104 protein-coding genes and 1 riboswitch (2 of these 105 cut by a window edge) are annotated in these 115,343 nt (G+C 39.9%); of the genes, 63 read left to right on the top strand and 41 right to left on the bottom strand.

The genetic code is table 11. The features are described from left to right. Both ACIPUA_RS14470 and ACIPUA_RS14465 read right to left on the bottom strand, forming a co-directional pair. On the bottom strand, positions 1 to 1,280 hold the 5' portion of the coding sequence (locus ACIPUA_RS14470; protein ID WP_449059813.1) for a sulfatase family protein. Its footprint begins 328 nt before the window's first position; only the first 1,280 of its 1,608 coding nucleotides appear in the window; the start codon lies at positions 1,278 to 1,280; its stop codon lies off the left edge, out of view. A 24-nt stretch (positions 1,281 to 1,304) separates the two neighbouring features. Then, positions 1,305 to 2,540, bottom strand: coding sequence for an anaerobic sulfatase maturase (locus tag ACIPUA_RS14465; RefSeq protein WP_449059812.1), 1,236 nt, complete (start codon positions 2,538 to 2,540; stop codon positions 1,305 to 1,307). 525 nt (positions 2,541 to 3,065) lie between these two features. Here ACIPUA_RS14465 and agaR point away from each other — a divergent pair. The 11 genes from agaR to ACIPUA_RS14410 all read left to right on the top strand — a co-directional run bounded on the left by agaR (position 3,066) and on the right by ACIPUA_RS14410 (position 13,031). Further along, a complete protein-coding gene (agaR, locus tag ACIPUA_RS14460) occupies positions 3,066 to 3,842 on the top strand; it encodes a transcriptional repressor AgaR (RefSeq protein ID WP_042845288.1) in 777 nt (258 codons plus the stop codon). A 52-nt stretch (positions 3,843 to 3,894) separates the two neighbouring features. Next, positions 3,895 to 5,178: a tagatose-bisphosphate aldolase subunit KbaZ gene (kbaZ, locus tag ACIPUA_RS14455; protein ID WP_042845285.1), complete on the top strand. Its 1,284-nt coding sequence runs from the start codon at positions 3,895 to 3,897 to the stop codon at positions 5,176 to 5,178. Positions 5,179 to 5,186: 8 nt separating this feature from the next. Then, entirely contained in the window at positions 5,187 to 6,371 is a 1,185-nt protein-coding gene (locus ACIPUA_RS14450; RefSeq protein WP_042845283.1) for an SIS domain-containing protein, read from the top strand. Between the two features lie 32 nt (positions 6,372 to 6,403). Then, positions 6,404 to 6,898 (top strand): PTS N-acetylgalactosamine transporter subunit IIB, encoded by a 495-nt coding sequence (gene agaV, locus ACIPUA_RS14445; RefSeq protein ID WP_181468686.1) that lies wholly within the window; start codon positions 6,404 to 6,406, stop codon positions 6,896 to 6,898. A gap of 46 nt (positions 6,899 to 6,944) precedes the next feature. Further along, the gene (agaW, locus tag ACIPUA_RS14440; protein ID WP_042845280.1) at positions 6,945 to 7,715 is read left to right on the top strand and encodes a PTS N-acetylgalactosamine transporter subunit IIC; all 771 of its coding nucleotides are present in this window, start codon (positions 6,945 to 6,947) and stop codon (positions 7,713 to 7,715) included. Further along, positions 7,705 to 8,592: a PTS system mannose/fructose/sorbose family transporter subunit IID gene (locus tag ACIPUA_RS14435; RefSeq protein WP_449059811.1), complete on the top strand. Its 888-nt coding sequence runs from the start codon at positions 7,705 to 7,707 to the stop codon at positions 8,590 to 8,592. The genes agaW and ACIPUA_RS14435 overlap by 11 nt, the downstream gene beginning before the upstream one ends. A 51-nt stretch (positions 8,593 to 8,643) precedes the next feature. After that, the gene (agaF, locus tag ACIPUA_RS14430) at positions 8,644 to 9,075 is read left to right on the top strand and encodes a PTS galactosamine/N-acetylgalactosamine transporter subunit IIA (protein WP_048608013.1); all 432 of its coding nucleotides are present in this window, start codon (positions 8,644 to 8,646) and stop codon (positions 9,073 to 9,075) included. Continuing rightward, positions 9,072 to 10,244, top strand: coding sequence for an N-acetylglucosamine-6-phosphate deacetylase (nagA, locus tag ACIPUA_RS14425; RefSeq protein WP_042845274.1), 1,173 nt, complete (start codon positions 9,072 to 9,074; stop codon positions 10,242 to 10,244). Before agaF ends, nagA begins: the two co-directional genes overlap by 4 nt. Before the next feature lie 38 nt (positions 10,245 to 10,282). After that, positions 10,283 to 11,113 (top strand): 5-dehydro-4-deoxy-D-glucuronate isomerase, encoded by an 831-nt coding sequence (kduI, locus tag ACIPUA_RS14420; RefSeq protein ID WP_449059810.1) that lies wholly within the window; start codon positions 10,283 to 10,285, stop codon positions 11,111 to 11,113. Positions 11,114 to 11,189: 76 nt separating this feature from the next. Continuing rightward, positions 11,190 to 11,945, top strand: a complete 756-nt coding sequence (gene kduD, locus ACIPUA_RS14415) for a 2-dehydro-3-deoxy-D-gluconate 5-dehydrogenase KduD (RefSeq protein WP_042845271.1) — start codon at positions 11,190 to 11,192, stop codon at positions 11,943 to 11,945. A gap of 18 nt (positions 11,946 to 11,963) precedes the next feature. Then, on the top strand, positions 11,964 to 13,031 hold the full coding sequence (locus tag ACIPUA_RS14410) for a glycoside hydrolase family 88/105 protein (RefSeq protein WP_449059809.1): 1,068 nt from the start codon (positions 11,964 to 11,966) through the stop codon (positions 13,029 to 13,031). A 216-nt stretch (positions 13,032 to 13,247) separates the two neighbouring features. Here ACIPUA_RS14410 and ACIPUA_RS14405 read toward each other — a convergent pair whose 3' ends face one another. From ACIPUA_RS14405 to ACIPUA_RS14385, 5 genes are all read right to left on the bottom strand, one after another. After that, the gene (locus ACIPUA_RS14405) at positions 13,248 to 13,967 is read right to left on the bottom strand and encodes an oligogalacturonate-specific porin KdgM family protein (protein ID WP_449059808.1); all 720 of its coding nucleotides are present in this window, start codon (positions 13,965 to 13,967) and stop codon (positions 13,248 to 13,250) included. A 122-nt stretch (positions 13,968 to 14,089) separates the two neighbouring features. Next, the gene (locus tag ACIPUA_RS14400; protein WP_048608009.1) at positions 14,090 to 15,649 is read right to left on the bottom strand and encodes a sulfatase-like hydrolase/transferase; all 1,560 of its coding nucleotides are present in this window, start codon (positions 15,647 to 15,649) and stop codon (positions 14,090 to 14,092) included. A gap of 572 nt (positions 15,650 to 16,221) precedes the next feature. Continuing rightward, the gene (locus ACIPUA_RS14395; protein WP_105880868.1) at positions 16,222 to 19,185 is read right to left on the bottom strand and encodes a TonB-dependent receptor plug domain-containing protein; all 2,964 of its coding nucleotides are present in this window, start codon (positions 19,183 to 19,185) and stop codon (positions 16,222 to 16,224) included. A 25-nt stretch (positions 19,186 to 19,210) separates the two neighbouring features. Beyond that, a complete protein-coding gene (locus tag ACIPUA_RS14390; RefSeq protein ID WP_048608007.1) occupies positions 19,211 to 20,665 on the bottom strand; it encodes a porin family protein in 1,455 nt (484 codons plus the stop codon). Between the two features lie 75 nt (positions 20,666 to 20,740). Continuing rightward, a complete protein-coding gene (locus ACIPUA_RS14385) occupies positions 20,741 to 21,496 on the bottom strand; it encodes a Slam-dependent surface lipoprotein (RefSeq protein ID WP_042845264.1) in 756 nt (251 codons plus the stop codon). Between the two features lie 444 nt (positions 21,497 to 21,940). Between ACIPUA_RS14385 and ACIPUA_RS14380 the strand changes: the two genes are divergently transcribed. After that, positions 21,941 to 22,564 (top strand): NAD(P)H-binding protein, encoded by a 624-nt coding sequence (locus ACIPUA_RS14380; RefSeq protein ID WP_166686962.1) that lies wholly within the window; start codon positions 21,941 to 21,943, stop codon positions 22,562 to 22,564. A gap of 17 nt (positions 22,565 to 22,581) precedes the next feature. Beyond that, positions 22,582 to 22,773 (top strand): hypothetical protein, encoded by a 192-nt coding sequence (locus ACIPUA_RS14375; RefSeq protein ID WP_272678724.1) that lies wholly within the window; start codon positions 22,582 to 22,584, stop codon positions 22,771 to 22,773. 313 nt (positions 22,774 to 23,086) lie between these two features. Here the strand turns inward: ACIPUA_RS14375 and cfa are convergent, their stop codons facing one another. The 4 genes from cfa to ACIPUA_RS14355 all read right to left on the bottom strand — a co-directional run bounded on the left by cfa (position 23,087) and on the right by ACIPUA_RS14355 (position 28,273). Beyond that, on the bottom strand, positions 23,087 to 24,250 hold the full coding sequence (gene cfa / locus ACIPUA_RS14370; protein ID WP_449059807.1) for a cyclopropane fatty acyl phospholipid synthase: 1,164 nt from the start codon (positions 24,248 to 24,250) through the stop codon (positions 23,087 to 23,089). 442 nt (positions 24,251 to 24,692) lie between these two features. Then, positions 24,693 to 25,988, bottom strand: coding sequence for a cytosine deaminase (locus ACIPUA_RS14365; RefSeq protein WP_042845259.1), 1,296 nt, complete (start codon positions 25,986 to 25,988; stop codon positions 24,693 to 24,695). Further along, positions 25,981 to 27,228, bottom strand: a complete 1,248-nt coding sequence (gene codB, locus ACIPUA_RS14360) for a cytosine permease (RefSeq protein ID WP_042845257.1) — start codon at positions 27,226 to 27,228, stop codon at positions 25,981 to 25,983. The genes ACIPUA_RS14365 and codB overlap by 8 nt, the downstream gene beginning before the upstream one ends. Positions 27,229 to 27,385: 157 nt before the next feature. After that, positions 27,386 to 28,273, bottom strand: coding sequence for a LysR family transcriptional regulator (locus tag ACIPUA_RS14355; RefSeq protein WP_042845255.1), 888 nt, complete (start codon positions 28,271 to 28,273; stop codon positions 27,386 to 27,388). Between the two features lie 100 nt (positions 28,274 to 28,373). Here ACIPUA_RS14355 and ACIPUA_RS14350 point away from each other — a divergent pair, with 100 nt between their 5' ends. Further along, a complete protein-coding gene (locus tag ACIPUA_RS14350; RefSeq protein WP_449059806.1) occupies positions 28,374 to 28,817 on the top strand; it encodes a PACE efflux transporter in 444 nt (147 codons plus the stop codon). Between the two features lie 58 nt (positions 28,818 to 28,875). Here the strand turns inward: ACIPUA_RS14350 and dbpA are convergent, their stop codons facing one another. Continuing rightward, positions 28,876 to 30,249 carry an ATP-dependent RNA helicase DbpA gene (gene dbpA / locus ACIPUA_RS14345; protein WP_048607997.1) on the bottom strand — a complete coding sequence of 458 codons (1,374 nt, stop codon included), beginning with the start codon at positions 30,247 to 30,249 and terminating at the stop codon, positions 28,876 to 28,878. Positions 30,250 to 30,800: 551 nt separating this feature from the next. Here dbpA and ACIPUA_RS14340 point away from each other — a divergent pair. From ACIPUA_RS14340 to ACIPUA_RS14320, 5 genes are read left to right on the top strand one after another with little or no spacing between them, the layout of a single operon-like run. Next, positions 30,801 to 31,946, top strand: a complete 1,146-nt coding sequence (locus ACIPUA_RS14340; RefSeq protein WP_042845250.1) for a trans-sulfuration enzyme family protein — start codon at positions 30,801 to 30,803, stop codon at positions 31,944 to 31,946. Positions 31,947 to 31,986: 40 nt separating this feature from the next. Beyond that, positions 31,987 to 33,411, top strand: a complete 1,425-nt coding sequence (locus ACIPUA_RS14335) for a Na+/H+ antiporter NhaC family protein (RefSeq protein ID WP_131680668.1) — start codon at positions 31,987 to 31,989, stop codon at positions 33,409 to 33,411. Positions 33,412 to 33,426: 15 nt separating this feature from the next. After that, on the top strand, positions 33,427 to 34,422 hold the full coding sequence (locus tag ACIPUA_RS14330) for a D-cysteine desulfhydrase (protein ID WP_071548307.1): 996 nt from the start codon (positions 33,427 to 33,429) through the stop codon (positions 34,420 to 34,422). A gap of 28 nt (positions 34,423 to 34,450) precedes the next feature. Continuing rightward, on the top strand, positions 34,451 to 35,593 hold the full coding sequence (locus ACIPUA_RS14325; protein WP_166685696.1) for a trans-sulfuration enzyme family protein: 1,143 nt from the start codon (positions 34,451 to 34,453) through the stop codon (positions 35,591 to 35,593). Between the two features lie 55 nt (positions 35,594 to 35,648). After that, the gene (locus ACIPUA_RS14320) at positions 35,649 to 35,993 is read left to right on the top strand and encodes a DUF3088 family protein (RefSeq protein WP_052219313.1); all 345 of its coding nucleotides are present in this window, start codon (positions 35,649 to 35,651) and stop codon (positions 35,991 to 35,993) included. 83 nt (positions 35,994 to 36,076) lie between these two features. Here ACIPUA_RS14320 and dmsD read toward each other — a convergent pair whose 3' ends face one another. The 4 genes from dmsD to ACIPUA_RS14300 form a co-directional block, all read right to left on the bottom strand. Continuing rightward, positions 36,077 to 36,694 carry a Tat proofreading chaperone DmsD gene (gene dmsD, locus ACIPUA_RS14315; protein WP_181468680.1) on the bottom strand — a complete coding sequence of 206 codons (618 nt, stop codon included), beginning with the start codon at positions 36,692 to 36,694 and terminating at the stop codon, positions 36,077 to 36,079. A gap of 371 nt (positions 36,695 to 37,065) precedes the next feature. Next, on the bottom strand, positions 37,066 to 37,815 hold the full coding sequence (locus ACIPUA_RS14310; protein ID WP_052219312.1) for an energy transducer TonB: 750 nt from the start codon (positions 37,813 to 37,815) through the stop codon (positions 37,066 to 37,068). Positions 37,816 to 38,168: 353 nt separating this feature from the next. Continuing rightward, positions 38,169 to 38,336, bottom strand: coding sequence for a hypothetical protein (locus tag ACIPUA_RS14305; protein ID WP_155405740.1), 168 nt, complete (start codon positions 38,334 to 38,336; stop codon positions 38,169 to 38,171). A 33-nt stretch (positions 38,337 to 38,369) separates the two neighbouring features. After that, positions 38,370 to 38,840, bottom strand: a complete 471-nt coding sequence (locus ACIPUA_RS14300; protein WP_042845237.1) for a multidrug/biocide efflux PACE transporter — start codon at positions 38,838 to 38,840, stop codon at positions 38,370 to 38,372. Positions 38,841 to 38,949: 109 nt separating this feature from the next. Between ACIPUA_RS14300 and ACIPUA_RS14295 the strand changes: the two genes are divergently transcribed. Beyond that, positions 38,950 to 39,648, top strand: coding sequence for a LysR family transcriptional regulator (locus ACIPUA_RS14295; protein WP_449059805.1), 699 nt, complete (start codon positions 38,950 to 38,952; stop codon positions 39,646 to 39,648). A 295-nt stretch (positions 39,649 to 39,943) separates the two neighbouring features. Continuing rightward, positions 39,944 to 40,423 carry a DUF4822 domain-containing protein gene (locus ACIPUA_RS14290; protein WP_071548305.1) on the top strand — a complete coding sequence of 160 codons (480 nt, stop codon included), beginning with the start codon at positions 39,944 to 39,946 and terminating at the stop codon, positions 40,421 to 40,423. 60 nt (positions 40,424 to 40,483) lie between these two features. Here ACIPUA_RS14290 and ACIPUA_RS14285 read toward each other — a convergent pair whose 3' ends face one another. The 9 genes from ACIPUA_RS14285 to nrfA form a co-directional block, all read right to left on the bottom strand. After that, positions 40,484 to 41,428 (bottom strand): phosphotransferase, encoded by a 945-nt coding sequence (locus ACIPUA_RS14285; RefSeq protein WP_071548304.1) that lies wholly within the window; start codon positions 41,426 to 41,428, stop codon positions 40,484 to 40,486. A 90-nt stretch (positions 41,429 to 41,518) separates the two neighbouring features. Next, a complete protein-coding gene (gene yegD / locus ACIPUA_RS14280) occupies positions 41,519 to 42,871 on the bottom strand; it encodes a molecular chaperone (RefSeq protein ID WP_449059804.1) in 1,353 nt (450 codons plus the stop codon). Between the two features lie 490 nt (positions 42,872 to 43,361). Further along, complete coding sequence (locus ACIPUA_RS14275; protein ID WP_042845227.1) at positions 43,362 to 43,760, bottom strand: hypothetical protein; 399 nt, start codon at positions 43,758 to 43,760, stop codon at positions 43,362 to 43,364. Between the two features lie 322 nt (positions 43,761 to 44,082). Then, on the bottom strand, positions 44,083 to 45,123 hold the full coding sequence (nrfF, locus tag ACIPUA_RS14270) for a heme lyase NrfEFG subunit NrfF (RefSeq protein WP_449059803.1): 1,041 nt from the start codon (positions 45,121 to 45,123) through the stop codon (positions 44,083 to 44,085). Next, on the bottom strand, positions 45,116 to 46,990 hold the full coding sequence (locus tag ACIPUA_RS14265; protein WP_166686957.1) for a heme lyase CcmF/NrfE family subunit: 1,875 nt from the start codon (positions 46,988 to 46,990) through the stop codon (positions 45,116 to 45,118). The genes nrfF and ACIPUA_RS14265 overlap by 8 nt, the downstream gene beginning before the upstream one ends. Positions 46,991 to 47,014: 24 nt before the next feature. Then, positions 47,015 to 47,971, bottom strand: coding sequence for a cytochrome c nitrite reductase subunit NrfD (gene nrfD, locus ACIPUA_RS14260; protein ID WP_449059802.1), 957 nt, complete (start codon positions 47,969 to 47,971; stop codon positions 47,015 to 47,017). Then, on the bottom strand, positions 47,968 to 48,639 hold the full coding sequence (gene nrfC, locus ACIPUA_RS14255) for a cytochrome c nitrite reductase Fe-S protein (protein WP_042845223.1): 672 nt from the start codon (positions 48,637 to 48,639) through the stop codon (positions 47,968 to 47,970). Before nrfC ends, nrfD begins: the two co-directional genes overlap by 4 nt. Then, positions 48,636 to 49,205 carry a cytochrome c nitrite reductase pentaheme subunit gene (gene nrfB / locus ACIPUA_RS14250; RefSeq protein WP_042845222.1) on the bottom strand — a complete coding sequence of 190 codons (570 nt, stop codon included), beginning with the start codon at positions 49,203 to 49,205 and terminating at the stop codon, positions 48,636 to 48,638. The genes nrfC and nrfB overlap by 4 nt, the downstream gene beginning before the upstream one ends. Before the next feature lie 47 nt (positions 49,206 to 49,252). Then, positions 49,253 to 50,689: an ammonia-forming nitrite reductase cytochrome c552 subunit gene (nrfA, locus tag ACIPUA_RS14245; protein WP_042845221.1), complete on the bottom strand. Its 1,437-nt coding sequence runs from the start codon at positions 50,687 to 50,689 to the stop codon at positions 49,253 to 49,255. Between the two features lie 808 nt (positions 50,690 to 51,497). Between nrfA and napF the strand changes: the two genes are divergently transcribed. The 15 genes from napF to ACIPUA_RS14170 all read left to right on the top strand — a co-directional run bounded on the left by napF (position 51,498) and on the right by ACIPUA_RS14170 (position 65,636). Continuing rightward, entirely contained in the window at positions 51,498 to 51,989 is a 492-nt protein-coding gene (gene napF / locus ACIPUA_RS14240; protein WP_042845220.1) for a ferredoxin-type protein NapF, read from the top strand. Next, positions 51,979 to 52,257 (top strand): chaperone NapD, encoded by a 279-nt coding sequence (gene napD, locus ACIPUA_RS14235; RefSeq protein ID WP_042845219.1) that lies wholly within the window; start codon positions 51,979 to 51,981, stop codon positions 52,255 to 52,257. Before napF ends, napD begins: the two co-directional genes overlap by 11 nt. Further along, positions 52,238 to 54,724 (top strand): nitrate reductase catalytic subunit NapA, encoded by a 2,487-nt coding sequence (gene napA, locus ACIPUA_RS14230; RefSeq protein ID WP_048607977.1) that lies wholly within the window; start codon positions 52,238 to 52,240, stop codon positions 54,722 to 54,724. Before napD ends, napA begins: the two co-directional genes overlap by 20 nt. 6 nt (positions 54,725 to 54,730) lie before the next feature. Beyond that, complete coding sequence (gene napG, locus ACIPUA_RS14225; RefSeq protein WP_042845217.1) at positions 54,731 to 55,441, top strand: ferredoxin-type protein NapG; 711 nt, start codon at positions 54,731 to 54,733, stop codon at positions 55,439 to 55,441. Next, positions 55,428 to 56,291 carry a quinol dehydrogenase ferredoxin subunit NapH gene (napH, locus tag ACIPUA_RS14220; protein ID WP_042845216.1) on the top strand — a complete coding sequence of 288 codons (864 nt, stop codon included), beginning with the start codon at positions 55,428 to 55,430 and terminating at the stop codon, positions 56,289 to 56,291. The genes napG and napH overlap by 14 nt, the downstream gene beginning before the upstream one ends. After that, positions 56,288 to 56,737 (top strand): nitrate reductase cytochrome c-type subunit, encoded by a 450-nt coding sequence (gene napB / locus ACIPUA_RS14215; RefSeq protein WP_042845215.1) that lies wholly within the window; start codon positions 56,288 to 56,290, stop codon positions 56,735 to 56,737. Before napH ends, napB begins: the two co-directional genes overlap by 4 nt. 9 nt (positions 56,738 to 56,746) lie before the next feature. Beyond that, positions 56,747 to 57,385: a cytochrome c-type protein NapC gene (gene napC / locus ACIPUA_RS14210; RefSeq protein ID WP_048607975.1), complete on the top strand. Its 639-nt coding sequence runs from the start codon at positions 56,747 to 56,749 to the stop codon at positions 57,383 to 57,385. Positions 57,386 to 57,584: 199 nt separating this feature from the next. Further along, positions 57,585 to 58,325, top strand: coding sequence for a heme ABC transporter permease (locus ACIPUA_RS14205; RefSeq protein WP_042845213.1), 741 nt, complete (start codon positions 57,585 to 57,587; stop codon positions 58,323 to 58,325). After that, entirely contained in the window at positions 58,322 to 58,534 is a 213-nt protein-coding gene (gene ccmD / locus ACIPUA_RS14200; protein ID WP_048607973.1) for a heme exporter protein CcmD, read from the top strand. The genes ACIPUA_RS14205 and ccmD overlap by 4 nt, the downstream gene beginning before the upstream one ends. Continuing rightward, positions 58,531 to 59,019: a cytochrome c maturation protein CcmE gene (ccmE, locus tag ACIPUA_RS14195; RefSeq protein ID WP_042845209.1), complete on the top strand. Its 489-nt coding sequence runs from the start codon at positions 58,531 to 58,533 to the stop codon at positions 59,017 to 59,019. Before ccmD ends, ccmE begins: the two co-directional genes overlap by 4 nt. Further along, positions 59,016 to 60,947, top strand: a complete 1,932-nt coding sequence (locus ACIPUA_RS14190) for a heme lyase CcmF/NrfE family subunit (protein WP_042845207.1) — start codon at positions 59,016 to 59,018, stop codon at positions 60,945 to 60,947. Before ccmE ends, ACIPUA_RS14190 begins: the two co-directional genes overlap by 4 nt. Then, positions 60,944 to 61,501 (top strand): thiol:disulfide interchange protein DsbE, encoded by a 558-nt coding sequence (gene dsbE, locus ACIPUA_RS14185; protein ID WP_042845205.1) that lies wholly within the window; start codon positions 60,944 to 60,946, stop codon positions 61,499 to 61,501. Before ACIPUA_RS14190 ends, dsbE begins: the two co-directional genes overlap by 4 nt. Then, complete coding sequence (locus ACIPUA_RS14180) at positions 61,498 to 62,568, top strand: cytochrome c-type biogenesis protein CcmH (protein ID WP_449059801.1); 1,071 nt, start codon at positions 61,498 to 61,500, stop codon at positions 62,566 to 62,568. Before dsbE ends, ACIPUA_RS14180 begins: the two co-directional genes overlap by 4 nt. Before the next feature lie 439 nt (positions 62,569 to 63,007). Further along, complete coding sequence (locus ACIPUA_RS14175) at positions 63,008 to 63,451, top strand: DUF2946 domain-containing protein (protein WP_042845422.1); 444 nt, start codon at positions 63,008 to 63,010, stop codon at positions 63,449 to 63,451. Positions 63,452 to 63,608: 157 nt separating this feature from the next. Further along, on the top strand, positions 63,609 to 65,636 hold the full coding sequence (locus tag ACIPUA_RS14170) for a TonB-dependent copper receptor (RefSeq protein ID WP_042845202.1): 2,028 nt from the start codon (positions 63,609 to 63,611) through the stop codon (positions 65,634 to 65,636). 54 nt (positions 65,637 to 65,690) lie between these two features. Here the strand turns inward: ACIPUA_RS14170 and ACIPUA_RS14165 are convergent, their stop codons facing one another. Continuing rightward, positions 65,691 to 66,575, bottom strand: coding sequence for a helix-turn-helix domain-containing protein (locus tag ACIPUA_RS14165; RefSeq protein ID WP_042845201.1), 885 nt, complete (start codon positions 66,573 to 66,575; stop codon positions 65,691 to 65,693). 898 nt (positions 66,576 to 67,473) lie between these two features. Here ACIPUA_RS14165 and ACIPUA_RS14160 point away from each other — a divergent pair. Continuing rightward, positions 67,474 to 67,728 carry a helix-turn-helix domain-containing protein gene (locus tag ACIPUA_RS14160; RefSeq protein ID WP_042845200.1) on the top strand — a complete coding sequence of 85 codons (255 nt, stop codon included), beginning with the start codon at positions 67,474 to 67,476 and terminating at the stop codon, positions 67,726 to 67,728. Between the two features lie 142 nt (positions 67,729 to 67,870). On the opposite strand, the gene ACIPUA_RS14155 is transcribed toward ACIPUA_RS14160, so the two are convergent. Beyond that, positions 67,871 to 68,866, bottom strand: a complete 996-nt coding sequence (locus tag ACIPUA_RS14155) for a hypothetical protein (protein WP_042845198.1) — start codon at positions 68,864 to 68,866, stop codon at positions 67,871 to 67,873. Between the two features lie 250 nt (positions 68,867 to 69,116). Next, a complete protein-coding gene (locus tag ACIPUA_RS14150; RefSeq protein ID WP_042845197.1) occupies positions 69,117 to 69,953 on the bottom strand; it encodes a MurR/RpiR family transcriptional regulator in 837 nt (278 codons plus the stop codon). 394 nt (positions 69,954 to 70,347) lie between these two features. On the opposite strand from ACIPUA_RS14150, the gene ACIPUA_RS14145 reads away from it, so the two are divergent. From ACIPUA_RS14145 to iolB, 9 genes are all read left to right on the top strand, one after another. Next, positions 70,348 to 71,859: a CoA-acylating methylmalonate-semialdehyde dehydrogenase gene (locus ACIPUA_RS14145; RefSeq protein ID WP_042845196.1), complete on the top strand. Its 1,512-nt coding sequence runs from the start codon at positions 70,348 to 70,350 to the stop codon at positions 71,857 to 71,859. Between the two features lie 12 nt (positions 71,860 to 71,871). Continuing rightward, positions 71,872 to 73,809 (top strand): 3D-(3,5/4)-trihydroxycyclohexane-1,2-dione acylhydrolase (decyclizing), encoded by a 1,938-nt coding sequence (gene iolD / locus ACIPUA_RS14140; protein ID WP_449059800.1) that lies wholly within the window; start codon positions 71,872 to 71,874, stop codon positions 73,807 to 73,809. Between the two features lie 501 nt (positions 73,810 to 74,310). Continuing rightward, on the top strand, positions 74,311 to 75,297 hold the full coding sequence (gene iolG, locus ACIPUA_RS14135) for an inositol 2-dehydrogenase (RefSeq protein ID WP_042845192.1): 987 nt from the start codon (positions 74,311 to 74,313) through the stop codon (positions 75,295 to 75,297). A 391-nt stretch (positions 75,298 to 75,688) separates the two neighbouring features. Continuing rightward, a complete protein-coding gene (locus ACIPUA_RS14130; protein WP_042845190.1) occupies positions 75,689 to 77,095 on the top strand; it encodes a sugar porter family MFS transporter in 1,407 nt (468 codons plus the stop codon). A 54-nt stretch (positions 77,096 to 77,149) separates the two neighbouring features. Next, positions 77,150 to 77,578 (top strand): PTS sugar transporter subunit IIA, encoded by a 429-nt coding sequence (locus ACIPUA_RS14125; protein ID WP_042845189.1) that lies wholly within the window; start codon positions 77,150 to 77,152, stop codon positions 77,576 to 77,578. A 611-nt stretch (positions 77,579 to 78,189) separates the two neighbouring features. Next, entirely contained in the window at positions 78,190 to 79,323 is a 1,134-nt protein-coding gene (locus ACIPUA_RS14120; protein ID WP_071548299.1) for a Gfo/Idh/MocA family protein, read from the top strand. A gap of 25 nt (positions 79,324 to 79,348) precedes the next feature. Then, complete coding sequence (locus ACIPUA_RS14115; protein WP_042845185.1) at positions 79,349 to 81,253, top strand: bifunctional 5-dehydro-2-deoxygluconokinase/5-dehydro-2-deoxyphosphogluconate aldolase; 1,905 nt, start codon at positions 79,349 to 79,351, stop codon at positions 81,251 to 81,253. Between the two features lie 30 nt (positions 81,254 to 81,283). After that, the gene (gene iolE, locus ACIPUA_RS14110; protein WP_042845183.1) at positions 81,284 to 82,177 is read left to right on the top strand and encodes a myo-inosose-2 dehydratase; all 894 of its coding nucleotides are present in this window, start codon (positions 81,284 to 81,286) and stop codon (positions 82,175 to 82,177) included. A gap of 245 nt (positions 82,178 to 82,422) precedes the next feature. Further along, positions 82,423 to 83,253: a 5-deoxy-glucuronate isomerase gene (gene iolB / locus ACIPUA_RS14105; RefSeq protein ID WP_042845181.1), complete on the top strand. Its 831-nt coding sequence runs from the start codon at positions 82,423 to 82,425 to the stop codon at positions 83,251 to 83,253. 91 nt (positions 83,254 to 83,344) lie between these two features. On the opposite strand, the gene ACIPUA_RS14100 is transcribed toward iolB, so the two are convergent. Beyond that, positions 83,345 to 83,986, bottom strand: a complete 642-nt coding sequence (locus tag ACIPUA_RS14100) for an NAD(P)-dependent oxidoreductase (RefSeq protein ID WP_048607963.1) — start codon at positions 83,984 to 83,986, stop codon at positions 83,345 to 83,347. A gap of 197 nt (positions 83,987 to 84,183) precedes the next feature. Beyond that, complete coding sequence (locus tag ACIPUA_RS14095; protein WP_042845178.1) at positions 84,184 to 85,152, bottom strand: FUSC family protein; 969 nt, start codon at positions 85,150 to 85,152, stop codon at positions 84,184 to 84,186. Between the two features lie 208 nt (positions 85,153 to 85,360). On the opposite strand from ACIPUA_RS14095, the gene ACIPUA_RS14090 reads away from it, so the two are divergent. After that, a complete protein-coding gene (locus ACIPUA_RS14090; RefSeq protein ID WP_042845176.1) occupies positions 85,361 to 85,981 on the top strand; it encodes a malonate decarboxylase holo-ACP synthase in 621 nt (206 codons plus the stop codon). Between the two features lie 138 nt (positions 85,982 to 86,119). Here ACIPUA_RS14090 and ACIPUA_RS14085 read toward each other — a convergent pair whose 3' ends face one another. Further along, positions 86,120 to 86,749 carry a glutathione S-transferase family protein gene (locus tag ACIPUA_RS14085; RefSeq protein WP_048607961.1) on the bottom strand — a complete coding sequence of 210 codons (630 nt, stop codon included), beginning with the start codon at positions 86,747 to 86,749 and terminating at the stop codon, positions 86,120 to 86,122. A gap of 383 nt (positions 86,750 to 87,132) precedes the next feature. Between ACIPUA_RS14085 and ACIPUA_RS14080 the strand changes: the two genes are divergently transcribed. The 5 genes from ACIPUA_RS14080 to tehB all read left to right on the top strand — a co-directional run bounded on the left by ACIPUA_RS14080 (position 87,133) and on the right by tehB (position 91,611). After that, the gene (locus ACIPUA_RS14080) at positions 87,133 to 87,690 is read left to right on the top strand and encodes a cytochrome b (protein WP_042845173.1); all 558 of its coding nucleotides are present in this window, start codon (positions 87,133 to 87,135) and stop codon (positions 87,688 to 87,690) included. 13 nt (positions 87,691 to 87,703) lie between these two features. Then, positions 87,704 to 88,282 (top strand): YceI family protein, encoded by a 579-nt coding sequence (locus ACIPUA_RS14075; RefSeq protein ID WP_042845172.1) that lies wholly within the window; start codon positions 87,704 to 87,706, stop codon positions 88,280 to 88,282. Positions 88,283 to 88,564: 282 nt separating this feature from the next. Next, positions 88,565 to 89,338 (top strand): hypothetical protein, encoded by a 774-nt coding sequence (locus tag ACIPUA_RS14070; RefSeq protein ID WP_042845171.1) that lies wholly within the window; start codon positions 88,565 to 88,567, stop codon positions 89,336 to 89,338. Between the two features lie 172 nt (positions 89,339 to 89,510). Then, entirely contained in the window at positions 89,511 to 90,590 is a 1,080-nt protein-coding gene (locus ACIPUA_RS14065) for a linear amide C-N hydrolase (RefSeq protein WP_048607959.1), read from the top strand. Between the two features lie 133 nt (positions 90,591 to 90,723). Beyond that, positions 90,724 to 91,611 carry an SAM-dependent methyltransferase TehB gene (tehB, locus tag ACIPUA_RS14060; RefSeq protein WP_042845168.1) on the top strand — a complete coding sequence of 296 codons (888 nt, stop codon included), beginning with the start codon at positions 90,724 to 90,726 and terminating at the stop codon, positions 91,609 to 91,611. A gap of 58 nt (positions 91,612 to 91,669) precedes the next feature. Here tehB and clcA read toward each other — a convergent pair whose 3' ends face one another. Further along, positions 91,670 to 93,076, bottom strand: a complete 1,407-nt coding sequence (clcA, locus tag ACIPUA_RS14055; RefSeq protein WP_048607958.1) for a H(+)/Cl(-) exchange transporter ClcA — start codon at positions 93,074 to 93,076, stop codon at positions 91,670 to 91,672. 344 nt (positions 93,077 to 93,420) lie between these two features. Between clcA and hcp the strand changes: the two genes are divergently transcribed. Further along, a complete protein-coding gene (gene hcp / locus ACIPUA_RS14050) occupies positions 93,421 to 95,073 on the top strand; it encodes a hydroxylamine reductase (protein WP_042845165.1) in 1,653 nt (550 codons plus the stop codon). A 77-nt stretch (positions 95,074 to 95,150) separates the two neighbouring features. Then, positions 95,151 to 96,155, top strand: coding sequence for an NADH oxidoreductase (gene hcr / locus ACIPUA_RS14045; RefSeq protein WP_042845164.1), 1,005 nt, complete (start codon positions 95,151 to 95,153; stop codon positions 96,153 to 96,155). Between the two features lie 99 nt (positions 96,156 to 96,254). On the opposite strand, the gene ACIPUA_RS14040 is transcribed toward hcr, so the two are convergent. Continuing rightward, positions 96,255 to 96,491 carry a HEAT repeat domain-containing protein gene (locus ACIPUA_RS14040; RefSeq protein WP_042845162.1) on the bottom strand — a complete coding sequence of 79 codons (237 nt, stop codon included), beginning with the start codon at positions 96,489 to 96,491 and terminating at the stop codon, positions 96,255 to 96,257. Between the two features lie 578 nt (positions 96,492 to 97,069). Then, a riboswitch (M-box (ykoK) riboswitch) is annotated at positions 97,070 to 97,242 on the top strand. 73 nt (positions 97,243 to 97,315) lie between these two features. Here ACIPUA_RS14040 and ACIPUA_RS14035 point away from each other — a divergent pair. Beyond that, positions 97,316 to 98,386 carry a magnesium transporter gene (locus tag ACIPUA_RS14035; protein ID WP_042845160.1) on the top strand — a complete coding sequence of 357 codons (1,071 nt, stop codon included), beginning with the start codon at positions 97,316 to 97,318 and terminating at the stop codon, positions 98,384 to 98,386. A gap of 30 nt (positions 98,387 to 98,416) precedes the next feature. Here the strand turns inward: ACIPUA_RS14035 and ACIPUA_RS14030 are convergent, their stop codons facing one another. Beyond that, positions 98,417 to 98,950, bottom strand: a complete 534-nt coding sequence (locus tag ACIPUA_RS14030; protein WP_042845158.1) for a SprT family zinc-dependent metalloprotease — start codon at positions 98,948 to 98,950, stop codon at positions 98,417 to 98,419. Between the two features lie 108 nt (positions 98,951 to 99,058). Between ACIPUA_RS14030 and ACIPUA_RS14025 the strand changes: the two genes are divergently transcribed. From ACIPUA_RS14025 to ACIPUA_RS14015, 3 genes are read left to right on the top strand one after another with little or no spacing between them, the layout of a single operon-like run. After that, positions 99,059 to 99,382: an ArsR/SmtB family transcription factor gene (locus ACIPUA_RS14025; protein WP_042845157.1), complete on the top strand. Its 324-nt coding sequence runs from the start codon at positions 99,059 to 99,061 to the stop codon at positions 99,380 to 99,382. 1 nt (position 99,383) lies between these two features. Then, positions 99,384 to 99,821, top strand: coding sequence for a YeeE/YedE family protein (locus ACIPUA_RS14020; protein ID WP_042845155.1), 438 nt, complete (start codon positions 99,384 to 99,386; stop codon positions 99,819 to 99,821). 4 nt (positions 99,822 to 99,825) lie between these two features. Continuing rightward, positions 99,826 to 100,236 (top strand): DUF6691 family protein, encoded by a 411-nt coding sequence (locus ACIPUA_RS14015; protein ID WP_042845154.1) that lies wholly within the window; start codon positions 99,826 to 99,828, stop codon positions 100,234 to 100,236. Positions 100,237 to 100,319: 83 nt separating this feature from the next. Here the strand turns inward: ACIPUA_RS14015 and metK are convergent, their stop codons facing one another. Beyond that, positions 100,320 to 101,471 carry a methionine adenosyltransferase gene (gene metK, locus ACIPUA_RS14010; RefSeq protein WP_042845152.1) on the bottom strand — a complete coding sequence of 384 codons (1,152 nt, stop codon included), beginning with the start codon at positions 101,469 to 101,471 and terminating at the stop codon, positions 100,320 to 100,322. A gap of 715 nt (positions 101,472 to 102,186) precedes the next feature. Here metK and speA point away from each other — a divergent pair. Both speA and speB read left to right on the top strand, forming a co-directional pair. Continuing rightward, complete coding sequence (gene speA / locus ACIPUA_RS14005; RefSeq protein ID WP_048607955.1) at positions 102,187 to 104,091, top strand: biosynthetic arginine decarboxylase; 1,905 nt, start codon at positions 102,187 to 102,189, stop codon at positions 104,089 to 104,091. A 909-nt stretch (positions 104,092 to 105,000) separates the two neighbouring features. Continuing rightward, on the top strand, positions 105,001 to 105,921 hold the full coding sequence (gene speB / locus ACIPUA_RS14000) for an agmatinase (RefSeq protein WP_042845149.1): 921 nt from the start codon (positions 105,001 to 105,003) through the stop codon (positions 105,919 to 105,921). A 159-nt stretch (positions 105,922 to 106,080) separates the two neighbouring features. Here speB and ACIPUA_RS13995 read toward each other — a convergent pair whose 3' ends face one another. Continuing rightward, complete coding sequence (locus tag ACIPUA_RS13995) at positions 106,081 to 106,827, bottom strand: SDR family oxidoreductase (protein WP_042845148.1); 747 nt, start codon at positions 106,825 to 106,827, stop codon at positions 106,081 to 106,083. A 516-nt stretch (positions 106,828 to 107,343) separates the two neighbouring features. On the opposite strand from ACIPUA_RS13995, the gene ACIPUA_RS13990 reads away from it, so the two are divergent. Next, complete coding sequence (locus ACIPUA_RS13990; protein ID WP_042845147.1) at positions 107,344 to 108,123, top strand: acetoin reductase; 780 nt, start codon at positions 107,344 to 107,346, stop codon at positions 108,121 to 108,123. 65 nt (positions 108,124 to 108,188) lie between these two features. Here the strand turns inward: ACIPUA_RS13990 and ACIPUA_RS13985 are convergent, their stop codons facing one another. After that, a complete protein-coding gene (locus tag ACIPUA_RS13985) occupies positions 108,189 to 109,064 on the bottom strand; it encodes an alpha/beta fold hydrolase (RefSeq protein ID WP_042845145.1) in 876 nt (291 codons plus the stop codon). Positions 109,065 to 109,227: 163 nt separating this feature from the next. Here ACIPUA_RS13985 and ACIPUA_RS13980 point away from each other — a divergent pair, with 163 nt between their 5' ends. Beyond that, a complete protein-coding gene (locus tag ACIPUA_RS13980; protein ID WP_449059799.1) occupies positions 109,228 to 109,476 on the top strand; it encodes a helix-hairpin-helix domain-containing protein in 249 nt (82 codons plus the stop codon). Here ACIPUA_RS13980 and ACIPUA_RS13975 read toward each other — a convergent pair. Both ACIPUA_RS13975 and mutH read right to left on the bottom strand, forming a co-directional pair. Next, positions 109,473 to 110,204, bottom strand: a complete 732-nt coding sequence (locus tag ACIPUA_RS13975; protein ID WP_449059798.1) for a TerC family protein — start codon at positions 110,202 to 110,204, stop codon at positions 109,473 to 109,475. The two genes, ACIPUA_RS13980 and ACIPUA_RS13975, sit on opposite strands and share 4 nt — an antisense overlap. 76 nt (positions 110,205 to 110,280) lie before the next feature. Next, positions 110,281 to 110,964 (bottom strand): DNA mismatch repair endonuclease MutH, encoded by a 684-nt coding sequence (gene mutH, locus ACIPUA_RS13970; protein WP_449059824.1) that lies wholly within the window; start codon positions 110,962 to 110,964, stop codon positions 110,281 to 110,283. Between the two features lie 939 nt (positions 110,965 to 111,903). Between mutH and sgrR the strand changes: the two genes are divergently transcribed. Next, complete coding sequence (gene sgrR / locus ACIPUA_RS13965; RefSeq protein WP_048607951.1) at positions 111,904 to 113,583, top strand: HTH-type transcriptional regulator SgrR; 1,680 nt, start codon at positions 111,904 to 111,906, stop codon at positions 113,581 to 113,583. A gap of 81 nt (positions 113,584 to 113,664) precedes the next feature. Here sgrR and leuD read toward each other — a convergent pair whose 3' ends face one another. Together leuD and leuC are read right to left on the bottom strand one after the other, a co-directional pair. After that, positions 113,665 to 114,267, bottom strand: a complete 603-nt coding sequence (gene leuD, locus ACIPUA_RS13960) for a 3-isopropylmalate dehydratase small subunit (protein WP_042845138.1) — start codon at positions 114,265 to 114,267, stop codon at positions 113,665 to 113,667. An 11-nt stretch (positions 114,268 to 114,278) separates the two neighbouring features. Then, a protein-coding gene (leuC, locus tag ACIPUA_RS13955) for a 3-isopropylmalate dehydratase large subunit (protein ID WP_071548287.1) crosses the window boundary here: on the bottom strand, positions 114,279 to 115,343 show its 3' portion. It continues 339 nt past the right edge of the window; the window shows 1,065 of its 1,404 coding nt (coding positions 340-1,404); its start codon lies beyond the right edge, outside the window; the stop codon is at positions 114,279 to 114,281.

The raw sequence follows: 115,343 nt of genomic DNA, 5'->3' as shown, positions 1-115,343 counted from the left end.
TCTTCGCTGTAGTGTTTAGTCCCTGGGCCTGTCCAATAAAGGTATTGATGTGGAGATTTATCGTCTTTGCCTGTTAGTACGGGCATAATATCTTTCCCTTCTACTTTCAGGGTATCTGGGATAGTTATTCCTGCACTTTTCAGCGCCGTCGGCAGGATATCGATAGCTGAAACCATGATGTCACTCTGTTTACCTGCTGGGATATGGCCCGGCCAATAAGCAACAAAAGGGACACGCACTCCGCCATTAAACATTTGGCCTTTGAAGCCTTTATCCATTGCGTTCATTGGCATTGGGGATTCATGAACAGCCCCGTTATCTGAAATAAAGAAAATTAACGTATTTTGTAATTCTCCATTTTCTTTCAACGTGGCAATTATTTTTCCGATCCCTTCATCTGCGGCATTCAGAGCGGCAAAATACTTATCAGCTTCAACATTACCTGTATTAAATTTATCCATATATTTGGCAGGTGAAGCCTCCTCAAGTGGGATATGAGGCACGCTATACGACAAATTAATAAAGAAAGGCTTATCTTTATGACTGTCTATGAATTTGACAGTTTCATCCGTCAATAAATGAGTCAGGTAGCCAGAAGCAGGGACATTTTCCCCATTACGCCAAATCGCTGGTGAATTCCACAACGCTGCTCCAGAGGCATAATAACTGTAGGCATAATCAAAACCCCTTTCATGGGGGGCAAACCCAGGTTCTGGTGTTGATATCATGTTGTCATGATAATCACGAGTTTGTTTATCTTCAGCTATCTTGGGCTTTTTGATCACTTTCGCATTATGCCACTTCCCAATGCTGGCAGTTGCATAACCATCGGCTTGGAATAAAGCGGGTAATAATTTAATGTCCTCTGGAATGCCTAACATAGCATCATCATTACTATAGGTACCGAAGCTTGCAGGAGAGCGACCAGTAAAAATCCCTGCTCTAGATGGCCCACAAACTGGGTGAGCAACAAAGGCGTTAGTCATTTTAATTCCGCCGGCTGCCATTTCAGTGACATTTGGCATCGCAATTTTCGCGGCTTCGACCATTTTATTTATGTCGCCATCATAACGTTGGGCGGTAGGGCGTTTTGCTAGCTCGTTAACATCAAGATTGTCTAACACAAAATCAAGCTGACCAGTCCCTAAATCATCCATAACAATAAGTAAAACATTGGGTTTTTCAGGGGGCCCTCCAGCAGTTGCAGCTAAGGGAAAACTTAAGCAACTAGTGGCTATAAGGCCAGCAAGTAGGCTTTTTTTTACAGTAGGTAAGATCACAAAAGTCTCTCCAGAAAGGTTAATTTATTGAAAATAAGCTTTTTTTAAGGCAGGGAGTGCATCGCTAGCCAATCCCCCGAGGGAAATAGCTTGCTGCATTAACTGCATGCCTAGTGCGGTATGATGAAATATTTTTTTATAAGAACGGCACAAGTAATTGTGGCGATATTTTTCTCCATCAATTGCCACAATTCGGTGTTTAGGGCAGCCACCGTAGCATAAGCTTTGGACTTCACAACGTTGGCAAATACTGGTGAGTTTGTCGTATTTATTTTGACCAAAGCGTGTCTGTTGCTTAGAAGAAACTAAACGAGCTAAGGTGTTTTCTTGGACGCTACCTAAGCGGTTTGCAGGGTAAACGTAGTGGTCACAGGAGTAAACATCACCATTAGATTCAATGATTAATGCTTGTCCACAGGTTTTGGATTGAATACAAGTGGACGCAGGATAACCCATCCATGTACCAAGTAAGCTATCGAACAAACGGATGTATACTTTTCCTACATCACCTTGGCGTATCCATTCGTCGAAAATATCAGCCATAAATTGTCCGTATCCTTCACTTGAAACTGAGAAAGACGCCATAACAGCATTCGGACCGGGCGCATAGTGCCCCCCTTGCATATGTGGAAAACGTCGGTCTACTTCAACAATTGGAATAAATTGAAAGAATGTCGAGCCGATATCTTTTAGTGCTTGATACGTTTCTTTTCCTTTACGCCAATTCTGATCGTTCACGACGGTAAGTGTATTAAATTGAACACCATATTCGTTGAGTAACTGAATTGATTTTTTAACGCGTTCGAAGGTTGGGTTACCATTGACTGAAATACGATATTTATCATGCACCGCTTCAAGTCCATCAATAGAAACCCCGAGTAAAAACTGGTGATCGGCAAAAAATTGTGCCCATTGACGGTTTATTGCAATTGCATTGGTTTGGACACTATTTGTGATCGTTTTTCCTTGTGCGTATTGTTTTTGATACTTCACAACACGCTCAAAAAACGCTAACCCAGCGAGTGTTGGTTCTCCGCCTTGCCATGAAAAATCAATTTGGTCACTCGCGTTAGACTGAATATAGTCTTTAATGTAACGACGTAATACATTGTCAGGCATCACGTCATGATGGTTATCTGCTACTTCTTCGTTAAATACATTCTCTTTTTCGAGATAAAAACAGTATTCACACTTGATATTACAGCGATAGCTAGTGGGTTTCGCCATCATATGAAAGTTAGTTGGTTGGTTAGAAGCCATTTTTTTATCCGAAAGAAGTCAGGTTATTTTTATAGCATTACGCAATTTTCGTAAAATCAAAAGAGATTGAAATCACAAAAATGAAAAATGAAAGATTTTGAAAGGTGGGGGAGGGGAATAAATGGGGGATTCACGATAAAGTATTTTGTCGTTAAAATTCCAAAATATACTTTTTAATTAAACGGAACCCGACATCTTTCGAATAGAAAAAATTTTTTCAGCACGTTTTGCTAATTTTAGAGTCATTTCATTACTAAAATTTCACGAATCTGGGCTTAGAGACGACAGTCTGACGATTAGATTAATTAAAATACACTGATTAACACTTTATATATTGGATAGTTTCTCATTCGAAGCTATGATATTTCAATTATGAAAATATCCGTAAGCAAATAGTGAAGAAATCGAAACTTTGTGAAAGAGATCAAAAGTTTTGTTTTTTTACGTTGTCGGTAATTTTTGGCGTAGTAAACTAATTTCGAAATCAAATGAAAGTCTTTTGTTTGGTTTCGTAAGGAGACGAAAGTGAAAGCGGCAGTTGAGCGGCGTATGGAAATACTCGACATGGTTAACCAACATGGTAAAGCCAGAGTTGAGGATCTAGCCGAAATTTTTAAAGTTTCAAGTGTCACCATTCGCAGCGATTTAAGTTTTCTTGAAAAAAATGGTTATGTTATTCGCTCTCATGGCGCTGCAATACCGAATACAGGGTTTATTGCAGAACTGAGTATCCACGAAAAACGTGGGCAAAATGCGGGAACAAAAACGTTAATAGGGAAAGCTGCCGCCACGCTAATTAAGGATGGGGATACCGTTATTTTAGACTCGGGGACAACTACGCGTGAAATCGCGACACATTTAAAATCGCGTGAAAACGTAGTGGTCATGACTAACGGTTTAGATGTTGCAATGGAGTTGGCGAATACCGCAGGCGTTGATGTATTAATGACAGGCGGTGCATTGCGAAAGAATGCTTTATCGTTTTCTGGCTCTCAAGCAGAAAGCAGCCTAAGAAATTACCGATTTGATAAGGTTTTTCTTGGGGTTGACGGATTCGATTTACGTGTTGGTATCACGACACACAATGAACAAGAGGCGAGCCTCAACCGTTTAATGTGTGATATCTCAGAGACTATTATTGCAGTTGCTGATTCTACGAAATTCGGTAAACGCAGCTGTCATATGATCCGTGAGTTTGGTGATATTGATATTTTGGTAACAGACTCTGGTATTCCTGATGAATATGTCCAAGAGTTAAAGGACCATAAAATCGAAGTCATTATCGTCGATAAAGATTTATAGCTGACTAACTCCATTAACAGCACTGCCGGTGTTGATTGTGGAGTTAGTATTAATGCATCCTTTAGAAAAAATTGTTCAGCAAAATAAGTTAGGTCAACAGAACGGTATTTATTCTGTTTGTTCTGCTCATCCTTTTGTTATTGAAGCATCATTGCAGCAAGCGTTGGACAATAATTCCTTTCTTCTTATTGAAGCCACTTCTAATCAGGTTGATCAATTCGGTGGTTATACCGGTATGACACCTGCTGATTTTTATCATTATGTTACTGAAAAAGCAGAGAAAGTTGGCTTTCCTCTCAATCAGCTAATTCTTGGTGGTGACCATTTAGGCCCTAACCGTTGGCAAGACCTCCCTGCTGCAGATGCTATGGATAATGCCGATGTTTTAATCGCAGCTTATGTTGCCGCTGGATTTAAAAAAATTCATTTAGATTGCAGCATGTCTTGCGCTGATGACCCTGTTCCTTTAACCGATGAAATTGTTGCTGAGCGGGCGGCTCGCCTTGCGGTTATCGCAGAAAAAACAGCAAAACAACAATTCGGTCGTAGCGATATTGTGTATGTCATTGGTACTGAAGTTCCTGTTCCCGGCGGAGCCACAGAAGCTTTAGAGGGTGTGGAGGTCACTTCTCCTGATGCCGCTCGCAAAACCTTAGAGTGTCATGCGGAAGCATTCGAAAAAGCAGGTGTGGGGGATTGTTGGCAACGGGTTATCGGATTGGTCGTTCAACCTGGAGTGGAATTTGATCATACCGGTGTGATTGATTATCAACCCGAAAAAGCACAGGCATTGAGTAAAGTAGTTGATGATTATTCACATCTGGTTTTCGAGGCTCACTCAACTGATTACCAAACAGAAGATGCTTATAAACAATTGGTTCGTGACCATTTTGCTATTTTGAAAGTAGGCCCTGCATTGACGTTTGCAATGCGCGAAGCGCTGTATTCATTGTGCGAAATTGAGAATGAAATGTTTCCTGCCAAGCAATGTTCTCATTTAAAAGAAAAAATGGAGCGCTTGATGTGTAGCGAGCCGCATTTCTGGCAGAAGTATTATCATGGCGATATTCACCAACAAGCATTTGCTCGGGTATATAGCTTCAGCGATCGCATTCGTTACTATTGGCCGGATAAAGAAATTAGCGATGCAATAGATAAGCTAATGAATAATTTATCTGCTAAACCAATCCCATTACCTTTACTTAGCCAATATCTGCCACATCAATTTAAACAATTGAGAGAAGGTCTGATTGATGGCTCACCTAAGTCGTTTGTTTTCGCAAAAATTCGCGATGTGTTATCGGTGTACGCCGATGCGTGTAAATTCAGTCACTGAGGTTTGACATGGAATATTTAAGTTATCAACCGGCTGAACTAGAACAACTTAATGCGTTCTGGACAGCAAAAGAAATTGAGCAGCAACCTGAATGTTGGCAAAAAACGGCGTTATCAGTGAAAGCATTACGTACTGAAATTGATGCGTTTTTAGCTAAAGTTTTATCAGCACCAGATGCTCGTATTATTATGACTGGAGCAGGCACTTCTGCATTTGCCGGACGTGCACTGGCCCCTATATTAACTGGGCATCTTAAGCGTCGTGTTGATGCAATAGCAACAACAGATTTGGTTTCTGACCCGAAAGAGTATTTAGCTGAAGATGTGCCGACCTTGTTAGTTTCTTTTGCTCGCTCTGGAAATAGCCCTGAAAGTGTTGCAGCTCTTGATGTCGCTGAAAAGTGTTTATCTCAATGTTACCACTTAGTGCTGACTTGCAATTCACAGGGGCAATTATTCCAATATTGCCAAAATAACCCTAATGCATTGGCACTTTTGATGCCAGAAGAGTCGAATGACCGCTCTTTAGCCATGACATCAAGTTTTTCATCTATGATGATGGCCGCACTATCCATTTTCTTAGATGATACTTTCTTTAATAAACAAATCTTACCATTTTTCACTCAATATCATGAGAATTATCAGCAGTTTAACCGAATAATTCGTGAGAGCTATGCAGGTAAATTCAAACGTGTGATTTATTTAGGTAGTGGGGGGCTTCAGGGGCTTGCACAGGAAGCGGCTTTGAAAATGTTAGAGCTTACCGCAGGTAAAGTAGTGGCTAGTTTTGATACCCCATTAGGATTTCGTCATGGCCCTAAATCAATCGTTAACAAAGACACGCTAGTCGTTTTATTTCTTTCGAATGACCCGTATACCAGACAGTATGAAACTGACTTATTACGAGAGGTAATTCACGATAATGCATCATCCAAGGTGATCGGGATCACTGCGTCCTCTGAAGATATTTTTTTGAAAGATAATTTCATTTATATTTCAAAACTGGAGCATTGTTCTGACGCAGCGTTACTATTTCCTTATCTAATGTTAGCGCAAGCATTTGCTTTTCATAGCTCTATTGCACTGGGGAATACACCGGATAACCCTTCTCCAACAGGAGAAATTAACCGGGTTGTTCAAGGTGTTACTATTTACCCGTTCTCATATCAAAAAGATGGCGAATCGCTATCTTGAGATAAACACAACAAATAATAAGAGAGCAAGTTATGCACACACCAAATATTGTCTGGACCCGAATCGATGAACGTTTATTACATGGGCAAATTCGTATTACATGGGGTAAACACACGGAAGCAAATTTAATTCTTGTTGCGAATGATGACGCTGCTGATGGACCCAATTCTGCTTTTATGCAAGCTGGCATGAAAGCATCAGCAGGTGGAGAATATGCGGTCCGCTTTTTCTCTATTCAAAAAACCATTGATGTGATTAGTAAAGCATCTCCTCGCCAGAAAATTTTTGTACTTTGCAATAACCCAACTGACGTTGCTCGTTTAGTTGAAGGTGGTGTTCCTATAACGCACTGTAATGTTGGCAATATGCATTTCCATGAAGGGAAAAGACAGATTGCGAAGACGGTGTCTGTTGATGAACGTGATTTGGATGCATTTCGCCGTTTGGTGGATAAAGGCGTCACCTGTACCGTGCAAAATACACCTGACCAATCTCCAGTGGATGTGTTAGCGCTTGCAACGGCTTAAGGCTGCTTGAGGCATAACTTAAAACAACTGTGTTTAAGGAATTATTATGATTTATGAAGCTTCTCTTGTGGCTTTATGGGCCTTCTTTTGCGGTATAGATAAGTATGATGTTGCGCTAAACATTCACAGGCCACTCATTACAGGCCCTGTTGTTGGGTTGATTATGGGTGATATGCAAGTCGGTTTGATTGCAGGCGCTACGCTGGAACTTGCATGGTTAGGGTTAGTTCCTAATGCAGGGGCTCAGCCACCAGATGTCACATTAGGGACTATAGCGGCCGTTGCTTTTGCCATCATGACTAATCAATCACCTGCAGTTGCGATGGGGATTGGGATGCCTATCGCAGTGCTAATGCAAATGATCATTATCGGTTTCTTCGCCATGACTGCATTTACTATGGGTAAAGCAGACCGTTATGCAGAAAAAGCCGATGCATCGGGTATTTCTCGACTGTTGATAGCCACTATTACTGTTCGTTCATTACTGTATTCCATTGTTGCATTCGTCACGGTTTATTTTGGTGAACATGCTGCGGAATGGATAGATCAAAACACGCCAAAAGTATTGCTAGAAGGTTTAGGTATTGGCGCGAAAATGGTACCAGCAATTGGCTTTGCTATGTTGTTAAAAATCATGTGGTCAAAAGAAGTGGCGGGCGTGTTCTTCGTTGGATTTGTTATGACAACTTACTTGAAGCTTCCCATCATGGCGGTAGCAATACTTGGCGCATCCGCAGCAGCACTGTATTACTTCTTCAGCGGTAACAGTAACAACAATAACTCACAGAAAAATGAGGATTTTGAAGATGGTATCTGATAACAAAGCAATCGAACAAACGAAAAACCTCCCTGTTGAGTCCTATGTTGATGGTGTTGATGAGTATCAGGATACAACGGTTCGTAAGGTAATAACGAAAGGCGATCTTTGGAAATGTGCGTTTCGTGGTTTATTTATGGAAGGTAATTTTAACTTCGAACGTATGCAAGGTGGTGGGTTTGCTTTTTCAATTATCCCTGCTTTGCGCAAAATCCATGGAAACAACAAGCGGGACTATGCGACATCACTAAAAAACCATCTGCAATTTTTCAATGCGAGTCCAAAGTTGTTTACGTTTTTGCTCGGCACAGCGGTTGCTATGGAGGAAAACAAAGAGAAGCCTTCAACGGTCAACGTGATGAAAGTTGCAGGTATGGGGCCTACTGGTGGGATTGGTGATGCTATCGACCACATGACATTAATGCCATTGACGTTAGCATTAGGCGCTTCTATTGCAATGGAAGGGTCTATTGCAGGGCCGTGTGTCTTTTTCTTTCTCTATCAAATAATCCACTTCTTTGTGTATTTCGGTTTGATGTTTATGGGCTATCGCGCAGGTACAGCTGCGATGGTCAATATGAGTGATGCGACTGAAAAATTAGCGAAAGCCGCCAACATTATGGGGATTTTTGTTATCGGTGCGTTATCCGCTACTTTCATAAAGGTGCAAACAACGGCCTCGATTGAATTAGGTGGCAAGGTTGTTGAGTTGCAAAGTGCATTATTCGACAAAATTATGCCGAATTTACTACCGCTAGGCTTGGTTTTCCTGATGTTCAAAATGGTCAAGGGCACAGGCTTTTGGGCTAAACCTCCTGTACTTATTTTTTCAATGTTGGCATTCGGTGTGATTGGTCACGTATTGGGTGTTCTGTAAGTAAGTTAGATATTTGCGGGCAAATGGGTTTGCCCGCTTAGGAGTATACGAATGATTGGTTTGATTATTTCGGGTCACCTCAATTTTGCAAGTGGTATGGCATCGGCAGTAAAAGCTATCGCAGGTGAACAGGAGAATATGGTGTTTATTGATTTCATTGAATCAATATCGCCCGATGAATTAGAGCAGCAAATGCGTGCCGCTATTCAATCGATGTCTTGTGAGCAAGTTGTTTTCCTCACCGACCTTCCGGGTGGCACTCCATGTAATCGTGCCATGGCAATTATGATGGAAAACCCCTCTGTTGAAGTCTTAGCTGGCGTCAACCTTCCTATGATAGTTAATGCTGCATTTGAACGTGAAGATACCACCGCCAGTGAGTTACTGTCGGTTCTGAGAGAGATTGGTATGACAAGTATCCAAGACCTCCGTGAGCAGCTTGCTATGTCGTCTGAACCTGAAAATGAAGAAGATGGTTTATGAACCAGCAATATGCAATTTTAGCGGATAGGACGTTCACTCCAGAGGGCATCCGTTACCAGCAGTATGTGGTGATAAATGATGGCATTGTACAGGAAGTTACGAATATTGCGCCTGAAAACTGCCCGATTATCCACCTTAAAGACCGCAGTTTGCTACCCGGATTCGTCGATATTCATATTCATGGACGAGCTGGCTGTGATGTGATGGATGCAAGTCAATCTGCTTTGCAAACTATCTCAGATGAATTAGTCCAAACGGGAGTTGTGGCGTGGGTCGGCACGACGGTCACAGCCCCAATGGATGATATCCAGCAAGCGTTAACCAGCATCCGAGACTTTACCTCCAAACCACAAACATCCGGTGCACAACTGCTAGGAAGCTTCCTTGAAGGTCCTTATTTCACAGAAAGGCATCGTGGGTCGCATCCAGTGAAATACCTTAAAGCGCCTACAGTTGCTGAGCTTGATGAGCTTTATCGATGTGCAGAAGGTTCTTTACTGCGTGTTGCTATAGCCCCTGAAGCCGAAGGCGCCACTTCAGCTATTGATTGGCTTGTTGAACATAAAATTAAAACCAGTGTTGCACATACTGCGGCGGATTATGAGCAGACTAGCCAAGCTTTTGCGCGTGGCGCAGATTGTGGCGTGCATCTTTATAACGGGATGACGGGGTTACATCACCGTGAACCTGGCTGCTGTGGTGCCGTGTTATATCACAATGTACTCGCTGAATTGATAGCCGATGGTATTCATGTCCACCCTGTCATGATGGAACTGGCTTATCGCCTAAAAGGTTACCAACAGATTGCATTGATTACTGATTGCATGCGGGCAGGGGGGCTTCCTGATGGTGACTACGCCCTTGGCGCACAAATGGTCAAAGTCACGAATGGCCAAGCTCGAACTGTCGATGGTTCTTTAGCGGGGAGTACATGTAGCTTGGATAGTGCATTGCGCAATATGGTGCGCTTAGCTCACATACCTGAATGGGAAGCCGTTCAGATGGCAACCGCAATACCGGCTGAATATCTCGGTATTAGCGAGCAATTTGGTTATATCCGTAAAGGTGCTCAAGCCAATTTTGCTGTTGTTGATAACAATTTTTATTTAACAGACACATTCATCAGAGGTGAACACGTTCACTCTGTATTCGGGAAAGCCGATCACTAAGATGGTTAACCCATCAGTAAATTTATGAGGTATTTATAATGGAAATTCGTCAACCAATTCACAGTGAGCATGCTAAAACGCTCGATACCGAAGGGTTACGTCAACAGTTTCTGATTGAGGATCTGTTCCGTGAAGGGGAAATGAATCTCACTTATAGCCATATCGACCGTATTATTGTCGGTGGTATTGTTCCAACAAGTGCGCCATTAGCGTTAATGGCGGGGAAAGCCTTAGGTGTTGATTTTTTTCTAGAAAGGCGTGAATTAGGCGCAATCAATATTGGTGGGGAAGGTAAAGTTATTATCGATGGCGATGTGTTTGAGATAGCCCCGCGTGAAGCCATTTATATTGGTATGGGGACTCGAACAGTTGAATTTATGAGTATTGATGCGAAAGAACCTGCTCGTTTTTATATCAATTGTGCACCGGCTCACCATGCTTATCCAAGCCGTAAAATTACGATTGACCAAGCATCGCCTGAGAAACTGGGTAATGCTGAAAACTGCAATGTCCGTACTATTTATAAATTTTTGCACCCGTCAATCCTACCAACATGTCAGTTATCAATGGGGATGACGGTATTAGAGCCGGGAAGTTTGTGGAATACCATGCCATGTCATACCCATGAGCGCCGTATGGAAGTTTATCTGTATTTCGATATGAAAGAAGATAATGTGGTTTTCCACTATATGGGTGAACCAACAGAAACTCGCCATATTGTGGTCCGCAACGAACAAGCGGTGATTAGCCCTAGCTGGTCGATTCACTCCGGTGTAGGTACCGCGGCTTATACCTTTATCTGGGGCATGGTTGGGGAAAATCAAGTTTTCCATGATATGGACCATGTCGCAATGAAAGATCTGAAATAGTTACTCCTTTCACTCTTTTTTTTTCTTATACAGTAAAACGATGTGGGATATTCCCACATCGTTAGAGGAACTCATCATGAATTTATTTGATTTAACTGGGAAAGTTGCCATCGTTACGGGGTGTAACACTGGGTTAGGGCAAGGTATGGCTATTGGTTTGGCACAAGCAGGAGCTGATATTGTTGGGGTTGGTGTACAAGATGCACCTGAAACACGACAGCAGATAGAAGCATTAGGGCGCAAATTTCATTACATTACCATGAACTTAATGGAACAATCAGGCTTACAAGATTTAGTTGACGAAGCAGTATCGGCAATGGGTCATATTGATATATTAGTTAATAATGCGGGAATTATTCGCCGTGAAGACTTATTAGAGTTTAGTGAAAAAGATTGGGATGATGTGATCAACATTAACCAAAAAACATTATTCTTCCTATCACAACGCGTTGCCCGTCAGTTTGTAAAACAAGGCAATGGTGGCAAAATCATTAATATTGCGTCAATGCTATCTTTCCAAGGTGGTATTCGGGTGCCATCTTATACGGCCAGTAAGTCCGCGGTAATGGGGCTGACTCGCGCACTGGCAACAGAGTTATCTCAATATAATATTAATGTTAATGCCATTGCACCTGGTTATATGGCAACAGATAATACGGCGGCACTGCGCGCTGATGCGGCTCGTAATGCAGCAATCGTGGAGCGCATACCTGCCGGCCGTTGGGGAACTCCAGATGATCTCGCAGGGCCTGCCATTTTCTTAGCTTCAAAAGCCAGTGACTATATTAATGGTTATACCATTGCGGTAGATGGTGGATGGTTGGCCCGTTAATCCATCAGGAGAATAAGAATGGAACAATCATTATTACCTCAATCGCTACAACGAAATACTGTTTTGCAGGATATGAAACGAGTATACCGTTTTCAGTCTGCGAATCAGGTACGTAGTGTGATCCGCCGTAGTGGAAAAACCCGTTTTATTAAAGATACGGATTGGGAGCGTGGCGTTCTGTGGTCTTGTGTTGCTGCGGCATGGCAAGCGACACAAGATAAGGAATACCTTGATGGTGTGATGAATTACACACTTCATACTGGGTTTCGCCCAGGCCCTAATGCACGCTTTGCGGATGACCATGTTTGTACGCAAGCTTATTTAGTGGCGAGTAGCCAATTTTTACAACCGGAAGTTCTTGAGCCAACGATTAAAGCGTTTGATTTGATGTTAGCAGAGCCCAAGGCGGGTCGCGAAGATTGGTGGTGGTGTGATGCCTTATTTATGGCGCCCCCAGCATTTGCCGCGCTTTCGGCAAAAATAAAAGATGTACGTTATTTAAACTACATGAATCAAGCTTATTGGGATGCAATTGAGCATTTACGCGATATTGAGACTGGGCTTGTTTATCGTGATTATCGTTATATCCCAGATGGCCAAGGTAGTGAGCTACGTGAGGCGAATGGCGAGAAAGTGTTTTGGAGCAGAGGGATCGCTTGGGTTATCGCATCAATTCCTCGGATTTTACCACACTTACCGAGTGACCATCCCGATCGTCAACGTTATATTGATTTGTTTACAGAATTATTGGCTGCAATCATTCCTTATCAGCAAGAAGATGGTTTTTGGCGTACGAGTTTGCTTGACCCACAAAGTTTCCCGGCGCCTGAAAGTAGTGCGGCAGCGTTATTTTGTTATGGAATAGCATGGGGAATTAATCATAATATTTTAGATGAAAAGACTTTTTACCCAGTATTAGAAAAGGCTTGGGTCGCATTACGCGGCTGTATTCACCCTAATGGTATGTTAGGTTATGTACAATTACCTGCATTTAACCCGAGAGATGTTAATTTTGAACATAATATGGATTATGGTGCGGGAGCTTATTTATTAGCGGGTAGTGAAGTTATCAATTTATTTTGTTAGGTTATAAATTCATTTAGCATTGCTCATTGTTATTACTTTTTAATACTATATTTGTTATTTCACCGGTTATGTTTTTAGTAATAAAACATAACTGGTTTTTTTTATTGTTATTACTGTAGAATGTAGGGTGCTCAATGTTTTTTTAAATAAAAAGACCTATTCAATATTTCAGAAATAGGTCTTAATGTTTTTAGATTAATAATAACCGCTGCTTAATTACCAAGTATATTGAATACCAACGCGGAAACGGGTTTGACGGTCGCTTGAGAAACGATTTTCTTTCACGTTACCTACTTCAACAAATGGTCGCCATAATGCGCCATCATCAGCTTTAATATCATAACGTAGGCGTACGTTATGTTGATAATCAAATTTCTTATTGTTATACATAGGTTGTGCGTTATCAGCCATTTCCCACATTAAGTCTAATTGATATTGTAAGTCTAAATTATTCCATTTATAACCAATCCAGCTATCAAATTCTTGAACTTTAGAGTGGTAGTTGCTGCCGTTTTCACCAACTTGCCCATAATCCCAAACCTTCCATTTATAACGACCTTGTAAGCGAATACCGTTATCAAACGTATAGTTTAAGCGAACGTAAGGAACATAAACTAGACCGAGCTTATCAAAATCAAGAGATGCACCAACAAGGCCAACGAGGTTTGGATTGAGTTTTTTATAATAAAATGCAGAAAACTCAGAACCATCAATTTTCATTGCATCATATGCGCCATCTTTATTTCCATAGCGAGCATCTAACTCAAAGCCAATATTTTCCCCAGTATCCAAAAAGGCTTTAATACGGTCGCCACTTTTCCCAGAAGCATCTAAATATTGATGACGGTATTCAATTGTCGTTTTATAGTTATTAGCGAGTGCATATTGTGAAGAAACTGCAAATAATACGGCACTAGTGATAAATAGTTTTTTCATTATCTTTATTCCAAGCTGTATGCTTTAAGCATGATGGTAGTAGTTCCCTGTTTTATTAGAGAATTTATTGTTTTATTTTTTATGAAATTGCCACCTAAGGAGAGGTGGCAAATTAATATTAATTATTTAGTTTCACATTCTGTGACTTTTTTGTTTAATTTATTTGTTGTTGCTGTAATAAATTCACTTGGTCTCCAAGAATCACCTGTCTTTTCTAACCAAGGAACTAGCTCTTCTTTAATTAATTTATCGATAAGCGGTTTATTCTCATCAGCGACATTTTTCATTTGATAAGGGTCATTTACGTTATCGTAAAGAGTATATTTCAGAGGCTGGCCATCTTGGCGATCAATAACTAATGTATGGGTTTTAGTTCTTACCCCCCGTTTACCAAATGAAGGTTCGCCATAAGGAATAAACAGGTATAGCTGTGAATTAGCGGTATCGCCTTCACCTGTTGCTATACGCTCCGCTAAATTACTCCCTTCAACTGAGCCGGGGATCCAGTGTTCTAACCCTAGTAGCCCTAATATTGTTGGGTATATATCTGGCGCAGACATCAATGCATCATCTTGTCCTACTTTGATTTTTCCGGGTAAACGGAACATCATTGGTACGCGCATAGACTCTTCATAAGGGTTGTTCTTAGTTGCCTGCCCATTAGCCCCAAGACAACTACCATGGTCAGAGAAAAAGACGACTAACGTATTGTCTGCAAGACCTTGTTTTTCTAGTTCGTCAACGATGCGACCAAATTGGTCGTCAACGCCGTTTACCATCGCTAAATACTCTTTAAAGTATTGGGGACCATAGCCTTCTTGATATTCAGTATCCCATTTTACATTTGGTCTGGTATTAAGTTCTTGTGAGGTTTTTCCTTTGTAAGCGTCTAAATATTTTTGTGGCACTTGGTCATAAGGGGAGTGAGGAGGGTTCATGGAAACCACTAAAGCAAATGGCTTCGATGTATCTCGGTATTTACCCTCTTCATTGCGTAGAAATTTGATAGCCATATCAGCTTCATGTTCAGGCCCCCACTGGTCGACATAAATTGGCTTCTCACGTGGTGTATCATTCCCCCAATACATAGGCTTCATATGTAGGTCATAAGTGCCATAGGAGTACCAAAAATCAAAGCCATGGCGGCGATCAGGTGCTGCCCATTCATTCCAATAACGGCCTTCCATCGGGTTATTATAACTTTCAATAAAAGGGGCATAAGGTGCATCCAAATGCCATTTTCCAATATAGCCTGTACTATAATCGAGTGATTTCAATACATCGGACCAACATTTCGAATAAGGAGATAAATCAATACCGACCTTACCGCCATAGTCATGAGCATTACCTGTTATGCCGTTACGAACAGGATATTGACCCGTCATAAACATGCCGCGAAATGGTGAACATAATGGGTAGTTAGACGCCATTTGTGTCATTACTTTAGCTTGTTTGGCAAACTTATTTAGGTTAGGTGTAATCGAAGGATCTTCTCCCATAAATTGCAATGCATGTGCACGCATTTCATCTGGGAAAATGATCAATAAATTTGGAGCATTATCAGGACGGGCTGGCATGCCATTAGAAGGTTTCCCTGAGTTGGCTAAAATGGGACTAGAAACCGACATTGCTGCACCGCTGGCTGCTAATCCTTTGATAAAGCTTCTGCGCGAAACAGTCATTGCTTCTTCCTCTTTGTTTACGTTTTCTTTCGTTTTGTGTTTTTATATATTATTTATACTTTTGCATAATATCAAAAAGTAAGTGATCGAAAATGTCGAAATTGAAGTCATGATCACAAAAAATGACCAATCGAAAGCTACTGTGATTTGTTTCGAAAGAAAAACAAAATAGTGTAAGTGTGGTTATTTATATTCATCTATATGATTTAGAACTATTAATTGATATTTTGTGATAAGGGTTGCAAATTTTAAATTTTTACTTTCATTTGGCATAAGGTGAGCTTTTTGTTTTTCATTTGCTTTCATTGGTTCTGGTGAGGGGAGTATGAAGTGTGTTTATTCAAGGTTATAGAGACTAAATAACGCCTAGGTGATCGAGAATAATAAGTAAAGATGGCTTTGGCTTACTGTCGAATCATGATGCGTTTTAGAATAAGAGAAATAATAGAGCGGTAAGGTATATCAGGTCTTTGATAAAAAGATTGATACTTGAGTTAAGGCGTTTAAATAAGTTAAGGATATCCGTTACATATTAATACGGGTATCCTTTTATGATAAATAACTAACCAATATTAAAATTGTGCATTTAATCCTAAGCGTAATGTGCGCCCAGGCGCTGGCATCATACTACGAGTCAATGGGTCGATATAATAACGGTCAGTTAAATTGGTAACTAAAAACTCAACATTGATGTTTTTATCTATTTGGTAGCGAGCGTAGGCATCGGCGGTTAATGTTGGAGTCCAGTGCATAGGGCTATTATTCGCCATTGAATAACTACCGGGGTAACGCTGCATCATTTTCTTTTCATCTTTATTTTGAACGCTGCTGGTGTAACGTAAACGAGTTCCTACTTCAAGGCTTTCATCCATAAAACGCATCCCAAGGTTCGAGTTAATCGCATATTTGGGCTGTAACTGCGTTCTCAAGAAGCCGCCGGGAAATCCAGCTGTTGTACATTGGGAAATATTATATTGATTACCAATGTCTACTTTTGCAGGCTCGGAGTCATCGCAAACTTCATTTTTCAAGCGGTAATCAATACCTATATCCATAAATACCCCGCCATTATCATAACGAGCGAGGGCTTCAATCCCTGCGGTTTTATGTTCTTTTACTTGAATAAAGTTAAGGCGACCATCACGGTCAAACGCATTTTCGATTACAGTGTGGTAGTAACCTATTTTTATATCTGCATGGCGTTCAGCGCCCAATAAGCTTTGAAGGTTACGAGAATAGCCAAATTCCATGGTTTTAGCTCGTTCTGGTTTAAAAACCATTTTTTCTTTGCGGGCTTCACTTGAGCCTGCAAAGCCGATACTGTTTTCAAAAATACTTGGTAAACGTATTGTTTCGATATAGCGTGCATAAACTCGGTCATTATCCGATAACCAGATATTTGCACCAAAAGCAGGGGCCCAGCCATGACTTTTTTGTTTGCCGGGAAACTGCCATTTTTCTTCCTCTGTGAGTTTTCGCTTAAGTTCGCTTGCTGGATGTTCATACGCTTTATTATAAACAAACACTTCCTTACCTGTGACGGGGTCAATTGCGCGTGCTTGTGGGTCGATAGTGCCATTGTGGAAAGGGTTCGTTTTTGTTGTGTAACGGCCATCTTTATCCGATTTCCAGTCAGTACGGAAACTGACGTCTAAAACGCCATTTTCGTTTGGTCGCTGAGGGTCTTTTCTCTCGGTGATATAAACATGGTAATCTGCATCATCAAGCCCTAATACCTCAGTTAAAATTTGTTTATTACGATAAGAACCGCCAAAGGGTTGATAACCTTTAGCGACGGCTTTGTCATATTCTTCTTGTGTCAAAATTCGGTTGTAGTTGATCCTTCTAGCAAGGCGTTCATCAGGGTTTTGAAAACCATTGGCGCGTTTTCTCATTTGCTCTTTTAAGTAATCATCTTCTGTCCAACCATCAATATATTTTGCGCCTGCATCAAGCTCTAACCATGTTGTTGGCCTATAGTTAAAGTTAAAAGCAATGGTTGTCTCTTGCCGATGCCCTTTTCGGGGGAGAGCAATAAAGGGGCTAGCTGATTGGGAGGGGGGCACATCATTAGAGTCTAATTTTTCTTTAAGCATTGACCCGCGTAGCGTTAAGTCCAGATCTGGTGTAAGTGCCATTGTATTTCGCAAGTTGAAACCGATGCGGTCATTTTCAGAGTTTGTTGCGGCAGTATTAATTAAAGAACCGTCAATATTAGGGTCTTTACCGTTTCCATAGCCGTATTCAAACCCCCAATCACGTTCTTTAGGTTCACGAGGGTAACCCCCTGAGGTATTTGTATCACCAACAGAGTGTGTCATCCAGATATTGGCATTTAGATCAATCCATGGATTGTCATCAGGTTTCCATGCATATTCTGCATTATAGGCATTTACCGTAAAGTGGGCTAATGGCCATTGAGGAAGCACTTGTTTCCCTTCAATTTCTTTAAAGCCGATACGCGAAGGCATAATTTCACCATAGGTACTTTCGCTGCGCCTAAAACTTAAATGTAATGTTTGGTTTTCAGTGAGATACAAATTTGTTTTAACTAAATAAGATTCTAATTCATTAGATGTATTTGTGACCTCTTTCCCGGGACCATATATTTTGGCTGCGAAAGGGAGGTATGGGTCTGGGCCTAGCTGCTGTTGCACTGTTTGTTGTTCGTTGAGCTGAATTGCTTCTTGGTAGCGATGAGCGCCTTTTTTGCCAGCAAAATAGTTGCCTTGTCGGCGGTATGCATAGGCCGCCATAACATCAAATTTTTCTTGGCGGGTACCTACTGCTATTCTCCCACCGTTATCTTTAAAATTGAAAAATTGCGCATTACCGCGAGATTTTGGGGTGATATTAACGACGGGGTCTGAAAAAACATAGTTATTGTTTTTATAGATCTCAGGGTGATCTCGATAATCGCTACCATATCCAAAGTTTGGTACTCGTTCTCGTGTCGAGTTACTACTGGTTTCTAGCTTTAAACTAAAGCCAAATTTTTCATCGGGGGCGACAACATCATCTATTCCTATAGTTCTAATTGCTATCCCACCACCAACGGATGTTTTGATATCGCTAACCAGTGAACCACTTTTTTCAATATCAATACTGCTAATGAGGTTAGGGTCTACATAATTACGGTTATTGGCGCCATTATAACCACGATAGACGGTTAAAGATTGTTCTGTGCCATCGACTGTGACGGGGACGCGCTCTTGACCTTGAATACCTCGGACATTAGGGTCTAATGCACCACTATTACGCGCATCGCCACTGTATACACCAATTGCACTATTTAGTACGTCAGCGGTGCTGGTTCCTTTATAGCGTTCAACTAGATCTTTACCTAAATATACCTTAGAACCCTTGGCATCATATTGATCATCGTAGCCTTGTTGGTCTCGTTCCTTGATGGTTTTTGCGGAATCCTGAACAGTAATAGTGCCAATATGTTCTTTCTTTTCCGCTTGAGTCGTTGCTGGGAAAAAGAGGGTGGTAATAATTGCAGTAGTAATAGGTTTTAATTTGTATTTGTACATTTTGTTTTTCTCTATGCCATAACACTTAAAAGCGGGTTTCTAACCCAACTGAAACCTCGTGCTGATGGTAGGAATAGATCCCATCTGCCGAGCTTTTATTATTTCGAAAGCGGTAACTGGTATAAGGCGTGAAGGTCAGTAGTGTGTAATTTGGAAAATTTAATCGCGCAAAATACATAGTTTCACGGTCATGACGCTTAACATTTAGCAAATAGTTGAAGGCACCAAATTGGCTTTCTCGATAAGTTGCTAATGCTAAGAAATGAATATCGGGTGTTAATACCGTATAAAAGCCAGCCCGTGCGCCAAGTTGGTCATAGTTGTCACTGCGAACTTCAGTGGTTACGCGAGTGGCATCAGCACCTAAAAATATGGAACTATTAGGTGTAATACCGTAAATCCCCGTCATATGAAGTGCTGTTCGCGAGCCATCAGCGCTGTCATAGGGTTTCTGATAATGAAGTTGTTGATAATCAGCTGAAGTTGTCAGGATCACTTGAGGGGTGAATTGATAATCTGCGTCTATTCGTCCCCCCATTCCTAAATATCGACGCTTTTCATTGACGGTTTTTAGTTCGAGTTGCGGGCCCAAAGATACGGTTGTATTTGCATTATTAAAGCGATATAAGGCAGCGAAAGATGAGGTGTTTTCACTATACTCAGCATAATGTGGATAGCGATCACCATAGGATGTTCCCTTGATTTGAAGGGAATGGTTTCCTGTTATTGGGATAATTTTACTGAGGCTAGCATCATAAGTAAGCCCTGAAGACGCGATTGGGTTGGCCATTTTCCATGTGCCGCCCGGCGTTTGCCAAACTTTATCTTTATTAGGGGCTTGATTAATATTACTGTTGTATTTATATCCAAAAGATAAACTTCCTGTCCAAGCCGTACGGTTTTCAATCGCGCCAATAAACTGTTGAATAGTTTGTTGAACCCCAGCAGGCAAAGCGAGGGTCTCATCGTTAATTAGGCTTTGGAATAACGCTAATGATTCTTTATTTTGGTTGTCTTCAAAATAGGCACGAGCCAATTCCAATTTGACTCGTAGAAATTGGGGGGATAACGCTAATATCTGTTGATAATACGCAATGGCCTGAGGGTAGTGATTTTGCGATTTTTCTATTTCGGCTTTAGCAAATAAAATCAATAACGGATCAGCGTCAGACAAAGCCTGATAGCGTTTTAATAAACGCTGTACATCCTGAAATTGCCGATGGTTAATGGCTAAATAAATTGCTTGCCCTAAATCTTGGGCATTGTTTCTCAGCGTGTAAGTTTTACCGCTAAGATTAATAGACATGTCATCAGGGAGTAACTGTTGGTCTTTGCCGGGAACAACGGCGCTTTTATCACGATAGTTTTGTTTGTCTTTCTGCCATAATAATTGTTCTCGGTCTGTATCCAGACTTGCTGAGAATGTAGGGAAAGAAAGTACTAATATAGTTGTGACGGAAAAAAGTAAAAAATATTGCATAGGTTGTTTTCGGCATTAAAGGTAGGCAGCCAACTGTCAATCATGCTTTGTTGACCACCTAAATTGATTTACACGTTACTGGGAGATATCTCCTCGGCTCCCACCAAAGGCCATATCTTTACTTTGGTCGTTAAATTTAGTCACACCCGCTATATGTTTCGCTTGGTCGCCAAAGAAGTGACCGCGAGCTTCACCGACAGCGCCATTTAGCGTTGCATCCCCTGCGAAGGTTGCGTTATTTTTAATTTTGGCATCGATATTTGTGCTACCGATATTCCCTGCTAATGATTTGCTACCAAAGTTAGCCGTCAAAGTTCCCGTCGCTAGTGCACCGCCGTTGTATTGGCTAATCCCTTTCACTGAATATTCCGCAGTTCCTGCCGTTGGCATATTGCTAGTAACATCTTTACCTGAGTAATAAGCAGTATGTGTGGTGTCATTGACTTGGCCTGTTGATGACCATTCACCAAAGTAAATTTCAGCGTTGGCAACTTGTGCAAAATTGAATACGCCCATTTTGTTGTGTGTAGCTGGATTGCCAGGAGTATTAGGCATTGAAATCACATGGGCTTCATTTCCAGCTTGTTTTGGAGCCATTTTTGTTAAACCAGAAAAAGAAATAGTTTTGCCGCCATAGACAGCTTGAACTCCTATCCCAGGGTCACCAATTGCGCCACCATGGCCTCCAGCAGTACCTTCTGTGGCACCTACTTGTACGGAAGGGCCCGATGGATCAAAAGGCTGGCTTTGATCAGAACCGACAGCGGCGAAGGTACTAAAAGACATTCCGCATGCTGCGAATGCTAGAGCAATAACATTTAACTTTTTCATCGGAATACTCCATTTTAATTAAAGATAATAATGATATTACTAGTATGGTAATTATCATTTTTCTGATATATAACGGGTGTCATTAAATCAAATAAAAATATAAATGCAAATGATAATTCTTCGCATTAACATTGATATTATTATGGGTATCAATATGATAGGCTCGGTATTTGGTGTGTTAGCTATTGATATTAAAAATTTTTTTGTAAATTAATTGTTGTTTTATTTATTTTTCACTTAAAAAATTTTTAATAAAAAAGTTAGATTAGTCACATTTTAATGAATGTAAAAAATAGTATTTCACAATAAAACATTAAAATAAGTAATGTTTTATTGTGGGGGTAGGATGAAATAGACGGGCTAGGAGCAGTAGATTGATAATTTGATTAAATCAAAGTTGCATATTAATGAGTTACAGGCATAAAGATTGATAGGGGTACAAGAATGAGTCCTTGGTTAATTTTGGGCGCTGGTGGTAAAGGCGTCGGTAATATGGTTGCTAAACTGGCAGTTACGGATAAACGTCCTGTTATCGCAATAGTGCGTAATTCTCAATCAGCCGAAATGCTAGAAGATCAAGGCATACAGGTGTTTAGGGGTGATGCTTGTGATAAGGCCGTCGTTTCGGCAGCTTGCCAAGCAGCTGGCGCCTCAGCAACGGTTATTTCTACGATGGGGGGAACACAGGATTATTTAGCTCACCGCACTGTAATTGATTGTGCCGAGCAGGCTGGTATATCTCGCATGGTTCTCGTGACATCGCTTGGATGTGGTGATTCATGGCAATATTTGTCTTTACGGGCACGTACCGCTTTTGGTCAAGCCGTGCGTGAAAAATCCCTTGCTGAATCATGGTTACAAACGAGCTCTCTCGATTATGTCATCGTTCGCCCTGGTGGTTTACTGCACGGACAAGCAACAGGAAAAGCGATATTACAACAAGTGGATGATGTTCACGGTTTAGTGATGCGGGCAGACGTAGCAGAACATGTTTATCTTCTAGCCCAACAAACTACGCTTAAAAATCAAATCTATAGCATAATTCAGCCAGAGCTGGCATTAGCTTAAACAGATAGTGGCCTTGCTTGGTCACTCAACACTGTAATAGTGATAATGATATCGTGACTATCGTGAATTATTTGTTCATTGTGTTGGGCTCCACTAATTTCGAACATATTGTGCAGGCATTGGGGGAGCAAACCGAAAAACATAAGGAAACTATAATGAATATTGCACAACGGTTACAGGATAAAGGTCGCCAAGAAGGTCTACTTTAAGGCATTGAGTGAGGGCGAGAAAAAAGAACGACAAGAGGCAACAATTGTTTTGGCAAGTAAGCTACTTAAACAAGGCATTAGCCTAGAAATTATTATGGAAAGCACGGGGTTAAGCTGTGAAGTACTGGTTTCATTACAGTAGGGTTTTAGGCATTACTGGTCATTAAAGTGCAACATGATAAGGAAGAATATACAACAAAGCTTGCAACTGGTTGAACAATGGTTGAATGGGTAAAATAGGTATAAGCCAGAAAGCTCTGATGACAGAACTTTCTTTTAGCTTATTTTTGCAATCCTAATTCAATTTCAACATTTAGCGGGCAACACGTAAGCCACCTTCAACACCCTGTGGGCTCCAGAGAATTTGCCATAATTGAATATCGCGAGCTCGGAATGCACCAGCACACGCATTGAGGTAATAAGAAAACATACGCTTAAAACGAGGTGTATAATTAGCTTCAAGCTCAGGCCAAGCTGATTGAAAACGAGCATACCACGCCATCAGTGTATGGTCGTAATCCGCACCAAAATTGTGCCAATCCTCCATCACTAATTTTCCTTCACTACTTTCGCCAATATTTTGTATTGAGGGTAAACAGCCGTTTGGAAAGATATATTTATTGATCCACGCATCAACATTAACTTTATTGCGATTAGACCCAATGGTGTGAAGGAGAAATAAACCATTGGAGGCTAAATTACGTTGGACAACATCAAAATAGGTTGCGTAGTTTTTTGGCCCAACATGTTCAAACATACCCACTGAAACAATACGGTCGAATTGGTCATTAAGGTTTCGATAATCTTCTAATAAAATTTTGACATCCATATCAGCACAACGAGCCTGTGCATATTTTTGCTGTTCAGCTGAAATTGTGACACCAGTGACGGAAACGCCAAAATGTTTAGCTGCATAGGCAGCAAGACCTCCCCAACCACAGCCAATATCAAGTAACCGCATACCTGGTTTTAATTGTAATTTTTCACAAATTAAATTTAATTTTTGTTCTTGAGCTAGATGGAGGTTTTCAGGGCTATGGTCTAAGCCTTTCCAGTAACCACAGGAATATTGCATGTAAGGGTCTAGCATCAAAGAAAATAAATCGTTACCTAGGTCGTAATGCTCTTCACCAACGATACGAGCCCGTTTTAGGGTTTGTAAATTTCGCACTCGTGCTACAGCGACTTTCAACGTATCACTGAAATGATGGGGTAATTTGTTATCAAGCCCATGGCGTAAAACGCGCTGAAAAAACATATCCAACCGCTCGCAATCCCACCAGCCATCCATATAGCTTTCACCCAACCCTATTGAACCGTGTTGTAGGACACGTTTAAAGAATTGGTTATTATGAACTTGTATATCGAAAGGGCGGGAACCATTAATTTCAATGCCTGCTTCATTTAATAGCTCTGAAGCAATACGCCGCCAAGAGTCGATAGAGGCTTTCTGGTTAACTACATTTTCAGTACTCATCTGATCTCCAATTTTTGTCAAAGTGGGATTCAGAGAACTTTATTTGTGACGTATTCGCGGTACAGCAAAACAGGAATATTGACCACCACGGTATGACAGTCAGTGTATTAGCGTTATTGTTGCTATAAATAAAGCTCAAATCCAGTTTTAGATAACTCTTTAAAAAATATAAAACCTTCAGGTTTAATTTCAATAAAAATTGCACTTAATTTTTATAAATGGCACTTATAACCAAAAATAAGGGGTAACTAGACGTTTATTGCTTATCAAAAATTGTCAATATTTTATAGAAATCAACTATGTAAATAATAAGCTTAGTATATAAATATGGCAATGGTATGAAAGATGAACAGCAAATTTAAAATGGGGGAATGAAATATAGGAAGACAGCTTAAATGGTTCACCTGTTGGCCACAGAGAACCATTTAAACGGCTAAATAACTTATTTAGTTCGATCTGAATAACCGTAATTGATAATTTCGGCTTGCTCAAGCTGGATTTGTGTTACCGCAGGTTGAGTATTGGCTATCACACGCCCATCACGGATAGAATAGCGAACAGGGACTTGTCGGCGTACCGCATCAAAACCATTTTCGGCAGGTAAAACTAGCAGGTTAGCCCGCTTCCCTTCACCAATACCATAGTCAGCTAAAGCCAATGTACGCGCACTGTATTCACTAATTAACTTCAGCCCATCATTGATTTGTTGATAACCCATTAACTGGCAAACATGTAACCCCATATGTAGCACTTGCAGCATATTTGCTGTACCGAGAGGATACCAAGGGTCAAAAACATCATCGTGACCGAAGCAAACATTAATATCTGCTGCTAGCATCTCTTTAACACGTGTAATACCACGGCGCTTAGGGTAAGTATCAAATCGGCCTTGTAAGTGAATATTGACGAGTGGGTTCGCGACAAAGTTAATCCCTGACATTTTCAATAAACGGAATAAACGCGAAGTGTAAGCGCCATTATAGGAATGCATGGCAGTTGTATGACTAGCAGTCACACGAGCCCCCATCCCTTGTGCATGCGCTAATGCGGCTACGGTTTCCACAAAGCGTGATTGTTCGTCATCGATTTCGTCACAATGCACATCAATTAAGCGGTCGTATTTCTGAGCCAGTGCAAAGGTTTTATGTAACGACTCAACACCATACTCGCGGGTAAACTCAAAATGTGGAATTGCTCCTACCACATCTGCGCCTAAGCGTAATGCTTCCTCTAATAGGGCTTCGCCATTTGGATATGACAAAATCCCTTCTTGTGGAAAGGCGACAATTTGTAAGTCGACCCAAGGGGCGATTTCTTGCTTAACTTCTAACATGGCTTTCAGGGCTGTTAATGTGGGGTCAGAAACATCCACATGGGTACGAACATGTTGAATTCCATTAGCAATTTGCCATTTTAATGTTTGCCACGCTCGGCTTTTAACGTCATTGTGAGTCAACATTGCTTTACGTTCAGCCCAGCGCTCAATACCTTCAAATAAGGTGCCTGATTGGTTCCAGCTAGGTTGCCCAGCAGTTTGCGTTGTATCTAAATGGATATGTGGCTCAACAAAGGGAGCAGTCACTAAACCACCTTCAGCATCCAAGCTTTCAGGCAATATTTCCCCGGCGGGTTGTGGCACAATGGCTTGAATTTTTTTGTTTTCGATATCAATGCGCCATAGTCCATCACGTTCTGCTAAATGGGCATTATGAATATGTTTGAAAGTTTGATTAAGCACGTGTCATCTCCGAGTCTGTTGTGCGGCGGCGATTTAATAATGGGTTAAGAACAGCGTAACATAATGCGCCACCGAGCACGGCATTAACTGGGACAATCCCAGGTAAATAATTACCTGCAATGACACCAGCAGCAACGGCCAATAATGCACTAACGTTAACATCACGCATTTTATTGCTATCGAAGGTGCTATAACGGTGACGATACATTAAGAAATCTGCAATGATAATTCCCCCAATTGGAGGAATAGCGGCAGATAAGAAAGTGAGCCAACCAACAAAATTATTATATAGCCATAAAGCACATAAAGTACCTATTAAGCCGTTGATGATAGATAAGGTTTTGCTGGATAGCCCCGTAATATTTGCAAAGCCTAAGCCAGATGCGTAGAGGGCATTATCATTGGTAGTCCATATATTTAGCCCTAAAACAATAATTGCGGGTAATAAAAGTCCTTGAGCAATCATAACATCAGAAATGTCTGCCATACCCAATGAAGCGGCTCCTGCCGCGCCAAAGATAAACATTAATGAATTACCAAGGAAAAAGGCAACAATGGCGACGAGGACGGCGATTTTTGGCCTACGACCAAAGCGAACAAAATCAGCAGTTAATGTGCCTGCACTCACAAAAGACCCTACGACCATGGCTAATGCAAGGTTAAAATCAATTGGTTTTGTCGGGGTAATTGATTGTAAAGCATTCATGCCCCCCATATCAGTAACCGCAAGATAAACGGAATAGCTGCCCAGTATGGCGATAGCAGGGACAGCAACGACAGAAAGAACCGTAAGTGCAGAAATACCGAAAATAACAGTCACCGTCATTAAGACCCCTGAAATACCAATTAGCCAATTAATATCCCAACCAGTAGCTTTCCCGACAGGAATTGCAAACATAGCAACTCCAACACCAAACCAGCCGACTTGGGTGCCGCCTAATAAGAAAGAAGGAAGCCAAGAACCTTTGATACCAAAAGAATAGCGTGCAAGGAGGTGGGTTGTTAAGCCAGTTTTAGAACCGATAAAACCAAGAAATGCGGTGTAGATACCAAGAAGAAGATTACCGATGAGTACTGCGAGGAAGAAATCATGAAAATCAAGACCGGTACCAAGAGCGCCTCCGGTCCACATACTGGCGGAAAAGAAGGTTAATCCTAGCATTACAAAGGTTAATGCTAGCCCGCCTTTTCGCGCGGATATGGGCACGGGGCCATGACTATAATTTTTATCTTCGCTCACGATAGTCTCCAATTATTTTTTCAGGGCAAAAAAATCCGACGCATTTTATAGCCAGAAAAATAAAAAGCAAACGTTTTCGTTGGTGGTATTAAAATAATTAATCTATTAAAAAACAATTTAATTTAAGGAAATAAGTCAGAAGGGGTCATGAAAATTTTTATGTAAGATGTGTTTTTTTCAGTAATTCAATGCATTCTTGTGCGCCGCGTTTAAGTGCATGGCTCTTTAAGCTAACCACATGAATAGGGAGCTTCAAACCATTAGGCGTATTTTTAAACTGTAACGGCTTTAAAGTCCCTGTCGCTAGCTTATCTTTAATCAGGGACAAGGGAAAATTCCCCCAGCCCATGCCCCCTTCGACTAAGCCTAGTGCTAGGGAAAAGCTATCTGTTTTCCAATAGTTGCTGGAAACAACAATGCGCATATCACTGAGCTCGTGCTGCCGGCTACCAATAATAATTTGTCGGCTTTCGACGAGGTCTTCAATATAAAGTGAAGTTCTTTCTTGCAAAGAAGGGTGCTTTGTCGAAATAGTCGCAATAATAGACTCCTCGCCAATATAATGAAATTGTTCTTGAGAGTTAACATGTATTCCACCAAATACAATAGCGAGCTGGAGTTGTTTTTTATGTAGTAGTGGTAATAGGTCATCTTGGGGCGCGGTGACAAGTTCAATATGTAACAAGGGATATCGTTGGCTTAAAACACGTAGAGCATCAAAGAGTATATTTGAATTAATACCTGCCGCAACACCTATAGCCAGAGTGCTTTCTACCCCTTGGGTCAACTCTCTGGAAAATGTATTAAGTTGTGATAAGTTTTCAATAATATGGCGTGCATAGGGGGCTAATGAAAGGGCTTTCTCTGTCGGTTTGGGCTCACGGGAGTGACGATCAAATAGCTCAAAACCCAATTCTGCTTCAAGATTAGCTATTGCCATACTGACTGCCGAGGGGACTCGTTGTAATGATCTTGCAGCGGCAGAAAATGAGCCTTTGTCTAGAACAGTGAGGAAAATAATAAGATTGTCACTATTGAATGACATGGTAGACCTTTCAATAAAATTGATAGTAGCTGACTTTTATTATCATTGAATTATATTTATTTTACCACCTATTGATGACGATATATTTAGAGGTGGAGATATGCAGGGAATTAAACGGAAAATTGTGTTTGTTACTATCTATGAAGTTGTTGGGTGGGTGATTTCAGCGCTAGCACTGGCCTTTCTTTCAGGGAATTCAGCGGGAACAACAGGGCCATTAGCATTGGTGATAACTACGATTGCTGTTAGTTGGAATTTTATTTTTAATACAGGGTTTGAATATTGGGAGTCAAAACAAAAATCACGAATTAGAACCTTTAGGCGCCGGTTTGTGCATGCCATATTATTTCAATTAACACTGGTAATTTTTTTAATACCGTTAATTGCATGGTGGCTCTCGATTAGTCTTTTACAGGCGTTAATACTTGATTTTGCATTAATTATTTTTATCCCAATTTATACTTTCTTTTTTAATTGGGTTTTCGATAAAATTTTTGGGTTGCCTAAATCAGCTCTGCCACAAGATAATAAAGCCGTATCATAAAACAAATAGCGTGTTTCCTTCCTTTTTTATTGCGGAAGGAAACACAGATTGCCCAATATTATTTTAGTAACCTAACCTTAACCGCTTTGCCTTTAATTTTCCCTTGTTGCAATTGTTTCCATGCTTGTTGAGCAACAGAGCGTTTGACGGCAACATAGGCATGGGTAGGATGGATAACAATTTTACCAATATCATCGCTTACTAAACCGACATCACCAGTTAGTGCTCCTAAAATATCGCCTGGGCGCATTTTGGCCTTTTTGCCGCCATCAATACACAATGTTGCCATTGTTGCTTCTAATGGTGTGATATGAAGCCCCTCAGGCTCAGCGTGCCAATTGAGCTTCATATTTAGCATTTCTTCGAGCACGTTAGCGCGTTGAGCTTCTTCAGGTGCACATAAGCTAATTGCTAGGCCGCTTTCTCCTGCTCTTGCAGTTCGGCCAATGCGGTGAATATGCACTTCTGGGTCCCATGACAATTCATAGTTAATCACCATTTCTAATGCTTTGATATCTAACCCACGGGAAGCAACATCTGTTGCGACTAAAACGCGGCTACTGCTATTGGCAAAACGTATTAGAGTCTGGTCGCGGTCACGTTGTTCCATGTCACCATGTAGTACTAAAACACTCTGTTTACTCTCTGTTAGAGCGTCAAATACGGCTTGGCAATCTTTTTTAGTATTGCAAAAAATTACGCAGGATGCAGGTTGCTCACGGCTTAATAATTTTTGCAATAGGGCTATCTTCCCATGACGTGAAACTTCATAGAACTGTTGTTCGACAGCGGGTAATTCGTCAATGCTATTAATTTCAATAGCTTGTGGTTCGTGCTGGATTTGCTGACTGATACGTGCGATTTCATCTGGCCAAGTTGCTGAAAATAATAAGGTTTGACGATTCACTGGGGAGTAATCAATCACGGTTTCTATGTCAGGCATAAAACCCATATCTAACATTCTATCAGCTTCATCTAACACTAGAGTCTGCAAAGCATCTAACTGAACGGTTTCACGGTTTAAATGGTCAAGTAAACGGCCCGGCGTTGCGACAATGATATGTGCAGCATGGGCGAGGGAATCCCGTTGTATGCTAAATGGGACGCCACCACACAGGGTTAAAATCTTAATATTAGGAATTGCACGTGCTAGCCGACGTAGTTCGTTTGCCACTTGCTCTGCGAGTTCACGAGTAGGGCATAAGACTAATGATTGTGTTTTAAACAACTTAGCATCGATATGTTGCAATAACCCCAGACCAAACGCTGCGGTTTTGCCACTCCCCGTTTTAGCCTGTGCTCGAATATCTTTTCCGGCAAGGATTGGCGGAAGGGCGGCGGCTTGGATAGGGGTCATACTGAGATAACCTAATTCTTGTAGGTTAGAAAGTTGTTCAGCAGAAAGAGCGTTAAGGTCAGCAAATGAAGTCACTATAAAATCTCAAATAGAATAAAAGGCTAATGATGCTAATGATACTATCCTAGCGTTGCGCTGTCTGTTTTTAATTCTGAATACTTAACTAGAATAGTTAATCCAATGATCTATTTTAATTTTAAAGCAAAGAGAATAAAATTCTCTTAAACCCATGTTCAGTAGTATTGATAGAGGGGGAATAAGCAAATCCCCTAAGAAATAAGTTAAATTTATTTAAATATTGATACTGATTGATTACATGTGACACTGATATATTTAACTTCTCACATACATTTATTGTTTGTTTTTAATTGGTTATAGCTTCTTTGCTGCCTTTTTTCTATTCGTTAAGTGACTAAATAATAATATTGTGACGCTGAACTCATTTATTGTAATTATAGTAATTTATTGATTTTTAATGTTATTAAACTCAGTTTAGAAAAATTTTCTCTTAATTTGCAACATGTCATCAATTTTTAGAAAAAATTTTCTATTTCTCTGTGGCATATTCCTTTTAGCAACAAATATAAATATATCGTTCTTTATTTTACTATTACTGGGTTTAGATAATGACTAAGAATATCGCTACAATTTTAATTCATGGTGGAAAGCAGCAAGATGCAGTTAATCACGCTATTTTCCCAGCAATTACAACGGCCAGTACTTTTGTTCAACAAAGCTTAACAGATCATGGAGAATATTGTTATTCACGTTGTAGTAACCCAACACGTTATGCATATGAAACCTTACTAGCTGAAATTGAAGGTGGGGTTTATGCAACGGCAACCGCCTCAGGTGTTGCCGCTTCGAGCTTAGTATTAAACTTATTACCTAAAGATTCGCATATTATTGCGATGAAAGGGGTTTATGGTGGAACGTTTAGGTTATTTGAACGCGTCTCAACATTAAATTGTGGGCACCAAATAGACTATGTTGACCTTAATAATCTGGAAGAAGTTAAAGCAAAAATAAAAGAAAACACCCGTTTAATTTGGATAGAAAGCCCAACAAACCCATTATTAGAATTAGTTGATATTAAAGCAATTTGTTCATTAGCTAAAAAGCATCATATTTTAACTTGTGTTGATAATACATTCGCTACGGCATGGAATCAAAAACCGTTGGAATTAGGTGCTGATTTAGTGATGCTATCGGCGAGTAAATATATAGGTGGCCACTCTGATTTAATTGGTGGTGCAGTGATTACTCAGAGTGATGAGCTAGCGAATCGTCTAGATTTTTTGAAAACCACACTAGGCGCGATTGCTTCTCCTTTTGATGCGTATCTAGCTTTACGTGGACTTAAAACATTAGCACTTCGCATGTCAGCACAATGCTGTAACGCAGAACAAGTTGCAAAATATTTATCTACACACCCAAAAGTTGAACAAGTTTATTACCCAGGGCTGTCTTCGCATCCACAATATGAACTATGTAAAAAACAAATGCGTACTGGTGGGGCGGTCGTCACGATTAAATTAAAAGGTGATATTGAAGATACAAAGTATTTCTTATCTAAAGTGAAGTACTTTGTATTAGCTGAGTCTCTTGGTGGTGTAGAAAGTATGGTGAATCATTCTGCAACTATGTCCCATGGCTCAATGACAAAAGAAGAAAGAGAAAGTATTGGTGTTTATGATACGACATTACGTTTATCTGTAGGCATTGAAGATATTACTGACTTATTAAATGATTTAGAAAACGCATTATCTTAATTTATTAAAATCACAATAAAATATAATAAGAGAGCATCTAATGAATGATTATGGGATTTGGACTATTGTCACGCCAATGGTGACAATACTTTTAGCCATTTTTACACGACAAGTTATATTATCATTATTACTGGGAATATTAGTCGGTTTTACCGTTATACATGATCACAATATATTATTAGGTGTGAATGGGACACTTGATGGGATTATTAATACGTTTGCTTCACCAGGGAATACAAAAACAATTCTATTTATGGTAATGATTGGCGGTATTATGCGACTGGTTGTTGTTACTGGGGGCGTAAAATCACTGGTTAGATTATTAACGAATAAAACAAAATTAATTAAAAATAAAAAAGCCGTTCAATTAATGGCGATGATTATAACCTCATTAATTTTTATCGAAAGTTCGATTAATCAATTAATCGCAGGGGCTTCAACTAAAACACTGGCTAAAAAATACGGCGTATCGCCTGAGAAAATGTCATATATTGTTCAAACATCCTGTGTTTCAGTTTGTTCTTCAGCCATGATTAACGGTTGGGGGGCGGCAATGATGGGGGTGATTGGCGTACAAATATCCAAAGGTTTCATCACAGGAGAACCATTTGAAATTTTAGCAAGCTCAATGATATTTAATATCATGGCGTGGTTTTCTTTAGCATCAGTATTGTTTTATATCTTCTCTAATACATCTTGGGGGCCAATGAAAAAAGCCGATTTACGTGCGCAAGAACAGGCTTTGACAATGTTGGCGGCAGAAGAAACAGAACAGGATGATGAAGATATTATTGACCACCCTAACTGCCATACATCCCTTAATTTCTTTATTCCTATTCTATCTACAGTATTAATGGTACCTCTTGCGCTTTATATCACTGGTAATGGCGATTTTAGCAAAGGTAGTGGCTCAACTTCGGTATATTGGGGCGTCATGTTTGGAACTTTAGTTTCTTTTGTTTGGTTCTTAGCTCGTCGTGTATTGAACATTGAGACTTTTTTTAAAGAACTGTATATCGGCTATGCCAGCATGGTCAAAATTAGCTCTGTGATGATTTTGGCATTTTTAATGGGGACCGTATCTTCAGATTTAAATACCGGGGCCTATATTGCAGAAATTACATCAGGAGTTATTTCACCTGCATTTTCAATAGGGTTTATTTTCTTAATTAGTGCGGTGATGTCTCTTGCAACGGGAACATCATGGGGAACATTTGCCATTATGATCCCGATTGGCGTTCAACTAGGGATTTCCGTCGGTATGCCTATTGAATATATGATTGGTGCAGCTATTGCGGGTTCTATTTATGGCGATATGACTTCTCCAATATCCAGTGATGCGATTGTGGCTTCAATGGCAACGGATTGCGACCATATTGAACATATTCGTACTCAAATGCCTTATGCCACCGTAACAGCTGTCTTTGCGTTAATGGTTTATCTCTATTTAGGTTTTACTTATTAGCGGGATACGTTAAAAATGAATTTTCAAGAAAAAATCTCGGCTATTACCAAAATAGATTTACTTCATGGGGTAACTCCCTTAATGAAATTACATAATATTTCAGAGTATCTAGGCCGTGATATTTATATTAAACGTGATGACATGACCCCCCTTGCTATGGGGGGAAATAAACTTCGTAAATTAGAATATCTTTTTGCAGATGCATTGAGTAAAAAAGCCAAGGTTATCGTTACCGCGGGGGCTATTCAATCTAATCATGTTCGCCAAACAGCAGCTATTGCTGCAATGTATGGCTTACAGTGTGTTGCACTATTAGAAAACCCAATACGAAGCCATAATTCACTATTTTTGAATAATGGAAATAAGCTGCTAACCGACTTATTTAATGCGGATTGTTATTTTTGTGATGAACTGACAGACCCAAATACACAACTGCAGGAACTTATTGAAAAACTAAATTTGCAAGGTAGTTATATTATTCCTGTAGGTGGTTCAAACGTATTAGGGTCAATAGGTTATGTCAATTGTGCTTTAGAAATTGTGCAGCAAAAACCAAAAGAAATCGAGTTTGCGGCTGTAATTGTGGCCTCAGGGAGTGCTGGAACACATGCGGGGTTGGCAGTTGGTTTACAAGCGTTTTTACCACATACCCCAGTCATAGGGGTTACAGTTTCTCGCACGGTAGAACAACAAAAGCCTAAAGTTGAATATTTACTTAATCAACTTGCCGTGCAATTTAATCTTTCAGCATTACCTGAAATTAAATTATGGGATCAATATTTTGCCCCTTGTTATGGAATGCCTAATGATAAAGGCCAACAAGCAGTTGAACTATTGGCGAGAAAAGAAGGGATTTTACTTGACCCTGTTTATACAGGCAAAGCAATGGCAGGGTTAATTGATAATATTTTAAAAGAAACGATTGGTGGCAATCAGCCATTACTCTTTATTCATACTGGCGGTTCACCCGCTATGTTTGCTTACTCTGAAATTAATGTGGCAAGTATTTAAATATACTTATTAATAATGCGATTTACTTATGAAAATTAATACCAAAGTTATACATGGTTACCCGATGACAGATAAATATACTGGAAGTTCGTCTATTCCGTTATATCAATCATCGACTTATTCTCAATCGGATATTGAAGAAAATTATTCCTATATTTATTCACGTTTTTCTAACCCTACTAGAGATGCATTAAGTGATGCTATCTGTGCGATTGAAAATGCCAAGTATGCTGAAATTTTTTCCTCCGGAATGGCAGCAATTAGTGCTATTTTGTTGAGTTTTAGCCATGGTGACCATATTGTTGCTTGCAAAAGTATTTATGGCGGGTCGTTTCAATTAATGACTGAATTTTTACCAAGATATGGTATTTCAGTGACATTTGTTGATGCAACAAATCCGCAAAATTATGCGGATGCAATTAAAAAGAATACCAAGGCTTTTTATATTGAAACTCCATCAAACCCAACATTACAGGTGACAGATTTAATCTCAGTGATCCGTATTGCAAAAGAAAAGCAACTCATCACAATTTGTGATAATACGTTTATGACACCGTTATTGTCTGATGTGATTTCATTAGGTATTGATTATTCGATTAATAGCGCTACAAAGTTTATTAATGGCCATAGCGATGTGATTTTAGGAACGGCAGCAACAAACAACCCCGAATATGCTAAATTGCTACATAAATCTGCGGTAGCTATTGGTAGTATTGCTGCACCTTTTGATAGCTGGTTAACCATGCGTGGGTTGAAATCGATGGCGATGCGAGTTGAAAGATCTAGTGAAAACGCACAAAAGCTTGCTGAATATTTGCATGAACATCCTAAAGTTGAGCAAGTATTTTATCCAGGTCTACCCTCTCATCCAAATTATGATATTCATATGCGGCAATCTAAAAATGGGGGAATGGTTGTTTCTTTTGATTTAGGCAGTTATGAGAATGTGAAATTATTTTTAGATACAATTCGCATACCATTAGTTGCCGTGAGTTTAGGGGGGATAGAATCTATCGTTTCTTATCCTAGGATCATGTCTCATGCTTGCATACCTGAAGAAGAACGCCTATTACAAGGTGTTACTGAAGGGCTTTTGCGTTTCTCATTAGGTTGTGAAGATATTGAAGACATTATTGCAGATGTTGATATTGCACTTGCTCAAATAAAGTAACAATAATGCCTAATAGTTTATTTTGGTTTACTCATCAGTTCAATTAGGTAACATTATGAAATGTAAATTATATCTTTTAAATATGGGTTTTTCAGATAAAAATTATGAAGGTGAAGTATTTTATTGCCCTGATTGCACAATGTTAGAAGGCATTCTTGCTAAGAACACTAATTTAAGGGAATTTATTGATGTGGTCTATATTGGTTTTGAAAAACCTAGACAAGAACTGATCACTGTTATCGGGGATGTGAACCAATCTTTGCCTGTGCTGGTATTGCCTGAAGGGATTAGTTCGGTACATCAAACGGGGGTTTACAATAATACTGCTTATATTTCTGACTTGGACAAAATTATCCTGTTCTTAAATGATGCCTACCATATACCTAAAAAACACCCATAGTATAATAATAGCCCTAAATATACCCTGATTTAGGGCTATTATTCACACGTATTTATTTTCTATTCAAATAGCTATTGAAACAACTAAAGGTAAATTTCTTTATTTATCGGATTTAATTGGATAGCTTGCTGTATGTATTTTAAAGTTTCATTCGCTAATAGTGCAGTTGCTTCATAAAAAGCATGGCCACTTTGTAATTGCATTTTCTCTAAATAACGATAAGCCCAGGGTAACAAATGCATTTCTAGTAGGCCCCGTAATAGCTCGGGTTTATTTTCAACAACCCAAGCAGTGAGTAACAATAATAAACCAATATGATCTTCTGGTTCATTTTGATTTAATTCAATATTAATTTGGTTGTTGCGTAGCCAAGCCCTTAGTTCAAGGGTGGATATACCAAAAACACTATTTTCCTTATCAAGGTAAACAGAGCCCCAAGGTGGTACGGGAAGCGCATCAGGGCCAATAAATAAGCGCTGATAAGCTTCTTGTAATGTTTCTTGCTCATTTAAGCTATCTTGAAAGCGTTTATCAATACGTTGGCAATCATAGATATTATTGAAAGGCCACTCAGATTGCCATTCACTTGAGTTAAATAAGTGAATTAATTTATTTACACGGGCATCAGAAGGGTTATAACTAAATAATGCGCCAAGAGTTTGTGCGCAAAGTGAAAAATCCGCCAGTAGTTTTTGTTCCATATTGATCCACTTGATATATTGATTTCGCTTTTTAAGCCGATCGTAACCAAACATCGGGCTTTTGTCGATGATAACAAGAAATAAGCTTTTTCTCGTCCTATATAAACAGTATTAGGTAATGATTACCCCGCAATAGCCTTGGCAACAATCATCTGTAGCCTGTAGAGAATTTCACTACTGATTAGTTCATCATACACGATTAATAAAACAGCATTAGAAAGCCTATTCTCAACGGTTTTTTCATTTTTATGTATAGTAAAGCCAAACAGCTAAACCCAATGATAATCAGGCTGTTCACTATTCAATATATTGCAGGCATTAACAGCATAGTAACTCATATCACGATAGCGGGTTATTAGCTTTATTTAGCGTTAATTAAATTCAATATTAAGGGTAATTGATTGAGCAAAGCCCGCTGGTGGCTTACCTACTGAGCGGCTTTTTTGTACCGCTGTTAATGCGGCATTGTCTAATAATTCGTTTCCAGAACTACTCGCTAAGCGTACTAAACTAATTTCTCCCGTTTGGCTTAATTGGAACTGAACTGTGCTGACACCTCGACTTTTCATTTTTTTAGCTCTACGTGGATATTGTTTATTGCGTTCAATTTCTTGACGTAATTTTTCACGATAGGAACTTATTAATTGACTGTCTATATTACTAGGGGCTTGTTGTGTTTTGTGGCTTTTATTTCCCAAGGATAAGGACGTCACTTGACCACCTGCTTTTTGCTGTTGGGCAATTTCAGTGTGTAGAGGTGTTTTTTTCTCTACTGGCTTCTTAGGCGTCTCTGTATTTTTAACCATTGTAGATGTTGTTGGTTTAACCGGTTCTTTGACGGTTTTTTTTATTTCTTTTTGTTTTTTAGGGACGACAATAGTGGCTTTTTCCACCACAGTGTCTAACTTTATTTTACTAAGGATAGCGTGGGCTTGTGCTATTTCTTCAGGTTGAGTTTCTTGAGCGGCCTGAGTCAGTGCAATAGAAATAACTGGAGCATCCTGCAACGCTTGGTTTTTCTGAGATTGAGATAATGATTGAGTCGTTATATAAATAAAATACCCGATAACTAAAATATGCAATGTTATCGACAGAATAAAAGTAAGTAGTTTTTGACTCATCATAAGACCTCGGTATTCTTTCAGTTAAAGCCAAAAAGGTAACGGCTAAACGTGTTTAAGATAAGTAATTGCTAACATTGCTTTAAGGTTATAAGGGGTAAAAGAATTCATTTGGTTATAAATCATAAGATAATATGATGTTTTATTTTATGTTAATGATTATCAATTGCAAATGCAAGTTATTGTCATTATCGTGAGGTGCGTCGTGGTTTCTCAGTTTTATAGTGTCATTAAAGTAATTAACAGCAGATAAAGTGGGGGGATTTATTTCTCTATTAAAACAAAAAGGCTTAGCAAATAACTAAACCTTGATGAAATGACTTATATGATAAATTATGACTGTTAATAGTATCTTATTTAGTTTTACTCCGGATTAAATGTTGTTCCATGGCATAAATTGTTGCAGAGGATTGGTTATTCTGTGTAAAACTAAGCGCTACCGCTGCTTTCTCATGGCTATCCATTTCTCCAAAGTTTTTTGCAATGATAGCTAATATCGGGTCACTATTTGACAACGACACAGAACATGCTTCGTGTTCTGTGTCGTTGCTGAACTATGTACGTTTTATGGCTGGCTTAATCGAGTTTGATTGGTTTTCTTGGTTAGTAAACCAACGGTCACGCAAAATGTCATAGAGTAGGTTAAATGCATAAGTGTAAAATAAGAAAAAAGCAAAGAAGCCAATCTCAAGTAAAAATGCATCCCATAAAGTCATTTTTAGGAGTACTGCCAGTATCGGTAGGCCGAGGATCACAAAACTTAATTCGAAACCAACAGCATGGGCAATACGTACTTTAGTTGGGCGTAGCCCTTTAGAAAGAGGCCAGTAGAGGTCAAATAGCATGTTATAGAATAGGTTTAATAACATGGCGAGTGTCGATAATATAATCGCGACGGTACCCATTTGGAAAATTGAGCGTCCTAAAATCCATGCACTGACCGGAGCAGTTATCGCGATTGCGATGATTTCAAATGAAACTGCATGAAAAATTCGTTCAGTTAATGTTTTTGTCTGCTTGCTCATAACTACCTCAAATATATAGCTATCTAATATGTTATAAAAAAACAGGTGCAATTATTTGCTATTTTATATATATATACAAAATGGCAGCCATCGGAAAAATCGATACCTTATGAACTATTCTATAGAAACATTGCGTACCTTTGTGGAAGCCGCTGCACTGAAATCGTTCTCTGCGGCAGCGAGAAAGCTTAATAAAAGCCAATCGACAGTGAGTACGACTATTAGTGGTTTTGAAGATGATATGGGGTTTGCTTTATTTGATAGGCAAGGGCGTGAATCAACACTGACTTTTGCTGGAAGAAAGGTATTAAGTCTAGTTGAGGATATCTTATCAGCTGATGAACGATTACAAGCCTTGAGAGTTGAATTGTCACCTGATATTGAACCACGGTTAAGTTGTGCTTTTTCAGATATTTATCAACCTCCACACGCAGAGCATGTATTAACAATATTAGATAGACAATTTCCTCATATTGAATTTGAATTCTTAATAGCCGAAAACAATGATGTCATTGAAATGATCCAAAATCAGCAGGCTCATGTTGGCATGATGGAGTCACGAATCGAATATCCTGCTGATATTTCATTTTCACGTTTACCTGTTCAAGGGGAGCTAGGGTTGTATGTGTTAGCTAGCCATCCGTTAGCAAAAGAAAAACAAATTACCTATCAACATCTCACGACGACACGTCAACTACGGTTAAGTAGCAGCAGTGAAACCGTCATTAACAGCGAAAAAAACTGGCTGGGCAATACTACCCACTTGGTTAGTCAAGCAATTCGGTCATGGCCTATTGGTGAGCCTTAATTATGACCTATGGCCGCGTAAAATTAATGTAGATTTAGTGTGGTCTAAGCATAATCCACCGGGTAAAGCGGGATATTGGTTGATCAATAAATTGTTAAATAGTTAGGATTGAATATATTTATTCTAATTAATTTGTAATTGTTAGTATAACTGTAATTTATTTAGAACTCCTCCTCGTATGTAACAAAACATTTCCATGTAAATAAACGTAATAACATTATGATAATAAGTCTTATGTAGTTACCCTTAAGTTAAATCAAATGCTTGTTTGAGCTTGTTAGTTAAAGGAAATAAAATGAAAAGACTATTAGTACCTACATTATTTGCTGTTGTATCTACAATGTCATTTGGTATTCAAGCCGCTACGGCTCCAGCAGCAACGCAATCACAAAATGCTGAGCATAAATTAAATGCTTACGAAGAAATCATGGTTGGTAAAGTCTGGACAACAACGGAAGCTTTAGACCAAAACAAAAAAGAAGTCAGTGCCGATGATAAGCAAGTTTCTAACTTCTTTGGCTTAGCTGAATATTATCCAGATGGCACCTTTAATATGACTACATTTGATGGGAAACCAAAAATGAAAGGTGATTGGTCATTTGATGAGAATGGAAAAACCCGTTCATTAACTGCAAAAAATGATCAAGGGGAAGTGTTATTTACTCGTGTTGTAGAAAATGTCACTGTAACACCTGAAGAATATACTTATCGTATTTATCCAGAGCAAGATAACAAAGATAAGTACTTTGATATTGTACATAAAGTTAAAAAATAATTTTCTTATGGATGCCGCTTTGAGCGGCATCCATATTATCTAGCAACGTGCTGTTTTAAATTATAGCGTGTATTTTTTTAACAATTTTTCATCTAATATTAATGATAACAATGAAATAAATAAATTTCGTTGCCGTGTATTTTCCCATCCTTGTTCAAAATCAGACATTAACCAAATCACTTCATCTAAAAATAAATGTTTGATAGCTTGTTGCCAACAAGACTTTTCAAAAGGGGTAACTGTAATGAATTCAGAATAACCGAGTTTAAACAATTCCCATTCATCTACAGTAAAAATACGATTTGGTGCTGTTTCTAATACATTATGGAAAAGTAACAATGTTAAGGCTAAATCGAAAATCCTAGGAATATAAGTTGCATTATCGGGGTCTATAATAAAGGCTTGGTTGCACTCTAAATAAATTAAATTATCAGCTTTGTAGTCATAAGGCGTAGCAACAGCGGGTAAATTATATTTTCTTAAAACCGATTGGTTTTCAATAGTCTCTAGCATTAATCTTTTAAACTGATTTATATCTATAGCTAATTTATGCTTTATACAATGGTCATGTATGATATTGATATCATTGATTATATCGCTATCCTCAAGCTCATATTCATTATACTCACTGAGTTTTTCTTGATTATTGATAGAGGAAACCGAGTGTATTTTCCCCAGTAAACGGCCTGCTTCAATAATTTCATGTGTAGAAGCGCTATATTTACTTCCTTTAATAAACGGATAGAGCACCCAAACATCATTATTTATTTCTTGTGGATTTGGGGTAACTACTGAAATTGGTGTGACAATATTTATTTTCTTATTATTTAAATTGGATAAATAGCTTGCTAATCTGTTGGCATCATCAATATTAGAGCAAGTCTGTTTTAGTACATAGTCATGATTATTCTTATGTATTTTATATACTGGCGAATAAGGATAGATGCTTTCGATCTGACTAATATCTGTTAGCTTAAATTTTTTGAGAATATTATTAATTTTCATGTGACTACCAGCAACTGAAGAAGTAAGGTTAAAAGGCAATGTTAAACATTACCTTTTATTGTAAGTAGTCACTTAGAAAATAATGTGTTTTTATTTAAAACAGGTTTCAGCCCAGCGAGTTAGCCCTGCGGTAACGGAACCAAAATCATCTCCGCGTACGATAGGGATATTAGGCAATTCTTGGGAGATAGCTTGATGCAATATGGGTGAGCGAGCACTTCCCCCCGTAATGTAAATAGCATCAGGTTGCACTCCCCCTTGATTGACAGCCTCTTTAACTAGTTCAATCATTTTATTCTTTGGTGATTCTATTGATTCAATTAAATGCTCTCGTTGAATATTAACTTCAAGCGTTTCATTCAATAGCGTAATTTTAGCTAAATAATTAGCATCTTCAGATAAGGCAATTTTCGCCTCTTCAGCTTTACGGACAAGGCTATACCCAAGGGTTTCGTTATATACTTCTAGTAAGCGAGCCAATTTTTTAGGCTCTTTTGCTTCTTGTTTTAATCGAGTCAGCGCTGAAAGGTTTTGCCGCGAATAAAATTCTTTTTGGGCTTCAACATTATTTATCGCAATTGGGTTCCAAAACTGTAAAAATGGCATTTTAATACCTGAAAGCGACTGGCTTTCCATCCCAAAAAGTTGCATCAATTGTTTTAGCGCAATATAGATATCAAGATCATTTCCACCCACTCTTTGGCCACTATGGGCTAATAAGGAAGGGGTTCTATCTTGTGCGGTTCGGTAACTTGGCCCCATTTGAATTAATGAGCAATCAGTTGTTCCGCCACCAATATCAACAACTAGGATTATTTGGTCACTATTTAAAGTTGATTCATATTCAAGGCCAGCTGCGACAGGTTCAAATTGAAATGTAATATGATGAAAGCCTGCACGTTTTGCGGCACGATATAATATGGATTCTGCTTGCTGGTTAGCTAATTCTCCACCGCGACCATGGAAGTTAATTGGCCGTCCAATCACTGTATCGTCTATAACTTGTTGTAAGGTATGTTCAGCAGTATCTTTGATATTTTTCATCATGGCGCAAACAAGGTCTTCGAAAAAACTAATTTGTGTTTCATGAAGCCCGGAAGCGCCTAAAAACGACTTAGGTGATTTTACATAATAAACATCTCTTGGGTCACTTAAATATAAATCTAAGGCAGCTTGCCCGAAAACAATATCTTCAGGCATTAAATCGACCCCTTCATCTTGATTAAAAGTTATCGACCTTCTTAATATTTGCTGCCCAATTTCATCTGAAGGTGTGATTTTGCAATGACGAAATAGGTGTTCAGATACAGATTCTCGTGTTGGCGCGCACAGTGTTGATGGAATATATTTACTATAGCCCTCTAATGGTAATAGTGTCGGTATTCCGTCATTCATGATTGCGACAGCGCAGTTGGATGTACCGTAATCAAAGCCTATAAACATCTCGCCTCCAAAATAGTAACCTTGAAAAAAAGGGTTGTGACTTTATATCAAGCAATCAAGAATTACTACCAAAATAGCTAGTTAATTTAACGTTGCAAGATTAGAAAATGATAAGATAGGCATGACTTCGCTTTTCTCAAAGTCAGTTGTGTGATTAAGGTTATGGAACTATTTTTAATCTTTCTTAAGCAGATGTATGCCCTATAGTATATGGAGGTAGATAGAAAATTAACATATAGTGCTCATCTTAATTCTAACTTATCTTGAATGCAGAAATAAACAAGTTGAGAATATGAGAATATTGTTTATGCTGGTTTATTCGACCATTTATTATATTTTTATTATATGTAATTGAATCAATATAAAAACAACATACTTTATTTCGTTTGAAATGTGTAAGATTGAGTGATGGTTTTAGACGTAATTTAAATATTATTTTTATATTATTAATGTGTTAAATTTAACCTTGATTGTATTTTTATCCGGCGGATTAATTATTACAATATTTACCCCATATTATATTAAAATCATCATTAGGGAACTCTTTGTCTTTATCATCAATAATTGGGATAGAGACAACATTACGACCATCGTCATGACGATATGTTTTGACGATAAAACGTTTAAATGAATATGGTGTTTGACTGGTAAAAATGAGTACTTCTCCACAAACATAACCTAACATTCCGTGGTCAAGAGTTTCTCTTATCTCATGATATTTAACATTTTTATACTCTGCTGTTTTAGGGTCAACTAAAAAATCCTCAACTGCTTTTTGTGATTTTTCAATAATATCTAGATCAGGTGTATAGTTACTTGCGACACCGCCAATAAAGGACGCGCCAGCAATAAGGCCAACAACCAAGAATGAAAATATTTTATTTTTCATGTTTTTTATTTCTTATGTGATTGTTTTACATTCCTAAAATAACATCGTAAAAGAAAAATGTTTAATCGTATATAAGTAAGATTAAGAGCGTTAATTTTACTTACGTTATTATACACAGGTTTAATTTTAGGAGTTTAATATAGCGAATGTAGCATAAAATTATTTAATGTAATATAGAGATGAAATAATGATGAGCAGTAAGAAACGAAAAATTACATATTAAAATGAATTGACATTAATTAGGGGGGTATATTTGTTACTATAGTGATAATTTAGTATGTATTAACACTTAATGTAAAGATATTAATTTTATATATTTTAATTATTTTTTATTACCCATTATTTTTGCCATATGGATGGCTTCAATTAGTTGTGAACGATTAATACGGGAGCTATTGCTATCTAATAGTTTTTGCCAAATATCAATTGCTTGCTCGTAATTTGCATGCATAAATGCATCAGAAGCAACTAGCATTAAGGCTGTGACCTCATTGTTATCAAGAGCTAGGGCTTTATTAATTACAGCATGGGCATCTGGAGTCAGGTGCTGCCCTGCTTGATAATATAATACAGTTGCAATTGCGGAGTATATTTGTGCATTCTCATCGCCATATTTTAGTGCTCGATAATAAGCGATTAGTGCGTTGTCATAGCTGTTTTGATATAAATAATATTCACCAAGTGTTGCCCATAGTTCACTATTTTCAGGTGACTGACGAATATCATTTTGTAAACGTAACAAGTCATTTTGTTCTTGTTGTAACGGAGTGAATGATAAAAGAGGATCAGAGATACGTAAATATTCGCGATACGTCAGTTCAAAGCGGGGTATAAAGAAATAACCAATAATGGCGAAGAATAATACAATGATAAACACCGTGTTTCGTTTCTGTTGAGAAGGAGATTCATCAGTCACGGAGACTAAAAGTTGTTTTGTAGTTTGGGTTACTTCGGCGCTATCATGGCGATAATGATATTTTTGTCGGCGAGTTAAGTAGAATGTTAAACTTAAAATCCCCGCCAGAGCAATGATGGGTAATCCCCATAATAAAGCAGTTCCTAGCGTTAGCGGTGGGTTATAAAGAACAAACTCGCCATATCTATCAGTCATATATTGTTGGATTTGGCTCTTATTTTTACCTTCAGCTACCATTTTGAATACTTGATGCCGCATACTGACCGCAGTAGGGGCATTTGACTCTAATAAATTTTGATTTTGACATTGTGGGCAACGTAGTGATGAGGCAATTTGCAAAGAATAGTCTTGTTCTTCCTGCGAATTAAATTGCCACACGTCTACAATTTGTGCTTTAGCCATAAACGAAGCAAATAAGAAAATGAAAGTGACTAAAGCTTTATTCATGCTTTGTTCTTCCTTTTACCCAACCAATTAGCAGCCCAAAACACATAAATAACGCACCTCCCCAAATCCATTGAATGCCATCTTGCACATAAAAGCGTATTGCGTAGCTATTTGCACCTGTTTTCTCCCCTAAAACAGCATACCAATTACGTACCCAGCCCCAATAGGTTCCTGGTTCAATCATTAATTGCTGACGTGCCGTATAAAAACGGCGTTCAGTAATTAATTGGTGTAAGGGGTGGTTGGCTTGGGCAACTTGTATAACGGCTTTTTCAGTTGTGTAATTCCCCTTAGCAAGGAGTTTAAGCTGTTTAAATTGGAACTGATAATCTGCTAAAGAAACAGACTGCCCAATGGAAAGGTTGACACTAATTTCTTGCCGGCTACCAACGGAAAGGGCAATACCCGCAGCAAAAATAATTACCCCAGTATGGGCAAGAAGAGAGGGTAATTGTTGGTTAATTACACGAATTGGACGTAACCAAAAAATGCATAAAATAGCCATTAAAAACCCACACGAAATGGCGATAATTATTCCGTGTGACCATAGAACAATACTGAGTAATGTACTGAGGAGCAATATAACCGGAAATCGCCATTGGGTGATGAAAGGAATTTTCTTCGGTAGATTAAGCACGCTTAATGCCATAATAAGTAACATTAAAATGCCGAATGGGAGTAATGCTTGATTAAAATATGGCGCACCAACAGAAATTTTCCCCCAACCAAAGAGGGCATAAATCATTGGATAAAGCGTACCAGTAAGAACAATAAATAATACTGTAGCAAATAGGACTAATGTTAATAATAAGTAAGTATCACGTTTATTCACCTTAGCGGTTTTACTTTCTACATTTTTTGCTTTCCAGCCATAAATAAACAAAGCGATAAAGCTTAAGATACTAAATAGTAAAAATAGGGGAACGGCTCTCACATTATCAAGGGCAAAAGCATGTACAGACATTAAAATGCCAGAGCGTACAATTAATGTACCCAATAAAGATAAGATGAAGGTAAGAATGGCAAGTAATATTGACCAGTGCCGATATCCTTCAGTTTTCCTCGATGCGGATAAGCTATGAAGCAGGGCAGTGGCACTTAGCCAAGGAAGTAGTGATGCATTTTCAACAGGGTCCCAAAACCACCAACCCCCCCAGCCTAATTCGTTATATGCCCACCATGAACCCAGCGTAATTCCGAGAGTCAGTATACACCAACTTGGTACGGTGAAACGCCAACACAACCAAGCCGTGATTTGATTAAATTGGCCTGTGAGTATTGATGCGAGAATTAAGGCGGTCACAACCATTAACCCACTATAGCCTAAATACAGCAATGGAGGATGTAAAATAAGCCCCCAATGCTGCAACATTGGGTTGAGATCACGCCCTTCAATTGCGGGTGGGAAAATCCGCTCAAAAGGGTCTGAATAAAAAATAATGAACCATAATAAAGCGCCACTGATCATGGCAAGAAAGGTTAATGTCAGTGGGAAGACAAGATGATTTTGCTGGCGATAGCGCCAAGCAAATAATGCGCTCCAAGCCGATATAAACAGTAACCAAAGGAAAATTGACCCTTCATGTCCTCCCCATACTGCGGCAATCTTGATATATAAAGGGGATAAACGATGACTATGCTGTGCAACATATACTACGGAAAAGTCACTTTGGATAAAGCTGACGGTCAAACAAATATAGGCAGTAAGTAGCAGAAAAAACTGTGAATAAGTCCAAAGCACGTTCTGAGGCATTTGCCTCGGAACGTGTTGGATGAGACCAATAACTCCACTCAAAGCCTGAAAGCTAGCGATACATAAAGCCAATACAAGGCAGAGAAAGCCGATTTCAGGGAGTATTAGTTCCAATTATCACCTTTATGATTGAATGAGTTATGCAACTGTTAATTGCCCCGCATATAACACAAAAAAGCGTAAGCAAAATACACCTAATAAGCTGGCACCACTGATAATCAACACTCGAGATGCCCCTAGTCCTTTATCAGCCCATTTTTTTAATGTTAAAGGAATAATGAAGCCGAAACCGACGACACCAATCCAGAACCAAGTGGTCCAGAAACCGCCACCCAGCGCCGCAGTTAAGGAACGTATCTTCCCGTCATCGCCAAGTGCTAACCCAACAAAAAATGCAGCTAATAGGAATATTTCTAACCAAATCACATAGCCTTCAACTTTATGTAGAAATGCACTTTCAGGGTTATGAACATTTTTACGATAACGTAGGGCGATAGCAATTAGCGCGACTGCGATCCCCGACGATATCCCTGAAAATAGGAATAAAGCGGGTAAAATCGGGTTATTTAAGAAAGGGTACGATTTTAGTGCTGAGAGTAAAAAGCCAGTATAGGCTCCAAGTAGTACCGCGAGTACTAACATGATGATATCGAGAAAGCGTACAACGCGATTAAATAAGCTTAATATACGAGGAACAAAACTGAATTTAGGGAGCCACTTTTGTTGTAATGTAATCACCTCTTTTTCATATATTTTTGCTAACCAAATAACTAGAACTACCATATATAGCTGAAATAGCATGACCCCCATCGACATCACTGAAGTTAGGCTGTAGTGGAACATCAGTTTCCAAAACGTCCACGGACGAGTTAAGTGGAGGATCAAAATCAGTAGCCCAAATATGATGGTTGTTGGCGCAAGTATCAGTGTCGTTCTCATTAGAGTACTGTCACTGCCTGCCGCTTTGGGGTAATACTGACGTAGTAATACCGCCAGTACGACTAGCCCTGCCGAAATACCAATTAAGAATAGATAAACAGCAATTGGCCAATCCCAAACGAGAGATTCAAACTGGAAAGCTGAAGCTGTTGTCATTGGCTAACCTCCCCATATTTGAAGGGAACTCGATACATTTTGGGGTGTGTGCCGAGCGCTATTTTGAACCGGTATGTTGGTTTTTCTTTTAGCATTAACGAAATATCGCTATTAGGATCATCTAAATTACCAAATGTCAGTGCTTTGGTTGGGCAAGACTCGACACAAGCGGGTTGTTTACCCTTTTTTAGATTGGTTTTACGACAAAAATCGCATTTATCGGCGGTTTTACTCACGGGGTGAATAAACCTGACACGGTAAGGACAGGCTGCAATACAATATTGACAACCTACGCATAAGTCAGGGTTTACATCCACAATTCCAGTTGTTTTATCGATAAAAGAGGCCCCTGTAGGGCATACATCAACACAAGGGGCGCTCTCACAATGTTGGCAGGAATGGCGAAAAAAACGATATTTAACATCAGGAAACTGACCAATAGGTTCACTACGAATAATCGTTAACCGAGAAACACCTTCGGGGACTTGGTTAACTTCTCTACACGCATCCATACACGCCGTACAGCCGATACACAAGTTTTCATCGTGGATCATGCCGTAGCGAACCCCGTCTATTTTCATTGTATTCGCTAGAGTATGACTCGCTATCCCCCCCACCGCCGCCAGTGCGCCTGAGTAGATGATGAATTGACGACGAGAACAACTCATGGTTGCTCCTTACGCAATTTTACCGCTGCTGGGTTAAAGTCAGGGTTATTGCGTTGATCAGAGTGGCAGTCGACACAAATTTTCACTTTCCCTTTATCTGTCAGTACCTTCATAGTGTCTTGTTTAGGATGAAGGTCATGGCAGCTAGCACAGGCTACTTTGGTGACGTGGACATCATGTGGCCAAAACGCTTTTTGTAGCTGTTCGGGTAAGTGACAGGACAAACACACACTATTTTGCTGTTCCACACCGTACATTGGGTCGTTAAAACGCATAACATCTTTAACGCCTTCGCGGTGTTTTGGTCCAGGGTTCCCGTGACAATTGGTACAAGTTACCGGTAAGTTATTATTGGGGTTAATAACTTCTGCGTGCGTGCCGTGCATGCCTTCTTTGTCAGGTTTATGGCAGTCGATGCAAGCGCTATCTGCGCTACGCTGCGGTGTAACAACCCAACGGCCTTCTGCATTTTCTTGTGCAATCTGAGGTGTCGCGGATGCAGCCGCTGCCCATAATAAGCCTGTTGCCAGCACCCCAGCAGTTAATAACGAACGTAGTACGCTCATATTCACTCCATTGGTTAAATCGCCCTTAGGTTGCGGGCGAATCTAGTTTATTTGGCTAATAGGTTATTTTTACGAGCTTGGTCATCCCACTGTGGCACGACTGTTTTTAAGAACTCTTGTTTTTCTGCATTAATTTTTTGCATATCTAAACCAATAGCTTGCTGTGCTTTTTCTTTAGTCGAAATATCGGGAATAGCTATTTCATGGGTGATCCCTTTGGAACCTAGCAAGCGAGCTAATTTAGTCCGTGCATCCGCAGCCTTATCCATCGCGCCACCTAACATACGCAAACCTTCATCTGGTGCGTGCATATGAATACCGTGAGAGGCAATAGATAAATCCCAGCGCCATTGCGCATGACGAATATCGGTTAAAATTGGTTTCATTTCATCTTCGGTTGCACCTGCATCCCAAGCTGCTTTTGCTTCAAAGTGAGCACGAACTAACTGGTCTTCAACTTTGATTTTCATTTCTTGGATAGCGTGTTTACGTTCAGCGACAACATCTTGCAGTTGTTGTTTACTTTGAGTATGGCAAGTACTACAGGTTTGTTCGAAATTATCGAATGGGTTACCGATTTTATGACTGGTATACAGCTCACCTTTGTCGTTTTGCAGTTTAGGCATATGGCAGTCAATACAGGTCACATTATTTTTACCATGAATACCCGCACTCCAGGTTTCATACTCAGGGTGCTGTGCTTTTAACATGGGGGCTTTTGATAAGGAGTTTGTCCAATCAGAAAAACCGATATTATCGTAGTAAACTTCCATATCCTCGACTTTTGTCCCGTTATCCCATGGGAATTTCACTGATTTTTTATCGCCAGAGAAATAATACTCAACGTGACATTGACCACAGACCATGGATTGCTGGTCGAAGCGACTGGCTGTAGCAAATGGTTTACCAATGGCTTCCATTGCCCGTTCTGCATATGGGCGTGAGAGAGTTAACTCCGGTTTGCCTTTAGCAAAATCGGGTGAATCTGTTTTGTGGCAGTCGGCACAACCTAAAACATTCACAACTTCAGGACCGCCTTTTGCCCATTTGCCTTCAAAGTAGCCATCTTCGCCATGTTCTTGGATTAACCTAGCAACATCTGGGCTTTTACAGCTCCAGCATGCCATAGGCAATGGGCCATCTTGAGCATCTTTTGGCGCACCAGTTCGTAACGTTTCACGAACGTCGATAATTGCATAAGCATGGCCTCGTGGCTTGTTATAGTCACGAGAGAATGGGTATCCTGCCCAAAGTACCACTAAGCGAGGATCTTCAGCGAGCGCATCTTCGCGGTTGGATTGCTCTGAAGTTGCTCTCCATGAATGGTATTGATCTGGGTGAGCCGCCTCGAAAGTTTCATTTCGAGCATTAATAGTGGAAGTCGTATCTTTAGTGGTAGGGGTTTGTGCATGCACAGAGGTAAATAGAAATATTCCTGCCACCAAACTCAATAAGTATAGTGCATTATTTCTTATGTTTGCCATAAAGGGCCTCGAGTAATGTTAGCCAGCCATCCCTTCATTGTTCGAGTTGTTTTTTTTGCATGTAGCCTGTAACTCGGACGAATTTGGATATATTTTTGTTATATAAGTTTGATAGTAAGCGCACAGATGCTATCAAGACATTGCCAGCCTATATGTGTAACAAAAAACCACACTAAAAATATTGTTTTTGATCAAAAGATAATTTGTATTAAAGGAATAGAATGCAGAGAAATAATAAAAATGAGGTACTGTTAAATCTGATATAGTTATTAGTCACTAGTTTTCAAACTGTTTTAAATGAAATGGATCGTAATGATTCTTATTATTTAAAATAAAATTAATTTTAATTTAATTCGTTGATTTTATGTGTTTTTTTAAATTTCATTTACTCTTGTATTATTTTTATAATAAAAGAGTAAAAGTAAAATGTGCGTAATATCAAAAATATTGCATATATTTTTTTGCAAAATGACATTGCATATACCACTTTAGTAGTAGTTTTTGGTGTTAATTTAAACCCATAACATTAAAAGTTAGGTTTAATTTAAAAAATCATATTGAATGATTGTTAAAAAATAATTAATAAATTGTCTTAATTACCTCTTTTGGCTCTATTTTGAGGGTCAATTCCATCAATAAAACCAATGTCATCATTTTAGGGCGTAAGTCGTGTTATTACTCCTGTTACCTCCTAGGTAGTATGTATTTTTATAACCTCTCTCGTTAATATTTCTCATAAATACACATATAAAAAATGCGGTTTATTAGTACTTTTTAGTTTTCTTGTTGGCAATGTAAAGGAAAAAACATGGTTGATCTCACCCGTCGGGGAGTATTAACTGGTGCGTGGCGTAACGCAGCTCCAGTGGTTCGGCCGCCATGGAGTGGTAGTGAAGTGCAATTTATCGAATTGTGCACCCGTTGCAACGCGTGTGTGGAAAGTTGTGAAACTGCAATTTTGCGACCAGGCGCGGGCGGCTATCCCGTTGTTGATTTTAAACGCGGAGAATGTACTTTCTGTTACGCGTGTGCGGCATCATGCCCTGAACCTATTTTCCTATCAAAACATTCCCAACCTTGGGATATCTCAATTTCGATTGGCCAGAATTGCCTTGCGTATCTTTCGATCGAGTGTCGTCGTTGCCAAGACAGTTGTGAGCCAGAAATCATCTCTTTTCGTCCGTCACTGGCAGGTATTTACCAGCCAAAAATAGAAACGCAAGGCTGTACAGGCTGCGGAGCTTGTGTTGCAAGTTGCCCAGTATCAGCCATTACCGTGGAGCATGAACATGCACAGTAACTATCAAGTGTGCAGTTTAATCGTACAAGTAAAAAGTGAACGAATGTCTACTGTGACCGAAAAAATAGAACAATTTTCGAATTGTGAAGTTGCGTTAAGTTCTCCAGACAACGGAAAACTGATCGTTGTGGTTGAAGGTCAAGATAGCAGAGCATTGTTAGATACTATTGATTTAGTACGCGATATTGATGGTGTACTAGATGTTTCGCTGGTGTATCACCAGCAGGATGAGCAAGGTGAGGAAGATTATGAAACTCAGTCGTCGTAGCTTTATGAAAGCCAATGCGATAGCGGCCGCTGCTGCGGCGGCCGGTATTGGTGCACCCAGCATTGCGAAAGCTGTTGTTGGTCAACAGGAAAGTATCAAATGGGACAAAGCGCCTTGCCGTTTTTGCGGTACAGGCTGTGGCGTTCTGGTGGGAACGCAAAATGGCCGTATTGTAGCAAGTCAAGGTGACCCTGAGGCTCCTGTTAACCGTGGTCTGAACTGTATCAAAGGGTATTTCTTACCGAAGATCATGTATGGAAAAGACCGTTTAACACAGCCGATGTTGCGTATGAAAGACGGTGAATATGACAAAAATGGTGAGTTTACTCCAATCACTTGGGAACAGGCCTTTGATGTTATGGAAGAAAAAGTCAAAACCACATTGAAGGATAAAGGCCCTGAAGGCATCGGAATGTTCGGTTCAGGTCAATGGACAGTTTGGGAAGGCTATGCAGCGTCGAAACTGTTTAAAGGGGGCTTCCGCTCGAATAATTTAGACCCGAATGCTCGCCACTGTATGGCGTCTGCGGTTGTTGGCTTCATGCGTACTTTTGGTATGGATGAGCCTATGGGTTGTTATGATGATATTGAGCACGCAGATGCATTTGTTCTGTGGGGCTCGAATATGGCAGAAATGCACCCAATTTTATGGTCACGCATTACTAACCGCCGTCTATCTAATCCAGATGTACGTGTTGCGGTACTCTCCACATTTAAGCATCGTAGTTTTGAATTGGCGGATAACGGGATTGTATTTACGCCGCAATCTGACCTTGTGATCCTGAACTATATCGCAAACTACATTATTCAAAATAATGCAGTTAATCAGGAATTCCTCGATAAACACGTGAATTTACGTCGTGGTGCAACAGATATCGGTTATGGATTACGCCCAACTCACCCATTAGAAAAAAGTGCAAAAAATGCGGGTTCCGATGCATCAGAGCCAATGACATGGGATGAGTATAAGGCATTTGTCGCAGAATATACGTTAGATAAAACGGCAGAAATGACCGGTGTGCCAAAAGATCAATTAGAAGAGTTAGCGAAACTTTACGCTGACCCGAATACCAAAGTGGTATCTTACTGGACGATGGGCTTTAACCAGCATACTCGTGGCGTTTGGGCAAATAACTTAGCGTATAACCTACATTTATTGACCGGCAAAATCTCTCAGCCTGGTTGCGGTCCTTTCTCTTTAACTGGCCAGCCTTCAGCATGCGGTACTGCGCGTGAGGTTGGGACATTCTCTCACCGTTTACCTGCTGACATGGTGGTTACTAACGAAAAACACCGTGAAAAAGTGGAAGGTGTTTGGGGCTTACCTGCTGGCACTATTCCTGAAAAAGTCGGTTTACATGCTGTTGCTCAAGACCGAGCGCTCAAAGACGGCAAGCTGAACTTCTATTGGGTAATGTGCAACAACAATATGCAAGCAGGCCCAAATATTAATGAAGAACGCATGCCAGGCTGGCGTGATCCGCGTAATTTTATTGTTGTTTCTGACCCCTATCCAACAGTCAGTGCGTTAGCCGCCGATCTGATCTTGCCAACGGCGATGTGGGTAGAAAAAGAAGGGGCGTATGGTAACGCAGAGCGTCGCACTCAATTTTGGCGCCAACAAGTTAAAGCACCGGGTGAAGCAAAGTCAGATTTAATGCAGATGGTGTTGTTCTCTCGTCGTTTTAAAACGGATGAGGTTTGGTCTGAAGAGCTATTGGCGAAAAAACCGGAGCTACGTGGAAAAACCTTATATGACGTGTTATTTGCCAATGAAGCGGTGACTAAATTCCCTGTTAGCGAACTCGCTGAAGACCAGTTAAACGACGAATCTCGTGAACTTGGTTTTTATTTGCAAAAAGGCTTGTTTGAAGAATATGCAGGCTTTGGACGCGGGCATGGTCACGACCTTGCTGATTTCGATGAATATCATAAAGCTCGTGGTATTCGTTGGCCTGTTGTCGATGGCAAAGAAACCATGTGGCGTTATAGCGAAGGGAACGACCCATACGTTAAAGCCGGTGCTGGTTATCAATTTTACGGTAAGCCAGATGGTAAAGCGGTTATTTTTGCATTGCCATTTGAACCTGCGGCAGAGTCTCCAGATAAAGAATATGACCTGTGGCTATCAACCGGACGTGTATTAGAACATTGGCATACTGGAAGTATGACTCGCCGTGTTCCCGAATTACATCGAGCTTTCCCTGAATCATTAGTCTTTATACATCCATTAGATGCGAAAGACAGAGGGTTACGTCGTGGAGACAAAGTCAAAGTGGTTTCACGCCGTGGTGATGTGACGACGATTGTGGAGACACGTGGCCGTAACAGACCACCGAAAGGCTTAGTGTACATGGCGTTCTTCGATGCTGCGCAGCTAGTGAATAACTTAACATTGGATGCAACGGACCCACTTTCAAAAGAAACGGATTACAAAAAATGTGCCGTTAAATTAGAAAAGGTGTAATAGCTAATGCCCCAGAAAGCGAAAGCTCAAAAGGCTAAGTCCCAGAACAGTCGCCGTCGTTTTTTGCGTGATGTTGCTCGCGCAGCGGGCGGGTTAGCGGCTGTTGGTGTGGTACTGGGGCTTCAGCAACAAACGTCTCGGGCCAGCGGAGTTAGGCTCCGCCCACCGGGCGCTCTTGATGAAAAGGCATTTTCAAGTGCTTGTGTACGTTGTGGTCAATGCGTGCAAGCTTGCCCTTATGACATGTTGAAACTAGCAACATTAGCATCAGGCTTAGCAGCAGGAACCCCGTACTTCATCGCCCGTGAAAACCCATGTGAAATGTGTGAAGACATTCCGTGCGCCAAGGTATGTCCAAGTGGTGCGCTGGATAAAGACATTGAATCAATTAATGATGCACGAATGGGATTGGCAGTTTTGTTAGATCAGGAAAACTGTCTTAATTTTCAAGGGTTAAGGTGTGACGTCTGTTACCGAGTATGTCCACTTATTGATGAAGCAATCACCTTGGAATTGGAACAAAACCACCGAACAGGTAAACATGCGAGGTTCTTACCAACAGTCAATAGCAATTACTGTACAGGGTGCGGTAAGTGTGAACAGGCTTGTGTACTGGAAGAGGCTGCTATCAAGGTATTACCAAGGTCGCTAGCGAAAGGTGAATTAGGTCATCATTACCGTTTTGGCTGGCTGGAGGGCAACAATGGCAAATCGTAAGCGTGATGCCGGACGTGAAGCTCAGGCTAAAAAGGGCTGGTGGCATAGCCATAAGTGGTTGGTATTTCGACGTGTGAGCCAATTGCTTGTGCTAGCTATGTTTCTCAGTGGGCCATGGTTCGGTGTTTGGGTTTTACATGGGAACTACAGTAGCAGCTTATTGCTAGATACTGTGCCTTTGACTGACCCACTCATTACCTTAGAAAGCTTAGCAAGTGGATATTTACCCGGTATTTCGGCACTGGTAGGCGCAGTTATTGTGTTCGGGGTATATGCACTATTAGGTAAGCGTATTTTCTGTAGTTGGGTCTGTCCTGTGAATCCGATCACGGATGCGGCAGCTTGGTTGCGCCGTAAGTTTGAGTTAAACCAGTCCGCAACAATACCGCGTTATATCCGCTATGTATTGCTCGGAGTGATCCTCATTGGTTCAGCGGTGACAGGGACTCTTCTTTGGGAATGGTTAAATCCAGTTTCATTAATGGGGCGCAGTTTAATTTTTGGTTTTGGTAGCGGTGCATTAGTCCTCGTTGCACTGTTTTTATTCGATTTATTGGTTGTGGAACATGGATGGTGTGGTCACCTTTGCCCTCTGGGTGCCCTGTATGGCATCGCGGGTTGTAAAGGCGCATTAGTTGTTACAGCGGAAAATAAACAAAATTGTAGCCGCTGTATGGATTGTTTCCACATTTGTCCGGAGCCGCAAGTACTGCGTGCCCCGGTCTTAGATAAGCAAGCCCCAGCGCAGATTACAGATAAAGACTGCATTACTTGCGGTCGTTGTATCGATGTCTGTTCTGAGGATGTTTTTAAAATAACACTACGATGGAGCTCGGGAGCTAAATCATGAAAAATCCTGTCCTGAAAAAGACGCTAAGCCGCGCAATTGCAGGTATGGCCCTTGTTGTTAGTAGTCTTGTTTGGGCTGCTAATGGTGTCGATTTGTCTCAATCACCGGAAGTGTCTGGTACGACAGAGGGAAGCATTCATATTCCGAAAGAACAGGAAAGAATGGCGCTAAACTATGTGAACCAACCGCCGATGATCCCACATAGCGTTGAAGGTTACCAAATTACGACGAATACTAACCGCTGTTTACAGTGCCATGGTGTTGAGAATTACCGGACAACAGGTGCGCCAAGAGTGAGTCCAACACACTTTATGGATGCAACAGGTAAAGTGCTTGGTGAAGTCGCACCAAATCGCTATTTTTGTTTACAGTGCCATGTGCCGCAGTCAGATACGGCACCTATCATTGATAACACATTTACCCCATCCAAAGGCTTTGGGAAATAAGGGGGAGACATGGCAAATAACAATGATAAGCAGGTCAATGGCGAAAAACAGCCGCGTAAAGGGCTCTTTGGCTTAATTGGACGAATATGGCGTTGGTGGCGTAGACCAAGTCGCTTAGCGTTAGGCACCTTATTGCTGATCGGTTTTGTGGGTGGCGTGATTTTCTGGGGGGGCTTTAATACGGGGATGGAAATGGCGAATACAGAAGAGTTTTGTATTAGTTGCCATGAGATGCGTGAAAATGTCTATGAAGAATATATGGATACCATTCACTATACGAACCGTAGTGGTGTGAGGGCGACTTGTCCAGACTGCCACGTACCCCATGAATTTGGCCCCAAAATGGTACGCAAAATTCAAGCCAGTAAAGAATTATACGGTAAGATTTTTGGCATTATTGATACACCACAAAAATTTGAAGACCACCGTTTGGCAATGGCACAAAGCGAATGGCGCCGGATGAAAAATAATGACTCTCAGGAATGTCGTAACTGTCACAACTTTGAGTATATGGATTTTACTGCGCAAAAAGGGGTCGCGGCAAAAATGCATGACCAAGCTTTAACTGAAGGTAAAACCTGTATTGATTGCCATAAAGGGATCGCACATAAATTACCGGATATGCGTGAAGTTGAACCGGGCTTCTAACCTTAGAGAGTCGTTTTACCATTGCTTATAACTATGATTTGTAAACAATGGTTAACAAATAGGCTGGTTATACATCTGAGTATGATCAGCCTAAGTTATATTTGTGTTAAATCAATATATTTGCTTTTTTAACGTGTATTGTATGATGTGCTGTTATGCAGAATTTACTAACAATATAAAAAATCAAGGTAACTAAACTATGTGGAAAAAGCTTCATCAACTTGCCATTCCAGTCAACCTTTACCGGTTATGCGGCCGTCTAGTACCGTGGTTTATTATATTGAGTGTAGTCTGTTTAGCTGTCGGTTGGATTTGGGGTTTTGGTTTCGCACCAACAGATAAAGTTCAAAGTGAAAGTTATCGCATTATGTATATCCATGTTCCAGCTGCAATGTGGTCAATGGGGATTTACGCAGCCATGGCGATCACGGCCTTTGTGGGTTTAGTTTGGCAAATGAAAGTGTCGGAATTGGCCATAGCAGCAATGGCTCCCATAGGAGCAGTGTTTACGTTTATTGCATTAGTGACAGGTGCAACATGGGGTAAACCAATGTGGGGCGCGTGGTGGGTATGGGATGCACGTTTAACCTCAGAGCTGATTTTACTTTTTCTATATGTGGGGATTATTGCTTTATGGCATGCGTTTGATGATCGTCGTATGGCGGGCAAAGCAGCGGCTATTTTAGTGTTAATCGGGGTGATAAATTTACCTATCATTCATTACTCTGTTGAATGGTGGCAAACTCTGCATCAGCCTTCTACTCGTATGCAAGAAAGTATTAACCCTGCAATGCGCACACCACTCCGTTTAGCTATCTTGGGTTACTTATTTTTATTTATTTCTTTGACATTAATTCGTTTACGTAATCAATTATTGATTCTAGAACGCAATCGCCCATGGGTATTAGACATAGTTAATAAGGGAGGCCGCAAGTCATGACATCCGCATTTGCATCTTGGAGTGATTTTTTTGCGATGGGGGGCTATGGTTTTTATGTATGGCTGGCTGTTGCGCTAACCTTAATACCGATTCTGTTACTCTGTTTGCATACATTTTTTCAAAGAAAAATGATTATAAACGCAATTCTTAAACAGCAAGCTCGTGAAGTAAGGCAAAAAGCGGCAAGAGCGCGTAGGGAGGGGATGTGAATATTCGTCGTCGTAACCGGCTTTGGTTAATTTGTTCCATACTTGTCGGTGTCGGTTTAACATTGGCGTTGATCCTATATGCGCTACGCTCCAGTATTGACCTCTTCTATACACCCGGTGAAATTATTTATGGTAAACGGGAAACCCATCAAATTCCAGAGGTTGGGCAGCGTTTACGTGTGGGTGGAATGGTAATGCCAGGCAGTGTTGTACGCGATGACTCAAACCCAAACTCATTAAAAATCACCTTTACGGTTTATGATGCTGAAGGTGAGGTAGATGTGAGCTATGACGGTATTTTGCCCGATTTATTTAAAGAAGGGCAGGGGGTTGTTGTTCAAGGCGAATTACAAGCGAACAACCATGTTTTAGCCAAAGAAGTCTTGGCGAAACACGATGAAAACTACACCCCACCAGAAGTTGAAAAAGCGATGCAAGAAAATCACCGCAGGCCAGCAGCTGCCTATAAGGACAATGCATCATGATCCCTGAAATTGGTAGCATTCTGCTTTGCTTAGCATTAGGTATTGCGGTTTTACTGTCGTTTTACCCTTTATGGGGAGTGGCACGTAATGACGCACGCTTAATGTCATCATCTCGTCCATTAGCATGGTTACTTTTCTTATGTGTCACAGGGGCATTTTTAGTATTAGTCAATGCCTTTATTGTTAACGACTTCTCTGTGACTTATGTTGCTAATAACTCCAACACACAATTACCCATTTGGTACCGCATAGCCGCAACATGGGGGGCTCATGAAGGTTCTTTATTGCTATGGGTATTGTTGATGAGCGGTTGGACTTTTGCCGTAGCAATAGGAAGTTATCGTATGCCACTTGATATTGTGGCTAGAGTACTCGCGGTAATGGGGATGGTCAGTGTTGGCTTTTTGTTATTTATTATCTTCACCTCAAACCCATTTTCACGTACGTTGCCGGCTTTCCCGATTGAAGGGCGAGACCTCAACCCGTTATTACAAGACCCTGGGCTAATTTTTCACCCTCCATTGTTGTATATGGGGTATGTTGGTTTCTCTGTGGCATTTGCCTTTGCCATTGCGGCATTGCTTAGCGGGCGTTTAGATAGCTCTTTCACTCGCTTTGCACGCCCATGGACGATGGCGGCATGGTTCTTTTTAACCCTTGGCATTATGCTAGGTTCGGCTTGGGCCTACTATGAATTAGGTTGGGGCGGCTGGTGGTTCTGGGACCCAGTTGAGAATGCCTCATTCATGCCATGGCTAGTGGGGACAGCTCTGATCCACTCATTATCTGTCACTGAGCAGCGAGCCACATTTAAAGCATGGTCATTATTATTGTCGATTTTTGCTTTTTCCTTGTGCTTGCTTGGCACATTTTTAGTGCGTTCTGGGGTTCTAGTTTCTGTACACGCCTTTGCCTCAGACCCATCCCGAGGACTATTTATCCTTGCCTTCATGGTACTGGTGGTCGGTGGCTCTTTATTAGTGTTCGCATTAAGGGGGCATAAGGTTCGTTCAAGGGTCAACAACGCATTGTGGTCACGTGAGTCCATGCTATTAGGGAATAACGTTATTTTAACGGCAGCAATGTTGGTTGTTTTATTAGGGACATTATTACCTTTAGTGCATAAACAAATTGGTTTGGGGACGATTTCGATTGGTGAGCCGTTCTTTAATACTATGTTTATCGCCTTGATGGTGCCGTTTGCCTTGCTATTGGGGATTGGGCCGTTAGTACGCTGGGGGCGAGATCGCCCTGCTGCTATCAAAAAAATGCTTATTATTGCAACGATAATGACATTAGTGTTGTCATTTGTTTTACCGCTATTAATGGAAGATCGTATTGAGGCGTTAACCGTTGTTGGCTTGATGATGGCGTGCTGGATTGCAATTTTAGCTTTTGCTGAAATGAAAGTTCGTATAAGCAAAAAAATCAAACTAACGCCGAGTTATTGGGGCATGGTTTTGGCGCATTTAGGCTTAGCCGTCACGATAGTTGGGATAGCCTTCAGCCAAAACTACAGTGTTGAGCGCGATGTCAAAATGAAGCCAGGGGATAGCATTAATATTCGGGCTTACACCTTTACGTTTAATGGCGTCAGAGAAGCCGATGGTCCTAATTATCAAGGCGTTATAGGTAGCATCTCTGTAACAGAAAAAGGCAAAGTGGTTAGTATTTTGATGCCTGAAAAACGTTTTTATAACGTTAGTCGTGCTGTAATGACAGAAGCGGCTATTGATGGTGGTTTTACCCGTGATTTATACGCAGCTTTGGGGGAAGAAATATCAAAAAGTACATGGAGCATGCGCTTGTATTATAAACCCTTTGTACGCTGGATTTGGTCAGGTGGTGTATTGATGGCAGTTGGTGCGTTGTTTTGCATGTTTGACCCACGCTACCGTCGTCGTAAATTACAGAGGGAAACGGCATGAATCGCAAAGTCTTTTTAATCCCTTTTATTATCTTTGCAGGGATAGCCGCCGTCTTATTATGGCAGCTAATGCGTAATGCGGAGGGGGATGATCCTCGTTTACTTGAATCTGCTCTAATTGGTAAACCTGTTCCTGTATTTAGGCTCGAATCATTAGAAAACCCCGGGAAACATTATGAATCTGATGTATTAACACAGGGGCAACCGATTTTACTTAATGTATGGGCGACATGGTGCCCGACTTGTCGTGCAGAACATCAGTATCTCAATAAACTGTCTGCACAAGGTGTACGGGTTGTGGGGCTAAACTATAAAGATAAGCGTGATAAAGCGATTGTGTGGCTGCGAGAGCTTGGTAACCCTTATGCACTGAGTTTATTTGATGGGGAGGGGATGTTGGGCCTTGATCTCGGTGTCTATGGCGCACCAGAAACCTTTTTAATCGATGGCAATGGTGTGATCCGCTATCGCCATGCAGGGGCAATGGACGAACGTGTTTGGGAAAAAGAGTTTAAACCCCTTTGGGAACGCTATAATCAGGAGGCGAACCAATGAGGTATTTACTCGGTTTATTCATGTTAGTACTCAGCTCAACAGTCACATATGCGGCTACTGAAGTGTTTACTTTTGATAGCGAACAGCAGGAACAACAATTTCGCAAGTTAACGGAAGAATTACGGTGTCCAAAGTGCCAAAATAACAGTATTGCGGACTCTAACTCAATGATTGCGCTGGACTTACGTCAAAAAGTGTATGAGTTGATGAAAGAAGGTAAAAGCCGGGACGAGATTGTTGATTACATGGTTGCCCGCTATGGTTATTTTGTGACTTATAACCCGCCATTAACGCCACTCACCATGATGTTATGGGGCTTACCTTTTGCCGCCATCGCATTGGGGGGATGGATTATTTTTGCCCGTTCGAGAAAACGGGTGCGTATCAAGCAGGTGGAACTGGGTAATGATGGCGTATTACCAGAAGCCTCCCGTGCCAGTAATTGGGTTTACCTTCCAGGGTTAGTGATTGCTTTAGGTGTAGCTGGCGGCGCCTATTATCAAGTGGGTAGTTACGCTAAAGTCACGGATTGGAATAATGCTTACCAACAAGCCCCAGCTTTACTAGATAGAGCATTAGACCCTTCTGAGCCCCCGTTGAACAATGCGGAAATGGAACACTTAGCTTTAGGCTTACGGACACGTTTACAAGAAGACCCTCAAAATATCGAGGCATGGGTGATGTTAGGGCGAATTGGCATGGTACTCAATAATGCGACCATGGCGACAGATGCTTATGGCAGAGCTTATCGTCTTGCGCCTAAAGATGAAAACGTCATTATAGGGTATGCCGAGGTTCTTACTCGCTCGTCTGACCCTGAAGATAACCGCCAAGGTGCTGAATTGCTCAAAAAATTAATTGCTAAAGATCGCACGAATGTGAAAGCGCTGAGCATTTTTGCTTTCAATGCATTTGAACAAGAGCGCTATGCAGAGGCAATTTCAGCTTGGCAAATGATGTTAAAATTATTACCTGAAAATGATCAGCGTCGGCCGATTATCGAGCGCAGTGTTGAGCAGGCTTTGATGATGGTACATGAAAAGAAAGGGACGCCGACAGGTAAGTAATATCCTTCTTGATAATGTTATACAGGCGAAAGTCTGTATAACATTCATTTCTTATCGTTCACTTCAGTTTTTTCTAATTTCAGTTGCTTATTAAAGAAAGCTAATAATCATTATTTTAATATGGTTTTAGCTTTTAATTATATTAAAGGTAACTTATTTATATTTTTACTTATTATTTTATGATTGCAATCATGTCTTTTCTATCTGCTAGTTTTCATTTACCGCTTTCAAATAATATTCATCCAACAAATGATGCCAATAGGATAGGTAAATCCTAAAACAAACAGTTGTATAAAAGCGAAAAGCCTCCTTTCACTGTACAAATAGTACAAAATTGCTGTGCGATTTAACATTAATGGTGAAAATCAATAACATTAGGCATCCAAATAAGATACACTTTCGCCCTATAAAAATGGGTATTGAAAATAACGGAAAAACGTTGCACCTGCGTCCTTTTATCAGACAGTTAGCTGCTTATCTTGCTTTACTTGCTGTCGCAATGCTGTTTATTGCTCCTTTGGTTTCAAAATCAATGGAACATGCAACCGCTTGCACAGAAGCACATAGTGAGACGGCTGCGCCTTTGATGCATAAGCATCAGGGGGAAGTAATGCCTGAAAATTGTGAGCTATCGGTACCCATGAATCATATGTTAATGACAGGGGTTGGTCAGTCGCCTATGGAAGACATAGCCTGTGGTTACTGCCAGTTATTGATTCATTTCCCATTTCTAATTCTGTTTGTTGCTGCGGTAATCCGTCAACTGGCAACCCTGGCAATTTTTATCCCCTTTGAGCGTTGTATTCAATTTTGGCTGTATAGGCCATGGTCATTACATTTAGCTAGAGCCCCTCCTCAATTCCTATGCTTATCTAAAAATTAATTATTTTTCAGACTGTTATTTTGTGTTTTTTTGCACAGAAGGTTTTTCATCATCTTGAATTTTTACTATTTTCAGGATTGGTATTCCTGTTGCAAATTTTTAGACACAAAGGTGAATAACAGAAATATTAGTGTTGATATCGATACATAGGTAGCAAATGAATACTCAATTTTTTAAAATTGCCCCCGTTGCAGCGTTGGTGGTTAGTGCGGTTATTAGCGAATCTACAGCAGCTAAAAATGAGGCTAATCAGAGTCTCATTACAGATAGCTCAGTGATGATTGTTACTGCACCTGTTGATTCTCCATTAACTATCACTACATCGCCTAAAACCCCAAGGCAGCCAGTTCCCGCAAGTGATGGTTCAGATTACCTAAAAACTATCCCTGGTTTTTCGCAAATTCGTAATGGTGGGACAAATGGCGACCCTGTTTTTCGCGGGATGTTTGGCTCACGTTTACGTATTTTAACTAACGATAGTGAAATGTTAGGCGCCTGTCCTTCCCGTATGGATGCTCCAACATCCTATATTTCGCCAGAAAACTTCGATGTTCTTAATATGATTAAAGGTCCACAAACCGTTTTATGGGGACCAGGGAATTCTGCTGGCACGATCCGTTTTGAACGAGAAAAACCTTTGTTTACTGAAGCTGGTATAAAAGGGAATGCAAGTGCATTAACTGCATCAAATAACCGCTGGGATGGTAATGCTGATATCAGTTTAGGTAATGAAGTAGGTTACATTCGAGTCATTGGTAATAAATCCCGTTCTAATGATTATAAAGATGGTAATGGGCATAAAGTGCCCTCTAAATGGGATAAATGGAATGCTGATGTCGCAGTGGGTTGGACGCCAGATGAGTATACTTTATTAGAATTAACCGCAGGGAAAGGTGACGGGGAGGCCCGTTATGCTGGAAGAGGGATGGATGGTTCTCAATTTAAACGGGAAAGTTTAGGTTTGCGCTTTGAAAAGAGCAATATTGGTGATGTTCTTGATAAGGTTGAAGCGAATGTTTATTACAATTACGCTGATCATATTATGGATAATTACTCTTTGCGTTCACCTTCAGGTGGGGGAATGGGGCATATGGGACATGGCGGTCATGGCATGATGAATATGCCAATGAAAATGCGAGTTGACCGTGAAACCATGGGTGGGCGTGTTATGGGCACATGGTTATGGACTGACTATGAGCTACGTAGCGGTGCAGATATGCAAACAAATAAGCACCGAAAAAATCAGAATAATAGTTGGAAAAAGGATGCTCAATTCCAAGACTATGGGGTATTTAGTGAGTTGACTTGGCATGCAACCACACAAGGCAAAATGGTCAGTGGAGCACGGTTAGACCGTGTGATCGTTGATAATAATACAGGTATAGGGGCTTCTGGGCGTAATACAGTAATGCCAGCAGGCTTTGCTCGTTATGAACATTCGTTATCTGATACCCCTGTTATGCTGTATGCCGGTGTAGGATATACCGAGCGTTTCCCAGATTATTGGGAGTTATTTTCACCTAAACTGGGACCGGATGGTACCAATAATGTATTTGATAAGGTGAAAACTGAAAAAACAACCCAGTTAGATATTGGAGCTAAATATGCACATGAAAATACAAATGCATGGGTTTCTGCATATATTGGTCATGTGGATGATTTTATTTTGTTTCGTTATAGCCCAACAAACCCACGCATGAGCCAGATAGAAAATGTAAATGCGCTTATTATGGGCGGGGAGCTCGGTATTGCCCAAAAACTGAATGATGAATGGAAAGCAGATGCGAGTCTCGCTTATTCATGGGGAGAAAACCGTACAGATGGTAAAGCATTGCCACAAATGCCCCCATTAGAAGGGCGTTTAGGGTTGTCATGGGAAAAAGGGGATTGGACAACAACTGGTCTATTACGTGTTGTGAGTCGTCAAAACCGTGTTGCGATTAATGATGGTAATGTTGTTGGAAAAGATTTTAGTCAGAGTGCGGGTTTCACTATTTTCTCATTAAATACAGCGTATGTTGTCAATCAAAATATGAAATTAAGTGCAGGGGTTGATAATCTATTTGATAAAACATATAGCGAGCATTTGAATTTAGCGGGTAACAGTGGATTTGGTTATTCATCAAACCAGCCTGTTAATGAGCCAGGAAGAACTTTTTGGGCAAAAGTTAATGTGACCTTTTAATTTCAATTAAATTTGCAAACAACCCGCAGAGTAATGCGGGTTGTTTGTGAGTAGTTAAACAAGCACTGGAATATAATAATTCAATTCTTGGATGTAGTGATGGGGGTTATTTATAAATGCTTCGTAAGTAGGTTTGGAGTTTAAAACATACATTTCTATATCCGAACCAGTTCCACGGACAATATCCATTTCAGCTAGAACTTTACCATAAGCAGTATAGATAATATCGTTGTAATCAATCCCCTGCAGACTACCATCTAATTTAATTTCCAAATAATTTCCACTCGGTAGTTGAAAGTTTGTTGCTTGTGGTGGGGTGATATCAACATCTTTTTCATCTAATGCAGTAATATATAAGAAAGTCCCTTCTTCATTAGAGCTCAAGTCTACACCATGAATAGCATATAGGTGCTGCGTCACATATTGGTTTTTATCAAGAAATTTTTTCCAATATTGTCTGCGTAATTCATCGGTTTTAAGGTTCCAACCATTTATATCCTTGGTATATCGATGCTTAATACCAAGTAAATTTATTGCGGGCAATTGAGTAAGTCTGACTTGGAATTGAAGTTCTTTATTTTCACGAAGTGGCAGACAGAACCCATCGACCTTCCAACCTTTGCGCTTTCTATATTCAGAAGGGGTAAGGTTAAATTGCTTTTTGAAAGCGCGACAAAATGTTTGTTGCGAATCAAATCGGTATCTCAGTGAGATATCCATAATGCTGTCGTTAGTTAATCGTAATGCTACCGCTGAACAGGAAAGGCGCCTTGCTCGGATATACGAGCCAAGTGCCAAGCCAGTTTGGTTTTTAAATAGGCGCTGAAAATGCCATTTAGTGTATCCTGATTTATCGGCAACAGTATCTAGGGATAGGCGAGATTCTAAATTTTGTTCTATCCAGAGAATGATTTCCCTGATAACGCTTTCTTGTAGCATGATTATCCTTTCAAGTTGCTATTACCTAGATCAATAAAGTAAATAATGCTTAATACTGACAATGATACTAGATAAGAATTCATGGATGCTCGCAATAGAATACCATGTCTACAGACAGTTTGATTAAAAAGATGTGAAGTTAAGTAAGTTTTTCTTCTAAAAGTATTGTTGTTACCGACTGAAATACAATTATTTGTTGTTAGTTTAACATTAAATATGTATTAATAACTATTTAAGTTTAAAGTAAATAAACGTACAACTATAGAAATAGATAAAGAACAGTTAATATTATTATTGCTAAATGCCGATAATCCTTTTGAGATGATTGTAAATGGATTGATATAAAAAACAGATCCAGCTTGGATTGTTGTGATTTATAATGAAAATATAAGCCGTTTATCTTTAATGGGTTGCTGAAACGATGATTAGTTATAAAAAATAGGGCTATTTTTTATAACCACAAATATTATTTTTTTTATACAATAGCCGTATGGAAACTTATTGATACGCTTAACTACAAATTGTCACGATTTCCATAAGTAAATAACATTAAATGTATAGAGTTTATTTCATCAAATTTAAAAAATAAGCTAAAATATTATTGTAATCTGATAGATACATTGTTCACGATTAGGGATAGGTGAGTAAATTAACCCATTCTTCATTGGGGGGGGTAATGTAGTACCAATCGAATCTTATCTGCAACAATGAAATAATAAAAAATAATAATATCATAATGTTATGTTTTTATTGTGTTTTCCTTCGATAGAAATAGTCTTTTAATGATTGGTTTAATCGGAATTTAGTTATTTTAAGTCAATTTATAAATTGAAAAGTGGTGTTAATTTACGCGTCGCTTAATTAGATAGCTTATACGTATGTAACCCAGGGGGGTATTATGAGTAAAGACAGTATCGCTAAGATGTTGGGGATAAAAATTCGTAATCAACGAGAAAGTCATAAAATGACCGTTAAACAAACTGCGAATTTAATTGGGGTAACTGAAGATGAAATGAGACGTTTCGAAAACGGTGAAAGTTGTATTGATGTAGATTCATTATTTCAGTTTGCCTACTTATTCAATATTGAGCCAGCCTCTTTCTTATATGGCGTAGTGAATGTTAACAGCGGGATGCGCAGTACTCTACACTAACATTGTTTAGTATTGGCTGAATAAAAAACTTAATGATCAATTGGTTAAACGTATCCACACGATAATGTTGGAAAACTTAACTCTGTAAGTTAAAAAATAGGTTAACAGAGCTGCTGTATCTCTTAATTTGTCATTATCGTACTTAAATAAACCCCTCATCGTATAATTGTTTTAATATTTCATTGGTAAGTTCATTAGTACGTGCCCAATGAGCTGGTTGTGTAAGTTTAGTACCGCCGTGCAGTTTTAGAATGAATTGGTCTATTTGTTTAAAAATAGTATTTTTTTCATTAAGTTGTTGTCTTTGTGGGTTAAATAGTACTTTATTTTCAACCTCATAACTTTGATTGCACTGTTTTAGAGATAATTTGTCTGAAATATTCCCCGTATTAAAAAATAGCTCAAATGAAATTAACAACCCCCCTTTATGACGCAAATTGATTATTAGCACATCCCCATCTTCCATTTTTGCGAAAGGGTGTGAAAACTGAATTGACGCTGTAGAAAATGAAAAATCAGGGAGTAAGGTTAATAACAGTTCAATTTTTTGTGTAATCGTACCTCTTAGTATATTGAATGGTAACCTATTTTCTGGCTCAATGACCCGGTGAGCGGATAAGCGTAATAACCCTGTTTCTAATTTGTTTTGAGTGTGCAAGACATGCTTTATTTGATTAAATGAGTCCTCAAAAGTGAGTGCTTGACTGTAGTCAATTAAAACATCGTTTCGTATTGCTTTTATGAATAATTCTTCAAGCTCTTTTTCATTAAAGCTTGGGATATTATTGAGTAAGATATCTTTTCCTGCTGCAATTGCGGCATTGATTGTAAATTTCAATAGCTCATCACTACAGACTGCTGTCATGATGATGCAATCAACGTCATCGTTATTGACCAGTGCCTCTATTTGTTGTTTTTGATACATAAAATAAGACATAGAGGGAAGTGGGGGAGCGATATCACAAACAGATACCAACTCACTATGATGAGCACTGCATTTTACTGCATGAATATAAGGTTGATTATGAATGGACGTTCCGATTAAACCAATCCCTGAGCGATGAAGAGAAGTGACAGAGTGCTGCTCTTCAAGCAATCGAAGATGGCCCAGTAAATAAAGAAAGTGTGTATTTAACATGGTCGTTCCTTATTATCGGTTTTAAATCAGAAATTCATGTGCTCCCAACATAACAGGATGAAATAATAATTTCATATTAATGTGTTGTCGAAATTTGTATTTTCTGATGAAACTCACAAATTAAAGAAATCATTTATGTAAACCCACTTGAGCGACGGTATGTAGCAAAGAGAAATCAATTTAGTAATGGAAACGGCCAAATAGGGGCTCTAAACTAATGGAGGTATTTAGTTTTCGAGCCAAAGTAGCGTTAAACTAACTTACTTCCTTGACGGTAGGCTAAGGCGACTGTCAATGATTGAGCTAAACATAACGTTGCTGACTGGGAACGAAATGCATCCACTTGCGCTTCTTTAATCACAAAGCAAACGTCACTAAAACTGGCGAGTGGGCTAATCTGGCTGTCAGTAATTACGATTTGTTTAGCACCAGACTGTGCTGCTTTTTCACTAACCATTACTGTTTCTGATGCATAGGGGGTGAAACTAATTGAAATAACCACATCGTTTTCACTAATTTTACTGATCTGTTCTTTAAACATTCCCCCAAGACCATCTATCAGAACAGGGCGGCACTCCAAATGGCTTAATGCATAACTGAGGTAGGTCGCGACACTAAATGAGCGACGCAAGCCAATTATGTAGACATTTTGTGCATTGGCTAATAATGAAACTGCTTTTTCTAAATCTTCGGCAGAGGTCCTAGCTGCCATTTGCTGCAAGGCTTGTGCATTGGAGTGAGCAAATTCTTTTAAAATTTGAGCAGGGTCATCACTCAATTCTTGAGCACTATCCATTTCGCGAAATAGCCTTGCTCTATCAGTGTAGCTTGCTGTTTCTTCAACAAGGTTCATACGAAACAATTGTTTCATTTCATTAAAGCCACTGAAATTAAACGCATTTGCAAAACGAATTAATGTTGATGGTGGAACATTGGCTTCTTTTGCAATAACGGCAACGGTATCAAATGCGACACTATTTGTATTATCGAGTACGTACCTAGCCACCTGTTGCAAGCGTTTACTTAGCTCATCATAACGAGAGCGAACTTGCTCTTGAAACTCATTTAAATTTGATGCACTTGACATATAACCTCCATGATTTGGCTCTAATTGTAGTTGTTTTGCACGGTTAGTCGAATTATTTTGAAACGGTTAGTTCATATTTCTACATTCTCTATCTTTATATATCTAAAATAATTTGAATTTCGGTTAGCAAATTGAATGAGTTACATTGATTGCTTTTCTTATTGTGCCTAGTTGGTAAGTGCTTCTGTCTGCACTGCAATAGACGTGTATACCTAATTAAATAAGTGATTAGGAGACTTTTTAAAATGGCATTTTCTATCTTGAATTAGAAATTTCATAAAAACTTTGTCTAGATCACATAAATTGAATGTTATTTCAAATTTCATTGCAAATGAAACAAATATTTCATATACATTGGGTAACAACGTAATCCTGTCAGTTAAAGAGAGGCAACATGGAACAGATTAATAATTTCATCGGTGGTGAAATAGTTTTGAGCAAAAGCGGTCGATTTGCACCTGTATTCAACCCAGCAACGGGCGAGCAAATTGCACAGGTGGTATTAAGCAGTGCTGATGAAACGAAACACGCCATAGCGATTGCTCATAAAGCATTTCCAAAATGGTCGAAACTTTCGCCATTAAAGCGCTCTCGAATCTTATTTAAATTTAAAGCGTTACTTGAAGATAACATGGATGATTTAGCGCGCCTTATTTCTAAAGAACACGGTAAAGTGTTTTCTGATGCGGTGGGTGAGATTACACGAGGCCTAGAGGTTGTTGAATTTGCTTGTGGCATTCCTCACTTACAAAAAGGTGAACACTCGGCCAATGTCGCCACAGGTGTGGACAGTCATTCATTAATGCAACCACTAGGTGTTTGTGCTGGTATTACCCCATTTAACTTCCCTGCTATGGTACCGATGTGGATGTTCCCAGTGGCGATTGCTACCGGTAATACTTTTGTTTTAAAACCATCTGAGAAAGACCCGTCTTTGGCTCTTGAATTGGCTAAATTGTTAAAGCAAGCTGGTTTACCTGACGGTGTATTTAACGTCGTTCAAGGGGATAAAGAATCTGTTGATACGCTGCTAACTGCACCAGAAGTTCAAGCGGTAAGCTTTGTTGGTTCAACTCCGATTGCCGAATATATTTATACCACAGCGTCTCAGCATGGTAAGCGTTGCCAAGCGTTAGGTGGAGCAAAAAACCATTGTATTTTAATGCCTGATGCGGATATGGGGCAGGCTACGAATGCAATAATGGGCGCTGCATTTGGGGCTGCGGGTGAGCGTTGTATGGCACTTTCTGTTGTATTAGCCGTAGGGGATGAAACGGCGGATACATTAATTGCTAATTTGAAAGCTCAGATAGCCAAAATGACCGTGGGACCCGGTATTACAGATGGCAAAGAAAATGATATGGGGCCAGTAATCTCAGCACAGCATAAAGCGAAAATCTGCGACTATATTGCGAGTGGTGAAAAACAAGGGGCGACATTATTGGTTGATGGTCGTGATTTCAAAGTAACGGGTTTTGAAAAGGGTTATTTTGTTGGGCCAACATTATTTGATAATGTGACTCCTGAAATGGATATTTATAAAGAAGAAATTTTTGGGCCTGTATTAGCTGTTGTACGAGTACCTGATTTTGAAACAGGGTTGAAACTAATTAACCAACACGAATACGGCAATGGAACCGCAATTTTTACACGTGATGGTGAAACAGCCCGTGAGTTCCAAGAAAATGTTCAAGCTGGAATGGTCGGAATTAATATCCCAATCCCAGTACCAATGGCTTTCCACAGTTTTGGTGGTTGGAAACGTTCAATTTTTGGGCCTCTCAATGTTCATGGAAATGATGGTGTTCGATTCTATACTCGCATGAAAACAGTGACTAGTCGTTGGCCTGCTAGCGTACGTTTAGAACATCATGAAAGTAGTTTCACAATGCCAACCATGGAATAAATGGAGACCCATATGAATAAGCAGAAAATGACTACAGCCCAAGCATTGGTAAAGTTTCTTAACCAACAATATGTTGATGTCGATGGTGAGCAGTATCCGTTTATTCAGGGAATATTTACGATTTTTGGCCATGGTAACGTTGTCGGTTTGGGTCAGGCGCTTGAAGAAGCGCCTGGACATCTGCGAGTTTATCAAGGTTGTAATGAGCAAGGTATGGCGCATATTGCGACTGGCTTTGCCAAACAGAAAAAACGGAAACAAATTTTTGCAGTGACTTCTTCGGTAGGGCCGGGGGCAGCTAATATGGTAACGGCGGCGGCAACAGCCACAGCCAACCGTATTCCGTTGTTATTACTACCAGGAGACACCTTCGCCACTCGTCAACCAGACCCTGTTTTGCAGCAAGTCGAACAATATGGTGATGGGACAATCAGCACGAATGATTGTTTCCGCCCTGTATCTCGTTATTGGGACCGGATTTCGCGGCCTGAACAGCTAATGGCAGCGATGATTAATGCAATGCGTGTATTAACTGACCCTGCTGATACGGGGGCCGTTACCATTTGCTTACCTCAGGATGTTCAAGGGGAAGCATGGGAATACCCTGATTACTTCTTTGAAAAGCGAATTCATCGCATTGAACGCCGGCCGCCAACAAGTGTAAGTCTAGAGGAAGCCGCTCATCTTATTCAAAGTAAGCAAAAGCCGCTTCTGATATGTGGTGGTGGTGTGCGTTATTCAGAAGCACATAATGATTTCGTTCAATTTGCGGAGGCTTACGGTATTCCGTTTGGTGAAACTCAAGCGGGTAAAAGTGCTGTTGTTGCCAACCATCCTTTAAATGTAGGGGGAATAGGCACGACAGGTGGGCTTGCGGCAAACTTACTTGCAAAAGAAGCTGATTTGGTTATTGGTGTTGGGACTCGTTTTACTGATTTTACCACGGCATCTAAGTCATTGTTTAGTAAGGAAGGTGTGCGGTTTTTAAATATTAACGTTGCTGAATTCGATGCCAGTAAGTTAGATGCATTAAAAGTGGTAGCAGATTCAAAAGAAGCTTTGCAAGCTCTTGATGCAAAAATGAAGGGGTCAGGCTATCAGGCCCAATGGGGACATGAAATTCAACTGGCGAAGCAACAATGGAAGAACGAATTAGACCGGTTGTTTAGCATTCAGTATCGGCCGTTGGATTTTATCCCAGAAATTGCAGGCCACCTTGATGATAAACTTGAAGAATACAGTAAAACACTCGGCACTGAACTTGCGCAAACTCGGGTTCTAGGTTTGATGCAGCAGCACATGGAGAGTGACGCGATTATTGTGGGGGCAGCGGGGTCATTACCGGGGGACTTACAGCGTATTTGGCTACCAAAGCAGCGGGATACTTACCATCTAGAATATGGTTATTCATGTATGGGGTATGAAATTGCTGCGGCTGTTGGCGCGAAAATTGCGGCTCCAGAACAACCTGTATATGCCATGGTCGGGGATGGCTCCTATTTAATGCTACACAGTGAGTTGCAAACGGCAATTCAAGAAAATATTAAAATCACTATTTTATTATTTGATAATGCGGGCTTTGGTTGCATCAATAATTTACAAATGAGCCAAGGCATGGGGAGTTTTGGGACTGAAAATCGCCAACGCAATCCACAAACAGGCCTACTGGATGGGCCATTAGTGAAAGTGGATTTCGCTAAAAATGCAGAAAGCTATGGTTGTAAAAGTTATCGAGTTCATGATGAAGCTCAGCTGATCTCTGCTTTGGAGGATGCTAAAACGCATTCAGGTTGTGTATTGATTGATATTAAAGTGCTTCCAAAAACCATGACTAATGGTTATGAAGCGTGGTGGCGTACAGGAACAGCTCAAGTTGCTAAAAAGCCTGAAATTGTTGCGGCGGCTGAGGAAATTAAACATAAAGTTGAACATAAGGTACGGCTTTATTAATTAACGCGTTATTGGTGGTTTACGTATCATCAAAATAACTCGATGGTGTTATGCCATTGAGGAGGTGTTTTATTTTGAGTGATGGTGTAGGCCTCATTTCGTCGGGTATTATTGTGAATATCCGCAAGGATTTCACTTATTGTGTTTATGAGTTGTCGTCATGTGTATTTTTAAACCCAGCGTTTGCTGGGTTTTTTTATGGTTTTAATAGTTTAATTTTCTTTTTGTTGAAATGTATGTTTTAAATTTAAGTTAGTCGGAATTAATAAAACAGAAACAGAAAATAAAGTTGCAGTAAAGTACATACTTTATTGTCAGATAGTGATGAGTTACATTATTATTTTGTGATCTAAATAACACTAAAAATACACTTTAATGCAACATTTGTTACCTAGAGCCCAAAAACATAATTTCCAAAAAATTATAAATTGAAATGAATGTTTTATTTGGTATATTTCGTAATATCCAAATAGTGGATTTAAGGTATCAAGGAGCATTTGAATGTTCAACATAGCACTATTCGGCGCAGGACGTATTGGACAGGTTCATGCTGTTAATATTGCCGGCCATAAAGAAACCGCACTTTATTCTGTTATTGATCCGTACCAAGCTAATGCATCTGCGTTGGCTGAAAAGTACCAAGCTAAAGTACAAACCACAGAAGAAGCGATGCAAGACCCAAATGTGCATGGCGTTTTAATTGCTTCTGCCACAGATACACATGCTGATTTAATTGAGTTAGCGGCTCAACATAAAAAAGTCATTTTTTGTGAGAAGCCAGTTCATCTCGATCTTGAACGAGTAAGACAATGCCTTAAAAGTGTTAAACAACATAATGTCCCATTGTTTATTGGTTTTAATCGCCGTTATGACCCGCAATTTCGCCATCTCAAAAATTTATTCCAGCAAGGGGCGATTGGTAAAGCTGAGTCTTTAATTATTACATCTAGAGACCCGTCACCGCCACCAGCAGAGTATGTCAAAGTCTCCGGTGGTATGTTCAGAGATATGACGATTCATGACTTTGATATGGCGCGCTTTATGATTGGTGAAGAACCTTGCTCTGTATTTGCCCAAGGAAGTAATGTAGTAGACCCTGCGATTGGCCTTGCGGGTGATATCGATACCGCATTCATTATTTTGAAGTTCCCTTCAGGGGCCATGGCGACCATATCGAATAGCCGCCGCTCAGGGTATGGTTATGACCAGCGCATTGAACTGCATGGTGAGAAGGGGCTGCTGACAGCTGGGAATATAAAAGAAAATAGCGTTGCGTTATTAAGCGAAGTCGGTTGTTTGTCTGCTAAACCCGAATATTTCTTCTTACAACGCTATCATGAGGCATACAAAGCTGAATGGGAACATTTTGTTGATATTTTAGCTGGACGTGCTGAATCAGAAACCACAGGTACCGATGGTGAGTTTGCATTATATCTTGCAGACAAAGCACTTGAATCATTAAAAACAGGAAAAGAAGTTAAACTCTAATTTATATTTTTAAATTATATTTTAATTGATTATTAATATGCGGACGAAAAAATGATTTTTCGCCCGCAATAGAATTCAGATATATTCATCCGATTATTTAATAAATATATACATTAATATTTGTCTTACGTATTAATTAAATACCCTACAAGCAGTAATGCTTCTATAAAATTTGTGGCTATTTTACTGTTTAATTTTTAAATTCAATCTAAGTGTTTGTTTTTATTTATGAATTTTGATTTATAAAATAGTCTTGAAGCTTGCAAGTAGTGATTCAATAAGAGCGCCAAAAATTTTTCATTATTTAATACTTAACATGTAAAGAATTTATTTAAATACTGAAAATTTGCTTTTTTGGTAGACATAATGATTCAAATAATAAGGTAATAATATGTCATTAATAATGAATCTCAATGAACAACAGAGAAAAAGGTTGCACCAAATCACCTTGGTAGCAACCTTTGGTGGGTTACTTTTTGGTTATGATACTGGTGTAATCAACGGGGCATTTTCCTCACTGAAAGAAAACATGGGGTTAACACCGACCACTGAAGGCCTTGTGATGAGTGTCTTGTTGGTTGGTGCCGCACTTGGAAGTGTTTGCGGCGGGCGAGTGGCTGATTTTATCGGGCGACGCACCTATTTACTTTACCTTTCGTTTCTTTTCCTATTTGGCGCTTTTTTATCTGCCGCTGCACCGAATATTGAAATTCTCCTTGTAGCTCGATTTATTCTCGGTTTTGCTGTTGGTGGTGCATCAGTCACTGCACCAACATTTATTTCAGAGGTTGCGCCTACAGAAATGCGAGGCAAACTCACCGGGTTAAACGAAGTGGCAATTGTGATAGGTCAACTTGCTGCCTTTGCGATTAATGCGATTATTGGTTCTATTTGGGGGCATTTACCAGACGTTTGGCGTTATATGTTGTTAGTGCAAGCTGTACCTGCTTTATGCTTACTTTTTGGTATGTGGAAAGCTCCGGAAAGCCCGCGTTGGTTGATGAGTAAAAATCGTCGTGAAGAAGCATTGAACATTTTAAAACAAATTCGCCCAGAAAAACGTGCTATTCAGGAATATGAAGATATTGTCACATTGTTAGATGTTGAAGCCGCAGAAGCAAAGAAAAACCCAAATGGAAAAAAACAAAATCTAGCTTTAATTTTCAATACCCCTTGGATTTTTAAATTAGTTTTGATTGGGATGGTATGGGCTGCTTTACAGCAAACCACAGGGGTTAACGTAATTATGTACTATGGTACAGAAATACTGAAAACGGCTGGTTTTTCTGAACAAACTTCTTTGGTTTTTAACGTATTAAATGGTGTGTTCTCTGTTGGGGGAATGGTTATCGGGGTACTGTTCTTAGTTGACCGATTTAAGCGCAAGACATTAATTGTCGGTGGTTTTGCTTTAATGGCATCGTTACATTTATTAATCGCAGCAACGGATTATTTCTTAACTGGGGATATTAAAGCAACGTTGATCTGGTTACTTGGTGCGGTATTTGTTGGTGTGATGCAAGGGACAATGGGCTTTTTAACTTGGGTGGTATTAGCCGAGTTATTCCCATTAAAAATCCGTGGGTTATCGATGGGGATTTCTGTGTTCTTTATGTGGATTATGAATGCGATCGTGAGTTACTTGTTCCCTGTATTGCAAGCCGAACTTGGTTTAGGACCTGTATTCTTAATTTTCGCGGTAATAAACTACTTAGCAATTGTCTTTGTGGTGAAACTACTTCCTGAAACATCGAATAAATCGTTAGAGCAGTTAGAAGAAGAGTTGTCATCAATGTAGTTGTTAACCATTCATGATACGAATGTACCTAGTTAACTTAAAAGAGGGTTAGATATGATTGAACAACTGACCACAAATAATCTGCATTTAGGGTGTCAGGCCAGAAATAAAGCTGAAGTATTAAAGATGGTAGGTACCGAGTTTAAAAATAAAGGCTACGTAGATAGGGACTGTGTCCATTTTCTAACTGAAAGAGAGCAGCAAATCTCGACTTTTTTAGGCAATGGTATCACTCTGCCACATTTACCTAAATCAGCGAATGACATCATCTTACATACGGGAGTGGAAATTTTTCAATTCCCTGATGGGGTGATTTGGGATAGAACCAATGTGATGTTCATTGCCATCGGTGTGATTGCTAAATCAAGGGAGCATATTGATGTACTCAAAGAGATTGCATTGATTTTCAGTGATGAGTTTATTGCTAATGCATTATCTTTAACGTCGAGTAAAGAAGAATTTCTCAGTATTTTACATCGCTAATTATACTGTTTTCATCTTAAACCGTTATGAGAACAATAACATACTCATGACGGTTTTTTATATTCACTGAAAAAGTAACAATAGGGACAATATTGGGAAGATAGTCGCTCTTTTTATAAAATGATATTGCTCCTTTACCTTAATTGATAGGAAGTCATTGATGTCATTTCATATACCAACTAACTAAGTTAATGTACACCTAGAACAAACCAGCGATGATAACTTACGAGCCCAAGGAACGGTATGGTCTGCAAACATACAGGGAATAAACACATTGTTTATTTACTTAGCTGTGTAAAACAACAATGAACAACTGAGGTGCAATGTTTCATTTCATTTCATTTTTTGCTTTTTCATTCCATTTTTTATTCTTTTATTTCATCATTTATCTCCGCCTTACCTCTTTAGGTTCCTGAGTAATAGAGTTAATTCTTTATATATTAGCTAATTACATAAAAAATTAACGCTAGATCACACAATGAAACTAATGTTCTTAATTTCATTGAAAATGAAATGAATATTCCGTATAACATTATTATCAACTTCTGAATAAATCAGACCCGCATTGGGTTAGCCAGTGCGCCACTAAAAATGAGCGAGGGGAAGAACAAATGAAGGAAATCCGTATCGGTATGATTGGTACTGGCTATATTGGGCGAGCTCATGCCATTGCTTATGCACAGGCACCTACTGTTTTTCCACTACAAGGAAAATTGGTTCGCGAAATGATTGCCGAGATTACACCAGAGCTAGCTCAAGCTCGGGCTCAAGAAATGGGATTCAATCGTTCAACCAATGATTGGCGCAAACTCGTGGCTGACCCAAATATTGATGTGGTGGATATTTGTTCCCCTAATTTTCTGCATAAAGAAATGGCAATGGAAGCAATTAAACATGGCAAACATGTTTATTGTGAAAAGCCATTAGCGCTTAACTCTGATGATGCAAAAAAAATGGTAGAAGCGGCAAATAAAGCCGGTGTTTTAACCTTGGTGGGTTTTAATTACATGAAAAACCCAACATCACAACTCGCAAAAGAAATTATTGCTAATGGTGAGATTGGTGAGGTTATCCATTTTTATGGTACCCATAATGAAGATTATATGGCAGATCCCAATGCCCCCATTCATTGGCATTGTTTCAAAGAAAAAGCGGGTTTAGGGGCGCTGGGTGACTTATCTGCACACATTATCAATATGGCACAATTTTTAGTTGGCGATATTGAAACCGTTTGTGGCGACATGGAAATTGTTATTAAACAACGCCCAGAGAAAGAAGGCTCATCTGTGATGGTGCCTGTTGAAAATGAAGACCAAGCACATGCGATGGTACGTTTTTCAAGCGGAGCGATGGGGGTTATCGAAACTTCACGCATTGCAGCTGGACGTAAAATGGGGCTGACCTATGTGGTGACGGGTACTAAAGGGACATTAACCTTCACACAAGAAAGAATGGCTGAACTAAAACTATATCGTCACGACGACCCAAGTAACCGTCAAGGTTTTAAAACAATCTTAGTTGGGCCTGAACATCCAGATTATGCACCGTTTTGTGGTGGTGCAGGCCATGGTATTGGCTTTAACGATCAAAAAACCGTAGAAGTGCGCGATCTCATTAATGGGGTAGCCACAGGCACACCCATGTGGCCTGATTTTGAAGAAGGCTGGAAAGTATCGCGAATTTTAGATGCAATTGCGCGCTCATATGAAGAACAGCGCTGGGTTAAAGTCAAAGAAATCAATTAATTCTGTTGTAGTTAAGGGGTGATTAATGGATAAGCAGAAGAAGTTAGATGTTATCTGTATGGGCCGTATTGCCGTTGACCTGTACGGACAACAGATAGGTTCTCGTTTAGAAGATATGAGTACATTTGCCAAATATTTAGGTGGCTCTTCGGGGAATGTGGCATTTGGAACTGCGATACAAGGATTAAGGTCATCAATGCTTGCCCGTGTTGGTGATGAGCATATGGGCCGTTTTTTACGTGAGGAATTAAAGCGTGTAGGGTGCGATACCAGTCATCTTATTACTGATAAAGATAGATTAACGGCATTGGTAATATTAGGGATCAAAGATCAAGACACTTTTCCATTGATTTTCTATCGTGATAATTGTGCTGATATGGCAATTAGTCCAGACGATTTTACGGAAGAATATATTGCATCCTCTCGTTGTCTGGCAATTACAGGGACGCATTTATCTAACCCTAAAACCCGTGCCGCTGTGCTAAAAGCATTGGAATATGCCAAACGTAATGATGTAAAAACTGCCATTGATATAGATTATCGCCCAGTCTTATGGGGGCTAACTTCCCTAGGTGATGGTGAAACGCGTTTTATTGCTTCTCAAAGCGTAACTCAGCAATTACAAGACGTGTTGTCACTTTTTGATTTGATTGTCGGAACCGAAGAAGAGTTTCATATTGCCGGTGGGACAACGGATACTGTTCAAGCCCTTAAAAATATTCGTCAATTAACAAATGCTGAACTAGTGTGTAAACGCGGTTCTTTAGGGTGTTCAGTGTTCAGTGGTGAGATCCCAGAGACCTTAGACGAAGGGATTACAGTACATGGCGTGAGGGTGGAAGTCCTTAATGTATTAGGTGCAGGTGATGCCTTCATGTCTGGTCTATTACGCGGTTATTTGAATGGAGATGGTTGGGAAAAAGCCTGCGCTTTTGCTAACGCATGTGGGGCATTAGTTGTTTCGCGCCACGGTTGTGCGCCCGCGATGCCAACGAAAGTTGAACTGGATAACTACCTTGAGCGCGCTGCGGCTGTACCACGTCCTGATCTCGACCCGATGCTTAATCACTTGCACCGAGTGACATCACGTAGCACTCAGTGGGATGAATTATGTGTAATGGCGTTTGACCATCGGATCCAATTTGTCGATATGGCACGTAATGCAGGTGCAGATATTTCATGTATCCCTTATTTGAAAAAATTGATTTTCCGTGCCAGCCGTGAAGTAGCTGAAGAGGCAAACTTACAGGGTAAAGCAGGTTTATTGTGTGATAGCACTTTTGGTCAGGATGTTTTGAATGATGTGACAGGGCGTGGTTGGTGGATAGGGCGACCCATTGAGCTACCAGCGTCCAGACCACTATGTTTAGAGCATGGCAATATTGGTTCGCAGCTGATTAGCTGGCCGAAAGAGCATATCGTGAAATGCTTAGTATTTTTCCACCCTGAAGATAATCATCCGCTGCGTTTAGAGCAAGAGAAAACCGTTCAAGAGGTGTATAGCGCATGCTGCCAATCAGGCCATGAATTATTACTGGAAGTAATATTACCAGCTGATATGGAGCGTAATGATGAGTTGTATTTACGAGCCATTAAACGTTTTTATAACTTAGGCATCAAGCCAGACTGGTGGAAATTACCACCGCTACAGGCAGAAAATTGGGATGAGGTTGATGCATTGGTCCAAGAGCGTGACCCTTATTGTCGTGGTGTTGTATTACTAGGGCTTGATGCGCCACAAGCAGAATTACAAGCGGGCTTTAATGCCGCTGCTGGGAAGTCAATCGTAAAAGGATTTGCCGTTGGTCGTACTTTATTTGGTAAGCCTTCTTATGAGTGGATGAAAGGTGAAATCAATGACGACGAGCTGGTTCAGAAAATAAAAAGCAATTACTTAAATCTGATCGCCTTATGGCGTCAGCGTAAATAATATTACTCTTACCTACACAGGAGCTTCATCATGGCAATCCAACTTGGTATTAACCCTTTGACATGGACCAATGATGATTTACCCACTTTAGGGGCAGAAACGTCTCTAGAAACATGTTTAACTGAAGGTCGTCAAGCAGGGTTTGCTGGTTTTGAGTTAGGAAATAAGTTTCCACGTAAAGCGGAAATCTTAGGGCCAATTTTAAAACAGCATGATTTACAACTGGTTTCAGGCTGGTATTCGGGTGAATTGTTGACTCGCAGCGTGGAAGAGGAAATTGAAGCGGTACAAGGTCACTTAGCATTACTGCGTGATTTAGGCGCGAAAGTGATGGTATTTGCCGAAGTGACTCACTGTATTCATGGCGATCAAAATAAACCCGTTCATATGCGACCACTATTTCCAAATGACCAATGGGAAGAATACGGCAGGAAGCTGACTGAGTTTGCGAAATATACCTTATCTCAAGGGGTTAAAATCGCCTATCACCACCATATGGGGACGGTTATCGAGTCAGCAGAAGATGTTGATAACTTGATGAAACATACCGGTGATGAAGTAGGCTTATTACTGGATACAGGGCACTTAACATTTGCAGGTGCGGACCCAGTAGAAGTCGCTAAACGTTGGGCAAAACGAATTAATCATGTGCATTGCAAAGATGTGCGTGCAGATGTATTAAAAGATGTTAAAAACCGCAAAACAAGTTTCTTAGATGCAGTGTTAGCTGGGGTGTTTACAGTACCCGGTGATGGCTGTGTTAACTACCCAGAAGTCTTTAAAGTATTAAAAAATAGCCAATACGAAAATGGTTGGTTAGTGGTAGAAGCGGAGCAAGACCCAGCGATTGCCCACCCGTTGACTTACGCGACACTGGGCTATAACAATTTACATAGGTTAGCCAAAGAAGCCGGGCTAATCTAAATCGTCGTCATATTTCAGTCTGTGGCGTTGTTGGCTGCACTCGACCACACAGGTCACATACTTATGTATGCTCCCTGCGTTGCTCTTGTTTGCCGCCTAGCCACAAACTGAACTATTTAGTGTGTTTAGAGCGAAAGGCTCAAAAGAATTAAAAAGTTAGATGGCTGTATTTTGAGTGATGGCCACAGGTCAATAAAACAGATTGCAGGTGTTAGTAGGCAATCTTAAAGTGTCAGAGGAAAATTATGTCAAAATTACTGTCGAAATATCATGCTCCAGATGCACATAAGCGAACTCAGCATATCACTCCGAAAATCGCTAACTGGGGATATGTTCACTTTGATGTTTATGAATTAAAACAAGGTGAGTCGATTTCTTTACCCGCTTGTGAAAATGAAATGTGCTTAGTGCTAGTGGCAGGTAAAGCGACGATTAAAACGCCAAATCAAACATTTGATAATATTGGCGACCGCATGGACCCTTTTGAACGTAAAAAACCATATGCAGTTTATGTCACAGCCCAAGAGTTTGCTGAAGTTAAAGCTGAAACAGCATTGGAACTCGCAGTTTGCAGTGCAAAAGGAAAGGGCACTTACCCAACTCGCTTAATTGGCCCTGATGATATTGGGGCAGAGCAACGGGGTTATGGCAACAATAAACGCTATGTACATAATATTTTACCCGATGATAAAGCGGCAGATAGCTTGTTAGTGGTGGAAGTTTATACGGATGAAGGCTGTACTAGTTCCTATCCAAGCCACAAGCATGATACTGATAACGAGCCAAATGAAACGTATTTGGAAGAAACCTATTATCACCGATTAAATCCATCTCAAGGTTTTTGTATGCAGCGTGTTTATACAGATGATCGTGAATTAGACGAGTGTATGGCGGTGTATAACAAAGATGTGGTTATGGTGCCAAAAGGGTATCACCCAATGGCAACAATGGCAGGTTATGACAACTATTACCTTAATGTGATGGCTGGCCCAACACGTAAATGGTTATTTACGTGGGAAAAAGACCACAATTGGGTTAATAGTGAGATTTATGCAGCAAAACATCGTGAAAAGTAAGTGAAAGTTATACGTGAATTAAGTTAAGTAAACACCAAATCTGTTATCAATTTTGCCGGTAAGTATATAGTTACCGGCTTTTTTATTTAATTTAATATGCAACGGTAAACTGTTGGCGAATAAATTGTGCATGTTCAGCTTCATCAAGGATGGCGACAGCGAGATCTTCAACGGAAATCTTTGCGGGGTGTTGGCCATTCATGAGTAACTGGCTCCCACCTAAACGGAATGTTTCGGTTCTTTCTCCTGGTTCAAGTACCGCAGCAGGGGAAACATAGGTCCAATCAAGAGAATCGATAGATTGTAAGTGGCTTTTGAGTTCCCTCATGGCTTGAGCCCCAGGTTTTATTTCAGTTGGGAAATTAGGAGAATCAATTAAATCAACACCCGAAGAGGTTTTTAAACTCCCCGCACCACCGACAACGATAAACCGTTTTACCATTGATTTTTGTACAGCTTGTAAAATTGCTTGGTTACCTGCCACGGTATCTTGATATAAATTTGGGTTTTGCCAGCCACCATTAAAAGCACTAATGACGACATCTTGCCCTTTGAGCCGAGAAGTTAACCAAGCAACATCGGTGATATCACCAGATGCGGTAATTAAATACGCATGTTGAGACAATTGGTTGCTGTGACGAGAAATAGCCGTGACTTGATGATGACGGAGTAACGCCTCAGCTACGATGGCCTTACCCACAAACCCTGTTGCGCCAATGATGGATATTTTCATTTTGAGCCTCGCGTTACTTGAATGTGAAATGCATCAATAATGATCCCAAAATTACTGACTTGAGTGTTTTTTATCCTTATCAAAGTATAGAACAGACTTATTCATTACGTAATCTAGTTAGTTTTTATTTCGTGAAGTACCCTAGAGATTCGACAAAACTTAACAATGCTTGTTTTTTGAGGATTTATTCCCCTTAGTTATTTTTCTTGCCTGAATAATTTTAAAATAACACTTGTCATAATAGCGATAGCACCTCCTAAGGCGGTCTCTAAGACTCGGTCAAATAATAATTCATAGGTAGGGTGTCGCCAATAAATGACTTGTTCAAGAACGGATAAAATTAAACTGGTAACGACAAAAGTCATGAAAGTGTAGCCATGATGAAAGCTCATAGGCATGAGAAATGCGAACACCACCATTGCAAATAAGCCAATATAAGGCATCAGAGGGGTGTTAAATAAAAGGTACAGTAAAAGTACGGAAATAAGGCTCCCTAAAACGCGTTGCCCTGTAATATGAATGATACCCTTAGTTTTGGGGTGTAAAACAAATACAAATGTGAGCAATGTCCAATAAAAATGACCTAGGTCGAGCATTCTAGGAATGGCTAATGTTAATAAAAGCCCCACAGCATAAGTCATGGAACGCGGGATAATATTCTTATGTAATGTGAATAAATTTTTCTCAACCAGTGCACCGGTAATAATGCTATGTCGTGTCATTTTGTGGCTTAAGGTATAGTAAGTTACTAAAGTAACACCGCTTCCAATAATAAAGCCCAACGCTAAGCTTCTAGAAATATCAGGTAAAATTGTCCCTATGGTTGACATGATAATCATAAATTTCATGGTTAAATCCATCACAGGGTCAGTGCCATATAACTGATAATAAATAAAAGAAAACACGAAGAGATAAACATAAAACGCCATGCTTAATCGCAGGGTATCACCTATAAATATGGCGACTAAAATCATCAATAGCCAAAAAGCGGTATAGGCATAATTTTTATACTCTTTTGCAGCATTGAACAGATTAAAAGAATAAAGTGTGGAAAATGCTGCCCACATAGCTGCTTGCGCATCTAAAATCAGATAGGCCGCGACTGCACTAAACAACATGCAGCTGGTAAAAAGGAACCCATCGTAAATAGCAGGGATGTTTCTCATAATACGACGCTCATAAATAGAAGCTTAACTTATTAATTATTAAGGTAATTAGATAGCAATCTCATTGATGTTTCAAGGATAGAAAACAATATCTGGCTAGATTGTTAATTAATGGCACGATATTCATGGTTAAAAGGTAAATTCTGTTTTTATGCAGTAAAAAAGGCATAATAGAAGGAGCATTCATAGCAATCATAAAGGTAATAAAATGCAAATAATTAATCCGCATGATTTTGTTTGGGTCGGCAATGATAATGATGTTGCGGTAGAATCGCTTCCTGAATGGGTTGCCTCACAGTGGAATAGTAAGCTGCCACTGACCGTTTATAGAGATAAAGCGGACAATAATAAATTGACGGTCGCAATTCGGGGAATTAAACCACATCAACGCGTCACGACTCAAATTGAGAAATCAGCGATAACCCATATTATGAATGTAGAGTCTTTGGTAGCAAATTCAGTTGAATTACAACGCTCTATGTTTATCGCGTTACCACCTGTTCAGGTGTTATGGATAATCTCACAGGATAAATGGCCTTGGCAGTGGGGCGTCACGGGGAGTTGTGCCTATACCTTGGCAACCGATATTCAAAGTATGTTATCTGACTGCGACCTTGATGTAGTTATTCGTTGTTCAACTCCTCAACAAAAAGAAGATTTTGCCGAATTCGCCATTAAAGCAAATACCCCGTATTGCCCAATTGATATTCACATTGAAACCCCAAAAGGGGGCTTTTCGTTAGCGGAATGGTTTAAAAACGACCAAGTTACATTACATACTCCTACAGGCGATGTAATGACTGCTAACCCTTGGGATGAAAGATTGTAATCTTTTATTTATAAAATAGGGGTAATGGCTTGAATATTAATCAGATTGGTTAATATTTAATTTTGATGTTCGTGCAGGTGATTTTTTCCTAATCAATAAATTAGGGGGCAATACAACTAAGCGCCCCTATCTTATCGGTTAGTGGTCGATATTCGGTTCATGTAGACTTGCTTCGTGCCATTCTTTCATTGCCGGTAAATCTAAAACGCGGGCTACCCAATGTTGTGCTGCTGGGCTTATTGGTAACTGATAGCTACGGATGCGAAAGGCTACAGGTGCGAAGAAAGCATCAACAACGCTAAACTCATTGCCCGCAAGCCATGGCCCGCCGAATTGATTCAACCCATCTTGCCATAATTGCTGAAGGCGGTTTAGGTCCGTTTGTAATTCGGAAGAAATCGTCGCTGTAGTTGCTTTGAGCGCAACATTCATTGGGCATTGTTGGCGTAGATAAGTAAACCCAGAATGCATTTCTGCACTAGCGCTGCGAGCCCAAGCTCTTGCTTTGTTATCTTTTGGCCATACTTGAGGGTGCGTTTCAGCGATGTATTCACAAATAGCGAGAGAATCCCAAACAGTGAGTTTGTCATCAACTAAACAAGGTACTAAGCCCGTTGGGGAGAAACGACTAAATTTGTTATGGCTACTTTTACCATTTTCAAAAAAACACAGATTTTCTTCAAACGGGATTTGCAATACTTTTAATAAAACCCAAGGACGTAAAGACCACGAAGAGTAATTTTTATTCGCTATCCAAAGTTTATACATAGAGTCTAACCTGCTAGTTAATTAAAAATGTAAAAATGGAGAATACCAATGTAAAAGGAAAATGCCTGACCGACAAATTTTATTTTTATGAGAAAAGGTTATATCTATTTGCTATAAGGTAGAACAAATTGAAATTAACCAAAATGGAAATATAATTATCCAGTTACGACTGTTTACAAAACTGGAAGAATCTTTATTCAACTTTTACTATTAAATATAGACAAAACAAAATAGTAAACTATTTTTAATTATGTTGATTGTATTTGAATATCTACAACAAATTATTTGTTTGACTTAGGGATAGGAATAATATTAGTTTCACCTTATGATTATTACGGCTTAGTTAATACGATATCACCTTCACCTCTAAATGGTTTTTTATCATGCAATGGAAAAATAGTGCAACCCGTTATGGGCATATCTCGTTGCTCGTGCATTGGTTGGTCGCAATAGTCGTATATGGAATGTTTGCTTTAGGTTTATGGATGGTGACACTGGGATATTATGACAGTTGGTACCACCAAGCTCCTGAGATACATAAGAGTATAGGAATATTATTATTTATTGTTATGGCATTTCGTGTGATTTGGCGATTTATTTCTCCCCCACCGAAACCATTAGCAAGTTATAGCAAATTAACGAGAGCAAGCTCTTTGATTGCACAGGTGCTGATTTATATTATTTTATTCAGTATTTTGATTAGCGGTTATTTAATTTCGACTGCTGATGGACAGCCTATTAGTGTATTTGGCTGGTTTGAAGTACCCGCAATATTTACTGGCGCTGCAACACAAGCGGATACCGCAGGTGAAATTCACTTATATTTAGCTTGGGCTGTAGTTTTATTGTCAGTTTTACATGCTTTTGCTGCTTTTAAACATCACTTTTTTGATCGTGATATTACATTAAAAAGAATGTTGGGTTTTAATCCCGATAAGTAACGTGGAGATAATTATGTTGAAGAAAACGGTTCTTGGTCTGGCTACTGGTGCTTTATTTTTAACCGCAGGTTCTGCATTAGCAGAAACATATCAATTTGATAAGCAAGGCCAACATGCGTTTATTGAATTCCGTATTCAGCATTTAGGATATAGCTGGGTATATGGTAGTTTTAAAGATTTTGATGGCAATTTCACTTATGATGCAAAAGACCCATCAAAAGATAAAGTAGAAGTCACGATTAAAACGGGAAGCATTGATACTAACCATGCAGAGCGTGATAAGCATTTACGCAGCGCAGACTTTTTAAATGCAGCTAAATTCCCTGAAGCGAAATTCGTTTCAACAGAAGTGAAAAAAGACGGTGAAACTTATAAAATTACAGGTGATTTTACTTTAAATGGTGTGACAAAACCAATTACCTTAGATGCAAAACTGATGGGTGAAGGTAAAGACCCATGGGGTGGATATCGCGCAGGTTTTGAAGCCCAAGGTAATATTAAATTGAAAGAATTTAATATTAAATCTGATTTAGGGCCTAAATCTCAAGAAGCACAACTGCTGATTTCTGTTGAAGGCGTTCAAACTAAATAAGTTTTATTATTCAAAACCTTCGGGCTGCTAAGCTCCGGAGGTTTTTTATTTTATGAATAACTAAATTATTTTCTGTACTAAATCCCTCTTATCTTTATTTCGCAATTTCCTTTATTCCTATAGCTAGACAGCTTCGATGCAAGCTAAAATAGTAGGCATAGGACGTTATCGTCTTGAACACTATTATTTGGTGTATGGCAATATATCTCATTGTTTAGGTGATATAGGCAAATTTGACGGCATTTGTGGTGATCCGTTTTATAGAGAAAAGGCAGGGCAATTTTGAAAACAAATAACTCACGTAAAACCGCATTAATTGTATGCATTATTTTTATTGCATTTGCGCTCGGTTTTTATTGGTTAAGTAAAGATAATGACGTGTTATCAACTGAAAATAATAGTGCTATTCATTCAGAAGCACTTGCTCAAGTTGAAAAAGAATTGCCGATAATTGCCACAGTAAAGAAAATAAGCCCTGAGACCTACCAAAGTTTTGAGCACCTTATTACACAATATGACCCGACGAATGAAGACCTGCGTCGTCAATTATTTGATCAGGTTGTTGGCAGCGTAATGAAACTAGTGCTGGAGCGTATGGAATACGCCTCTGATGATTCTGTTATTAATTTCACCAGTAAAGTGAATGATTATCTTAAAATCTTATTAGAAGAAGACCCAACAGGGCAAACATGTTTTTATTCTCTTTTCCCACATTTAAGAGAGACGGCGGAAATTATCCCACCCCAAAAAAGCCAAGTAGTATTATTAAAGCAAATTCAAGCAACGAATGAACTGTTAATTTCGAGTGAAGCGGGTACGAAGCAAGCTTTAATGTCACCTGCTGAATATACTGAGATGTTGACTAAACTAGCCAGCGAACTTTCTACAAAATATGGTGCAGACACAGCAATTCTTGGCAATTTACAAGCGGGTAAAAAATCGCCTGCATTAGCTTGTCGTATTTCGATTAGCTTCTATGATGAAATATTAGCTATCCCAGATAACAAACAAAAAGCAGCATTATTACGTTCTTTGTTTTCTTCAGTAAATAACTAGTTTTTTCGCTGTAAAAAATGGCACTGATACAAAGAAGTGCCATTAACGTTTATCATTTATTGTATTTCTTACTATATCCATATCTCATTTTATTTTTTATCTAGTAAGACTAAATAATATCCATCTGTATACTATGCTTATAGTACGTTAATTTGATTATTTTGGAGATGGCATGCAGTTTGTTAAAAAAAGCATCGTAGCACTAGCGACAATCGCAGCAATATCAATGCCTATTATGGTGAGCCAAGCATGTACTCGGGTACTTTACTTGGGTGACAACGAGCAAATCATGACTGGTAGAACAATGGATTGGAAATACGATATTGGTACCAATCTTTGGGTTTTCCCTCGGGGAATGGAGCGTAATGGGGTTGCTGGGCCAAATTCTCTACAATGGAAGTCAAAATACGGTAGCGTGATCGCTTCAGGTTATGATATTTCGACGACTGATGGGGTCAATGAAAAAGGCTTAGTGGCAAATCTCTTGTGGCTAGCGGAATCAAAATACCCTCAAGTGGACGATAAACAACCTGCATTGTCTATTTCATTGTGGGCACAGTATGTTTTAGATAACTATGCAACGGTCGAAGAAGCGGTTGCTGATTTAGAAAAAAATCCGCTAGTCGTCGCTACTGATAATGTGCCAGGGCAAGATCGTTTGGCGACCTTACATTTATCTTTATCAGATGCTAGTGGCGATAGCGCTATTATTGAATATATTGATGGTAAGCAAGTTATTCATCACAATCGAAAATATCAAGTGATGACTAACTCACCAATTTATGAAAAGCAATTAGCAATGCAGGAATATTGGCAAGGGATTGGTGGTACAGTGATGTTACCAGGAACTAACCGCTCAGCAGACAGGTTTGCCCGGGCCCAATTCTATATCAATGCCATCCCTCAAAAAACAACAGCTAACAAAGCGGTAGCGAGTGTTTTTAGTGTCGTTCGCAATGTGTCTGTACCATATGGTTTGACATCAGAAAACTCACCAGAGATATCATCAACTCGTTGGCGTACTTTGGTGGATCATAAGCGTCAACTTTACTTTTTCGAGTCCGCATTAACGCCAAATATTTTTTGGACCGATTTAAAGAAAATTGATTTTTCTGCTGAAACAGGGAAAGTCAAAAAGCTTGACTTAGGAGTAGAGCAAAGCAATATCTATTCAGGGGATGCGACCAACAGTTATGTGGTAACAAAACCATTTGAATTCTTAGGGTTAAGTGCTAAGCAATTAGGTTATTAATTATCTATTATTAGGTAATGAATCATAGGGCAACCGCTAGTGCTGACTGGCGGTTGATTTGTATCAAAACCCTGATTGTTTTATTAATGAAAGCTTTGCAGTGTTCAAGCTATCGGTATAAGATGTATTTAAAATGCAACTTATTGGTGATGATATGAATGAACTTGTGTGCTACAAGACCATGCCGGTCTGGAATAAAACCTCTTTACCGCTCATGTTTCAAGAGCGCCATAATACAAAAGAGGATACATACGCCCAGTTAAAGGTATTGAAAGGCTCTCTTGATTTTATCATTTTTAATGAAGATGGCAGCGAACAGCACTTCACCTTTGATGTTCATAACCAGCCGCCAATAATCGAACCACAAATTTGGCATCGTATTTCCAATTGTAGTGATGATATGGAATGCCAACTCGCCTTTTTGTGCCAACCAGAAATTAAATTTTATAAGCAGTATGGTTTAACGATCCCCCATTCAGAAGTTCGGTATTTATGTGAAAATAAATTATCAGCCCCTTGTAAAACGTTGGATTTAGGCTCTGGTCGTGGAAGGAACAGTTTTTACCTTGCATTACAAGGTTATGACGTTACTTCCGTCGATATCAATCCGCAACATATTCAAGCGATTGATTTTGTGAAAAAACAAGCAGGTATAGATAATATTCATACTGCTATTTACGATATTAATAGCCACCAAATTCAAGATGATTATCAATTAATTATTTCTACTGTGGTACTGATGTTTTTGCAGCGTGAAAAGATTGCGGATGTGGTAGCGAACATGCAACAGCATACGTTATCAGGTGGTATTAATGTGATTGTCTGTGCTGTTGAAACGCCAGATGCTCCATTAGATTTAGTTCCTTTTAAATGTTTCTTGAAGCCAGGCGAATTAAAACATTATTATCAAGACTGGGAAATTTTAAAATATAATGAAAACCCAGGTCATCTGCATCGCACGGATGCACAAGGAAACCGAATTAAGCTTAATTTCGCAACGCTAATTGCAAAAAAAAGATAAAACTATCTGATTGATAAAAAACGGGTTGTTTCAACAACCCGTTTTTTTATGGCTAACGTTAAGCAGAAGGGGGGATGGTCGCTTTCGCTGCTGACTCTTCTTTTGCACTACGCTCAAGTGTTTTTTCTAATATAACGGAGTAAAGGGGCCTGCCACCTAAAAACTGGGCCATCATAGTGGCACCGATACAAGTAATAATCATAGGCAAGATAAGTTGATAATTATTCGTCATTTCTAAAACTAATACGATACCCGTTAAAGGGGCCCTTACCGTTGCAGCAAATAAAGCCCCCATGCCTGCGATGGCAAAAGTCCCCACTTCTATTTGGTAATGGGGAAATAGTTCGAGTACAGCATAGCCAAAAACACCACCAAATAACGTTCCCAGAGCGAGTAAGGGAGAAAAAATCCCTCCAGGTGCGCCTGAGCTAAAACTAATTGTTGAGGTTAAAAAGCGTAATGCAAAAAAGAGGAATATTAAGGTAATCGTAAATTGTCCTGCAACCATTTGGTGGATCACCGAGTAACCACCGCCAACAATTTCAGGGGTATAAACACCAATAGCACCAAAAGCCCCACCAATCAGCCCTCCCATTAAGACGAAACGAGAGATTTTATTTTGATAAAAGGCGAGAAATTTATCCTGTAAAAATAATAAAAAACGGTTGAAGCAGATCCCTACAATACCAAATAACAGCCCTAAAACTAAATAGAGCCAAAGTGTGTTCATGGGGGCTGAGGAAAATTGCCCGATATTTAATAAGGCGGCTTCCCCATTAATTAGTCTAAAAACAATAGTGGCTGTAACTGCACCTATGAATACAGCTTTAATGGAGATTAAACTGTACTTAAATTGAGGGCGCATCTCTTCAATAATAAATAATATCCCTGCAAGAGGCGCATTAAATGCAGTTGATAAGCCAGCAGCTGCACCCGCAGCTAATAAAGTGTGGCGAGATTCATTATCTTTTAAGCGAAAAATATCATAGAACATCTGGCTAATATTAGCCCCTAATTGGACTGTTGGCCCTTCACGCCCTAATACCATCCCAGAGCCTAGTGTTCCTAAGCCACCAAAAAATTTTACGGGGATGACTCTCCACCATCTAACAGGGCGTAAATCTTGCAGAGCCCCTTCGATTTCGGGGATACCAGAGCCCCCTGATTCAGGGGAAAAACGTTTAACAAGATAATAACCTATCATTGCAAGAATAGCTGAGACAGCAAACATAGTCGGAATAACTAACCATTTATCTATGACTAAGTCGCCAACAGATTGAGTACGGTAGTTACTGATCCAAGTGGTGCCTAACATAAATAGAGAGCCAATAAGCCCAACGGCAGCGCCAATAATTGCGGCTAATAGTAAGATCTTTATGGGAGTCTTATCTGATTCTTTTAACCGTCTAAGTACACCGAAACGATATTTCATTACGGACTTACTTGTTAATTTTTCCTGTGCCATCTTTTTTTGATTCTCTTTTTGTGATTACATAACAATAACTTACATTCATAGTATAGCAAGAGATAAAGTAAACCTTATCATAGGAAAATTATATTGGAATAAATAGTGATTATTTTTCAAAAAATAAAATGAGGGCAGCTTATTCATTCTGAAATAATGAATAAACACTAAGGCCAGCAGCAGATGGTTTATCATACTTCCAGTATTGATAATAGTTCTCATTCATACAAAACATTAATGTAGATCAATAAATGGTTAGATAGCTAACAATTCCACTTTTTTATTCTAATAAAGAGCGTAATCTTAATGTTGTATTTGAAATGCAACTTTAAGAGGCGAATAACATGTACTGTGTGCAATGTGAACAAACAATTAGAACTCCAGCTGGTAATGGCTGTGCATACGCGCAGGGTATGTGCGGTAAAACAGCAGAAACTTCTGACCTACAAGATTTATTAGTTGCTGTATTGCAAAGCTTATCGGCCAGTGCAGTTACGGCTCGTGAACTCGGTATTATCGATCATGATATTGATAGTTTTGCTCCACGCGCATTTTTCTCCACATTAACTAACGTCAATTTTGATTCAGACCGTATTATTGGTTATGCACGCGAAGCTATTTATTTACGTGATAAATTAATTAAACACTGCCAGTCAGTAAATAGTGCTGTGGTATTTAATCACCCCTTGATCCACTTGCAGTTAGCCGGTACCGATATTCCTACCTTACAGGCACAAGCAGCACAATTCTCTTTGGATATCGATAAGGCAGAAGTAGGCGAAGATATCCATGGATTACGCATGTTATGCCTCTATGGCTTAAAAGGGGCTGCGGCCTACATGGAACATGCTCATGTACTAGGCCAATACGATAATGAGGTTTATGGCCAATACCATAACATTATGGCTTGGCTAGGTACGTTGCCATCAGACATGAATGAATTGCTTGATAACTCAATGGCAATTGGTTTGATGAATTTTAAAATCATGGAAATATTAGATGCGGGTGAAACCGGTGAGTTTGGTCATCCAGTGCCAACTGAGGTTAATGTTCGCCCTGTTGCAGGTAAATGTATCTTGATTTCAGGCCATGATTTAAAAGATCTGAAAATGTTACTCGAGCAAACAGAAGGTACAGGGATCAATATTTATACCCATGGTGAAATGTTACCCGCACATGGTTATCCAGAACTGAAAAAATATGCTCATCTCGTCGGTAACTATGGCAGTGGGTGGCAAAACCAGCAAGTTGAATTTGCTAAATTCCCTGGGCCTGTTTTGATGACATCAAACTGTATTATTGACCCTGATGTTGGGCAATATAAAGACAGAATTTGGACGCGCAGCATTGTCGGCTGGCCGGGAGCTAAACACTTAGTTGGTGATGATTTTTCTGACATGATAGCGCAAGCACAATCACTAGCAGGGTTCCCATATACCGAAATTGAACACAAAATCACGGTTGGTTTTGGACGCCAAACTTTATTAGGCGCTGCTGATGCGGTGATTGATTTAGTCGCACAGAAAAAACTGCGTCATGTCTTCTTAGTAGGGGGTTGTGATGGTAGCCGTGGTGAAAGAAGTTACTACACTGATTTTGCACGTAGCGTACCTGAGGACTGCCTGATCCTAACATTAGCGTGTGGTAAGTATCGTTTTAATAAATTGGACTTCGGTACATTAGAAGGTTTACCACGTTTATTGGATGTTGGTCAGTGCAATGATGCTTATTCCGCAATCATGCTGGCGGTCAATCTGTCAGAGAAACTTGGGTGTGGTATCAATGACTTACCACTAAGCTTGATTCTATCTTGGTTTGAACAAAAAGCGATTGTTATTCTATTAACACTATTGGCGCTAGGTGTGAAAAATATTTATACCGGTCCAACAGCCCCAGGTTTCTTAACCGAAAACTTATTAAATGTGTTAAATGAGAAGTTTGGTATGCGTAGCATCACCACGGTAGAGCAAGATCTCGCTGAAATTTTACCTGCATAATTAGTAAGACGACTGAACCCGTTTAAAATACCGATATGAGAGAAGGGGGCTGTGACCCCCTATAAAGGAGTGAAGCAATGACAATGCCAAGCAGTTTATGTCCAAATAGGATGCAAATTCATTCTATTATTCAAGAAACAGCGGATGTTTGGACTATCAATCTTATTAATCACGATTTCTATATGTATTCACCAGGGCAATATGCTTTGGTTAGTATTAAAAATAGTGATGAGGTCATGCGTGCTTATACTCTTTCATCATCACCAGGGCAAAGTCGTTTTATTTCGATTACAGTCAGGCGATTAGCAGATGGTATGGGGTCAAATTGGCTCACACGTTCTGTTAAAGAGGGTGATTACCTTTGGCTTTCAGCCGCTCAAGGGGAATTCACTTGCGCTAATGTAGAAAACCAACAATATTTAATGCTGGCGGCAGGTTGTGGCGTGACGCCGATTATGTCTATGACTCGTTGGCTAATGGCAAATCGTCCTGAGGCAAACGTCAAAGTATTATTCAATGTTCGCGATAACCAACAAGTCATTTTTGCACAAGAATGGCAACAATTAACCCAATTATATCCAGATAGGCTACAGCTGTGTGTAATGGCTGAAACTCCAGATAATGGGGAGGTTGCACAGGGTCGTTTAACCGAAGAAAAACTAAAAGTACTAGTACCCGATATTCATTCACGTATCGTAATGACATGTGGCCCAGTTCCATATATGAAAAATGCGCAGCAATTTGCTGCAAATTTAGGCGTCCCTGCTGAGCAATTCTTTATGGAGCGCTTTTCTACCGAACCAGAGGCTATTGATAGCGAAGATGTTCTGACATTAAAAATTCGTCAGCGTTTAGTGAATTTTAAAGTACCAGTTGGTACCTCTTTATTGTCTGCATTAGAACAAAATAAACAGCCGGTTATCGCGGCGTGCCGTGCAGGTGTCTGTGGTAGTTGTAAAACAAAGGTATTATCAGGAAATTACACCACATCCAGTACGATGACATTGACTGAAGCAGAGATTGCCGAAGGTTATGTTTTAGCCTGCAGCTGCCAATTACAAGGCGACACTGAAATCGAGTAAGGTTATTTAACGTCGTTAGGCTGTCTCATTATAAAAATAATGGGGCAGTGCTACACAATACGAAATAATATAAATTTAACGTACGCATAATAAGGGTTTTTAGTGTTCTATTTTTGGACTATGTATGAAATAAACAGACAATTTACTCAATGTATTAATTGCTGAAACTGCGACTTCTTTATTTGGGTCTTGGCATAAATCTATGATGCGTATGATGGCATCATGATATTCAATTGTTGCTTTAAAATCGCCTAATGCTGAAATTGCTGCGATTTTTATTTCATCATTCACTCTGTATGTTAAATTTGTTAACATACCTACAATTACTTTATCCATAATAAAACTTTCACTGTTAAATAAATTAAAAAATATTCTAAGATAATTCTAGTGATATTTAATTCTGAATTGACATCTAAAAATTATTATTAAGAATTAATAATTCATTTTTTGTTAATATATTCGAATTAAATAGCGCTTTAAGTGTATTTTCTTACTAATTAATTTTTAAATTTGATTGTTGTTGGTTTTAAAAACCACTCAAATAATTAGTGTTAGTAATTTATGATACACCAATAAAGAGTGAGTGGTTTATTTAATAATGCTTGGAGTCATGGGTTTTGATATTTATGCTGTAAGGCAAGGAATAAGGGTGAATTTAATTAATTTTATTAAATTATATCTTTAATGTTATTTTTGTTTTCTTGGTTATTATTGATGTGGTTACTGTTTTATTATAATGTTTTTATAACAAAAACATTATAATTTATTGTTTTTTACAAATTGTTACTTGATGAATTTATATTAAATATAAACTTAAACAAACCCTAAACAATAAGTTTACTATGCGTAAAAAAACGTAGATAGAGACTAGTAATTAATTTATCAATGGGTATAATTCGCGCCGCATCCAAAGTGCAGTATCTCGTTAGGCGAGGCTCCTATACAAACATAGGTTACTGATCTGACGACGTCGAGAGACGCCCAAGATTAGGACAGGATATATCGACCGAAGGTATATCCCCATGTAACTTCCTGCTCAATACAGGATACGTTGTATAGTGCTAAAACCGAGACGAAGAGATAGCTTTTGCATTCTCTCATCTGGTTTCGCCCCTATTTGAGTACTGTTTGAGTAACCAACAGTAATAGGGACTAAAAAAATGACATTCACTTCTCAAAACAAAGCGGGAGCAGTTGCAATTGCTCAATCCGCGATGAAAGGCACGCGCCTTAAAAACCACAATACACAGCAGCCTAAAATTGATGACGCAACTGTTAGTGCATATATGAGCCAATCATATCTACCAGTTTCTGTCGCAGATTCAATCGCCTGTGTAAAACAAAACCTTATTGAACACCTTGATGGCGAACAAATTCCGACTTATTTATTTGTTGTTGATAGCGACAATTATTTAAATGGAATTCTTTCAGTTAAATCATTGTTAGCTTCTCCAGAAGATTTATTAGTGTCTGATATTATGCGGCACAATTATTTTTCGGTTGCACCAGAACAATCTCGTCATGATGTCTATGACCTGATTAACCATAGTGGTCTAGATATGATCCCTGTTGTGCAATTTGGCAAATTAATGGGTGTTTTGCGTCCGCAAGATATCGCAGAACTGATTGAAGATGAGAATACACTTGATGCGCAGTTACAAGGCGCAACGACACCGCTTGATGAGCCTTATTTAACGACTAGTCCAGTAACACTGTGGCGTAAACGTGTAGTTTGGTTGTTAATGTTATTTGTCGCTGAAGCCTATACAGGGACAGTATTAAAAGCATTTGAAGAACAACTTGAAGCAGCAATTTCACTTGCGTTCTTTATCCCATTATTGATTGGTACTGGTGGCAACAGCGGTACTCAAATTACGTCAACGCTAGTTCGTGCAATGGCGTTGGGAGAAGTTAGCTTACGTAACCTTGGTGCAGTGCTGAAAAAAGAGGTTTCTACTTCATTTTTAGTTGCTGTCACTATTGGTGGGGCTGCTTTAATTCGTGCTTGGATCTTAGGCGTTGGTCACGAAGTAACGATTGTTGTAAGCTTAACAATTGTCGCTATCACTATGTGGAGTGCGATTGTTTCTTCAATTATACCAATGGTATTAAAGAAACTAAAAGTAGACCCAGCAGTCGTATCGGCACCGTTTATTGCGACTTTTATTGACGGCACAGGTTTGATTATCTACTTCGAAATTGCCAAATTAGTGATGACGGAGTTTGCTTAAGAGACATGTTGAATTTGCTACGGCAGAAGGTTAATTTTCTGCCGTAGCGGCACTAACTTCCTTCGGTTTTAAAATTTCCCCACATCGACGACACAAATATTGGTTTTCACCTCTCATCACTTTGTTATGACGACGTATTGTTAATTCATGGGTTGTTTTACAGGCACAGGTATAATTAAAGGTTTTACTTTTTACTGTTGCGACTGAAAAACGATGAGTACGGTTTGCATCCACTTCTAGCACATGTTGCATCATCCATTTCCATTCTTTGCCATGGGGCGCAATTCCCTGTCGACCGAACACCTTAAAAACCAATAAGTGAGCCAGTTCATGAGGAACAACCTCATCGATGAAAAGATGTGTATTTTCAATTAGTAATATTGGATTAATACGAATTTCCCATTCTTTTAAGTAAGCACTACCAGCTGTTGTGCCGCGTTGTTTGTAATTGAGTTTGGGTTCTGGAAAAGCTTGTTCAAGTTTTTGTTCCGCCAACGCGAGCTTTTCCCGTAGGGTGCTCATGACTCGTTGTTGTAAAAAAATAGGGACTCTAATCGTTTTCATAAGTTAAGGATACGTGAAGGTGAGCAAGGCAAACAAGTAAAATTTGACGATTATTATATAAAAATATATATTATAATAATACATAATAAAGATAACTAACGTGACTATATGAATAATACACCAGAAGAATTGCTTTTTGCGATGAAGCAAGCAGCAACACAAACTGCATCATTATTAAAAACACTGGGGAATCCTGATCGCTTAATCCTACTTTGCCAATTAACACAGGGGGAAGCTTGCGTCAGTGAATTAGAGGAACAACTGGGTATCCAACAGCCCACCTTATCACAACAACTGACTGTGTTACGAAATGAAGGCTTAGTGACAACTCGTCGTGAGGGTAAACGTATTTACTATGCAATAGCAGATGAAAAACTATTCACGCTACTTAATACGTTATATCAACTTTATTGCCCGGCAAAGGAGAACTAACATGGTGATTGATTGGGCTAATTTTACCCCGATATCCGCTGCGATAGGGGGCGTGCTGATTGGGTTGGCAGCGGCAATTTTATTAGTTTTTAACGGACGAATAGCAGGGATTAGCGGCATTTTAGGTGGTTTACTAAGACCGATAAAAGGTGATACGGCATGGAAGGCGGCTTTTATCATTGGATTGATGATTGCCCCGTTGTTATTCACTTGGTTTGCTTATACGCCAGAAGTAAATATTACGGCTAGCGTACCAGTTTTAATTCTAGCAGGTCTATTTGTTGGCTTTGGCACGCGTTTAGGGGGGGGATGTACCAGTGGCCATGGCATTTGCGGTATGTCGAGGTTTTCTCGTCGCTCCATTGTTGCCGTAATTATTTTTATGCTTGTGGCTTTTGTAACCGTAGCGCTTGCTAACCAGTACGGGCTAAGGGGATAAGTGAATGCCAATTATAATTGCACTGATATCAGGAATATTATTTGGTTTAGGTTTGGTGATAGCGGGGATGGGAAACCCGGCTAAAATTCTATCCTTTCTTGATATTACGGGGAATTGGGACCCGTCCTTACTTGTCACAATGGCAGTGGCAATGGTGATTAGTGGGGTTTCCTATGTTTTTATCAAAAGAAAACGAGTAAGTATCCTGAGTTGTCCATTACAAATACCAACTAACCAAATAATTGATAAAAAGCTGATTACGGGCAGCGTGTTATTTGGTGTTGGATGGGGGCTTGCAGGTATTTGCCCAGGACCTGCCTTGCTATTAACAGGAATGGGGGTTACTCAAGGGGTTATATTTACGTTAGCTATGATAGCAGGAATGGCAATTTTCCAATTTACACAAAAAAATTAAGCCATTTATATGACGATATTATCGACAATAAAAACCCATCATTAGCAGATGGGTTTTTTACTTTACGGTATTAACTAAATAAATTATAAGCCAGCGGCACTGCGCAATAATTCAGCTTTATCCGTTTTTTCCCAAGGGAATTGCGAACGACCAAAATGGCCATATGATGCAGTTTGCTGATAAATTGGGTGTAGAAGGTCAAGCATATTAATTAAACCGTAAGGGCGTAAGTCAAAGAATTCACGTACTAATTTAATTAATAACGATTCATCTACTTTAGCCGTACCAAATGTTTCGACCATAATAGAGGTTGGCTCAGCGACACCAATAGCATAAGAAACTTGGATCTCGCAGCGGTCTGCAAGCCCTGCAGCCACAATATTTTTTGCAACATAGCGTGCAGCATAAGCCGCGGAGCGGTCGACTTTAGAAGGGTCTTTACCAGAAAAAGCACCACCACCATGACGAGCCATACCACCGTATGTATCAACGATGATTTTACGGCCAGTCAAACCACAGTCACCCATTGGGCCCCCAATGACAAAGCGACCTGTTGGGTTAATAAAATATTTAGTTGCAGAACTTAACCATTCAGCAGGAAGAACAGGTTTAATGATTTCTTCCATTACGGCTTCATGCAGGTCTTTTTGTTGAATTTCTTCAGAATGCTGAGTGGATAAAACCACCGCATCAATACCGACAATTTTATTGTTGTCATATTGAAAGGTAACCTGACTTTTTGCATCTGGACGTAACCAAGGTAAGGTGCCATTTTTACGTACATCTGCTTGGCGTTGAACTAAGCGATGTGCATAAGTAATTGGCGCTGGCATTAATACATCAGTTTCATTAGTGGCATAACCAAACATAAGACCTTGGTCACCTGCACCTTGTTCTGATGGGTCGATACGATCAACACCTTGATTGATATCAGGTGATTGTTTACCAATGGCACTTAAGACCGCACATGAATTGGCATCAAAGCCCATTTCGGAGCTGGTATAACCGATTTCGCGAACCGTTTTGCGTGTGATTTCTTCAATATCAACCCAAGCACTGGTGGTGATTTCTCCCCCAACCATCACCATACCTGTTTTGACGTAGGTTTCGCAGGCAACGCGAGCTTTCGGGTCTTGTTCTAGAATAGCATCAAGTACTGCATCAGAGATTTGATCAGCAATTTTATCTGGATGCCCTTCTGATACAGACTCAGAAGTAAAGAGATGTGTAGCCATGAGATTAATACCTTAAGAATTCGCAGATTTATAATTGGATGTTTTAACATCTAGACGTCTATTTTAGTCTCATACAGCAAAAATTTCTACCTCTATTTATACAAAAAACGGCTAGAGCACAAAACAACGTCCCATAAAGTTTTATCTCAATTTAGTTATTTTGGTTTTGCTTTTTGAGCGTAATAGATGTATAAACAGCGACCGTAACGGATGGTTGTTATTTCCCGTTATATACCAGCAGGTAAAATAAAATCCCTGCTATCTATCAGGAATGTTTATAAACTTTTGAATTTCAATAAAAAACAAGGTGATATAGCTTAAATCAACAGGTCAACCTGCCAAAATAGTGCTACAACATTGAAATTTTAAAGGGTTAAACAGTTATATTGGGGGTTAATGGGGAATGAACCATAATCTACTGAATAACAGTATCCAACCGTCATTTGCGGATCGCCGCGTGACATTGGCGTTTACTTTCCTGTCATTCTTTACTTCATCACGAAGTTACCGTCACATCTCTAATACACCTTTGAGGCTGAGTCATTAATTTGTCAGCTTAAGGTCGTATATTGTCACTGTTTAGATGTTCTAAGCACTTTTTATTAAAATCTGAGTATTGCCGTTTCCCCGACATAACTGTCTTGTCGTGCCATGTCGTAATTACATGCATCGGAAGGAGAACGCGTCACTCACCCCTCCATATTAGGAGTTTGTTATGAATGATAATATCGCTCGCAAAATGCGCCAGACTTACAATATTGCGTATTGGGGTGGTGGTTACTATCAGGTGAATGAGCGCGGAAATGTCTGTGTTTGCCCTAATCCTGAAAACCCTGACACCTTTGTTGATTTAGCTGACCTTGTAAACGAGGTCAAAGAAGAACAACAGCATTTACGTTTACCTGCTTTGTTTTGCTTCCCACAAATTCTACAGCATCGCCTTCGCTCAATAAATGCGGCGTTTAGACGTGCTCGTGAATCTTATGGCTACAAGGGGGATTATTTCCTTGTTTATCCTATCAAAGTCAACCAACAACGCCGTGTGATTGAATCTTTAGTCAATTCGGGGGAACCATTAGGGCTAGAAGCGGGCTCTAAAGCAGAGTTAATGGCTGTTTTAGCCAATGCAGGCAAAACACAGACAGTGATTGTTTGTAACGGTTATAAAGACCGTGAATACATTCGCTTAGCTCTGATTGGGGAAAAATTAGGTCACAAAGTTTATCTGGTGATCGAAAAAATGTCCGAAATTGAGATGGTACTCGCAGAAGCTAAAAGCCTTGATGTCACTCCACGCTTAGGGGTACGTGCCCGTCTTGCTTCGCAAGGGTCTGGTAAATGGCAAGCTAGTGGTGGTGAAAAATCCAAATTTGGTTTGGCTGCGACTCAAGTATTACAGTTAGTCGAAATCCTGCGTAATGCAGGTCGTTTAGACAGCTTGCAACTGCTTCATTTTCATCTGGGTTCTCAGATGGCAAATATTCGTGATATTGCCACGGGTGTTCGTGAATCCGCGCGTTTTTATGTGGAACTACATCGTATAGGCGTCAATATTCAATGTTTTGATGTGGGCGGTGGTCTAGGTGTTGACTATGAGGGGACTCGCTCCCAATCTGATTGCTCAGTTAACTATGGTTTAAATGAATACGCTAACAACGTGATTTGGGCTATTGGTGATGCTTGTGAAGAGTTTGGGTTACCACACCCAACGGTTATCACTGAATCTGGCCGTGCGTTAACGGCGCATCATACCGTTTTAGTTTCCAATGTGATTGGTGTAGAGCGCAACGAATTTACTAAGACATCACCACCAAATGAAGATGCCCCGCGCTCACTTATTTCATTGTGGGACACATGGGAATCGATGCAACATCAAGGGAATAGTCGCTCGTTGCGTGAATGGTTACATGATAGTCAGTTTGACTTACAAGAAGCGCATACCCAATACGCACATGGTGTTTTAGATTTAACTCAACGTGCATGGGCTGAAGAGTTGTATCTTAATATTTGCCGCCGTATTCAACAAGATTTGGACCCGAGTAACCGTGCTCATCGTCCAATAATCGATGAACTTCAAGAACGTATGGCAGATAAGTTCTATGTTAATTTCTCCTTATTCCAGTCATTACCAGACTCATGGGGTATTGACCAAGTTTTCCCTGTATTGCCGATTGAGGGGCTAGATAAACCATTAGACCGCCGTGCTGTATTGTTAGACATAACATGTGATTCTGACGGTATTATTGATCATTATGTCGATGGTGATGGGGTTGAAACCACCATGCCAATGCCTGCTTATGACCCAGAAAACCCACCAATGATTGGTTTCTTTATGATTGGGGCGTATCAGGAAATTTTAGGCAACATGCATAATTTATTCGGTGATACCGCTGCGATAGATGTATGGGTTGATAGCCAAGGTAATGTGCGTTACTTACAAAGTGAAGAAGGCGACTCCGTGGCTGATATGCTGCAATACGTTAAACTGGTTCCTGAAGTGTTATTAGAAAGCTTTACTGAGCAAGTTAAAGGGACGGGGCTGAGTGAGCAGCTACAGAAAGATTTTGTGGCAGAGTTCGAGAACGGGTTGTATGGGTATACTTATCTCGAAGACGAATAAGTTATCTAATGCTCGTCATATTTCGTGCTGTGGCGGTGTTGGCTGCACTCGGTTACTCGGGTCACATACTTGTGTATGCTCCCCGAGATATTCTTGTTTGCCGCCTAGCCACAACACGAACTATTTAGAGCATTATGCACGTTATATTTTGTAGAGTGGCGGTGTTGGCTGCACTCGGTTACTCGGGTCACATACTTGTGTATGCTCCCCGAGATATTCTTGTTTGCCGCCTAGCCACAACACGAACTATTTAGAGCATTATGCACGTTATATTTTGTAGAGTGGCGGTGTTGGCTGCACTCGGTTACTCGGGTCACATACTTGTGTATGCTCCCCGAGATATTCTTGTTTGCCGCCTAGCCACAACACGAACTATTTAGAGCATTATGCACGTTATATTTTGTAGAGTGGCGGTGTTGGCTGCACTCGGTTACTCGGGTCACATACTTGTGTATGCTCCCCGAGATATTCTTGTTTGCCGCCTAGCCACAACACGAACTATTTAGAGCATTATGCACGTTATATTTTGTAGAGTGGCGGTGTTGGCTGCACTCGGTTACTCGGGTCACATACTTGTGTATGCTCCCCGAGATATTCTTGTTTGCCGCCTAGCCACAACACGAACTATTTAGAGCATTATGCACGTTATATTTTGTAGAGTGGCGGTGTTGGCTGCACTCGGCTACTCGGGTCACATACTTGTGTATGCTCCCCGAGATATCCTTGTTTGCCGCCTAGCGACAGCTCGAACTATTTAGCGCATGAGTTGAGAGTATTGCAGATAATAACTTTGTGCAAATAACATGATTTGTTTATTATTTATACTGTGCGAAGTTAATTAGATAAAAACCATTCGAATCGAATATTAAAAGGGCTTGCTAATAGGCAGGTTCATTTTGAGGAACAGAAATGATTAATAGTACTTTAGGCAATCAAGTTGATAATTCACTGGTTTCTAACGCATTTGGTTTCTTACGTTTTCCGCTGAATTTTCAACCTTATAGTTCAGATGCCCAGTGGGTGATCACAGGTGTACCATTTGATATGGCGACGTCAGGGCGTGCTGGAAGTCGTCATGGCCCTGCGGCAATTCGCCAAGTTTCTACTAATCTTGCATGGGAAAGCCATCGTTGGCCGTGGAAATTTAAATTAACCGAGCGTTTAAAGGTGGTTGACTGTGGGGATGTTGTGTTTGCTTTCGGTGATGCTCAAGACATGTGCGACAAACTGCAAGCTCATACGGAAAAGCTACTTGAATCGGGTAAACGTTGCTTAACATTTGGCGGTGACCATTTTGTGACACTGCCGCTGTTACGTGCTCATGCAAAACACTTTGGTAAAATGGCATTAGTGCATTTCGACGCTCATACTGACACTTATGGTAATGGCAGCCAGTATGATCATGGCACTATGTTCTATCATGCGCCGAAAGAAGGGCTAATTGACCCAACCCGTTCAGTGCAAATCGGTATTCGTACTGAGCACGATAGTGACAACGGTTTTACAGTGTTAGATGCAGCGCAAGTCAACGATCGTGGAGTAGATGACATGATCGCGCAGATTAAAGATATTGTTGGTGACATGCCAGTATATTTGACATTCGATATTGACTGTCTTGACCCTGCGTTTGCACCGGGAACAGGGACACCTGTTGTGGGTGGCTTAACCTCAGACCGTGCATTGAAATTGCTGCGCGGTTTACAGCCATTAAATATTGTGGGTATGGATTTAGTGGAAGTGGCTCCCGCTTATGACCAATCTGAGATTACTGCATTAGCGGCGGCATCCATTGCATTGGAAATGTTATATATCCAAGCATCTAAAGAATAATGTATTTATTTCTATTTTAGAATCAAAGCCACCAACTCGGTGGCTTTTTTTAGGTTGCGAACCAATGCTATGCTTGCATGAGGTTTTATTTAAAATGGCGCTGCGGTTTGGTTTTTCATTTTTTCCTAAAACGGATTAACTTTTTTCTCCTAACAAGTCTTATTTGCATACGGAAACGCCTCCATCCACATATAATGATGTTCCGGTTATAAAACTTGATAGTGAACATGCTAAAAATAACGCGGAGGATGCGATTTCCTCAGGTTCAGCTAACCGTTTCATCGCGTGTAAATTTGCTGCCCATTCACGTTGTTGTTGGTTGCCTGCCATATCGGTATTTACCCCACCGGGTAGAATGACGTTTGCCCGAATATTCTTATCTGAATAGTCCACCGCGATACCTTTAGCTAACGCCAGTAAAGAGGATTTGGCTGTTCCATAACTGCACATCCCAGGAAGACTGATACTATTACCAACAAAACTTGAGGTGAATATAATTGACCCTCCCCCTGATTTAACCATTAAAGGTATTTGATTTTTAGCGCCCAAAAATGCGGCTGTAGAGTTTATAGTTTGAACCTGTACCCACTCTTCAAGGCTGAACTCTGCTACTGGTTTCATTGGGCCTACCATGCCAGCATTATTTACAGCGATATCCAATCGTCCAAATTCTTTTGAAACTAGGTTTATCAGGTTGAAATGTGTCTCTTCTAAGCAGATATCTCCCGCATAATAAATTGCAGTTCCTCCTGTGGCATTGATCTCATTAGCCACTTCGCTAAGCTCCGCTTTTCGTCTACCGGTCAGGCACACTGAAGCTCCATTTTGAGCAAACATTATTGCGATAGAGCGGCCAATACCAGAAGATGCCCCAGTGATAATTGCAGTTTTACCGTTGAGTAGCATGTTTATCTCTCATTTTTCTATGGAGCCCTCAAAATAAAGGGTTTTAAATCAGGAAAAACTCGGCTTATTGCTTTTTATTTTGGTTTAAAACAATGTGTTATTGTGTGAAATTTATTCGCCTTGCAGGGACAAAGAAGATTAATGTTACTGAAATCGTTAACATTAATCGGTATATAGGGAAACGCCAGGGTGGAACTGAGAGAATAATTGAAACGTATGAGCCCCAATTCGATTTTAAATTTCAATTAATTGTGTATTAATTAAACATAATACAAGAAATCGCATTTTTTGTTTATTATATTGATAATGATTTTTATTAACAATCATCTTTGAATTTCATTATTTATCCCTTTTTCTTTGGAAAATCAAAAGTATTTATCAAGTTAATAGTTAAATATATCTAATAAATAGAGAATGACAGAAGAAAATCTTTACTTTGTAACTTATTGTTATTATTGCTAACTTATTGTTAATGGTGGACTAGTCATTTTGACTATTATTCAGTAGGAGAACAGTATGGCGTTAAATAATAAAGTCATTTTAGTTACTGGTGCGGCACAAGGAATTGGTCGCGGTATTGCATTACGCTTAGCAAAAGAAGGTGCCAATATCGCACTGGTGGATTTGAAAAAAGATAAACTTGAAGATGTTGCAAAAGAAATTGCAGCCTTAGGTCGTAAAGTGACAACATTTGCCGCAGATATCAGTCAACGTGACCAAGTATTTGCTGCGGTAGCTCATGCAGAAGCAGAGTTAGGTGGTTTCGATGTAATGATCAACAATGCAGGGATTGCTCAAGTTAAGCCAATCGCTGATGTTCGCCAAGAAGATATGGATTTAATCTTCAAAATTAACGTAGATGGCACTATGTGGGGCATCCAAGCGGCTAGCGAGAAATTCAAAGAGCGTAAGCATAAAGGTAAAATCATCAATGCTTCCTCGATTGCAGGCCACGATGGTTTCGCTATGTTAGGTGTGTACTCAGCAACTAAATTTGCGGTTCGTGCGTTAACTCAAACGGCGGCGAAAGAATATGCAAGTTCAGGTATTACGGTGAATGCATATTGCCCAGGTATTGTGGGTACAGATATGTGGGTTGAGATTGACGAACGCTTTGCAGAAATCACTGGGGCACCAAAAGGCGAAACCTACAAAAAATATGTTGAGGGTATCGCACTGGGTCGTGCTCAAACCCCTGATGATGTAGCAGGTTTAGTGGCATTCTTAGCCAGCGATGACTCTGATTATATTACAGGGCAATCAATTTTGACTGATGGCGGGATTGTTTATCGCTAATTCACATATGTGATATCAAAATTGAACTGATAGCCGCGTTGATTTATTCAGCGCGGCTTTTTTCATTAAGCGGCTTGCTTCTTAATATTAGTTAAAATAGCGTCTGCTTGTGTCCAAAGCAATGAACCGCCTTCTTGAGGATATAAGTAGCGGTTGCAGTTTAAAAAACGGCTGGCCAACACTTCACCAAAATCAGGGGAATGTACTGTGCTCATATCCAACTCGCCGTACCATAAGGAGGTAGGACATTGAATATTTTCAGGGGTAAAGCCCCATTCTTGCAAGGTGATTAATAAGTCTTGTACATATCCTTGGTTACCTTGAGCAAAAGCGCGCTGAATACAACTTGTATAGGCTGCAAGAAATTGTTCTTCATTGTACAGTTGTTGGTCTATTTCTGCACTGCAATTGAGGATAAAAGCTAATAGCCACTCTCCTGTTACATTCTTAAGTAGCCAATCGGATAAATTATCAGGCGTATTAAGCGCTTGTTCCTGCATATTCACAACATCGGCCGTTAATTTTGCGCGAGTATCTGGGTATTCAAATTGGTCTTGCCCAGAAACAATAGACAGTGAATTTGGCTGGCAATAATAGGCAATGGCCATCGCAAAGACCGCACCTTGGGAAAAGCCAATTACAGAAAAGGTATCAATAGATTGCTCATTTAAAAGCGCTTGGATATCCATAGCAAAACTTTTTAATGATTTTTTTGTTTGGAAGGTGGAGCCCCCAAGCCCTGCGCGTTCAGGAACAATTAAGCGAATATTTAATTGTTGCAGTAAATCTAACCCAAAGCCCAATGTGCCACTCATACCTGCTCCAGTACAAAAAATCACGGGGAAACCTGTTTTGGGGCCTGATTCAAACCAACACAATTGACGGCCATCGGCTAACGTCATCGTATGTTGATGTAGATTGGTCACTGGAACGTTATACATATGAATTCCTAAGATAAAGCAAGTTTGGGCTGGGTGATAAGATAGGTCAGTTAATAATTATTCAAACTGGCATTGTTATAATTGCGATTTTAAAGTATTAAAGAGGTAAATTGCAAAATATTAGCTTAAATAATTATTGGGTAATTAGTATAAAGAGGGTGATATGGCATTTTCCGAGTCAGAAAAGAAAATTTTATTGGCTGTTAAAGGGGTTGGTCCCATGGTGATAAGCCGCTTAGAGCAAATGGGGTTTAGCTCATTAGCTCAATTAAGTGAAGCTTCTTATGATGAAATTTTAATTTCAGGAGCCGCATTAACAGGCTCAAGTTGTTGGAAAAATAGCCTTCAGGCCAAGAAAGCCGTTGAGGGGGCTATCTTGGCAGCAAAGCAAGCGCTTGGAACATCAAGTTAATGGGGGGGATGTTTTGTTTTCCATTTTTTACTGCGTAAAATATTAAGTACCTGTACTGCCATTGAAAAGAACATAGCAAAGTAAATATAGCCTTTTGATACATGGACTTGGACGCTTTCGAGTATCAGCGTAAAACCGACTAATATTAAAAAGGATAAGGCTAAAATTTTCACTGACGGATACCGGTCAACAAACTCCCCAATAGGTTTGGCGGCAACCATCATAATTAATACTGCAATAATTACCGCCGCCATCATGATGAATAAGTGATCTGACAGCCCAACGGCCGTGATCACAGAATCTAGACTAAAAATAATATCTAACAAAGCAATTTGTACGATAGCCCCCCAAAATGAGCTAATGCGCTTACTGGCAAAACTATTCTCATCTTCCCCTTCAATAGTGTCGAAAATCTCTTGGCTAGCTTTCCAAATGAGAAAAATGCCTCCTGCACACAAGATTAAATCGCGGGCAGATACCATATGCTCAGCAATGCTAAAAAGTGGTGTGGTGAGTCGTGATAACCAAGCTATTGAGGCAAGTAACGCAAGACGCATTACCATTGCTGCTATCAGCCCAGTGCGCCTTGCACTATTTTGTTGGTGGGTAGGGAGCTTGCTGACGACAATACTGAGGAAAATAATATTATCTATGCCTAATACAATTTCTAATATTGTTAGTGTAGCCAGTGCCATCCACGCATTAGGGTCCAATATCCACTCAAACATCTTTGTACCTTCTAAATCAAATAAATAAACAGTGATAATTGTTTATCGTCTGCTTTGGTACAGGCGATGGGGGTTGTTAAGCAAGATTAAAATGCCGCGCTAATAAAGGCGCAGTGAAATCTTTCTTAAGGTAAAAACCACGTGGTAATGTCATGATTGGTTGACCAAATTCACCAATCGCTTCAGTTAGTGCTTTATTATTTGCTGCTTTGGGGCGAATTTGTAGTACTTGGCCATGCCGTGCCGTAATGGTTTCTACTTTACCTAACACGATGAGGTCCATTAACTCCTCCCAATCTTGCCGTAGCAATTGTTCTTCAAAAGGAGAAGGGCTCCAAATTAAGGGGTTAGCGACGCGCCGTCGGGCAAGAGGGATTTGTCTTTCTCCCTCGATTGGGAACCATAAAATTCGCGATAGCTTACGGCGTACATGGCTATTTTCCCATGTTAAACCACTGTTGCCCGTTAATGGTGCTACAGAAACGAAGGTGGTTTCTAATGGAACGCCGTGGCGGTCAATTGGGATGGTTTTTAATTCAATACCAATATGAGCGAAATCTTGTTCTGCTTTGCTACCTGCGCTGGCACCTAAAAAATACTCCAATAACATCCCAACCCAACCTTTGTCTCGTTTAAGATTAGGGGGGATTGGGATATTGGCTATTTGAGCGAGCTGACCCAGTGTATAGCCCGCGAGTGCTTGAGCCCTATTCATAAGGGTTGCTTCGTTTTCAGGTGGTTGCGGTGGTATAAATGGCATCATGATTTGGGTATTAGTGTGTAAAAAACGAACAAAAATAAATTGCTGAATGAGGTGAGTATAACACTTTATAGCTATAAATTTTAACTATATGAAATATATGATAATATCATTAGTTATTTACGTATATTAAAAACGATTTTAGAGGTTATTAAAGTTCCTCCCAAGATAATCACAGGATCATGCACTAGGTTATCCACAGGATTTCTGGATAACTGTTAAAAATAGGGAGCACTGTGTGCATTTACAGGCTTGACGAAACGTTTTTTTTGAAGCTTATCACAAAAAACGAGTGAGTTAAGCGCATATGTTGTGGATAAACACCTCGTTGTTTGATCTTTGTTCAGTTAGACTCCTAAGCGATTTAGTTAAAAAATTAACCAGTGGATAAAGTGGTGTTTTTGATTTTATTTGATTGATTTACCAATGTTTATTAGTTTCTGTTTTTTTTTGATAAAAAAAGGCGCTGGGGATATACCCTGATTACCATAGGGTTGTTAACATAGATATCCACAGAAAAAGTGAATAACATCCATATTATTGGCTTTGGCTGTTTATAACTATGAATGATTTACTTTTTAAAGACTACTTGCCAGTGAGTTTCTTACGGTATAATTATTTAAGTGAAGTGTAGAATTGTGACTATATCGATAATAAATAATACGCAAATAGCTAACCTCTAAATAGTTTGCGCCATAGCGAGACGACGAGGGAAGGTAGATTGGGGGCGAACACAAGTATCTGGTTGGAAGAGTGAGTGAAGCCTGAAAAAACAGGGCAAAAAAAAGCCGGCGAACCGGCTTGGTGATAAAACACCATTACTCTAAATGGGGGAGTTGGTCAGCAATATGCAAACCAAACGAGCTACTTACTGCTAACTATTATCGCTTGGTTTTAGAAAATTAAAATTGATGCATTTTTTGCCGGAGTTCCTCTTTTATGTCTAATTCACGCTTACAAAACCAATTCATCCGCCTTTGGCAACACTTTCAGGGGCAAGATAGTGAAACTACTCTGCAAAATATTGCAGATACCTTGTTTTGCTCTAGACGTCACGTTCGTACACTACTTAATAATATGCAATCTAATGGTTGGCTTAGTTGGCGAGCAGAATCAGGCCGAGGTAAACGCTCTACGTTAATCTTCCATGTAAATGGCTTAGAGTTACAGCAGGCGCAGGCTGAGCAATTACTAAAAGAGGAAAGTATAGAAAAGCTGGTGGCTCTTGTCGGTGATAAAGAAACTATTCGTCAAATGGTACTATCTGAATTAGAGCGCAGTTATCGGCAAGGTAAAAACTTACTACGCATTATCTATTATCGTGATTTTCCGGCGCTTTTACCTGGTGCGCCAATGCGTCGCTCAGAAATTCACTTAATGAGCCAAATTTTTAATGGGTTAACCCATATAAATGAGGAAAAAGGGGAAGTCGAAGATGGCTTAGCACATCACTGGCAGAGCATTAGTGATACTCGATGGCGCTTTTATCTACGCCCCGCAATTTACTTTCACCATGGAAGAGAAATGGTGGTAGATGATATCATTTCGTCACTATTACGCTTAAAAAGCTGCTGGCCGCTTTTTTCTCATATTCAATCTGTGTCGTCTCCCCAGCCTTATGTCATTGATATCACCCTCAGCAAGCCCGATAAACAGTTGCCTTGGTTATTAGGTAGCCATCATGCCGCTATTCTACCTAAAGAATGGGAAAGTATAGAAAATTTTAGTCGTTGCCCTATCGGTACAGGCCCTTACCAAGTTGAAAAAAACTTGCCACAAAAACTGACTATTTCGGCTTTTGACCGCTATTTTGGCTATCGAGCGCTACTTGATGAAGTGACTATATGGGTGGTTCCTGAGCTATCAGAGCAAATGGTGTGTACCACATTAAAAATGGATGGCGATACACATCACAATGATTCATTGGAAAGTCGCATGGAGGAGGGGTGCTATTTCTTGCTGATGGATCAGCGTTCAGAAATTGCTCAACGTGAAGATGTCCGCAAGTGGCTATGCAGCTTTTTAACGCCAGTAAACTTACTTGCTCATTGCGAGCCGTTTTACCAGCGTCACTGGGCGCCTGCTTATGGTTTGTTATTACATTGGCACCATAGCAAAATGCTGACTTTATTTCCTAAACCTGCTGACCTAACTGAACTGACAGTCACCTTTTATCATCATCACCATGAGTTTTATGCGATAAGCCAAATTATGAAAAGGGTGCTACAAACACAAGGTGTTGAGCTTAACATCAATATTATTGATTATGATGATTGGTTTAATGGGGATGCGCCAAGCGATATTTGGTTAGCCACGGCAAACTTTTTTAAGCCACTGGAGTTTTCAATTTTTGCTACCCTATATGAAATGCCGCTATTACGCCAATGTCTTGGAAATACACTGGAAAATGAACTTTGTTTATGGAGAACTCACCAATTAGACGTTGAATCTTGGTGTGAAAGTTTAATTGACTCACAAATTTTCCATCCTATTTTTCATCATTGGCTTGAATTACAAGGTCAACGCACAATGCGTGGCGTTCGCATGAATACCTTTGGCTGGTTTGATTTTAAATCTGCTTGGTTTAAGCCTTCTGAAGATGTTCCTCGTCTTGAATGATGAGGCTTTACGGCGTTAGTGAGGGGATGTTCCACTTTATATCGTGAAACTACGCCTACTGAAGTAGGCGTAGAAACGGGTTTATTGCATAAAAGAGGGGATATTCTGCTCGTAATCTTTAATTTGGTCGACGTGTTGCAGCGTCAGCCCAATACTGTCCAACCCATTCATCATGCAATGACGGCGGAAACTATCAATCTCAAAATGATACGTTTTATCGCCTGCTGTGACTGTTTGCGCTTCTAAATCAACAGTGAACTGGCAACCTTCATGGCTGTTCACATAGTTAAACATTTCATCCACTTCTTGTTCGCTTAATTTGATTGGCAACAATTGGTTATTGAACGAGTTGCCATAAAAAATATCGGCGAAACTTGGGGCGATAACGACTTGAATGCCAAAGTCAGTCAGTGCCCATGGAGCATGTTCACGAGAAGAGCCGCAACCGAAATTTTCACGCGCCAGTAAAATACTTGCGCCTTTAAACACGGGTTTGTTCAAGACAAAATCAGGGTTAGGCTGCTGGCCATTTTCATCTAAAAAACGCCAGTCATTAAACAGATGTTGACCAAAACCAGTACGAGTAACTTTCTGCAAAAATTGCTTAGGAATAATGGCATCAGTATCAACGTTTGCGGCATCTAAAGGAGCAACAATGCCTACGTGGGTAATTAATTTTTCCATTGCTTTTCCCCTTAAATTTGAATGTCGCGAACGTCAGCAAAATGGCCATTAATCGCTGCGGCAGCAGCCATCGCTGGGCTAACTAAATGTGTACGACCAGCACGACCTTGGCGACCTTCAAAGTTACGGTTACTGGTTGATGCACAGCGTTCACCTGGATTTAAACGGTCATTATTCATGGCTAAACACATTGAACAGCCCGGTAAGCGCCATTCAAAACCGGCATCAATAAAAATTTTATCTAAACCTTCTTGTTCAGCTTGTGCTTTAACAGGACCAGAACCCGGAACCACAATCGCTTGAACACCGTCTGCGACTTTTTTACCTTTAGCAATTGCAGCCGCTGCCCGTAAATCTTCAATCCGTGAGTTGGTACATGAGCCAATAAACACTTTATCAATTTTTACATCTGATAATTTAATGCCTGATTGTAACCCCATATAAGCCAACGCTTTTTCTGCAGATGCGCGTTCAACTGGGTCTGCAAATGACTCAGGTGCAGGGATAGGCTGATTGATAGCAATAACTTGCCCTGGGTTGGTTCCCCAAGTAACTTGTGGTGCGATGCTACTTGCTTGAATAGTGATGACCTTATCAAATTTAGCATCATCATCTGTTTTCAACGTTTTCCAATATTCGACTGCGTCATCCCATTGTTGGCCTTTAGGTGCAAACTGGCGCCCTTTTATATAATTGAAGGTGGTTTCATCTGGTGCGATGATCCCAGCTTTAGCACCTAATTCGATAGCCATGTTGCACACCGTCATACGGCCTTCCATGCTTAAATTTTCGATGGCTTCACCACAAAATTCAACAATATAGCCTGTACCACCTGCGCTACCCGTCGTCCCAATGATAGCTAATACGATGTCTTTTGCTGTAATCCCTGCTGGGGCTTTACCGACAACTTCAATTTTCATGGTTTTGGCACGCGCTTGTTTCAGCGTTTGAGTTGCCATAACGTGTTCAACTTCAGAAGTTCCAATCCCAAAAGCTAACGCACCAAATGCTCCATGTGTTGCCGTATGGGAGTCACCGCAGACAATTGTCATTCCAGGCAGGGTGATCCCTTGCTC

Source organism: Providencia sp. AGC89 (genome assembly GCF_053543535.1).
This window is presented reverse-complemented; position numbering and strand designations above follow the sequence as displayed.

Coding starts and splice junctions, on each gene's coding strand:
- ACIPUA_RS14330 (WP_071548307.1), top strand. CDS start 33,427: ATGAATTTTCAAGAAAAAATCTCGGCTATTACCAAAATAGATTTACTT.
- ACIPUA_RS14435 (WP_449059811.1), top strand. CDS start 7,705: ATGGTATCTGATAACAAAGCAATCGAACAAACGAAAAACCTCCCTGTT.
- kduD (WP_042845271.1), top strand. CDS start 11,190: ATGAATTTATTTGATTTAACTGGGAAAGTTGCCATCGTTACGGGGTGT.
- ACIPUA_RS13995 (WP_042845148.1), bottom strand. CDS start 106,827: ATGCTACTCAACGGTAAAACTGCAATTATCACTGGGGCATCTTCTGGT.
- nrfD (WP_449059802.1), bottom strand. CDS start 47,971: ATGACAACAGCTTCAGCTTTCCAGTTTGAATCTCTCGTTTGGGATTGG.
- ACIPUA_RS14290 (WP_071548305.1), top strand. CDS start 39,944: ATGAAAAGACTATTAGTACCTACATTATTTGCTGTTGTATCTACAATG.
- ACIPUA_RS14205 (WP_042845213.1), top strand. CDS start 57,585: ATGTGGAAAAAGCTTCATCAACTTGCCATTCCAGTCAACCTTTACCGG.
- ACIPUA_RS14350 (WP_449059806.1), top strand. CDS start 28,374: ATGCAGGGAATTAAACGGAAAATTGTGTTTGTTACTATCTATGAAGTT.
- yegD (WP_449059804.1), bottom strand. CDS start 42,871: ATGTTTATAGGCTTTGATTACGGTACATCCAACTGCGCTGTCGCAATC.
- napA (WP_048607977.1), top strand. CDS start 52,238: ATGAAACTCAGTCGTCGTAGCTTTATGAAAGCCAATGCGATAGCGGCC.
- nrfF (WP_449059803.1), bottom strand. CDS start 45,123: ATGAATAAAGCTTTAGTCACTTTCATTTTCTTATTTGCTTCGTTTATG.
- speA (WP_048607955.1), top strand. CDS start 102,187: ATGAATGATAATATCGCTCGCAAAATGCGCCAGACTTACAATATTGCG.
- napC (WP_048607975.1), top strand. CDS start 56,747: ATGGCAAATAACAATGATAAGCAGGTCAATGGCGAAAAACAGCCGCGT.
- ACIPUA_RS14160 (WP_042845200.1), top strand. CDS start 67,474: ATGAGTAAAGACAGTATCGCTAAGATGTTGGGGATAAAAATTCGTAAT.
- ACIPUA_RS14380 (WP_166686962.1), top strand. CDS start 21,941: ATGAGTCCTTGGTTAATTTTGGGCGCTGGTGGTAAAGGCGTCGGTAAT.
- leuD (WP_042845138.1), bottom strand. CDS start 114,267: ATGGAAAAATTAATTACCCACGTAGGCATTGTTGCTCCTTTAGATGCC.
- ACIPUA_RS14080 (WP_042845173.1), top strand. CDS start 87,133: ATGCAATGGAAAAATAGTGCAACCCGTTATGGGCATATCTCGTTGCTC.
- ACIPUA_RS14385 (WP_042845264.1), bottom strand. CDS start 21,496: ATGAAAAAGTTAAATGTTATTGCTCTAGCATTCGCAGCATGCGGAATG.
- ACIPUA_RS14130 (WP_042845190.1), top strand. CDS start 75,689: ATGTCATTAATAATGAATCTCAATGAACAACAGAGAAAAAGGTTGCAC.
- ACIPUA_RS14020 (WP_042845155.1), top strand. CDS start 99,384: ATGGTGATTGATTGGGCTAATTTTACCCCGATATCCGCTGCGATAGGG.
- ACIPUA_RS14400 (WP_048608009.1), bottom strand. CDS start 15,649: ATGACTGTTTCGCGCAGAAGCTTTATCAAAGGATTAGCAGCCAGCGGT.
- ACIPUA_RS14155 (WP_042845198.1), bottom strand. CDS start 68,866: ATGTTAAATACACACTTTCTTTATTTACTGGGCCATCTTCGATTGCTT.
- ACIPUA_RS14030 (WP_042845158.1), bottom strand. CDS start 98,950: ATGAAAACGATTAGAGTCCCTATTTTTTTACAACAACGAGTCATGAGC.
- ACIPUA_RS14405 (WP_449059808.1), bottom strand. CDS start 13,967: ATGAAAAAACTATTTATCACTAGTGCCGTATTATTTGCAGTTTCTTCA.
- napG (WP_042845217.1), top strand. CDS start 54,731: ATGCCCCAGAAAGCGAAAGCTCAAAAGGCTAAGTCCCAGAACAGTCGC.
- ACIPUA_RS13985 (WP_042845145.1), bottom strand. CDS start 109,064: ATGTATAACGTTCCAGTGACCAATCTACATCAACATACGATGACGTTA.
- nagA (WP_042845274.1), top strand. CDS start 9,072: ATGAACCAGCAATATGCAATTTTAGCGGATAGGACGTTCACTCCAGAG.
- ACIPUA_RS14075 (WP_042845172.1), top strand. CDS start 87,704: ATGTTGAAGAAAACGGTTCTTGGTCTGGCTACTGGTGCTTTATTTTTA.
- dmsD (WP_181468680.1), bottom strand. CDS start 36,694: ATGGAACAAAAACTACTGGCGGATTTTTCACTTTGCGCACAAACTCTT.
- mutH (WP_449059824.1), bottom strand. CDS start 110,964: ATGCCATTTATACCACCGCAACCACCTGAAAACGAAGCAACCCTTATG.
- ACIPUA_RS14355 (WP_042845255.1), bottom strand. CDS start 28,273: ATGTCATTCAATAGTGACAATCTTATTATTTTCCTCACTGTTCTAGAC.
- kduI (WP_449059810.1), top strand. CDS start 10,283: ATGGAAATTCGTCAACCAATTCACAGTGAGCATGCTAAAACGCTCGAT.
- ACIPUA_RS14335 (WP_131680668.1), top strand. CDS start 31,987: ATGAATGATTATGGGATTTGGACTATTGTCACGCCAATGGTGACAATA.
- ACIPUA_RS14340 (WP_042845250.1), top strand. CDS start 30,801: ATGACTAAGAATATCGCTACAATTTTAATTCATGGTGGAAAGCAGCAA.
- ACIPUA_RS14170 (WP_042845202.1), top strand. CDS start 63,609: ATGAATACTCAATTTTTTAAAATTGCCCCCGTTGCAGCGTTGGTGGTT.
- iolB (WP_042845181.1), top strand. CDS start 82,423: ATGTCAAAATTACTGTCGAAATATCATGCTCCAGATGCACATAAGCGA.
- sgrR (WP_048607951.1), top strand. CDS start 111,904: ATGTCTAATTCACGCTTACAAAACCAATTCATCCGCCTTTGGCAACAC.
- speB (WP_042845149.1), top strand. CDS start 105,001: ATGATTAATAGTACTTTAGGCAATCAAGTTGATAATTCACTGGTTTCT.
- ACIPUA_RS14310 (WP_052219312.1), bottom strand. CDS start 37,815: ATGAGTCAAAAACTACTTACTTTTATTCTGTCGATAACATTGCATATT.
- ACIPUA_RS13990 (WP_042845147.1), top strand. CDS start 107,344: ATGGCGTTAAATAATAAAGTCATTTTAGTTACTGGTGCGGCACAAGGA.
- nrfA (WP_042845221.1), bottom strand. CDS start 50,689: ATGGCAAACATAAGAAATAATGCACTATACTTATTGAGTTTGGTGGCA.
- napD (WP_042845219.1), top strand. CDS start 51,979: ATGCACAGTAACTATCAAGTGTGCAGTTTAATCGTACAAGTAAAAAGT.
- napH (WP_042845216.1), top strand. CDS start 55,428: ATGGCAAATCGTAAGCGTGATGCCGGACGTGAAGCTCAGGCTAAAAAG.
- ACIPUA_RS14465 (WP_449059812.1), bottom strand. CDS start 2,540: ATGGCTTCTAACCAACCAACTAACTTTCATATGATGGCGAAACCCACT.
- iolD (WP_449059800.1), top strand. CDS start 71,872: ATGAATAAGCAGAAAATGACTACAGCCCAAGCATTGGTAAAGTTTCTT.
- ACIPUA_RS14040 (WP_042845162.1), bottom strand. CDS start 96,491: ATGGATAAAGTAATTGTAGGTATGTTAACAAATTTAACATACAGAGTG.
- ACIPUA_RS14085 (WP_048607961.1), bottom strand. CDS start 86,749: ATGTATAAACTTTGGATAGCGAATAAAAATTACTCTTCGTGGTCTTTA.
- ACIPUA_RS14300 (WP_042845237.1), bottom strand. CDS start 38,840: ATGAGCAAGCAGACAAAAACATTAACTGAACGAATTTTTCATGCAGTT.
- ACIPUA_RS14065 (WP_048607959.1), top strand. CDS start 89,511: ATGCAGTTTGTTAAAAAAAGCATCGTAGCACTAGCGACAATCGCAGCA.
- ACIPUA_RS14090 (WP_042845176.1), top strand. CDS start 85,361: ATGCAAATAATTAATCCGCATGATTTTGTTTGGGTCGGCAATGATAAT.
- ACIPUA_RS14450 (WP_042845283.1), top strand. CDS start 5,187: ATGGAATATTTAAGTTATCAACCGGCTGAACTAGAACAACTTAATGCG.
- ACIPUA_RS14285 (WP_071548304.1), bottom strand. CDS start 41,428: ATGAAAATTAATAATATTCTCAAAAAATTTAAGCTAACAGATATTAGT.
- hcr (WP_042845164.1), top strand. CDS start 95,151: ATGACAATGCCAAGCAGTTTATGTCCAAATAGGATGCAAATTCATTCT.
- ACIPUA_RS14100 (WP_048607963.1), bottom strand. CDS start 83,986: ATGAAAATATCCATCATTGGCGCAACAGGGTTTGTGGGTAAGGCCATC.
- ACIPUA_RS14115 (WP_042845185.1), top strand. CDS start 79,349: ATGGATAAGCAGAAGAAGTTAGATGTTATCTGTATGGGCCGTATTGCC.
- iolG (WP_042845192.1), top strand. CDS start 74,311: ATGTTCAACATAGCACTATTCGGCGCAGGACGTATTGGACAGGTTCAT.
- ACIPUA_RS14275 (WP_042845227.1), bottom strand. CDS start 43,760: ATGAAAAATAAAATATTTTCATTCTTGGTTGTTGGCCTTATTGCTGGC.
- cfa (WP_449059807.1), bottom strand. CDS start 24,250: ATGAGTACTGAAAATGTAGTTAACCAGAAAGCCTCTATCGACTCTTGG.
- agaF (WP_048608013.1), top strand. CDS start 8,644: ATGATTGGTTTGATTATTTCGGGTCACCTCAATTTTGCAAGTGGTATG.
- ACIPUA_RS14295 (WP_449059805.1), top strand. CDS start 38,950: ATGAACTATTCTATAGAAACATTGCGTACCTTTGTGGAAGCCGCTGCA.
- ACIPUA_RS14025 (WP_042845157.1), top strand. CDS start 99,059: ATGAATAATACACCAGAAGAATTGCTTTTTGCGATGAAGCAAGCAGCA.
- ACIPUA_RS14035 (WP_042845160.1), top strand. CDS start 97,316: ATGACATTCACTTCTCAAAACAAAGCGGGAGCAGTTGCAATTGCTCAA.
- ACIPUA_RS14325 (WP_166685696.1), top strand. CDS start 34,451: ATGAAAATTAATACCAAAGTTATACATGGTTACCCGATGACAGATAAA.
- ACIPUA_RS14390 (WP_048608007.1), bottom strand. CDS start 20,665: ATGCAATATTTTTTACTTTTTTCCGTCACAACTATATTAGTACTTTCT.
- nrfC (WP_042845223.1), bottom strand. CDS start 48,639: ATGAGTTGTTCTCGTCGTCAATTCATCATCTACTCAGGCGCACTGGCG.
- hcp (WP_042845165.1), top strand. CDS start 93,421: ATGTACTGTGTGCAATGTGAACAAACAATTAGAACTCCAGCTGGTAAT.
- clcA (WP_048607958.1), bottom strand. CDS start 93,076: ATGGCACAGGAAAAATTAACAAGTAAGTCCGTAATGAAATATCGTTTC.
- ACIPUA_RS14180 (WP_449059801.1), top strand. CDS start 61,498: ATGAGGTATTTACTCGGTTTATTCATGTTAGTACTCAGCTCAACAGTC.
- agaW (WP_042845280.1), top strand. CDS start 6,945: ATGATTTATGAAGCTTCTCTTGTGGCTTTATGGGCCTTCTTTTGCGGT.
- ACIPUA_RS13975 (WP_449059798.1), bottom strand. CDS start 110,204: ATGTTTGAGTGGATATTGGACCCTAATGCGTGGATGGCACTGGCTACA.
- nrfB (WP_042845222.1), bottom strand. CDS start 49,205: ATGAGCGTACTACGTTCGTTATTAACTGCTGGGGTGCTGGCAACAGGC.
- agaV (WP_181468686.1), top strand. CDS start 6,404: ATGCACACACCAAATATTGTCTGGACCCGAATCGATGAACGTTTATTA.
- ACIPUA_RS14410 (WP_449059809.1), top strand. CDS start 11,964: ATGGAACAATCATTATTACCTCAATCGCTACAACGAAATACTGTTTTG.
- tehB (WP_042845168.1), top strand. CDS start 90,724: ATGCAACTTATTGGTGATGATATGAATGAACTTGTGTGCTACAAGACC.
- ACIPUA_RS14150 (WP_042845197.1), bottom strand. CDS start 69,953: ATGTCAAGTGCATCAAATTTAAATGAGTTTCAAGAGCAAGTTCGCTCT.
- napB (WP_042845215.1), top strand. CDS start 56,288: ATGAAAAATCCTGTCCTGAAAAAGACGCTAAGCCGCGCAATTGCAGGT.
- ACIPUA_RS13980 (WP_449059799.1), top strand. CDS start 109,228: ATGGCATTTTCCGAGTCAGAAAAGAAAATTTTATTGGCTGTTAAAGGG.
- iolE (WP_042845183.1), top strand. CDS start 81,284: ATGGCAATCCAACTTGGTATTAACCCTTTGACATGGACCAATGATGAT.
- ACIPUA_RS14190 (WP_042845207.1), top strand. CDS start 59,016: ATGATCCCTGAAATTGGTAGCATTCTGCTTTGCTTAGCATTAGGTATT.
- ACIPUA_RS14120 (WP_071548299.1), top strand. CDS start 78,190: ATGAAGGAAATCCGTATCGGTATGATTGGTACTGGCTATATTGGGCGA.
- ACIPUA_RS14125 (WP_042845189.1), top strand. CDS start 77,150: ATGATTGAACAACTGACCACAAATAATCTGCATTTAGGGTGTCAGGCC.
- ACIPUA_RS14165 (WP_042845201.1), bottom strand. CDS start 66,575: ATGCTACAAGAAAGCGTTATCAGGGAAATCATTCTCTGGATAGAACAA.
- metK (WP_042845152.1), bottom strand. CDS start 101,471: ATGGCTACACATCTCTTTACTTCTGAGTCTGTATCAGAAGGGCATCCA.
- ACIPUA_RS14095 (WP_042845178.1), bottom strand. CDS start 85,152: ATGAGAAACATCCCTGCTATTTACGATGGGTTCCTTTTTACCAGCTGC.
- napF (WP_042845220.1), top strand. CDS start 51,498: ATGGTTGATCTCACCCGTCGGGGAGTATTAACTGGTGCGTGGCGTAAC.
- dsbE (WP_042845205.1), top strand. CDS start 60,944: ATGAATCGCAAAGTCTTTTTAATCCCTTTTATTATCTTTGCAGGGATA.
- ACIPUA_RS14395 (WP_105880868.1), bottom strand. CDS start 19,185: ATGTACAAATACAAATTAAAACCTATTACTACTGCAATTATTACCACC.
- kbaZ (WP_042845285.1), top strand. CDS start 3,895: ATGCATCCTTTAGAAAAAATTGTTCAGCAAAATAAGTTAGGTCAACAG.
- ccmD (WP_048607973.1), top strand. CDS start 58,322: ATGACATCCGCATTTGCATCTTGGAGTGATTTTTTTGCGATGGGGGGC.
- ACIPUA_RS14015 (WP_042845154.1), top strand. CDS start 99,826: ATGCCAATTATAATTGCACTGATATCAGGAATATTATTTGGTTTAGGT.
- ACIPUA_RS14145 (WP_042845196.1), top strand. CDS start 70,348: ATGGAACAGATTAATAATTTCATCGGTGGTGAAATAGTTTTGAGCAAA.
- ACIPUA_RS14320 (WP_052219313.1), top strand. CDS start 35,649: ATGAAATGTAAATTATATCTTTTAAATATGGGTTTTTCAGATAAAAAT.